The organism is Microbulbifer mixtoriginis (SeqCode), assembly GCF_052466765.1.
Window position 1 is genome coordinate 692,058 of the sequence record NZ_CP174289.1, and the last position, 115,343, is coordinate 807,400.

Annotated in this window: 102 protein-coding genes and 7 tRNA genes (1 of these 109 only partly in view); 37 read left to right on the forward strand and 72 right to left on the reverse strand. The window is 50.1% G+C overall.

Features of this window, described 5'->3' with window-relative positions; all coding sequences use genetic code 11:
• Positions 1-347 precede the first annotated feature (347 nt).
• Positions 348-1,013, reverse strand: a complete 666-nt coding sequence (locus ACJJIV_RS02900) for a phytanoyl-CoA dioxygenase family protein (RefSeq protein WP_444890700.1) — start codon at positions 1,011-1,013, stop codon at positions 348-350.
• Positions 1,014-2,121: 1,108 nt separating this feature from the next.
• Between ACJJIV_RS02900 and ACJJIV_RS02905 the strand changes: the two genes are divergently transcribed.
• From ACJJIV_RS02905 to ACJJIV_RS02930, 6 genes are all read left to right on the forward strand, one after another.
• Positions 2,122-2,736, forward strand: coding sequence for a bactofilin family protein (locus ACJJIV_RS02905; protein WP_444885381.1), 615 nt, complete (start codon positions 2,122-2,124; stop codon positions 2,734-2,736).
• Between the two features lie 71 nt (positions 2,737-2,807).
• Positions 2,808-4,040, forward strand: coding sequence for a class I SAM-dependent methyltransferase (locus ACJJIV_RS02910; protein WP_444890701.1), 1,233 nt, complete (start codon positions 2,808-2,810; stop codon positions 4,038-4,040).
• Positions 4,040-5,350 carry a MotA/TolQ/ExbB proton channel family protein gene (locus tag ACJJIV_RS02915; protein WP_444890702.1) on the forward strand — a complete coding sequence of 437 codons (1,311 nt, stop codon included), beginning with the start codon at positions 4,040-4,042 and terminating at the stop codon, positions 5,348-5,350. Before ACJJIV_RS02910 ends, ACJJIV_RS02915 begins: the two co-directional genes overlap by 1 nt.
• Complete coding sequence (locus tag ACJJIV_RS02920; RefSeq protein ID WP_444890703.1) at positions 5,343-6,044, forward strand: OmpA/MotB family protein; 702 nt, start codon at positions 5,343-5,345, stop codon at positions 6,042-6,044. The genes ACJJIV_RS02915 and ACJJIV_RS02920 overlap by 8 nt, the downstream gene beginning before the upstream one ends.
• Positions 6,041-7,054, forward strand: a complete 1,014-nt coding sequence (locus ACJJIV_RS02925) for a hypothetical protein (protein WP_252085426.1) — start codon at positions 6,041-6,043, stop codon at positions 7,052-7,054. The genes ACJJIV_RS02920 and ACJJIV_RS02925 overlap by 4 nt, the downstream gene beginning before the upstream one ends.
• A 526-nt stretch (positions 7,055-7,580) precedes the next feature.
• Positions 7,581-8,732 (forward strand): serine hydrolase domain-containing protein, encoded by a 1,152-nt coding sequence (locus ACJJIV_RS02930; protein ID WP_444890704.1) that lies wholly within the window; start codon positions 7,581-7,583, stop codon positions 8,730-8,732.
• A 501-nt stretch (positions 8,733-9,233) separates the two neighbouring features.
• Here ACJJIV_RS02930 and ACJJIV_RS02935 read toward each other — a convergent pair.
• From ACJJIV_RS02935 to ACJJIV_RS02955, 5 genes are all read right to left on the reverse strand, one after another.
• Positions 9,234-9,395 (reverse strand): hypothetical protein, encoded by a 162-nt coding sequence (locus ACJJIV_RS02935; protein ID WP_444890705.1) that lies wholly within the window; start codon positions 9,393-9,395, stop codon positions 9,234-9,236.
• A gap of 239 nt (positions 9,396-9,634) precedes the next feature.
• Positions 9,635-10,009 (reverse strand): hypothetical protein, encoded by a 375-nt coding sequence (locus ACJJIV_RS02940; protein WP_252085423.1) that lies wholly within the window; start codon positions 10,007-10,009, stop codon positions 9,635-9,637.
• Positions 10,002-10,556, reverse strand: coding sequence for a sigma-70 family RNA polymerase sigma factor (locus ACJJIV_RS02945; RefSeq protein WP_252085422.1), 555 nt, complete (start codon positions 10,554-10,556; stop codon positions 10,002-10,004). Before ACJJIV_RS02945 ends, ACJJIV_RS02940 begins: the two co-directional genes overlap by 8 nt.
• 10 nt (positions 10,557-10,566) lie before the next feature.
• Positions 10,567-11,367, reverse strand: coding sequence for a DUF6249 domain-containing protein (locus tag ACJJIV_RS02950; protein WP_252085421.1), 801 nt, complete (start codon positions 11,365-11,367; stop codon positions 10,567-10,569).
• Between the two features lie 65 nt (positions 11,368-11,432).
• A complete protein-coding gene (locus tag ACJJIV_RS02955; RefSeq protein WP_252085420.1) occupies positions 11,433-11,720 on the reverse strand; it encodes a hypothetical protein in 288 nt (95 codons plus the stop codon).
• A 177-nt stretch (positions 11,721-11,897) separates the two neighbouring features.
• On the opposite strand from ACJJIV_RS02955, the gene ACJJIV_RS02960 reads away from it, so the two are divergent.
• From ACJJIV_RS02960 to ACJJIV_RS02970, 3 genes are all read left to right on the forward strand, one after another.
• Positions 11,898-12,503 (forward strand): DUF924 family protein, encoded by a 606-nt coding sequence (locus ACJJIV_RS02960; protein ID WP_444890706.1) that lies wholly within the window; start codon positions 11,898-11,900, stop codon positions 12,501-12,503.
• Positions 12,503-13,120 carry a LysE family translocator gene (locus ACJJIV_RS02965; protein WP_444885390.1) on the forward strand — a complete coding sequence of 206 codons (618 nt, stop codon included), beginning with the start codon at positions 12,503-12,505 and terminating at the stop codon, positions 13,118-13,120. The genes ACJJIV_RS02960 and ACJJIV_RS02965 overlap by 1 nt, the downstream gene beginning before the upstream one ends.
• Before the next feature lie 343 nt (positions 13,121-13,463).
• A complete protein-coding gene (locus ACJJIV_RS02970; RefSeq protein ID WP_252085417.1) occupies positions 13,464-13,760 on the forward strand; it encodes a YebG family protein in 297 nt (98 codons plus the stop codon).
• Positions 13,761-13,930: 170 nt separating this feature from the next.
• Here ACJJIV_RS02970 and ACJJIV_RS02975 read toward each other — a convergent pair whose 3' ends face one another.
• The 3 genes from ACJJIV_RS02975 to ACJJIV_RS02985 form a co-directional block, all read right to left on the reverse strand.
• Positions 13,931-14,326 (reverse strand): MAPEG family protein, encoded by a 396-nt coding sequence (locus ACJJIV_RS02975; RefSeq protein WP_444888626.1) that lies wholly within the window; start codon positions 14,324-14,326, stop codon positions 13,931-13,933.
• Between the two features lie 167 nt (positions 14,327-14,493).
• A complete protein-coding gene (locus ACJJIV_RS02980) occupies positions 14,494-15,795 on the reverse strand; it encodes an amidohydrolase family protein (RefSeq protein WP_444890707.1) in 1,302 nt (433 codons plus the stop codon).
• The gene (locus ACJJIV_RS02985; protein ID WP_444890708.1) at positions 15,792-17,204 is read right to left on the reverse strand and encodes an amidohydrolase; all 1,413 of its coding nucleotides are present in this window, start codon (positions 17,202-17,204) and stop codon (positions 15,792-15,794) included. The genes ACJJIV_RS02980 and ACJJIV_RS02985 overlap by 4 nt, the downstream gene beginning before the upstream one ends.
• A gap of 318 nt (positions 17,205-17,522) precedes the next feature.
• Here ACJJIV_RS02985 and ACJJIV_RS02990 point away from each other — a divergent pair, with 318 nt between their 5' ends.
• A complete protein-coding gene (locus ACJJIV_RS02990) occupies positions 17,523-19,157 on the forward strand; it encodes a two-component system sensor histidine kinase NtrB (protein ID WP_444890709.1) in 1,635 nt (544 codons plus the stop codon).
• Positions 19,158-19,259: 102 nt separating this feature from the next.
• On the opposite strand, the gene ACJJIV_RS02995 is transcribed toward ACJJIV_RS02990, so the two are convergent.
• Genes ACJJIV_RS02995 through ACJJIV_RS03025 form a run of 7 tightly spaced genes read right to left on the reverse strand, consistent with a single transcriptional unit; the run spans position 19,260 to position 24,310 of the window.
• Entirely contained in the window at positions 19,260-20,426 is a 1,167-nt protein-coding gene (locus tag ACJJIV_RS02995) for a glutathionylspermidine synthase family protein (protein ID WP_444890710.1), read from the reverse strand.
• Positions 20,427-20,429: 3 nt separating this feature from the next.
• Positions 20,430-21,053 carry a DUF1190 domain-containing protein gene (locus ACJJIV_RS03000; protein ID WP_252085411.1) on the reverse strand — a complete coding sequence of 208 codons (624 nt, stop codon included), beginning with the start codon at positions 21,051-21,053 and terminating at the stop codon, positions 20,430-20,432.
• A 12-nt stretch (positions 21,054-21,065) separates the two neighbouring features.
• The gene (locus ACJJIV_RS03005) at positions 21,066-21,482 is read right to left on the reverse strand and encodes a DUF350 domain-containing protein (protein WP_252085410.1); all 417 of its coding nucleotides are present in this window, start codon (positions 21,480-21,482) and stop codon (positions 21,066-21,068) included.
• A 15-nt stretch (positions 21,483-21,497) separates the two neighbouring features.
• Positions 21,498-22,151: a YjfK family protein gene (locus ACJJIV_RS03010; protein WP_252085409.1), complete on the reverse strand. Its 654-nt coding sequence runs from the start codon at positions 22,149-22,151 to the stop codon at positions 21,498-21,500.
• The gene (locus ACJJIV_RS03015; protein ID WP_444890711.1) at positions 22,136-23,209 is read right to left on the reverse strand and encodes a potassium channel family protein; all 1,074 of its coding nucleotides are present in this window, start codon (positions 23,207-23,209) and stop codon (positions 22,136-22,138) included. The genes ACJJIV_RS03010 and ACJJIV_RS03015 overlap by 16 nt, the downstream gene beginning before the upstream one ends.
• Before the next feature lie 4 nt (positions 23,210-23,213).
• Complete coding sequence (locus tag ACJJIV_RS03020) at positions 23,214-23,909, reverse strand: PspA/IM30 family protein (RefSeq protein WP_252085407.1); 696 nt, start codon at positions 23,907-23,909, stop codon at positions 23,214-23,216.
• Positions 23,906-24,310, reverse strand: a complete 405-nt coding sequence (locus ACJJIV_RS03025) for a DUF2170 family protein (RefSeq protein WP_444885397.1) — start codon at positions 24,308-24,310, stop codon at positions 23,906-23,908. Before ACJJIV_RS03025 ends, ACJJIV_RS03020 begins: the two co-directional genes overlap by 4 nt.
• A 148-nt stretch (positions 24,311-24,458) precedes the next feature.
• On the opposite strand from ACJJIV_RS03025, the gene ACJJIV_RS03030 reads away from it, so the two are divergent.
• The gene (locus ACJJIV_RS03030; protein WP_252085405.1) at positions 24,459-24,764 is read left to right on the forward strand and encodes a DUF6471 domain-containing protein; all 306 of its coding nucleotides are present in this window, start codon (positions 24,459-24,461) and stop codon (positions 24,762-24,764) included.
• Between the two features lie 101 nt (positions 24,765-24,865).
• Here the strand turns inward: ACJJIV_RS03030 and ACJJIV_RS03035 are convergent, their stop codons facing one another.
• From ACJJIV_RS03035 to ACJJIV_RS03060, 6 genes are all read right to left on the reverse strand, one after another.
• Positions 24,866-25,168: a hypothetical protein gene (locus ACJJIV_RS03035; protein WP_252085404.1), complete on the reverse strand. Its 303-nt coding sequence runs from the start codon at positions 25,166-25,168 to the stop codon at positions 24,866-24,868.
• A gap of 103 nt (positions 25,169-25,271) precedes the next feature.
• Positions 25,272-27,971, reverse strand: a complete 2,700-nt coding sequence (locus tag ACJJIV_RS03040) for a DEAD/DEAH box helicase (RefSeq protein WP_444890712.1) — start codon at positions 27,969-27,971, stop codon at positions 25,272-25,274.
• 91 nt (positions 27,972-28,062) lie between these two features.
• A complete protein-coding gene (locus tag ACJJIV_RS03045) occupies positions 28,063-28,614 on the reverse strand; it encodes an HNH endonuclease family protein (RefSeq protein WP_444885399.1) in 552 nt (183 codons plus the stop codon).
• A 258-nt stretch (positions 28,615-28,872) separates the two neighbouring features.
• Positions 28,873-31,980: an efflux RND transporter permease subunit gene (locus ACJJIV_RS03050; protein WP_444890713.1), complete on the reverse strand. Its 3,108-nt coding sequence runs from the start codon at positions 31,978-31,980 to the stop codon at positions 28,873-28,875.
• A gap of 45 nt (positions 31,981-32,025) precedes the next feature.
• Positions 32,026-33,090 carry an efflux RND transporter periplasmic adaptor subunit gene (locus tag ACJJIV_RS03055; protein WP_252085400.1) on the reverse strand — a complete coding sequence of 355 codons (1,065 nt, stop codon included), beginning with the start codon at positions 33,088-33,090 and terminating at the stop codon, positions 32,026-32,028.
• 34 nt (positions 33,091-33,124) lie between these two features.
• Entirely contained in the window at positions 33,125-33,652 is a 528-nt protein-coding gene (locus tag ACJJIV_RS03060) for a TetR/AcrR family transcriptional regulator (protein WP_252085399.1), read from the reverse strand.
• Positions 33,653-33,826: 174 nt separating this feature from the next.
• Between ACJJIV_RS03060 and ACJJIV_RS03065 the strand changes: the two genes are divergently transcribed.
• On the forward strand, positions 33,827-34,222 hold the full coding sequence (locus ACJJIV_RS03065) for a YchJ family protein (protein WP_444888619.1): 396 nt from the start codon (positions 33,827-33,829) through the stop codon (positions 34,220-34,222).
• On the opposite strand, the gene ACJJIV_RS03070 is transcribed toward ACJJIV_RS03065, so the two are convergent.
• Both ACJJIV_RS03070 and ACJJIV_RS03075 read right to left on the reverse strand, forming a co-directional pair.
• Positions 34,219-34,443 (reverse strand): hypothetical protein, encoded by a 225-nt coding sequence (locus ACJJIV_RS03070; RefSeq protein WP_444890714.1) that lies wholly within the window; start codon positions 34,441-34,443, stop codon positions 34,219-34,221. The two genes, ACJJIV_RS03065 and ACJJIV_RS03070, sit on opposite strands and share 4 nt — an antisense overlap.
• 133 nt (positions 34,444-34,576) lie before the next feature.
• A complete protein-coding gene (locus ACJJIV_RS03075; RefSeq protein ID WP_444890715.1) occupies positions 34,577-35,785 on the reverse strand; it encodes an RtcB family protein in 1,209 nt (402 codons plus the stop codon).
• 454 nt (positions 35,786-36,239) lie between these two features.
• Here ACJJIV_RS03075 and ACJJIV_RS03080 point away from each other — a divergent pair, with 454 nt between their 5' ends.
• Positions 36,240-36,980, forward strand: coding sequence for a pseudouridine synthase (locus ACJJIV_RS03080; RefSeq protein WP_444890716.1), 741 nt, complete (start codon positions 36,240-36,242; stop codon positions 36,978-36,980).
• Positions 36,981-37,081: 101 nt separating this feature from the next.
• Here the strand turns inward: ACJJIV_RS03080 and ACJJIV_RS03085 are convergent, their stop codons facing one another.
• From ACJJIV_RS03085 to ACJJIV_RS03110, 6 genes are all read right to left on the reverse strand, one after another.
• Positions 37,082-38,347, reverse strand: coding sequence for a patatin-like phospholipase family protein (locus tag ACJJIV_RS03085; protein WP_444888615.1), 1,266 nt, complete (start codon positions 38,345-38,347; stop codon positions 37,082-37,084).
• A gap of 168 nt (positions 38,348-38,515) precedes the next feature.
• Entirely contained in the window at positions 38,516-39,529 is a 1,014-nt protein-coding gene (locus tag ACJJIV_RS03090) for a YhdH/YhfP family quinone oxidoreductase (RefSeq protein ID WP_444890717.1), read from the reverse strand.
• Between the two features lie 54 nt (positions 39,530-39,583).
• Positions 39,584-40,729 (reverse strand): protease SohB, encoded by a 1,146-nt coding sequence (sohB, locus tag ACJJIV_RS03095; protein WP_444890718.1) that lies wholly within the window; start codon positions 40,727-40,729, stop codon positions 39,584-39,586.
• A gap of 47 nt (positions 40,730-40,776) precedes the next feature.
• The gene (locus ACJJIV_RS03100) at positions 40,777-41,427 is read right to left on the reverse strand and encodes a cation/multidrug efflux pump (protein WP_444888614.1); all 651 of its coding nucleotides are present in this window, start codon (positions 41,425-41,427) and stop codon (positions 40,777-40,779) included.
• A gap of 45 nt (positions 41,428-41,472) precedes the next feature.
• Complete coding sequence (nudC, locus tag ACJJIV_RS03105) at positions 41,473-42,288, reverse strand: NAD(+) diphosphatase (RefSeq protein WP_444885409.1); 816 nt, start codon at positions 42,286-42,288, stop codon at positions 41,473-41,475.
• 20 nt (positions 42,289-42,308) lie between these two features.
• Positions 42,309-44,018 (reverse strand): FimL-related protein, encoded by a 1,710-nt coding sequence (locus ACJJIV_RS03110; RefSeq protein ID WP_444890719.1) that lies wholly within the window; start codon positions 44,016-44,018, stop codon positions 42,309-42,311.
• Between the two features lie 372 nt (positions 44,019-44,390).
• Here ACJJIV_RS03110 and nhaB point away from each other — a divergent pair, with 372 nt between their 5' ends.
• Positions 44,391-45,926 (forward strand): sodium/proton antiporter NhaB, encoded by a 1,536-nt coding sequence (gene nhaB, locus ACJJIV_RS03115; RefSeq protein WP_444890720.1) that lies wholly within the window; start codon positions 44,391-44,393, stop codon positions 45,924-45,926.
• Positions 45,927-46,039: 113 nt separating this feature from the next.
• On the opposite strand, the gene dnaQ is transcribed toward nhaB, so the two are convergent.
• From dnaQ to ACJJIV_RS03130, 3 genes are read right to left on the reverse strand one after another with little or no spacing between them, the layout of a single operon-like run.
• Positions 46,040-46,768, reverse strand: a complete 729-nt coding sequence (gene dnaQ, locus ACJJIV_RS03120) for a DNA polymerase III subunit epsilon (RefSeq protein WP_444890721.1) — start codon at positions 46,766-46,768, stop codon at positions 46,040-46,042.
• Positions 46,769-46,787: 19 nt separating this feature from the next.
• A complete protein-coding gene (gene rnhA / locus ACJJIV_RS03125; RefSeq protein WP_252085386.1) occupies positions 46,788-47,219 on the reverse strand; it encodes a ribonuclease HI in 432 nt (143 codons plus the stop codon).
• Between the two features lie 50 nt (positions 47,220-47,269).
• Entirely contained in the window at positions 47,270-48,058 is a 789-nt protein-coding gene (locus tag ACJJIV_RS03130) for a class I SAM-dependent methyltransferase (RefSeq protein WP_444890722.1), read from the reverse strand.
• A gap of 223 nt (positions 48,059-48,281) precedes the next feature.
• On the opposite strand from ACJJIV_RS03130, the gene gloB reads away from it, so the two are divergent.
• Together gloB and ACJJIV_RS03140 are read left to right on the forward strand one after the other, a co-directional pair.
• Positions 48,282-49,064: a hydroxyacylglutathione hydrolase gene (gene gloB, locus ACJJIV_RS03135; protein WP_444890723.1), complete on the forward strand. Its 783-nt coding sequence runs from the start codon at positions 48,282-48,284 to the stop codon at positions 49,062-49,064.
• A 203-nt stretch (positions 49,065-49,267) separates the two neighbouring features.
• Positions 49,268-50,824 carry a LysM peptidoglycan-binding domain-containing protein gene (locus ACJJIV_RS03140; protein WP_444890724.1) on the forward strand — a complete coding sequence of 519 codons (1,557 nt, stop codon included), beginning with the start codon at positions 49,268-49,270 and terminating at the stop codon, positions 50,822-50,824.
• 93 nt (positions 50,825-50,917) lie between these two features.
• Here ACJJIV_RS03140 and ACJJIV_RS03145 read toward each other — a convergent pair whose 3' ends face one another.
• The 11 genes from ACJJIV_RS03145 to ACJJIV_RS03195 all read right to left on the reverse strand — a co-directional run bounded on the left by ACJJIV_RS03145 (position 50,918) and on the right by ACJJIV_RS03195 (position 66,362).
• Positions 50,918-52,801 (reverse strand): SurA N-terminal domain-containing protein, encoded by a 1,884-nt coding sequence (locus ACJJIV_RS03145; protein WP_444890725.1) that lies wholly within the window; start codon positions 52,799-52,801, stop codon positions 50,918-50,920.
• A gap of 119 nt (positions 52,802-52,920) precedes the next feature.
• On the reverse strand, positions 52,921-53,193 hold the full coding sequence (gene hbs, locus ACJJIV_RS03150) for a non-specific DNA-binding protein Hbs (protein WP_067086576.1): 273 nt from the start codon (positions 53,191-53,193) through the stop codon (positions 52,921-52,923).
• Between the two features lie 257 nt (positions 53,194-53,450).
• A complete protein-coding gene (gene lon / locus ACJJIV_RS03155) occupies positions 53,451-55,856 on the reverse strand; it encodes an endopeptidase La (protein WP_444890726.1) in 2,406 nt (801 codons plus the stop codon).
• A gap of 274 nt (positions 55,857-56,130) precedes the next feature.
• A complete protein-coding gene (gene clpX, locus ACJJIV_RS03160) occupies positions 56,131-57,417 on the reverse strand; it encodes an ATP-dependent Clp protease ATP-binding subunit ClpX (protein WP_252085380.1) in 1,287 nt (428 codons plus the stop codon).
• 164 nt (positions 57,418-57,581) lie between these two features.
• On the reverse strand, positions 57,582-58,223 hold the full coding sequence (gene clpP, locus ACJJIV_RS03165) for an ATP-dependent Clp endopeptidase proteolytic subunit ClpP (protein ID WP_252085379.1): 642 nt from the start codon (positions 58,221-58,223) through the stop codon (positions 57,582-57,584).
• Between the two features lie 186 nt (positions 58,224-58,409).
• A complete protein-coding gene (tig, locus tag ACJJIV_RS03170; RefSeq protein WP_444885418.1) occupies positions 58,410-59,723 on the reverse strand; it encodes a trigger factor in 1,314 nt (437 codons plus the stop codon).
• A gap of 183 nt (positions 59,724-59,906) precedes the next feature.
• Positions 59,907-59,991 (reverse strand) — tRNA-Leu (locus ACJJIV_RS03175).
• A gap of 168 nt (positions 59,992-60,159) precedes the next feature.
• Complete coding sequence (fadA, locus tag ACJJIV_RS03180; protein ID WP_444890727.1) at positions 60,160-61,335, reverse strand: acetyl-CoA C-acyltransferase FadA; 1,176 nt, start codon at positions 61,333-61,335, stop codon at positions 60,160-60,162.
• 11 nt (positions 61,336-61,346) lie between these two features.
• Complete coding sequence (gene fadB / locus ACJJIV_RS03185) at positions 61,347-63,503, reverse strand: fatty acid oxidation complex subunit alpha FadB (RefSeq protein WP_444890728.1); 2,157 nt, start codon at positions 63,501-63,503, stop codon at positions 61,347-61,349.
• Positions 63,504-63,782: 279 nt separating this feature from the next.
• A complete protein-coding gene (locus ACJJIV_RS03190; RefSeq protein ID WP_444890729.1) occupies positions 63,783-64,412 on the reverse strand; it encodes a helix-turn-helix domain-containing protein in 630 nt (209 codons plus the stop codon).
• Positions 64,413-64,505: 93 nt separating this feature from the next.
• Entirely contained in the window at positions 64,506-66,362 is a 1,857-nt protein-coding gene (locus tag ACJJIV_RS03195; RefSeq protein WP_444890730.1) for a beta-ketoacyl synthase, read from the reverse strand.
• Between the two features lie 137 nt (positions 66,363-66,499).
• Here ACJJIV_RS03195 and ACJJIV_RS03200 point away from each other — a divergent pair, with 137 nt between their 5' ends.
• Positions 66,500-67,486, forward strand: coding sequence for a GlxA family transcriptional regulator (locus ACJJIV_RS03200; RefSeq protein WP_444890731.1), 987 nt, complete (start codon positions 66,500-66,502; stop codon positions 67,484-67,486).
• Here the strand turns inward: ACJJIV_RS03200 and ACJJIV_RS03205 are convergent.
• Entirely contained in the window at positions 67,466-67,999 is a 534-nt protein-coding gene (locus tag ACJJIV_RS03205) for a class I SAM-dependent methyltransferase (protein WP_444890732.1), read from the reverse strand. The genes ACJJIV_RS03200 and ACJJIV_RS03205 overlap by 21 nt on opposite strands.
• 121 nt (positions 68,000-68,120) lie before the next feature.
• The gene (locus tag ACJJIV_RS03210) at positions 68,121-68,612 is read right to left on the reverse strand and encodes an Hsp20 family protein (RefSeq protein ID WP_252085371.1); all 492 of its coding nucleotides are present in this window, start codon (positions 68,610-68,612) and stop codon (positions 68,121-68,123) included.
• A gap of 147 nt (positions 68,613-68,759) precedes the next feature.
• On the opposite strand from ACJJIV_RS03210, the gene thpR reads away from it, so the two are divergent.
• Complete coding sequence (thpR, locus tag ACJJIV_RS03215; protein WP_252085370.1) at positions 68,760-69,350, forward strand: RNA 2',3'-cyclic phosphodiesterase; 591 nt, start codon at positions 68,760-68,762, stop codon at positions 69,348-69,350.
• Positions 69,351-69,414: 64 nt separating this feature from the next.
• On the opposite strand, the gene ACJJIV_RS03220 is transcribed toward thpR, so the two are convergent.
• Positions 69,415-70,413, reverse strand: a complete 999-nt coding sequence (locus tag ACJJIV_RS03220) for a coiled-coil domain-containing protein (RefSeq protein WP_444885427.1) — start codon at positions 70,411-70,413, stop codon at positions 69,415-69,417.
• Positions 70,414-70,897: 484 nt separating this feature from the next.
• Here ACJJIV_RS03220 and ACJJIV_RS03225 point away from each other — a divergent pair, with 484 nt between their 5' ends.
• A complete protein-coding gene (locus tag ACJJIV_RS03225) occupies positions 70,898-71,251 on the forward strand; it encodes an HPF/RaiA family ribosome-associated protein (RefSeq protein ID WP_252085368.1) in 354 nt (117 codons plus the stop codon).
• A 169-nt stretch (positions 71,252-71,420) separates the two neighbouring features.
• On the opposite strand, the gene gorA is transcribed toward ACJJIV_RS03225, so the two are convergent.
• Complete coding sequence (gene gorA, locus ACJJIV_RS03230; RefSeq protein ID WP_252085367.1) at positions 71,421-72,776, reverse strand: glutathione-disulfide reductase; 1,356 nt, start codon at positions 72,774-72,776, stop codon at positions 71,421-71,423.
• A 229-nt stretch (positions 72,777-73,005) separates the two neighbouring features.
• Between gorA and ACJJIV_RS03235 the strand changes: the two genes are divergently transcribed.
• Complete coding sequence (locus ACJJIV_RS03235; RefSeq protein WP_252085366.1) at positions 73,006-73,518, forward strand: hypothetical protein; 513 nt, start codon at positions 73,006-73,008, stop codon at positions 73,516-73,518.
• A gap of 66 nt (positions 73,519-73,584) precedes the next feature.
• Here ACJJIV_RS03235 and ACJJIV_RS03240 read toward each other — a convergent pair whose 3' ends face one another.
• From ACJJIV_RS03240 to ACJJIV_RS03255, 4 genes are all read right to left on the reverse strand, one after another.
• Positions 73,585-74,721: a TIGR01620 family protein gene (locus ACJJIV_RS03240; protein ID WP_444890733.1), complete on the reverse strand. Its 1,137-nt coding sequence runs from the start codon at positions 74,719-74,721 to the stop codon at positions 73,585-73,587.
• Positions 74,721-76,190 (reverse strand): YcjX family protein, encoded by a 1,470-nt coding sequence (locus tag ACJJIV_RS03245; RefSeq protein WP_252085364.1) that lies wholly within the window; start codon positions 76,188-76,190, stop codon positions 74,721-74,723. The genes ACJJIV_RS03240 and ACJJIV_RS03245 overlap by 1 nt, the downstream gene beginning before the upstream one ends.
• Before the next feature lie 104 nt (positions 76,191-76,294).
• Positions 76,295-77,104, reverse strand: coding sequence for a GIN domain-containing protein (locus ACJJIV_RS03250; RefSeq protein ID WP_444890734.1), 810 nt, complete (start codon positions 77,102-77,104; stop codon positions 76,295-76,297).
• A 133-nt stretch (positions 77,105-77,237) separates the two neighbouring features.
• On the reverse strand, positions 77,238-77,666 hold the full coding sequence (locus ACJJIV_RS03255) for an HIT family protein (protein ID WP_252085362.1): 429 nt from the start codon (positions 77,664-77,666) through the stop codon (positions 77,238-77,240).
• A gap of 334 nt (positions 77,667-78,000) precedes the next feature.
• Here ACJJIV_RS03255 and ACJJIV_RS03260 point away from each other — a divergent pair, with 334 nt between their 5' ends.
• From ACJJIV_RS03260 to tcdA, 4 genes are all read left to right on the forward strand, one after another.
• Positions 78,001-78,360: a globin family protein gene (locus ACJJIV_RS03260; protein ID WP_252085361.1), complete on the forward strand. Its 360-nt coding sequence runs from the start codon at positions 78,001-78,003 to the stop codon at positions 78,358-78,360.
• Between the two features lie 130 nt (positions 78,361-78,490).
• Positions 78,491-78,955, forward strand: coding sequence for an FKBP-type peptidyl-prolyl cis-trans isomerase (locus ACJJIV_RS03265; RefSeq protein WP_252085360.1), 465 nt, complete (start codon positions 78,491-78,493; stop codon positions 78,953-78,955).
• 34 nt (positions 78,956-78,989) lie between these two features.
• Positions 78,990-79,445 (forward strand): thiol-disulfide oxidoreductase DCC family protein, encoded by a 456-nt coding sequence (locus tag ACJJIV_RS03270; RefSeq protein WP_444890735.1) that lies wholly within the window; start codon positions 78,990-78,992, stop codon positions 79,443-79,445.
• Complete coding sequence (gene tcdA / locus ACJJIV_RS03275; RefSeq protein ID WP_444890736.1) at positions 79,432-80,238, forward strand: tRNA cyclic N6-threonylcarbamoyladenosine(37) synthase TcdA; 807 nt, start codon at positions 79,432-79,434, stop codon at positions 80,236-80,238. Before ACJJIV_RS03270 ends, tcdA begins: the two co-directional genes overlap by 14 nt.
• Here tcdA and ACJJIV_RS03280 read toward each other — a convergent pair.
• A complete protein-coding gene (locus tag ACJJIV_RS03280) occupies positions 80,235-81,086 on the reverse strand; it encodes a LytR/AlgR family response regulator transcription factor (RefSeq protein WP_444890737.1) in 852 nt (283 codons plus the stop codon). The two genes, tcdA and ACJJIV_RS03280, sit on opposite strands and share 4 nt — an antisense overlap.
• Positions 81,087-81,250: 164 nt before the next feature.
• Here ACJJIV_RS03280 and ACJJIV_RS03285 point away from each other — a divergent pair, with 164 nt between their 5' ends.
• Positions 81,251-82,447, forward strand: a complete 1,197-nt coding sequence (locus ACJJIV_RS03285) for an acyltransferase family protein (protein ID WP_444890738.1) — start codon at positions 81,251-81,253, stop codon at positions 82,445-82,447.
• 5 nt (positions 82,448-82,452) lie between these two features.
• Here the strand turns inward: ACJJIV_RS03285 and ACJJIV_RS03290 are convergent, their stop codons facing one another.
• Complete coding sequence (locus tag ACJJIV_RS03290) at positions 82,453-84,117, reverse strand: aminotransferase class V-fold PLP-dependent enzyme (RefSeq protein WP_444890739.1); 1,665 nt, start codon at positions 84,115-84,117, stop codon at positions 82,453-82,455.
• Positions 84,114-84,902, reverse strand: coding sequence for a TatD family hydrolase (locus ACJJIV_RS03295; protein WP_444890740.1), 789 nt, complete (start codon positions 84,900-84,902; stop codon positions 84,114-84,116). The genes ACJJIV_RS03290 and ACJJIV_RS03295 overlap by 4 nt, the downstream gene beginning before the upstream one ends.
• A gap of 32 nt (positions 84,903-84,934) precedes the next feature.
• Here ACJJIV_RS03295 and ACJJIV_RS03300 point away from each other — a divergent pair, with 32 nt between their 5' ends.
• Positions 84,935-85,567, forward strand: a complete 633-nt coding sequence (locus tag ACJJIV_RS03300) for a LysE family translocator (RefSeq protein WP_444890741.1) — start codon at positions 84,935-84,937, stop codon at positions 85,565-85,567.
• 85 nt (positions 85,568-85,652) lie between these two features.
• Here the strand turns inward: ACJJIV_RS03300 and ACJJIV_RS03305 are convergent, their stop codons facing one another.
• On the reverse strand, positions 85,653-86,135 hold the full coding sequence (locus ACJJIV_RS03305; RefSeq protein ID WP_444890742.1) for a hypothetical protein: 483 nt from the start codon (positions 86,133-86,135) through the stop codon (positions 85,653-85,655).
• A 499-nt stretch (positions 86,136-86,634) separates the two neighbouring features.
• On the opposite strand from ACJJIV_RS03305, the gene ACJJIV_RS03310 reads away from it, so the two are divergent.
• A complete protein-coding gene (locus ACJJIV_RS03310; protein WP_444890743.1) occupies positions 86,635-87,759 on the forward strand; it encodes a M14 family metallopeptidase in 1,125 nt (374 codons plus the stop codon).
• A 72-nt stretch (positions 87,760-87,831) separates the two neighbouring features.
• Here ACJJIV_RS03310 and ACJJIV_RS03315 read toward each other — a convergent pair whose 3' ends face one another.
• Complete coding sequence (locus ACJJIV_RS03315) at positions 87,832-88,713, reverse strand: hypothetical protein (protein ID WP_444890744.1); 882 nt, start codon at positions 88,711-88,713, stop codon at positions 87,832-87,834.
• A gap of 820 nt (positions 88,714-89,533) precedes the next feature.
• On the opposite strand from ACJJIV_RS03315, the gene ACJJIV_RS03320 reads away from it, so the two are divergent.
• Together ACJJIV_RS03320 and ACJJIV_RS03325 are read left to right on the forward strand one after the other, a co-directional pair.
• Positions 89,534-90,736 (forward strand): phosphatidylinositol-specific phospholipase C domain-containing protein, encoded by a 1,203-nt coding sequence (locus ACJJIV_RS03320; protein ID WP_444890745.1) that lies wholly within the window; start codon positions 89,534-89,536, stop codon positions 90,734-90,736.
• A gap of 179 nt (positions 90,737-90,915) precedes the next feature.
• On the forward strand, positions 90,916-92,679 hold the full coding sequence (locus tag ACJJIV_RS03325; RefSeq protein WP_444890746.1) for a M28 family metallopeptidase: 1,764 nt from the start codon (positions 90,916-90,918) through the stop codon (positions 92,677-92,679).
• Positions 92,680-93,267: 588 nt separating this feature from the next.
• On the opposite strand, the gene ACJJIV_RS03330 is transcribed toward ACJJIV_RS03325, so the two are convergent.
• The 13 genes from ACJJIV_RS03330 to ACJJIV_RS03390 all read right to left on the reverse strand — a co-directional run bounded on the left by ACJJIV_RS03330 (position 93,268) and on the right by ACJJIV_RS03390 (position 110,759).
• Positions 93,268-94,902 (reverse strand): AMP-binding protein, encoded by a 1,635-nt coding sequence (locus tag ACJJIV_RS03330; protein ID WP_444890747.1) that lies wholly within the window; start codon positions 94,900-94,902, stop codon positions 93,268-93,270.
• A gap of 140 nt (positions 94,903-95,042) precedes the next feature.
• Positions 95,043-95,390 (reverse strand): SCP2 sterol-binding domain-containing protein, encoded by a 348-nt coding sequence (locus ACJJIV_RS03335; protein ID WP_252085347.1) that lies wholly within the window; start codon positions 95,388-95,390, stop codon positions 95,043-95,045.
• A gap of 83 nt (positions 95,391-95,473) precedes the next feature.
• The gene (locus ACJJIV_RS03340; protein WP_252085346.1) at positions 95,474-97,267 is read right to left on the reverse strand and encodes an acyl-CoA dehydrogenase C-terminal domain-containing protein; all 1,794 of its coding nucleotides are present in this window, start codon (positions 97,265-97,267) and stop codon (positions 95,474-95,476) included.
• A gap of 176 nt (positions 97,268-97,443) precedes the next feature.
• On the reverse strand, positions 97,444-98,514 hold the full coding sequence (locus ACJJIV_RS03345) for an AraC family transcriptional regulator (protein WP_252085345.1): 1,071 nt from the start codon (positions 98,512-98,514) through the stop codon (positions 97,444-97,446).
• A gap of 4 nt (positions 98,515-98,518) precedes the next feature.
• Positions 98,519-98,719 carry a hypothetical protein gene (locus tag ACJJIV_RS03350; RefSeq protein WP_252085344.1) on the reverse strand — a complete coding sequence of 67 codons (201 nt, stop codon included), beginning with the start codon at positions 98,717-98,719 and terminating at the stop codon, positions 98,519-98,521.
• Positions 98,720-99,059: 340 nt separating this feature from the next.
• A complete protein-coding gene (locus ACJJIV_RS03355) occupies positions 99,060-100,448 on the reverse strand; it encodes a class II fumarate hydratase (protein WP_444890748.1) in 1,389 nt (462 codons plus the stop codon).
• Between the two features lie 58 nt (positions 100,449-100,506).
• Positions 100,507-100,953 (reverse strand): DUF4399 domain-containing protein, encoded by a 447-nt coding sequence (locus ACJJIV_RS03360; protein ID WP_444885444.1) that lies wholly within the window; start codon positions 100,951-100,953, stop codon positions 100,507-100,509.
• A 294-nt stretch (positions 100,954-101,247) separates the two neighbouring features.
• Entirely contained in the window at positions 101,248-101,682 is a 435-nt protein-coding gene (locus tag ACJJIV_RS03365) for a hypothetical protein (protein WP_152456343.1), read from the reverse strand.
• Positions 101,683-101,893: 211 nt separating this feature from the next.
• On the reverse strand, positions 101,894-103,945 hold the full coding sequence (ligA, locus tag ACJJIV_RS03370; protein ID WP_444890749.1) for an NAD-dependent DNA ligase LigA: 2,052 nt from the start codon (positions 103,943-103,945) through the stop codon (positions 101,894-101,896).
• Between the two features lie 155 nt (positions 103,946-104,100).
• A complete protein-coding gene (gene zipA, locus ACJJIV_RS03375) occupies positions 104,101-105,135 on the reverse strand; it encodes a cell division protein ZipA (protein WP_444890750.1) in 1,035 nt (344 codons plus the stop codon).
• Positions 105,136-105,158: 23 nt separating this feature from the next.
• Positions 105,159-108,662: a chromosome segregation protein SMC gene (smc, locus tag ACJJIV_RS03380; RefSeq protein WP_444890751.1), complete on the reverse strand. Its 3,504-nt coding sequence runs from the start codon at positions 108,660-108,662 to the stop codon at positions 105,159-105,161.
• Positions 108,663-108,990: 328 nt separating this feature from the next.
• Positions 108,991-110,244, reverse strand: a complete 1,254-nt coding sequence (gene ccmI, locus ACJJIV_RS03385; RefSeq protein ID WP_444890752.1) for a c-type cytochrome biogenesis protein CcmI — start codon at positions 110,242-110,244, stop codon at positions 108,991-108,993.
• Positions 110,241-110,759 (reverse strand): cytochrome c-type biogenesis protein, encoded by a 519-nt coding sequence (locus ACJJIV_RS03390; protein ID WP_252085981.1) that lies wholly within the window; start codon positions 110,757-110,759, stop codon positions 110,241-110,243. Before ACJJIV_RS03390 ends, ccmI begins: the two co-directional genes overlap by 4 nt.
• 184 nt (positions 110,760-110,943) lie before the next feature.
• Here ACJJIV_RS03390 and ACJJIV_RS03395 point away from each other — a divergent pair.
• The 6 genes from ACJJIV_RS03395 (at position 110,944) to ACJJIV_RS03420 (ending at position 112,462) form a co-directional block, all read left to right on the forward strand.
• Positions 110,944-111,019: transfer RNA gene (locus ACJJIV_RS03395), tRNA-Val, on the forward strand.
• Between the two features lie 48 nt (positions 111,020-111,067).
• Positions 111,068-111,144, forward strand: a tRNA-Asp gene (locus ACJJIV_RS03400).
• Between the two features lie 445 nt (positions 111,145-111,589).
• A tRNA-Val gene (locus ACJJIV_RS03405) sits at positions 111,590-111,665 on the forward strand.
• A gap of 48 nt (positions 111,666-111,713) precedes the next feature.
• A tRNA-Asp gene (locus ACJJIV_RS03410) sits at positions 111,714-111,790 on the forward strand.
• A gap of 471 nt (positions 111,791-112,261) precedes the next feature.
• Positions 112,262-112,337 (forward strand) — tRNA-Val (locus ACJJIV_RS03415).
• Between the two features lie 48 nt (positions 112,338-112,385).
• Positions 112,386-112,462 (forward strand) — tRNA-Asp (locus ACJJIV_RS03420).
• Positions 112,463-112,572: 110 nt separating this feature from the next.
• On the opposite strand, the gene ACJJIV_RS03425 is transcribed toward ACJJIV_RS03420, so the two are convergent.
• Entirely contained in the window at positions 112,573-113,031 is a 459-nt protein-coding gene (locus ACJJIV_RS03425; RefSeq protein ID WP_252085337.1) for a GFA family protein, read from the reverse strand.
• A 374-nt stretch (positions 113,032-113,405) separates the two neighbouring features.
• The gene (locus ACJJIV_RS03430; protein WP_444890753.1) at positions 113,406-114,266 is read right to left on the reverse strand and encodes a patatin-like phospholipase family protein; all 861 of its coding nucleotides are present in this window, start codon (positions 114,264-114,266) and stop codon (positions 113,406-113,408) included.
• Between the two features lie 182 nt (positions 114,267-114,448).
• Here ACJJIV_RS03430 and ACJJIV_RS03435 point away from each other — a divergent pair, with 182 nt between their 5' ends.
• Together ACJJIV_RS03435 and ACJJIV_RS03440 are read left to right on the forward strand one after the other, a co-directional pair.
• Entirely contained in the window at positions 114,449-114,946 is a 498-nt protein-coding gene (locus tag ACJJIV_RS03435) for a PH domain-containing protein (RefSeq protein WP_444890754.1), read from the forward strand.
• 111 nt (positions 114,947-115,057) lie between these two features.
• A protein-coding gene (locus tag ACJJIV_RS03440) for an esterase/lipase family protein (RefSeq protein ID WP_444890755.1) crosses the window boundary here: on the forward strand, positions 115,058-115,343 show its start. Its footprint extends 449 nt past the window's final position; the window shows 286 of its 735 coding nt (coding positions 1-286); the start codon lies at positions 115,058-115,060; its stop codon lies beyond the right edge, outside the window.

The following is a 115,343-nucleotide window of genomic DNA, read 5'->3' on the forward strand; positions in this document are numbered from 1 at the left end:
AACAGGAAAGGCCTAAACAACAAATTGATAAGCAGTCAACAGTAATTTCCAACACTTAAACCGCCCTTAAATTAGCCGAAACAACTAAAATATCATCGACTTATTTAGGAAAACATGATCGCCGACCAACCCTTCAGAACACCTGAACATCATGTAAATTATTATATTTTTTACCCGATCTCAAGAAGAAAGCAAAAGCAGTGGACCGCGCCACGACAGGTAACGCCACACGACCTTTCATGCTTTAATTTCGATCGTAACATACAGCACGAACATCTTAATTGATAGCAAGGTAGTGTAATGGGCGTTAACTCGTACATCATTACTGAAAACTGAATCTAGTTGCACTATGCCCAAGTAACCCCAGCTGGCAACTCATAGCAACTATATTCCAAGTGTATCACTCTGCGACGCCTAGGGAATAAAGCTCTATCTGAAGCATGAAGAATATGAGGATACATAATTAGTGCAGAACCGGATTTTGCCTCACAGGCAACTGGATTATGTTCTTTAACATATTGATATATTTCATCTTTCTTCAAAACTCCATGTTGCTGGCTGCCAGGAATAAGCTTTAAGCAGCCATTATTAGTATCAGTGTCATCCAGATGAATACGGATCGTAATCATTTGCTTAAGAACATGTAGAGGAGGCTGCACATGGTGAAAGCCATCCTTAACACTCCAGGGGCCCCATCCAGACTTAGTAAATTTTGAAGAGACCGCTACAGTCTTATCCTGATGCCAAGTAACAAGCCAGTTACATTTTTCATTTTTATCAAATAGGATACCCCTTACCAATCGAGGGCGCTGAATTAAGTACTTCTGCGCTAAATTTACAATCAGGTCCGATGTAGCCAAGGCCGCTATAGAGCTATACTTTTTCTCTACATTGCGTATGCCTCCCGTCCCCCTAGCGAGCTTTAAATCTGCAAACTCATTTTGAAGAACCTCAAGCGGGCCTTCCGGAAAGATGTCATTAATTAAGGAATAACCTTTTTCCAAATCGATCATTATTTAATAACCACAAAAAAGAGTCCAGATTTTATGTACAGCGCACCCAATGAGCGAAATATTACCGACCAGAAAGTGTTTTCTAGCTGGAATTTTTATTTCCGGAAACTTTCGTTTAGGCTTTCCCCATTTACGCATAGACACTATCCGTATTTTGTGGTTTAGATTCATAAGATCATCTTTGTCAGCTCATAATACATGAGGAATTGTTCCACGCTTCATATTACCTACCCAGCAATACACTCCTTAATAGCATATGGCACGGACGCTGCTGCACTTAGAACACCAAAGCAACTGCAAGCCAGGTCAGGGCTGGGGAAAAGTGCTCTATGTCACACTTTTAACGTGGAATCCGTGCTAAATTCAGCCCATTCAAGTCGAGGTCAGCTTGATTGATTGCCGAGCCGTTTTACGGTGGCTTTCGCGCTGTAAGGTAGTAACAACTCAATCTATATTGATGTATGCCCAGTAGAACTCAATACCCATCAGCAGATAATAAGCAGTATGCCCTCCACAACAAAAAGTAAATATTTACTTACAAATTACACCTTAATGTAAATGTAAGAATGTGACGTTATGTCGAGCAATCCCAGCAATTCATCGTCACTAGAATTAGGTAGTAGGACTATTTTTGTACAGTTAAAAGTTGCGGGTTCAGTTTTGTAAATTACTTGGTGTGCTCACTGTTGTCATGCTCCCATACTGGCCTAAATTAATTTTCTAGCCTGGCACAAACCGCCTGTGAAAAAGTTGAAGCTACTAAGAGTAGGTATGAAAAATCTACCAGAGATTTATGTACAGGTGAAACCATATGTACGTACTTTTTCTTGCTGAATGAAATGTGTATTCAGCCAAATTCTCCAATGCCAAGAGCATGGATAAGAGATAAAGATGGCTTAATAGTAGAAAATATTTGCGTAATGATATCCATGTTTCTGTGAAAAAATGAACATATATCTTTTGCCATCGAGAGATTACGGTTCCCGCATTGAGCTTTCGTGATTTTTCGACTCAATGTATTACCTGGCTTACGGATAAGACTTCAGCCGAGGGCCTGGCTACAAGAGTTTTAACGCTGACTTTTTCCACAACGAAGAGATTTATTTAGATGAGCACTGACAAAAGTAATGACTCCACACCTTTTCTAGCAGGCATGAGCGCTGGTGAACAGCAATCATCTCTCTCGAATTCAGGCGCCAAATCAGTGCTTGGTGAGGGTATCAATTTTCGCGGTGAGCTGATTGGCACCGAAGATCTTCATGTAGAAGGCACCGTAGACGGTACTGTAATTATGGTTGGCCACAACCTTTCTGTTGGTACCGGCGGTGCAGTTACTGCAAACATCCATGCAAAAAATATTGTTGTTGAAGGCACACTGGACGGCGACGCACTTGCCGATGAGTTAATTGAGATCAGAAATACTGCCCAGGTAAACGGCAACCTGATTGCCCCTCGAATCAAACTCGACGACGGTGGTAAGTTCCGTGGCTCTATGGATATGGTAGATACCGACTCCGAAATGAAAGAACGCCACAAGGAATTCTCAGACCGATTGGTGCACCCAGATCTGCCGGCAACGGAAGACAAGCCAGCAAACCGCTCCCAGAACAACGCCTCCTACACTTCTAGCAGCTCAACTGCGAGTGATTCATCCCGTCTATCCGATACCAGCGACTATCTGTTCGGTACCAAGGAGACTGAAGAGGAAACAGTGGAGAGCTGAGTTAACTTCCTCAGTTAATCCTCCATACGAGCCCCGGCTATTGCCGGGGCTCTAGCTTTTGGTGTGAAAGTATGTTGCAGCATCATTCGTTTGGTATTGCCGCCTTGGTGGACGAGGTGGTTCAACCAGGTGGTAAAGTACTGGATTTGGGGTGCCTCTCATTTGGCACTACACAAACCTTTTTGGAACTGTCCTGCCAGACATTTATTGAGGATTTACGTAGCCTGCTACTTGAAATCCACTCATTTGACCTGCAGACACGAACTATAAAGTTAACTGAACACCTGACCAGAAAGCCACAACGGGTAAAACTTGATGTCGTGCTCTGCTGGGACCTGTTCAACTTTATGGAACCCGAGCTTATTGCCCAATTAATTGAGGAAATCCGACCTCACTTAAAAGCTGGCACTGTCTTCCACACAATGCTGTACACCGGCACAATGCCTAAAGCCCCCGCTGACTTCAAGCGTTTGTCCGGCTTCACTTTTAACTCATCCCCCCTAGCACTGCCGGAGCCATTACCTACATACCGATACTCTTCGCTCAATCTGATGAAAACCATGGGTAACTTTTCTCTGCGCTCCTCTCTCCTGCATAGAAAAGGCATGCGTAAAGACCTTATTGAGCTGATGTTTGAATACGGTAATGTAAAGTCACAAAACGCTATACGTGCGGGGGGAACCTCAGCTGCAATTTCCGCTTTTAGACAAACAAGCCTTACCGAAATCCCTTTGACAGCACTTGATCAAGCATTAATGCACGCCAAGCGCTCTCCCGTCAGTAAAGCTCTGGATGTAGGGAAAAAAGCCGGAAGGAATATGCAGCACCTCCAGCGAGAAGTGGGTGAACTATTTATTTCCGATCTCTATTCTGCAATTCTCTGGCAATGTAGCCGCAAGGTACCCTTTGATAGCGCGGTACAGGCAGCATTACGACAGGCCACCCTGCCTGAAAACCTGGATTGTATTTTACTCTGGGATCTTCTGAATTTCTTTTCCACTGAACAAATTCAGTTAATCACGCATGCGCTATATCAGTATCTCAGCAATGGCGCTGTGATGCATTTTCTGTTGTTCAAGCAAGAGCGACTTCCGGTTAATTGTGGTGTTTTCGAGATTCAGCCATCAGGCCTTGTTGGAACCTATATCCAAGCAGCTGGAAATAAGCAGGCAAAGTTCCGCACTATTACCGATGTAGTGAAAGCACTACCACAAATGAAAGTTCTAAGTCAGGGCACTGGAAGAATATCCAACGGGCCCTTTTATCACGAAATAACAATGCAGAAAGTTGTAAAGGATCAATAATGACCCAGTTTTTCTACCACTGGTTGACTAAGTTATCTCCTGAGCAGGTAACAGACACCTTTCTTATAGTTATGCTTGCCCTTGGCACTATAGCCTTGACCCTTTACCCATTTGGCAAGTTTCCACGCTTCGTAAAAGAAACGCCTTCTCTACTGACCGCTCTTGGAATTCTGGGTACCTTTATCGGTATTATTCTTGGTATCTATGGTTTTGACCTTGCTGATATCGACACCTCAATTTCAGAACTTATGCAAGGTCTGGAAACCGCCTTTATGACTAGCATCTTAGGCCTTTTCCTCTCATTGGTCTTGCGCACTATCTTCCAAATATTCAGCAAAGATCAGCCAACCAAAGCCACTGCAGATGATATTTTGCAAGCGATCAATCACCAGCGCCAGGATTTGGCAAAGTTTCAACACAGTATTAGTGAAGAGGTTCTGCAGTCACTAACTTCAGTTGTGGAGAAGTTTAATCAGGGGCTGAACGCACAAATGGGTGATAACTTACAGCAGTTTATTCAGCAGCTGGAGGCCGTATCCCCTGCCTTGCAAGCATTAATCGATCAGCATGAGCAACACGCCGAGCTTGCTGCAATCTACCGTGAGCAAACTACATCTCTACTGATTGAAATTAACGGTGCGCAGGAGAACCTTCTGCAGTTACATCAACGTATTACTGAATTACCGAAAATCTTTAACGTTATTCCTTCGCTGGTTGAACAGCAGCGCACTCACTCCGAACAAATCTCTGTCATGCTTAATGAACAGCAGGCATCCATTGAAATACTACAAAAATCTATTCCGGATATCGCGCCCAAGTTTGAGTCGATTACTCAGGGAATCGAAAAAGCGAATCAGCAGTTAGGCACTCAAGTTCAACATCTAATCTCCCTGAGTGAAACCCAGGCGAAAGTCTTTGAACAGAGGACGAATAAGGTCGTTGCTCTTGCCGATGTCCTGAATAATATCGACCCCAACCACTTTTCCAACATTATACAAGAGACTGCAAACAGCCATCGTGAATCAATGGTTGAGCTTGCGCAGCTTATTGCCAAGACCCATCAACAGATGATTACTGAGTTATCCCAAGTGATCACTCGTGATTTGACTAATGCAGACGTAAGCATCAAGCGCCAGTATGAGTTACTGGATCAACGCTTACATAGCGAAGTCGAGAGTGTAATGGCTGCGATGGGTGATGCCCTAGGTACCTTGAGCGGTGAGTTTTCACGGGATTTTCGCCAGTTAATCCAGCAAATGAAAAGAATTGACAATCAAGTGAAGCAGGCCGCTGGAGAGGAGCATGTTTGAGAGCGCTCACTCCAACAGTGAATCCAGTGAAAGCCAATGGATCAGCCTATCTGATATGATGGCCGGCCTAATGATGGTCTTTCTCTGTATTGCCGTCTTCGTGATGCGTTCCCTAATAGATGAACGAGCCAAAATTCGAGAACTTGCCGAGTCCTATCGCGATACACAGCTGGCAATTTATCAAACTTTACAACAGGAATTCTCCCGCGACCTTACTCGCTGGGGAGCCTCTCTGGATAAACAGACCCTAGCTATCTCTTTTAACAATAGCGATGCGCTGTTCAAGACTGGTGATTTTACTTTGAGTGACAATGCGCGTGAAATTATGTCCTCATTTGTGCCCCGCTATATTGCTGCACTCACCCCCTATATGGATTCCATTGCTGCAATACAAATTGAAGGTCACACAAGTTCTGAGTGGGGTGAGCAGTCGGCGCCAGAGGAGGGGTATTTTCATAACTTACGTCTTTCTCAGCAGCGGTCACGGGCGGTAATGCAATATGCCCACTCGCTACTATCCCCAAATCAAGCCGTTTTAGTACGTGCAAAAGTTGCAGCCGTAGGTTATTCATCCGCCCGCCCGGTCCTCAATAACAATGGTATTGAGGATCCAGATCGCTCTCGTCGCGTTGCATTCCGAGTAGTGCGAGACTCTGAAAGCCACATTTTGCAGATTCTTGAGGAGGCCCTGTGAAACTAACCGACTTGCGGCCTATTCATAAGCGTCAAAGGCAAAGCCCTCAAAATCTTCTCAATCCCGAAACTATTTGCAAGCCGAGTCGAAATAGCTTGGCGAGCGCCATTCGTTTAGGTATTCAGCTGGACTATTCAGACCTCGATATACTTTCTTGCGGTTGGCGCTACCGGGGCATCCCAGTATTTGTATTTGGTCTTGAGTATTCACCCTCAACACAGGAAGATTCTTTTGGGCAGGTCCATATTTCTCCCAAATGCCCTTCGGTAAGTAATTACCAAGGGCCCCTCTGGGCGAGCAGCGACTTCGCCGCCGTACAAAAATCCTTTCCGCGAGACAACCTAAAGCCTTGTCCGCACTGCTTGCGCCACCTTTATAGTTTGGATATTCCAGATTTACTGCACAAAGACCGCTTTGGTAATGTTACCGCTATCGATTGGTTAATTTACGCACGATACTTTGCCGGTGCAATTTTTGAAAAATACCCACTCTTCTGGCGCAACGGTGAACGCCCACAAAAAGTGACTGCACTATTCACCACTGAACCCCCGAGGTATTCCTGCTCAATTTGTCAGTGCCATATTAATGCCAACGGCTGGGCGATTAACCCTAAGCTGGCTGAACTCAGTAGTCTCCCCAGAGAAATTTGCCTTCTTTGCGCCGAGCGGAGAGCCCGTACTGTATTAGTGGCACCCCCTCAAGCAGCGCTGCGTGCAGCAACCCTGCGCTACGAATCCCTTACCAAACAGTTGGGTAGTGAACCCCAAGCATCCTGGGCAATCGCCGAGCAAGTAGTTCCCGCCTCTTGGCTTCCGCTGATCCAGAAACTGAAAACTCTGATGGGGCCGCCCAAGGTCTTTCAGGTGATCGCTCCGAAAATTTTAGCCGTTTTATCCTGGCCCAGTATGAAACGTGCCATCATTGCTGATAACACCAAAGAAGCAAAACTCCCTTCTCACTATTCCGTTTGGCGCAAAGCCCAAATTGAGCAAGAACTGGGCTTAGGCTGAGCAATTACTTCATAGTGCTGCCTTCGGGCAGCTGGCTTTTACAAACATCCGGCTTCCTCACTCTCAAAATCTATCAAGAAGAAAAACTCTAGAAGATCCTTAAAGTTGTACGCAGGTATTTACTACTGCGGCTTATTTGATTTAGATATAGCAGACCATCACAACTTACTATTTCTAACAATCTTATAAACGCATGACTTAAATAAATTATTTGATATTATTTTTAATAGAAACTCTATTAAATGCTTTTTATCCTATTTATACTCTCAACTTCTTTTACAAGCTATGCACAAGCAGCTTCTTGGTATTGGAGGTTATTAACATCATCATTACTGTATAAATTACCGCCAGAAATTTTCTGCATAGGATTTCCCCCTCACAATTACATGCTTTTTAGGAACTTAAACAAAACGATCTAGTCAGAAATCGAAGTAGTACGCCAATAACCTCGAAATTTCGTACCACTTTTAGCGGTAACTAAGATCTGACTCAGTTTTCATGTTACTTTTAATACAGGCTTATCATGATGCATAGTCGGCACACAAAAATTCTGTCAAAGATTTTTCTTACAACTGCACTCTTAGCAGTAACCGTTGCTGTACGTGCGGACGAAGCGTTGCAGACATTTCTCGAACAGACACTTACCACAGCACGTGACAAAAACGATCTTCCTGCCGTCGCCGCGCTGATTCAAATCGATGGCAAGACTGCTGCTATAGCTGCAGACGGTTTTCGTGCGCATAGTCATATGGAACCAGTCACTATCGACGATCGTTGGCATATTGGATCGAATACCAAGGCGCTAACTGCAACAATGATCGCACGCTTAGTTGAGCAAGGTATCATGCGATTTGAGGATACACTCGCTGATTCTTTTCCGGCTTTCGCAAAAAATATGGACCCCGCTTACCGCAACATTACGATCACGCAATTGCTCAGTCATACCGCAGGTTTACCACCTCTGACCGACGATAATGAACTTCCTCAATTTGAAGATTTAATCGAGTCAGTACCCAGTATTCGGGCGCAACGTATTGCGGTTGCACGCAGTTACCTTGCAATGCCACCTACATCCGCAACTGGTTCATTTAAATACTCCAATCTCGGTTACATTATCGCGGGTGCCATCGCCGAGGCACGAACAGGCAAGACTTGGGAGGATCTCATCAAGGAACAGATCTTTACTCCGCTCGGCATAAAGAATGCAGGATTTGCAGCGCCCGGATCCTCTGGCAAGTTGGACCAACCGCGTGGTCATAAAAAAACCTGGTGGGGCAAGCTCGTACCACTCGATCCCGCCGACATACAAAGTGATAATCCTCAAGCGCTCGGCCCTGCCGGCACAATCAATATTTCTCTTAAAGATTGGATTCTCTTCGCAGAGGACCAACTCAATGGCGTACACGGCCGCGGTAAATTATTGAAGTCCGAAACCTATCGCAAACTACACTCACCCGTAAATGGTCATTACGCACTGGGCTGGGGGGCATTGTACGATCCAGAGTTATTGCTGCTTACACACACCGGTAGTAACGGCTATTGGCTCACTGACGCACGTATCATGCCAAAGCACAACATAATTTTTCTAATCGCGATGAACTCCGCTGGTGATACTGCAGAAAAATCAATGAAAGATATCCGCAAGCTTCTTATGGAGCGCCTAAAACCATTTGAGTGAATCTAAAAAGCGGACTTGTCTTGACAAGTCCGCTATCCAGCGGCTACTGGAATATATACTTGATAATTAATTAAAGTCAGCAGCGCGAATCGGATAGCTATCAGAGCCCGCCTCCAAGATCCAAGCCCATGTCTCTGGGAATAAAGCGAGTCAATTATATTCCTGACAGAATAATCTCACGGAAAACACATACCGTCACCCGCCACAAGAATCCTATTTATCACACATAGTACTGAGCAATTTATTTAAATATAAAGACTCAATAATACACTGCAACTTGATAAAGCTATAGCTTTCAATAGTGAGAATTCTTAAAGATGTAATCTAGAATTTCCATTCAGAGAAAAATTATAGCTTTCGCTTGCTGCCTATTAAGAGCCACACGTTCCAACCTAATTCATCCATGCCAGCCAACATAAAATTTAAGAAAAATGGCCAGTAAAGCCTATGGAGAGCTTTGATGAATGGCAGCCACCTTTTAAGGCTCCATCACTGTTTGAATTAGAAGAATTGAATATTACCACAGAGCGTTAAACAGGCTTTGCCCACTGCCATATTAAGTGTGGTGGCACTCTTCTCGATGGCAAGGAAGTTCGTGATACTGTTCGAGCGATTTTCTGCTTTATCAAATTGGAAGAATCGTGACATGTGGCGCACCGCCATATCTCCACACCAGCCAACCAAGGTGCATAGAAAATATAGCGTTCAAGTCAACTCAATGCTGAATGCATTAGCGCTGCTCAGTAAATCGGGGCCTTAAGTTATAAAAGACATCGGGCTTTTGAAGAGAGGAATCTCCAAGCCCATAGAAGCCTGGGTGTATAAGGTATAATAGTCCGCCTCTAATTCATCATTAGAGGCGGCACAGATTTTGTGTGGTGTGCTTCCCCGCTACAAGATGATCAGCGACGAGCGGCAAAGATACCGCCGGCCATCACTACCAGCGAGGAGAGCATTCCCACACCAACCAAACTATAAAGACTGATAGACTGGCGCGCGGCTTCGTTAAGCACTTCGCCAAAAGGAAATTGCCAGGCAACAATACCCGAAGCCGCCAGCACAGCGATGTATTGAACGCGACTGGCGCGACGTTCGTTCTTCTTGGAGGGCATTGGCAATTTTGCCATGACGCTCTCGCAGAAACCGTCATCGTCCAGGTAGGGCTCATCGAACTGCAGCTGCTCTGCCAGCCAAGCATCAAATTGTGGGTCTTTGCCCTCTATAGTTAAATCGCCCAAGGCGCCACCCTTTGTGTTGCGCTGTTCAAAGTTAACCATTGACCACCTCCTCGCGCCACGGCTGCAACAAGCTCTGTAGCTTTGCTCGCGCGCGGTTGACATGGGATTTTACCGTACCTAGCGGCAACTTCATAATACTTGCCGCTTCCTCATGGGAGAAGCCCCGCTGCATGCACAAGTGTATCGCCTGGCGTTGGGCATCGCTTAAAGAGTCCATTGCGGAGTTCAGGTCCCGGGCCATCCCCAGGCGCTGAGACTCTTCAACCGACTCTTCCGCCTGGGCCCGATCGACCGCCTCCTGATCCACTTCTGGGGCGTTCTTGCGTTTGTGGCTCATGACGAGATTGTAGGCGATCCGGTACAACCAGGTGCTAAAGCGGGCATCTCCCCGAAATGCCGGCAGCGCCTTATAGGCCTTAATAAAGGCCTCTTGCGCCATATCATCGGCCAGGCCCTGATCGCCATCACACAGCTTGCGGAGCGAGAATCGCAGCTGGGATTGATAGCGACGCACCAGCTGGGCATATGCCCGCTGGTCCCCGTCTTTGACGGTGCGCCTGATCAAATCCTCATCATTGAGGTCCATATTTCGGTCCCTACGCCTGCTTAGTATCGAGCTTCCAGTTGATAAAGCGGGCCAGGCCGATAAACAGTGGGATCAAGCCCAGACTACCTACCCCAAATCCTGCAAGGGAAGTGAGCCAGATAAACACTGCAGCACCCACTGCGATTAGAGTAATCCCTCTGTCCCCAGTATTCTTAGGGCTGCTATCTTCCAGCATATCCAACATCTCAGGCGGCACATCCCGACCATCGGCCACCATGTTATTGATATTTTCCATCACCAGCTGTTTCTTCCTGTAGCTATTGCGAGTTACCAGCCACACGATCAACACCGGCATACCGAACACACAAAGTAAGGCCAGAATTGGTAAAGTCACCACTTGGTGGAAGCCAGAATCTGATTGAGACTCTTCCCAACCCTCATGTGAAGAGCCATATTTTTTTGACAGGCCAATCTGCACATTGTCTGGCACACTATCTAGCGCCTCTTCAGCCACCTGTCCCCGCTCATCGAGAATCCCCTTGCGCTCCAGTTTCTCGATAATGCGCTGGCTCAGAGGGCCTCCGAACTCAGCTCCCAAGTCCACCTGGACCTCACTGCGCTCGCCGTCCTCTCCCTGGGTTTTGATGGTGAGCACCCCCTCCTCATCACGCATGATGCGTACACGCGTATCTGGCTTAGATCCCTCACTTTCCATTGCCGGCGGCTTTGGCGGGTTGGGTATTGTGCTGCTGTCATCCTGTGCCCAGCTGCCCATCGCGGCAAAAGTAGCTGCCAGCGCCGCCAACCAGTAGGTAGCTACCCGCAGGGGTTGTGAATTTCTCGCTCTCATTAGTTACTCTCTAATCGTTGTCTTTCTTGTACTGTTTAACCGTCGGCCCGGGGAAGCCCTGCACGCTACATCACTGTCATGCGGCCTCGGCTGTAAGGTCCGGGGGTGGCGCCTTGGGGAGCTCTCTCCTCGGCAATCCGCACCGGGTAGGGAAGCCCGCTGCCTTCAACCTCACTGCCTGACTTACATTCATTGAGCTTTTGCATAAAGTGCTGGTCTGTTTTCTCAGTAAGCTGACGATGAATATCATCCACCGAGAATCCCAGCTCCGCCGCTCCGGCCTGCATGCCGCCAAGCGCCAAAATCAGTACGGCGCAAAATTGTACCTTCTTAAATGATCCCGCAGTAAACATTGTGACCTCCAGATCGCTTTTCCTTGCACACCTCTATGACGGAGCCAGAACCGATTTTGGATGCAGGCGCAAAAATATTTTTTTAAACATTTTGTAGAAGGACTACTTCCTATGGCTACTGGACCAATAAGTACAAAAGTCGCAATAATCGGCCTGTAACCATTGGGGAGCTCGTAGATGACCGGTATTAAGGAAATACTGATCTTTTGGTTTGGTGATCCCGCTTTAAATTACCGCCCTACACCTGAGCGGCAGAAGCGGTGGTTTTCGGCAGACCCAAAGCTGGACAAGCAAATGGCTGAAGACTTTACCGAAATCACCAATATGGCCCTTGAGGGAAAGCTGGATCACTGGCGCCAAAGTCTGGAGGGCGAGCTGGCCCTGTTGCTGTTATGCGATCAATTCGCCCGCAATATCCACCGCGGTAACCCTCTGGCCTTTGAGGGGGACCCACTGGCTCTCGATATCACCGAGTCGATTCTACAGAGGGCAGATGAGCAAAAACTTGGGCTGTTTCAGCAGATTTTTGTCGGCATGCCACTTGAGCACAGTGAAAACTCCGCTATCCAACAGCGCTCCGTGGCATACTTCGCCCAGTTGCAGAAGCAGTACGGGGATGATGAGTCCATCGCCCCTTATCTCGCCACCCACTATCGATACGCCCTGGCCCACCAGGCGATTATCGAGCAGTTTGGCCGCTATCCGCATCGCAATGCGGCCTTAGGCCGCAATTCCACTGAAGAAGAAAAGCACTGGCTGGCACAAGGGGGCGGCTTTAAATAATGGATTTACTCGGATGGTTATCACTTGCAGGTATCTGTGCCCTAGGCGCAATGTCACCAGGCCCTAGCCTGCTTATCGTAATGCGCTGTTCCGCCTCCGGTCTTCGGCAGGGCCTCGCCAGCGCAATTGCGCACGGCGCGGGCGTTGCCGTTTACGCTGCGCTGACAGCCTTTGGCCTCGCAGTACTGATTACCAGCTCTCCACTACTATTCAGTATTCTGCAATGGGCCGGTGCAGCCATGTTGGTATACCTGGGCTGGAAGGCCTTCCGAGCCCCGGCTCCCGGCTCAGGAACGACCCAGTTGGAAGCCCCCCACATGAGTGTTCGCCGCTCGATCGTACAAGGTTTCGGGGTGGCCTTTTTTAATCCCAAGATCGCGGTATTCTTTACTGCCCTATTCAGCCAGTTCGTATCTGAGCAGCAGGCTCTCACGACCAAGCTCGGAATGGCTGCCATGGTTTCAGGAGTCGATACACTCTGGTATTGCATCGTTGCCCTGGCAGTTCATGCCAGCCGCAAACGTCAACTGGTTAGCAAGCACCTCGGCCACCGCATCCAGCAGCTGTTTGGTCTGCTCCTGATTGGCTTGGCCGCACGTTTGGTATTCACTATTTAGTGGGTAGGACCTAAGCACCTTCTCCGTACAGGCGTGCCAAAATCGAAACTTACCCCCGCAAGAATGATGATTAGGCACTCCAAAAAAACAGGCCCGCAAACGGGCCTGCACAGTGCGGAGGTTGCAGCCTGGATGCCTGGGGGGAGTACATCCGGCTGCAGTGGCGCATTATGACAGTTACGACAGCTTCCTAAAGACGAATCATCGCAATAGCCACTCTCTTGAGCGCAACGAAACCTCCGCCACTTCAGTTCCAACCACCATTGACACTGAATATTTATACAGTTACCGTATAGCCATACAAGCAAACTGGAATGTCTTAAAGGCAATTGGGAGGCATATCATGGCCGTAGTAGCTGTTTGGAAATGCGATCGAGACGGAGCAATGTTCGACAACAAAAAAGATGCTGAAGAACACGATAAGATGCTGGAGCTTGCAGCCAACATTACCACGCTCATTGAGCGCAGTATTGAAGGTATTGATGAGCAGGTGAGCGAAGAGATCGGCCTGTTGCTGGCCAAGCGTCGCGATGCCCTGGCCAAAGCCTGCAAAGGCAAACCAGAAGTTCTGCTGGAAGAAGATGAGAGCGGTGAAGAGTCCTCCGACGAGACCGTTACTCCCTTTGCTGCAAACCAGTAAAACTGCCAGAAGAAATTTTCTGGTAGTAATTTAAAGTTTCATCCCTGTACTCTGCCCGGTTCAACCGGGCTTTTTTGCTGGGCTTCAGTATTTAGCTGAAGCCTCCCACCGCATAAAGATCGTTAATCGTTCCAGATCACCTAAAAAATCCTCTATTGCGACAAGCGCTTTTACAGAGATCTTATCGATATCACAATATTGATCACTGCGAGTATTAATATCACCAGCCAACTGATTAATGTGCCCCAAAAGCGTCCGGCATGGGTACCTCCCTTACCCGCTGTCAGGCCATAAGCGTGGAAAATGCGGGATAGAAAAAAGGCGATTCCAAAGACATGCAACCACAGTGCAGATAAGCCCCCTAGCTCCGCAAGCAACAAGAGCAATAATGCGATGGGGGTATATTCAACCGCATTCGCGTGCACGCGCACACGAATCTCATTATGACGATCCTCGCCAGTGCCAATACCTACTCGCTTAGTGCGACGAAATTGAACGACCCGGCCTGCCAAGTAGATAATGAGGATTGCACAGAGGCTGGCATACAGCGCTGTAATATTTACCATGGCATTTTCCTTTTTCTTATTAATACGAGATGTAAATATATCTCTATCACCACACAGCTCACCACACCAATGCTAAACAAGTGGCTGGACCTTTTTGTTCATTTTTCGTCACACAAAAAAAGAGCGGGCTTTGCCCGCTCTTCATCTGCTCACAAACTAAGCACTAGTTAATTGCGATAGCCAAAGTCGTGCCCCTTGCTCGGCTTAAGATGACGATCGCGCAGGCGGGTTGAACGAGTAACCAAAGATTGGGGCTCCCCCTCAATCAGTACCTGTTCAGGGTAGCTGGTTACTTCCAGTGGATCACCGCTCCAAACTACAATATCAGCATCGGCCCCTTTCTCCAGGGTACCGCCACTAAGGCTAAAGATATCTGCCACATTTGTACTGATAGACTTCAGAGCCTCCTCGTGGGACAACCCGTGGGCAACAGCATTACCAGCAGACTGACGTGAGAGGTATACATTGTGGGTAGAAGCGTAGTCGGGACCACTAATGGCAACTTTCACACCAGCTTTGGTTAACAAAGCAGCATTATCCAGGCGGGCGCCAAGGCTGGAGAAAGAAATGGGCAGGTTGTTAATCGCATCAATCACGACAGGCACCTGAGCTTGGGCCAGCTGCTCCGCCACCATCCAACCTTCAGCCACCCCCAGCAGCACCAGCTTTACATTGTAAGTCTTAGCCAACTCAATAGCCGCAAGGATATCGCTGGCACGATTAGCTGTAATTAATAGCGGTTCCGTTCCATTAATCACCGGCTGTAAGGCCTCGAGATCCGCAAGACTATAATTCAGCTCTCGCCACTCTCCCAGACGAATCGCTGCACGATTGTCACGGTACTCCTTAGCCTCATTCAAGGCATTCTCAATTTTCGCATAGGCGTTTGCACGGCTACCACCGGCCAGTTGAGCACCGGCCTCACCCAAATAAGCCTTCTGGGCAACATCTTCCGCCTCGACACTATCGAACTCACCATTGAGTTTGATAGCAAAGCCGCGTCCGGCAAACACTCTCTGAGCCTCTACCGCAGCGCTATCCCAAGTACTGATAGCTGGAAACACCACTGCGCTGGTAACACCACCAGCCCGGTTAAAAGGGATCAATGTAGATTTGGGGTTGTATGCGGGTACAGGATTGAAGGCGCTGCCGATACTCTCACCAGTTACCGCATGGTCGTTGGTGCCACTGGCTGCGCTGATCTCCACCAGCCCCAATTCAGAAATGGGAGCAATAACTCCAGGAGTCACCACCTTGCCTTTCGCATCAATTACCCGGTCGGCAGGCATATTCAGCGAGGGAGCCACCTGCTCCACTTTACCGTCCACTACCAGCACATCGGCAGATTCCAGTGTGCCCATATCAGCCAGAGTGTGTACCTTGCCGCCCTTAATCAGGATACTTTGCGCCTGAGCCCCTGCTGTCAAAACCCCCAGGGCCAGCGCATAGAATACAGCTATTTTTTTCACAGTCGCTCTCCCTCTGCATTGAGAATACCAAGCTCAAAATCACTGCGCGGTTGGCGCTTTTTATCGGAGCGATCGAACATCAACTCCCCATCGATAAAGACCTGATCAACATGGGTATAAACACTGAACGGGTTGCCAGACCAAATAACGACATCGGCCATCTTACCCTTCTCGAGGCTGCCGGTTTGCTTATCGATACCCAGTGCCTTAGCGGGGTTCATAGTCATCCAGGTCACAGCATCTTTTGGCTGAATATCGAAACCAGCGCGCTGGCCTGCGGTCATCGCTTTAGCAACTTCTTCATTCAGGTGCTGAACGCCCACACCGGAATCCGAGTGAATCATTGCACAGGCCTTGGCCTGATCGACGATAGCAATATTTGCCTCTGTCATATCGAAGGCTTCGTGCTTAAAGCCCCACCAGTCAGCCCACATCGCAGCACATACATTGTTCTCCGCCAGCAGGTCGGCGACTTTGTATGCTTCTACTGCGTGGTGGAACGTAGAGATCTGGAAATCGAACTCCTTGGCGACATCCATCATCACCGCCATTTCCTCTCCGCGATAGCAGTGATTGTGTACCAGGATATCGCCGTTCAGAACGCCTGCCAGGGTCTCTAGGCCCAGGTCTCGCTCTGGTTCATCTCCACCCTTCTCTACATATTCCTCCCACTTCTTCTTATAATTGCTGGCCTCAATCCAGGCATTGCGGTAGCCAGCTACATTACCCATACGGGTTGAGGGGGAAGTACCTTTACCACCATAAACACGCTTAGGGTTCTCGCCACAGGCCATCTTCAGACCGTAGGGCGCACCGGGAAATTTCATGTCCTGTACGCTGCGACCCGGTACATTTTTGAGGGTTACACTGCGGCCACCGAACAAGTTGGCAGAGCCCGGTAGGATCTGCAATGTGGTCACACCGCCAGCCAGGGCTAAGGGGAACTGGGGATCCTGTGTCCATACAGAGTGTTCCGCCCATACCTGCGCGGTGTTGGGGGATGTCATCTCATTGCCATCCTGAGAGGACTCAATAGAGGGGGCAGGATAATCTCCCAGGTGAGAGTGCACATCGATAATTCCGGGGGTCACCCACTTACCTTTGCCATCAACCACCAGGGCGTCCTTGGGAGCCTCAAGATCTTGACCGATCTTTGCAATCTTTCCGCCTTTCAATAAAAGGTCTGTGTTCTCTAATTGCTCCCCAGTCCCAGTAAGCAAAGTGGCATCCTGAATCAGCACTGGCCGAGACTGAGTAACAGAATAAGTTGAAGGGAAAGCATCCAGGCGAGCAAAATCCAGGGATCTCTGCTCACTCCCGGCTTTCTTCTCTCCGCAGGCAGACACCAACAGCGAGGCACAAAGCAAAGCCGCGATGCCGCGCCCGAAAACTCGAGAATGCAGCTGCATAGTTATTCATCCAATGGTTTTGAAGATGGCGGTGAATGCTATCAGTTTGTCTGATCTTAGCCACTACTTAGAGAAGAAAAGTTCGCTTCTGAGGAGAAAAGCCCCAAAGAATTTACGAGAAACTCATCTGCTCTGCAAGTGGATACCCATCACATTTGAATAAACACACAATTACAAAAGGGTTTATAAATGTCGGCATGTCAGCAAAGACTGCAAACCAGCTCTTAAAAGGCCCCAGGTTCCCTATATACTTTTTTGTTTCTACATGATGCAGTTTCTGGTGAAAAAATACTCAATAATTATTCCGGAGGAGAATAGGTGATCAAGGTAAACAGCTTGCCGGTATTCCCCACATCCACTTATGTCACCAGTAGTCAAAGCCGGGATTCCCAGCAAGTCTATGAGGCTTTACGTAAAAGTGAAGAGCGCTATCGCGAACTGGTTGAGCATGCGAATTCCATCATTATGCGCTGCGACAGGCACGGGCGAATCACCTCTTTTAATGAATATGCTCAACAACTTTTTGGCTACTCTGAAGCAGAAATTATTGGGCGGCACCTGATCGGCACCATAGTGCCCGCCTGTGAGTCCAGCGGCCGGGATCTACGTCAACTCATTCAACATGTTTGCGATAATCCACAAGAACATCGCTACAACATTAACGAGAACATCACCAAGTCTGGCAAGAGGGTTTGGATTGCCTGGACTAATAAAATCCTTTCAGATGAAAGTGGCTGCCCAACAGGCATACTCAGTATTGGAACCGATATCACCAAACAGCGCCTGCTGGAGGAGGAGTTACGCCAAGCGCAAAAAATGCAGGCTATTGGCGAGCTAGCCGGCGGCATCGCACATGACTTTAACAATATGATTCATGGAATCAGTGGTTATGCCGAGGTTATCCAGCAGATAGCAGAAGATCCCCGTATCAGCGAATACACTAATCATATACTCACTACTGCCCGCCATGCCGCTGAGCTGACTAAGCAGCTGCTTACCTTTGCTCGCAAAGGTAACTATCAACTAAAAGATTGCAATACCCATGAAATCACCCGCGATGTCTGTGCCATGCTTGAGCGCACCATTGATCGGCGTATTCGCGTTGAACAGCAACTAGAAGCTGGCCGGCCTCATGTAGTCGGCGATCCCGCCCAGTTGAAAAGTGCATTATTAAATATCGGCATCAACGCCAAGGATGCCATGCCGAGTGGAGGCACTCTGCGTTTTAGTAGTAGTAATATTACCTTTGAAAAAATTACTACTATCGCAGATTTTGAAGTGCAACCTGGTCATTACCTGTTAATCACCATTCGCGATAATGGTACAGGTATGCCCCCTGAAGTGCGCCGCAGAATTTTTGAGCCTTTCTTCACCACTAAGGAATGCGGTCGGGGTGCCGGACTGGGTCTCGCCGCAGTGCATGGCACCATCCATTTGCATAAGGGGGCCATACAATGCCATAGCATTGAGGGAGAGGGCAGCACCTTTAATTTGTACCTGCCGATTGCCGAAGCAAAAGTAAGTAGACAGCAAAAACAAACTGTACCGCAATCTGCCAAACGCCAACTTCGTATTATGGTGGTGGACGATGAAGCCATTGTCCGCAGCTATTCGAAAACACTATTTGAAATGAATGGCCACAGCGTAACCACTTTCGCTTCGGCGGAACAGGCGATCACCTATTACCGACAGCATTACGAACAGGTAGACCTGGTGATTCTCGATATGATTATGCCCGGAATGGATGGCCAGGAACTATTCGCCTTTCTGCAGCGCATCAACCCGGAGGTGAAAGCATTGCTTTCAACCGGGTTTAGTGTCGATAGCAAAGTCCAGGAAGTTATCAAAGATGGGGTTCTCGACTGTATCCAAAAACCTTTTACTTACGATAGGCTCAGCAACAAAATTGAGGAATTGATTTTAAGCGGGCAACTGATAACAACAGAGCTTTGAATATCTAAAATAACTTGTGTCTTAAAGCAAAAAAGCCACTTACTTTAAGAAAGTGGCACACTTACACGAATACTTGCCAGAGAAATTACACTGGCAAGTATTTTAAAGGATAATATGCGGGAGGTAGCGACTCATATCCTGAGTTATAAGATTACTATCCTCGCGAATTGAAATACCCGCAGCCATATCATCCACTAGCCAGCTACCCACCAGGGTAAAACTCTGACCAAACTTCGGCAGTGGATGCATAGCCTGATAGATAAAGCCCTCTTCTCCATAGGGCCCATCCGAAAGCGATTGCACATCTTCTCCGCGTACTACTGAAATATTGGCTCCCTCACGGGAGAAAATGGGCTTCTTAACCAGCTCCGAATAGCCCTCAGCTTTATCCAGCTCATCTTCGAAAAATGAAGGTAGTAAGTTGGGGTGTCCAGGAAACAACTTCCACAACATGGGCAGGAGTGCTTTATTGGATAATATCGCCTTCCAGGGTGGTTCCAACCAACGTACGTTATTGCCCCCCAACAGAGAGCCAAATTCCTCGCGGAACATAAACTCCCAAGGGTACAGTTTGAACATCCAGGTAATTACCTGATCGTCTAAATCGGTAAAATCTCCCTGCGCATCACAACCAATATCTTCGATAAATACAAAATGATTAGTGATGCCGGCTTCACTGGCACAATCTTGCAAATATTGAACCGTACCGCGGTCTTCTACCGTATCTTTGCAACAGGCAAAATGTAGTTCTCGACCAGGGGTCAGGAACTGTACATCGCGAAAGCGATTAACCAGCTTTTCCTGCAGGCTGTTAAATTGATCAGACTGTAGGGGAAGTGCCCGCCTATCTACATTATCCTGCAACCAAAGCCACTGCCAAAATCCCGTTTCATATAGGCTGGTAGGCGTGTCGGCGTTATTCTCATAAAGTTTGGCCGGCCCCTGCCCCGAATAGGCAAAATCCAAGCGAGAATAAAGGCTGGGGTCACCATTTTTCCAGGAATCGCGGACAAAATCCCAGTGCTGCTCCGGTATGCGGAAGCGCCTTAACAACGCCTCATCCTCAAGCACCTTAGCGACAACATCCAGGCACATTGCGTGGATTTCTTCGGTAGGGTCCTCGATATCCTGCTCTATCTGTTCCAAAGTGAACTGATAGTAAGCAGTTTCATCCCAGTATGGCTCCCCATACATGGTGTGAAAATGAAAACCAAACTCCTGCGCCCGCTCTTTCCAGCGCGGGCGCTCACCGACCGGCAACCTCAGCACCAATCACCCCCCCCAGCTTCGGGAGCGACTGCTACTAGAGCGTCCACCACCCCAGTTGGATTTGGCTGAAGCGACTGCTCCAAAGCCCCCGCGTGAAACCGTCTTGGTAACCTTGGGCTTGGGATCCATCGCAGTTTTATCTACGGTATAGGAGTTTTTACCGTAGCGGCCGATAACCTGACCATCAGCGGTCATCAAGCGATCATAATAGCGGGAGCCAGAGGCAGAATAACGGTATACCGGGTTGTAATGACCGTAAGAGTGATAGCGCCGGTCGTTATCATTCAATATGGAGGCGACCATAAAACCGGTCATCAGTGGCATCCAAAAACCGCTGCTACTCTCGCGACAACTACCGAACTCCGTCTCACACTGGGACAAATTGGCATATTTGGGCCCAGTCCGCTCAGCTTCCGCGAGGGCCTTCTGGTAAGCCGCCTCACATTGGGCTTCATCGAGCTGTGTATTATTCACACAGTCCTCGACAGAGGACACCACCTTAACCTCTTCATCGGAGGAGCAGCCCACCAGAGCCACGGTGATACCCATAGCCAGGGGGCGTAAAACAAAACTTGCCCCCCTGCCCTTGCGCATCCGCGCAAGATTAATATTTTTACTACGCTTCATCCTCACCTCCGCTTAATAGCTCATGCAAGCCGCGTTGAGGACACCAACAGAAATAGTGGTAGCTGCCAGCATAATACCCGCGCTAACTTCACCGTCTTCAATACGCTCAACAATACGTGGCATAAAGCCAAAACGAATAATCGCAAAGGCAATAAGCTGAGCGATTAGAGCAACCACTGCCCAAGTGGCAAAGTCAATAATGGAAACAGAGTTACTGGCAGCGCCGCCAACAGCAATGGCAAAACCCAGCACCGCACCACCAAATCCAATGGCAGCGGCTGCGTTTTTGTCTTCACGGATCAACTTCCATTCGTCATGGGGTGTCACTAGTGCATAAAGAAATTTAAACGCGATTAAAAATACCAGTGACAGGCCAAAATAGGCCGCAAAATGGAGGATACCAGTCATCAAATCGTAGGGCTGGTCCATTAATACATCTCCTTATTATCCGTGAATAGTCAGCTGTGATGGTGTCAAAGTTATACCGGTACTAATCACCAGACTGCGACTCAGGTAACCTGCGTCCTCCTCTTTCTCTTCCGCTGAAAGGAACAGGGATTCGGTACGCTGATCGGACAAATCGCGTTCGAAAAGCATGGTGAATTGGTCGGTGAGGGAATAGTCCCCATCGGCGTCATAGGTCTTCTCGGCCATATGCACCGGGTTGTGATAATCACCAGTAGCAGTCCAGACTCTCTGATAGTTACGGTCCTGCAATTGGTAATTAGCCGCACCGATTTCCTGCTTTAGAAGCCTGTCCCAAACCTGCTGATTGGCGACATCGAGGGTATCGTAAAAGTGAAACAGCTTTACGTCTACTACATGCTCATCACTTTGACCGCCTTCTGCCACAACCTGTAGCCAGGCATCGTCATCGGTATAAAACCGATAAACCCAGGCTCCATCGAGCTCTACAATTCCGGCGGCTTTGATAATCTGCGTTGGAGAACAGGATTCAATCGTGAGTTCATCCAGTATCAGGCGAATAGCCAATGGGTCCAGTTCAAAACTTGCGCCGAGTCGCAATCCCATAATTTCCGGGGTTTTCACCTTTGGAATATCTTTACCTTTGAGTTTGTCAATCAGCTTGGTAAACACGTACCTGTCCCCTCTCCTTCATTCATTTTTATATCGAAGCAGCGCTTTTCTGTAAGCCGCTTAGCAGAAATGTAATAGAGCATATCCCCCCTATTCACCTCATCGGTCAACGCGGGGTTTACATCAATTTTAACTATTCCCTGACGACGCACGGCAATCAAGGTTGCGGACAAATTCTTTTTGAAATGATCAAACAGAGCAGAAAATAACAAAGGCCGTTCACCCTGATACTCAATACTGTACTGAGTCATTCCATAAGTGCTATCCAGTAGCTGCCTGTGTAATCTGGCAGAACCGGGGTCCAGGGAGGATTTAGCCAGTAATTCCACTGCTACTGAGGGGATGCATTCAATATTCGGGCAGTGTGAGCGCAATAGCTCACCGACATTTTCATCCTGAAAATAGGCTGTTTTATGACTATTGGGACTGAGTTTGTCACAGAACAAAGCTGTGGTGAGCGTGACATCATCCAGGGGATTATCGATAATTATTCGCGCGGCATCGATAAGTGCGGCGCGCTGCATGCTCTCAATATGGGAAAAGGATTCAACCCGGACAAAATCAATTTTACCCGGCATGGGATTCTCGATATCGGCTTCGACACAAAGCACGATATCTGTTGCTGTACCATTGGTTTTCGATAACAGCAGCTCTATCAAACGAAGGGTTCGCGTTCCATTCCAGCCAATTATAACCGTGTGATTTACATGGTTTGTCATGCGCAACCCTCTCTTTCCTCTATGCACAAACTCTGAAATTACAAAGCCCACCTTGGTAAGCACCAAAGCGAATAGACTCAATCCAAAGGGGATCACCCAGGTTGCCACAACCACTTTACCTGCGGGCGTTACCGGCGAGAAATCGCCATAGCCTACTGTGGAAGCAGTCACTATCAGCCAATATATAAAGTTGGCGGGGTCAACAATCTCATGCTCCCCTGCAGCACTGAGTAATAGGTAACTCCCCATTACATAACCCAGCACGCCGACAAGAATGGTTAGTATATTGGCCTTAACAAAAAGCGACGCCAGAAGGCGCCGCACTCGATAAAGTAGCACTGGATCAGGCCTTTTGGCGGCTCGCCAGTAGCTGGGCCAGCTTGTCGCTGCCGCTGACCTGGCCACCGGGCTTAATGCCCGCCGCCTTCAGCTTGGCGTCCAGACCAGATCCGCTTTCCTCTGTTGCCAGCTCTTCAGCAGCTTCCAGCTCCGCAGCGCGCTCCTGTTGCTTGGTCTTGATACGATCAAGGCTGTCCAGGGCCGTTTTGATTTTGCTGTTAGCCCCCATATGGCGGGAGGAAACGGCTACTTGGGCCTTTTGTACAGATTCGGTGGCCTTGATCTGGTCAATCTGCTGCTCCATACGGCGGACATTAATTTTCGCCTTGGAGATATTCCCTTTCAGGGTACGCTCAGAGTTGATGAAGCCATCCAAGAGGCTCTGTTCCGTTTCGAGTTGAGCTTCCAGCTCAGTAACACGCTCGGCACACTCCAAAGCCAGGCTATCATCACCTTTCTCGCTGGCACTGATTGCGTGGTTGCTGTAAGTCTCAATATCGGCTTTTAGAGACTCTACCTTACTTTCTGCCAGCTTGCGCTTGGCCATGATTTTAGTCAGGTTCTCATCACAAGCTTTCAATTCGGCCTTTGCCTCCCGCAGTTCTTGATCGAGGATACGGATAGACTGGCTGTCCGCAACGGCTTCAGTTCCTTCATTGACCGCGCCTTTCAAGGCAGTCCAAATTTTTCTCAGGCTCATGCTACACCCTCCATTTCAAAATGATCAGCATATAAATCCAGGAAGTCACCCACATTGGAGAACAGGGTTTCAACTTCTTCAATTACCACTTCGTCCTTACTGGACACTGACAAAGCGCCAAAAGCGACATAGTAACGCTCACCGCCAATCATGGTGATGGCGATCGACGTCAGGGGAACCAGTTGATGAGTCTGGAGAATCAACTCATTAAGGGCGACCACGTCGGCTACCTGGCTGACCGGGAACAAGATGCTCTCGACAACGATTTGCTTCTCACCGACATAAACGAATGCATCGACTCCTTCGTCATTGGAAATACTGAGGCACTCTCCCTCAGATTCCACCACCCATCCGGTGTGGCTTTCCGCCAAATGGCGTAGATTCTCATGGTTCCAGGTCATCTCGACTCCCTCGCTGTGGAATATTAGTCACAAATATAGCATCAAAAAAAAGGCGGTCAATAACTTATTTCAAACTTATGTTGCAAATAATACACACAAAGATAATATTTACCACATAAGTGACATCAACTGTAACGGAGTCGAGCCCATGGACCACAAGCAAAGCCTCAGTAACCAGCAAGCACTGGCTCCGTACAAACAGGCTATCGCCCGCTATGTGCGCGCATCTATGGCTTTGCGGGGTATGCGTTACGGGGATCTCGCCCAGGCCCTGGCCGAAAGAGGGATTTCAATGACCACGGAAAACCTGCGCAGCAAGGTGAGCAAATGCATGTTTTCTGCAGATCTCCTGGCAGCCATCATTGATGCCTTATCGGTGGAAGACAGCGCCATGCCTGAAATCCTTAAGCAAGCGCGAGAACTGCAAGATCAAGGACTCAATACCGAACAATAGAGAAGCTATCATGCTCTATCACGCAGTACCAATAGGAAGTAAATCGCTAAACTCGAAGACAGAGCATGCTATAAAATCTAGCAACCAGGCCCGCTCAATAGCTAGTAGTGATGGAGCTTATAAACCGGCTCACCGTTACCACACTTACCGACAACCTCTGGTTCAGAGAGTTTGGCTCCTGCCGGTATTATTTTATTGGTTGGCCACCATACAAAACAGGCATAGCGAAAATTGACTGCCCAGTTACAGTAAAGGCGGCCGTCATCCTCCTCATAGAATCGCGCCTGACAAAAGCTTAAGGTCGGGCTTCGCACCCCCTGTTGCTGCTGGGCATCCACAAATATCACATCCACAGCTGCTACGGCAGTCACCCAAAAGCAGGGTATTAATAACCACAATTTCATAGGCGTACTCGGCTAAACTGCAAGCTGAACTCCTATAAAGCCTAGCAGCCCCGGCGCAACTTTCATTTTGTGTATCCACTTCTAAGAGTGAGCCCCCACTACCCTAAAGGTGATCCCTCTTCAAAGCCGCAAGAATACGTCTAAGGCAGCTCTCTGGATCACGCTTCCAGCTGGCATAGGGTAATGGCAAAACAGTAACCCCCGCCCTGTGCAACACTTTATAAGTCTGGGTAGTAAAGTGATACCGATACTCCCCAGGAAAACCGATCAAATCCACCCCCAGGACTCGGCCGTGGTATTCGCAGACCACATCAATACGCTGGCCGGCGATAGGGAATGCAACCCAATGTCTGACCTCCTCCATCCGTAGGCTCGCACTCACCTCTTCAGCAAACTCGCAGGGAAAGACTTTTTGTGGAGCACTTAGGCCCGCCTCATGATCAAAATCAACATAGCGGCGCAGCAAGTGCTCAGGTGACAGGGATTCCGGGCTGATGGAATAAGCCACCAACTGCCTCTCTTTAGCCCGGGTCACAGCAACATTAAACATGTCGGCACGATTAAGATAAGTCGCTGCACGCAGGGACTGATTGTCTACAGAAAAAGACAGGAGCATCAGGTCCCGCTCCTCTCCCTGAAATCCGTATGGGGTTGCAACCAAGACGGAGAAACTGCGCAGCACTTCTGCAGGGAAGGCCTTATCCACTTCGGATGCCAGATAATCCGCCTGCTCCCTGAAAGGAGAAAGAATTCCAACCGTTGGCTTAAGTGGTGAGTCGGCATAGCGATGAGTATGTTCACGCAGCTGCTCAAGTATCCAATCCTTTTCCAGCCGATTTCTGCCGCTTTTTGCTCGCTTTCCCTCCAAGTAATGCAGAGTTAAAGCCCTCTCACTGGAGGCTACCGGTCTAGCCTGCATTACCTTGAGTCGATCTGTATAAAAAGCGTTATTGCTAAAAGCAATTAACTCCGGCTGACTGCGATAGTGTTCATCCAGTAAGGTAACGGCCTGTTGACTACCCAGGGAGTCAGAGACAATATCCAACAAGGACTGGTCCCGGTAACTCAACTTCATAGGTAATTCTTCAGGGCTGCCCAGGTCTTCCCACAATTGTTGTTGTTGCGCCACAGATAAAAAGGAGACGTGACGCAGCTGCTTGCCATCCCCGACGACAACCGCACGTTTTGCTCTGTGTAATGCTGGTAGGGCGCTGGCGATATCACACTGGGTGGACTCATCAAAGATAACGAGATCAAAGAGCTCGCGGGAGAGAGGCAATACTTCATTTAGCTCATCCAGGCTCACAAGCCAAATTGGGTACGCCTGTAAAACAACCTGCATATTCGTTTGAGCAAAACGCTCTGCTTGCGTTTTGGAGGTTCTAGCCCTGAGAGCCTGATTGAAAGCCGATAAATGCCTTCTTTCATGCTTTAAAAGATTTAGAAGGGCCTCTTTTCGGTAAGCATTAATAAATCGAGACGCATGCCTCTCAAAATTTTTACGCAAGGTCCCGATTACCTCCTGGAATTCCCACAGTGATTCCGTATCCAGTTGCCGACCTAAAATACGCAATCTCAATGCCACCAACCAAGCACCAAAACCATCGGAACCGAGTTTCTGAGAGGCACTTAACGCTCCATTAAAGCGGCGCTCAGCTTTACGCATTGATTTGAGTGTTACTTTAAGACCACGCTTTAGGTTGGCAGCGCTCACCTCGGGAGCTTCAACCCCTTCTTTGAGCAAAGAATCCAGATGAAATTTCAGGCTGGGTATAAACCCCTTTTCACCCGCATGTACATACCCTTCCTGTAAGTCATAGGCCTCACGCAACTTCTGCCGTACAACATCTATGGCCTGGGGGGTTTTAGAAACTACCAAAACAGTATTGCCATGCAGCATTTGGTCAATCGCCATTGCGGCAATGGTAAAACTCTTACCAGTGCCTGGCGGGCCGGAAACCAGACTCAAGGGCATCTTCGCAGCATTTCGTAAAGCCCTTTCCTGAGCCTCACTCAAAAGCCCCGGCAACATCTCCGGCTCACTATCACTTTGCCGGAAAGAATCGACCTCCTCCCCGAGGGCCAAATTTAATGGAGCAGAAAAGTTTCGTTCTCGGCCTAGAAGTTTCAGCTCATGAAGGACACCGCGCGATCCCCGCGACCTATCAGCCAGAATTAGGGCGCAAGCACTACTTATTGCCAGAGCTGGAGCCCTACCCAACTCATCACAATCAACCGTCTGTAGATTCGGCCAGCGACTAATCTCTTCAATACCGGTTAACCGACTGTTTTGTTCCAGCCAGCGCCCCATAGCTGCCACCTGGGGACTATCCAGCGGAAAGCTCGGTATAGGGAAGCTATCTGTTACTCTTGAGTCTATATCCGGCTTAAGGATCAAGCGCAGCAGTGGAAGGTTGATATGGAGATCAGCCGAGTTGACCTCCACAAAATACTCTTCGTCAGAACAAAGACGGGCAGGAAAATACAGTAGCGGGGCACACAATTGACGCTTGGAACTAAGCCCTAGCTGGCTCGGGAGTTCACCAGAGATCAAGAACACCGAATAGATTAAACTCCGCTCTTTTCGGTAAGCATCCGTTAGCTCTACGAGCTTAGTAGCCGAGGTCCCCACCAATGGCACTCTGGGTAACTCTCCACTGGCTAAAAAGTCCCGCTCTCTGAAAAATACCCGGCGATTACCCGCTAGCCGGGCAATATTACTCAGTGATAAATCATGACTATCCGCCTGATAGCAGCGCCTGAAATATTCGACCAACAATTTGGAGGAGTCCCGCATAACCATCCATATTTCCAATTAAAGGCAAAGCCCTGCCCGAAATTGTACCACCGGGATGATACTCCCCACTCAATGTGCCGGTAGGCATTTAGACTGGCTAGCCCTCACTCGCTATTGTGCGTAGTTTGCGAGATTCATCTCGACTCAGGCTCAGTCCATATTTCTCTACTATAGAAATAAATCGCTGAACATATATTTTACCGACGGGCGCATAGGGTGGCATCCACTCATCAGGCCCTTTGTGCCCTTTACTTTGATTGCGGCCATCATCCACCAACCAGAGATTATCGATATCCTCAGCAAAGCGCCTTTTCTTTGCACGGCTCCACCCAGCTCCTCCGTGATCATGGGCCCACTTAAGGGGCACAATATGCTCCACATCCAGATCAGAAGCTTTGCTGTAAAAATTGCCGGTATAAGGATCTAGCCACAACCCAGTATCCACCTTACAGCCGTTGGCGCGAGTATAAGTAACTGGCGAAAGGGAGTACCGTATCAACAGCTCATGTCGGGTATCTTGGCAATCCCTATCTGTATCAGACCACTTGGGTAACCACTCTGATCTCTCATAACTAATCGCCAGAGCAGAAAAGCTGAAAGAAAATAAAAAGAAGCACACACAAAATCTTGAAATTGACCGAACACTCATACATCAACTACCAATCAAATCAGATCTTTAGATTACTAGAAAACTGATCGGGATTGTATGTACCGGTTCAAACTGAGGTAAAAACGAAACCATTAATTACCTACAAACAGCGAAAGGAAAAGATAAGTGTATGAACCGGCGCAACGGAGGCAGTTAGAAACCACTAGTATCTGGGAAAGGAAGGATGATCCCACGCAATACTCAAAAAGGCATTGCGCAGGATCTCGAATTACCCACGATCAACGCAGGCTCATCGCACTATACAGAGACAACCTCTTTAGCAGGGGCTGGCTGCGACTTTAAATTCATCTCATCTAGATTACCTTCCACCTCATTAGGTTTAACCTTGTGGAAGACCGCGTAGAAAACAGGGATAGCAATCAGCGTAAGCACAGTGGCAAAACCCAGCCCCCCCATAATGGTTACGGCCATATCCGCAAAGAAAGCATCAAATAGCAGTGGCGACATTCCTAAAATAGTGGTCACAGCTGCAAGGAAGACCGGACGCAAGCGACTTACGCTAGCACGCTGAATAGCAGTGAGTCTTGGCAAGCCCGCATGTGTTTGTACTTCGATCTCATCGACCAAAACCACAGCGTTTTTAATCAGCATTCCGGATAAACTCAATACACCAAGAAGTGACATAAATCCGAAAGGCAGCCCCGTCGCCAACAAGCCTACAACTACGCCCACCAAACACATGGGAACTACCAACCAGATGATCACGGGTTCACGTACAGTACCGAACAACAAGATCGATACCAGGATCATGATTAGGAAGCCAAGCGGCAAGCCTTTACCCAGTGACTTCTGTGCATCGGTAGAGCTTTCATACTCACCACCAAATTCCACTTTAAAGCCTGGTGGCAACTGCATACTTTCTACCCAGGGACGAATTCTCCCAAACGCGGCCATAGCAGTAACACCTTCCGGAGCATCGGCACTGATAGTGATGGTCGGAACCCTATCGCGCCTTTGGATCAGGCCCTCGTCCGCAGTAACCTCAAAATCCGTGATCAACTGTCCCGCCGGAATATACCCTTGCTCGTTAGGGCTCCAGACCAAGCGATCCTCCAGGGAACCCACTTGATTCCTATCCCCTTCCGGCATTCGCGCAATAATAGGGATAATACGATCGCCGCTCTCAAAATCACCCACGGTATAACCGGCAGAGGCAAATTGAATCATCCGGCTAATATCGGTATTCGTGACACCAGCTACGCGAGCCCGCTCATCATCAAGGTGGGCATGGATAGTCGGCTCTCTACTGCGCCAATCATGGCGAATATCTTCCAGGCCCTTCTCGCGAAACTGTTGCTCAACATCTACGGCAAGCGCACGCAAGGTCTGAAAATCCTGACCAGAAATTCGCACTTCCACATCGGCACCACCACCAGGGCCAAACACCAGGCGCTTAAAGGTAATCAATGCTTCAGGCTGCTCTTCACGTAACTGCGCCTTTGCCCTCTCTATCAGTTGAGCGATCTGCTCGCGATTCTCAGTGCGAACAATTAGCTGACCATAGGAAGCGTTGGGCGGTTCAGGAGCATAAGTGAGCATAAAGCGATCGGCTCCCCGACCAGCTACAGCCGTTACCGAAACCACCTCATCCTGCTCTTTAAAATACTTTGTTGCCTGTTGAAGAGCCTTATCAGTACGGTTGATATCACTGCCCTGTGGCAAGAAGTAATTCACATAGAACAGCGGTGCATTGGAGTTGGGGAAGAATCCCTGCTTTACAAACCCAAAAGCAAAATAGCTTACTAATGTAACGGCAACAAGTAAGCCGATGGTAAGGCCACGATGCCTTAATGCTCCTGCTAAGGCACCGGAATACATGTTGTAAAAACGACCATTATAGGGGTCTTCAGAATCTGAATTCTTACCGGGTTTGAACAGGTGATACCCCAAATAGGGCGTTACAGTTACAGCGAGAATCCAGCTGAGCAGCAATGAAATCCCAATCACAGCAAACAGCGAGAAGAGGAATTCACCGGTGGCATCATCAGACAGTCCAATACCAGAGAAAGCCATAATACCAATTACAGTGGCCCCCAAAAGCGGCCAGAATGTTTGGCGCACTACCCGGCTGGCAGCGCTCTTGGGCTCCTCATTTCGTTGAACCCCCATCAACATGCCTTCTGCAACTACGATAGCATTATCAACCAACATACCCATGGCAATAATGAGGGCACCAAGAGAAATCCTCTGCAGGTTCAAACCAAACAGGTTCATGATTAATACGGTACCCAGAACCGTAAGACCAAGCACGGTACCCACCACCACGCCAGAGCGCCAGCCCATAAATACACAGAGTACGAGGGTAACGATCACAACTGAAGAGACGAGATTAAACAGAAAGCCATCGACACTCTCTTCTACCACTTGGTGCTGGGCATAAACCGGGTGAATTTCCACCCCCAGCGGCAGTGCCTGTTTTATCTCCTCAAGCTTGGCCTCTACAGCCTTACCAACATTAACAATATTGGTATTTTCAGCTCCCGCTATACCAAGCAATACCGCCTGATTTCCATCATAACGGGCGATAAAGCTAGGGCTTTCATCATAACCCAGGGAGATATCTGCGATATCTCTGATGGCCAACATTGCCGTTGAACCAGGTACACCCACAAGAATATTACGGATTGCTTCCAAGTCACTTGCAGGATTATCCACTACGATGCGGGTGCGCAAATCCTGACCACCGATTTCTCCAACTTTCTGTGTGGAGCTTTCCGATTGCAGAACCTGGGCTAGATCATCGAGAGAGAATCCAAACTGAGCGAGTCGGGACTCATCAATATCCAAATAGGCGACTTCATCAATGATTCCAGAACGGGAAACTTTCGCCACCCCCTCAACACCGAGCAGTTCACGACGAATCGCTTTGGTGATTTCACGCATTTCGGTCAGGGAAAAACCCTCACCGGTAATCGCATAATAAATACCGTAGACTTCACCGAAGTCATCATTGACCACCGAGGGATATGCCCCACTGGGAAGGTCACTTTGGGCATCATTGACTTTGCGGCGCAGCTCATCCCATACCTGAGCCAGTTCTGCGGAGGCGTATTGATCCTTAATCTCTACACGGATTTCTGACATTCCCGGACTAGAGGTAGAGGAAACCTTATCCAACTGTCCCATTTGCTGAATAGCGACCTCAAGCTTTTCCGTAACCTCCTCTTCCACCCTTTGTGCACTGGCACCGGGATAGAAGGTATACACTCGCGCTTCTTTAATGGTAAAGGCAGGGTCTTCAAGGCGGCCAATATCCGAAAGCCCCCAGAGTCCGCCGATCAGGCAAATCAACATTAGTAGCCAGCTATAAACCGGCTTTTCGATAAATGTGTCAGAAATCTTCACAACATTTCCCCCCTGTTCACAGGGCCAGAGCTCTCAAGCAAAAAATTAGTGCTGTACATAATTGCGAACTTTTGCACCGTCATAGAGATGCTGACCACCCGCAGCTACCAACTTCATCGCTGCTGACAAGCCCTTAGTGATCTGTACGGCTTCACCATTGGTACGACCAAGAGCCACCTGAACCTTGGAAACCGATTGATCTTCATTAATTTGCCAGACATAGGGTTTCCCCTCACTATTACTCTGCACCGCCGCCAGAGGAATCCAAAAATCTCCGCTGCCCTCTTTCATTTTGACCGTCACTCGGGCAGTCATACCAGGAAGGATCTGAACATTCTGCGGTCGCGGCATCCCCAGCTCCACCGCGTAGGTCTGGGTTACACTGTCGGCTTCCGCTTGGTGTTCACGGTATTGCAAAGCAAACTGCTCACCCGGAAGAAACTCAAACTCCGCTAACACTGAGCTTATTTGCTCTTCGTTGACAGTAGCCAACATTTTTTCCGGTACAGAAATTTGTATACGCACCTCAGAAATATTCTGTAAGCGCACAATGGGCTGGCCTGGCTGAACGTTAGTGTAATTCTCGACAAGCTGCCGTGTTGCCAACGCATCAAAGGGAACCGTCAGCTTGGTATAAGCTAAATCCTGTTCCGCTCTTTCCAGGGTTACTTTGGCAAGGTCAAAGTTACTCTCGGTTTCATCGAGCTGCTGCTGGGAAATCACTTTCGAACTTGCCAGTGAGCGCTGTCGATTCAATGTTTTCTCCAGAAGCTCTACATTTACCCGGGCTTCCTTTACCCGGCGCCGGTAATCGCGATCGTCAAGCTCGGCAATCAAAGTGCCTTTAGGAATGATTTCGCCCTCTCGAAGATTTAGCTTATCGAGCTTACCGCCAACCTGAAAAGAAAGGTCCACGCTCTGCACAGCTTTTACCCTGCCTGCAAATTGGCGATCTGCCACTTTATTGGTGCTCTGAACAGTGGCCACTTTCACCGGCCACAACCGCTCAGCACGTTGCTCTTCTTTCTCCGAGCCGGAGCAACCCGCAAGAATGACCACCGCTGCCATAAGCAGGGCTAGTGGGGCACGAGAACTTACCGACAATTTCATATTCGTCATCCAAAAAGCGTGTTTAAGAAAAAAATCAGGTGAGATCTGCAGAAAGCATCAACAAACGTTCGCGTAAACGGGTGAGCATCGGGTCTTCTGGCTCCACCACACCCAACACACGCCCAAAGAACATACCTTGGGCTGCGAGAATCAACAGCTGTGCAAACTCGGGGTCTTTGTAGGTTTGGGAGATTTCACTGCGCAATTCAGCCTCCTTAACCTTAACTGGTTCCAGGAGCGCCGGATCTTCGGCTACTGCTGCAATCAATGAACGGGGCAAGCCTTCATCATCTTCCATTAGTTCAAAAATGGAACTCAGCCGAGAGGTCAACAAGTCACCGCCAGCTTTGGTGCAAGCTTCAGCACTGGCATCTTCCCTAGCAATCGCTGCCTCCAACATCGCTTTGAGAAGAGACTGTTTGGTTCTGAAGTGATGAATTAAACCACCCTTACTTAACCCGCACTGGGTAGCCACTGCATCAAGAGTGAGCTTGCGTGCCCCCTTCTCTCGCACCACCTCTTCGGCAGCACGGACAATGGCAGATTTATCGACTCTAGACACATGACCTCCCGGGATTACCCAACAAACCAACCGGCTGGTCGGTATCTTAACGCTCCCCAGCAAAAGATCAAGCTATGCTAACCTCTGTCACCGTCAAGCAAGGTTAAAAAGTGTTTACGAAACGCGCTGACCGAACCAGTGAAAGTGAGCGCCCCCCCTTTAACGGAGTTACTTATGACGGATCATGCCTGCCCCTGCGGCTCAGGTAAGAAATTTCAGAGCTGTTGCAACCTCTTCCTCTCTGGGCAAGCCTATCCCAATACTGCAGAGAACCTGATGCGCAGCCGTTATTGCGCTTATGCGATGGGAAACCTGGCCTATCTGCGCAAAACTTGGCATCCAGACACCTGTCCAGATCTTCGCCAGGAGGACCTGGAGACCCAGTGGACGAGACTGGAGGTTATTAAAAGCAAAGCTGGCCTGAAGAGATCGGTGGTAGAGTTTAAGGCGTGGTATTCAGAAAATGAGCAGGAACATGTAATTCATGAAGTATCCCTGTTCAAACTCTACAAAAAAAAGTGGGTGTATCTGGAAGCGCTCCCCGGATGGCCTGAAGAAGGCAGAACCTAAAAACCGGCAAGAGTCAGTGGCAAAATAAAACGAACTGCAACTACAAGAGAGTAAGTATCGCGGGAGCCCCTCCACTCCCGCACCTCCTCCCTCATTTTTTGTTTATTTAAAAAACGTTTTCCTGACTTTGCTTTAACGTGCGCACCACCCTTCCCCATAAGTGGATTACGCGCGATATAATTGCGAATTTTCCCACTCCCCTTAGGTGGATTTTTTTTCATATACATTCTCCTTTATCGAAAATTTTGGCAGCCAAGTGCCAACAGCCAAGGTATTTTCCTGCTAGTCTCAGCCAAGTAACCGGCTTATGCCACATCAAATAACTCCTTTTCAAAACTGCTACAAACTAGAAGTCTACCCCTTAATACATATTACCTGACGCAGGGTATGCTCCACTTCGACAAGGTCTGACTGATTATCCATAACTCGGTCTATATCTTTATAGGCCGCCGGAATTTCATCAATCACTCCCTTATCTTTACGGCATTGAACACCCCTAGTCTGCTCTTCAAGATCCTGCCTGGTAAACCTCTGGCGCGCTGCGCTACGACTCATTTTGCGGCCAGCTCCATGAGCGCATGAGTGGAATGATTCGGCAATACCACGTCCACGCACAATATAGGACTTGGCTCCCATTGAGCCTGGAATAATTCCCAGCTGATCTTTTTTCGCACTGATCGCCCCTTTACGGGTAATAAAAACATCCTTCTCAAAATGGCGTTCGCGCACTACATAATTGTGATGACAATTGATTGCCTCACTGGTGAGCGTAAATTTTGGCAGATGATTTTTGAGACAATTCAAAACCAACTTCATCATTTCTTCCCGATTAACTCTAGCGTACTCCTGGGCCCAGCTTACCGCCTCGATGTAATCATCAAGATGGTGGTTACCTTCGGAAAAGTAAGCCAAATCTTTATCTGGCAGATTACGTATATGTCCTGCCATATCCTTTCGAGCCAACTGGATAAAGTGCTGTCCAATAGCATTGCCAACACCTCGACTGCCTGAGTGCAGCATCACCCAAACCGCATTATTTTCATCCAGACAAATTTCAATAAAATGATTGCCGCCACCCAGGGTCCCCATCTGGGTAACCCAAGTTTTCTGTGGCTGATGCAGCCTTTTTAGTAGCCCAGGATGTTTTCCAAACAACCTATCCACACCGGGAGCTAAAAGTTTGCAGGCAGATTCCCTGGCACTGATCATCTTGTGACGACCCTGTCCAATGGGTACTTTCACCTCAATGGCCTCCCGCAATGCTTTCAGGTTGTCAGGCAACTGATGGGCATGTAACGAAGTTCGCACTGCATTCATTCCGCAGCCAATATCCACCCCTACCGCTGATGGGATTACCGCATCTACTGTTGGGATCACAGAACCAACGGTTGCCCCTTTTCCTAAATGTACATCCGGCATTGCCGCAACATGGGAGTGTACGATTGGTAACTGAGCAATATTTTTTAGCTGCTGCAAGGCCTGCGGCTCGATTTCATCGGTATATATTTTTACCGGCACACTACCTTGCTGTACATTTTTATTTAGCACAATTTTTACAGGCATATAGAGTCCTTGGATTGATCCAATAAATCATTAAAAGCTCTCCAAAGCCCAAACAAAAAAGCCCCGGCAAATGCCAGGGCTCTAGAGAATTCTGGCTTGAAAAGCTCAATCACTTTTCAAGCAGATGCACATGAAAAGCGATCAAAAAAACAGGTTGTTAATATCCACATTTCGCATTTCATGGCTCCTTCGTGGCTGCGTTCCACGTCAATCAAGAAATAACTAATAAAAAATGCCAGCTTTAAGCAACTCATGCCGGCAACAAACTATGTGACAAATTTTATTGCCTAGCCGTAATAAGTCAACCTAAATTTAAACTACTTTTTAGTATTTTTTCTCAACAAGTTACTATCAGGTATTAATAACCAATTAACTGAGGCATTTTTTATATGCAATCACCACGTTTCGGCAATACACTAAGCAGCCGACATATGAGCCTGTATCAGATCAAACCATGAGTTGTGAACCAGAGATTATCTATGAGGACGAACACCTGCTTGCCGCTTATAAGCCTGAAGGCTGGCTCGTTCACCGTTCCGAGATAGACCGTCACGAGACACGTATCCTCCTGCAGCACCTCCGCAATCTAAGTGGTTATCATTTATACCCAGTTCACAGACTAGATAAGCCTACATCTGGAGTTATTATTTTTGGAAAAAGCAGTGCGGTCGCCGCTCAGCTCCAACATCAACTGGAAGGTAAGGGCTCCCTAAAGAAATATCTTGCTGTTTGCCGCGGTTATTGCCCCGAACAGGAGACCATTGATTACCCACTCCCACCGGTAGCAGACTTTAAACACCAGAGGAAACGCTCCAAGTCAGAGCTTCCCCGCCAGGAGGCCATCACCCTCTTTCAGCGGCTCGCCACCATAGAACTACCTTATGAGGTGGATCGCTATCCCACCAGCCGATATTCACTGGTAGAAATTCAGCTGAAAACTGGTCGCCGACATCAAATCCGCAGACACTTCAAGCATATTCACCACCCCTTAATTGGTTGCCCCAAATATGGAAAATCTTCCCACAACCATTTTTTTTCTCAGCAGTTTAATTGTGGGAGACTGCTACTACATGCCGTAAAATTAGAATTACAGCACCCAGCTAGTCAAAAATTATTAGTATTACAGGCCGAACCACGAGGAAAGTTCATGAAGCTTCTGCAGACATTTGGCTGGTCTGATGCACTCAACCACTGAAGCAAAGGGAATAAAATTAGAAAACCAAGAAACACTGTGTTCGAGCGAGATATCCTAGATAGAAATCACACTTAATTCAAATCGTTAGCAGGCAGTCCAAATTACGACGAAACATCTCCCTGTCCAAGCTGATCCTCGATACTCTTTTTACGTGAACCAAAGAGACCTCTTCGCTCCACCTCAAGTTTGGGCTGAGGCCTCAAGAAATAGCGCAATTTATCTTTCTCCCACATTGCATCCTGGTAGCCAAGCTCAATCAACTCCTCAATATAGGGCCGCTCAAAAAGCAAGTAACTTGCCGCGGAGACTCCGCCTCCAGACCGCGTCGCACCTGTGGAGCGAAATAACCAACGCAACGCCGGCGGTAGATACTTTAATTTTCTCCCTCCCAATCTGGCGAGACTCTGCGATGGTTCAATAACCACGGATTCTACTGGCCGAAGAGGAGAGAGATCGGCAAATTTATCTTCTTCCACAGAATCCAGTAAGGTATTAACCCTATCCAAATGTTCCAAATCCCCTTCCAAGCTATCAATAAAAGCAGCATTGAACCACTGAGCAGTAATCTGGGCCATTGAGGGAGAATGGACCTGATTATTGCTACGCCGACTACCCCAGTGAACTGGAGAGCGGTTATCGGAAACACCTACGATAAAGACACGCTTAGCTCCAAGGTGTAAGGCCGGGCTGATGGGAGCCATTTGACGAATTGCACCATCACAGTAGTAAATATCGTCGATTTTTACTGCAGGAAAAATTGCGGGGATTGCAGATGAGGCGAGCAGGTGATCCACCGTCAAGCGGGTGGAAACTCCAAACCGGCGAAAGCGCTGCCAACCTCTCACACCATCCGCAGCTTGATAAAAGCTCACCGACTCGCCCTCACTATATGAAAGCGCATTAATGCAAGTTGCGTGTAGATGGCCTGCGTCGATATTTTTTTGGATATTATCGAAATTAATTACATCCAGTAAAAGCTGACGCAAGGGGGAATTATCGAGAAGTGCAAGAGGTTTTTCTCTCCCAACACCCTGATTAAACAGCGAACGGCTAATAGACAATAAATTACTAATTAAGCTAAACCAGCTAGTGCGGTACACCCGCTCCACACTCAGGTTCATCCACACCGAGCACATACTCTCGATCGCTTCTTTAAATGTACCTGGGTGAGCGGCCAGCATCATGGCATTCATAGCGCCAGCAGATGTGCCGCAAATAATTTTAAAAGGGCGCGGGTTATCTTCGGGCACAACTTCTGCTAGGGCTTTGAGAACCCCGGCCTGATAAGCAGCACGGGCGCCACCACCCGAGAGCACTAACGCGCTGTTCTGCACCGGAATCAGGGACTTTTCGTTACCTTGAGACACTGTCATCTTCCAACAGAAACAGGCTATAAATCACGCTACTGGCTATAAGGCTATTGAAAAGCACAGGCACAGACAAACACCATTACTTATATAAAGAGGCATATGACTGTCATTCGCCTGTTCAGCTGTAATTTTTTCTCCAAATAAACCCTGAAATACTCAAGAAATCTAAAGTGCCATATTAACGACATAGCGGCCGATGCCATGGCCTCGGTGTAACCGTGCCAGAAATTCCGGTGCCTGTTCAAGTGATATATCTTCCGCAATAAGTTTTAGCTTATCGCCGATATACCATGGGCCAGCTAGCTTTTGCCAAACCGCGGCTTTCTTTTCTACTGGCAGCTCTACACTATCAACGCCCAGCAGACTGATACCTCGCAAAATAAAAGGGAATACATTTGCATGAAACTGTGCGCCCGAAGCCATACCACATGCCGCTACACCACCACCGTATGCTAGGGATTTAACCACATTAAAAAGGGTTTCCCCGCCTACTGTATCTACAGCCCAAGCCCATAAGGGTTTAGCCATGGCCTTGTTGGCAAATGGCGCTAGAGTATCTCGGTCAAGTACCTTCCAAGCACCCAATTCAGCGAGAAAGTCGGCCGCTTCAAGTTTCCCGGTCACCGCAGCTACTCGAAAGCCCAACTTTGCCAGCAGCGCCACCGCAATTGACCCGACTCCGCCAGTAGCACCGCTGACCAATACTTCACCATCTTCTGGCATGGCTCCAGCCTCCAATAGCCGGTCCACACAAAGGGCAGCGGTTAACCCAGCAGTACCAAGCGCCATAGATTCCCTGGCGCTGAGCCCCTCAGGAAGCGGTAGAGCCCACTCAGAGGGAATAGCAGTAACCTCCGCCAAGCCGCCGGGGGTATTCATGCCTAAATCATAACCTGTGACTAAGAGTTCAGTTCCTGGCGTGAATTTACCACTTTGGTCTTCGAGCACTGAGCCTACGGCATCAATACCTGGAGTGTGCGGGTACTCTCTGGTAATACTGCGGTTTCCAAATGCAGACATAGCATCCTTGTAGTTCAGAGAGGAATAGGAAACTCTAAGCAACAAGGGGTTACTGGGCAAATCTCGGAGATGTCGCTTCACCAGTAGTTGATCAAATTTTCCTGCGGCCACCTCTTCCACCCTAATGGCCCGAAACTCCCTTTCCTGAGAACTATTCATGCCTGCTTTATCCTAATGACAAACTGCCCTATAAATTGCCCTTGTCGACATCTCTTACTGGGCGTGATGACGCCATGCGCTCAATCTTGAGAATAGACGTGTCAGGGCCGACTCTACCCCGGCCTCAGCAGCCAACCCCATTTTCTTGGCGATATTTTTCTTCTCTTTGTATTCCACCTGAAACAGGTCAGCATGTTTAGCACAATCTGTCAGGTACTCATCAGATGTTTTCAACTCATCCACAAGGCCCATTGTCAGAGCCTTTTGCCCAAACCAAACTTCCCCTGTTGCAACCTTGGCAACATCCAAGTTGGGGCGGTACTCACTGATAAAGTGCTGGAAAAGTACATGTATTTCCTCCAGATCACTCTGGAATTTCTCACGTCCCTCTTCAGTATTTTCTCCGAACATGGTTACTGTGCGCTTGAACTCACCCGCAGTGAAAAGCTCATAATCCACATCGTGACGCTTTAGCAAGCGATTAAAGTTAGGTAGCTGCGCCAAAACACCGATAGAGCCCAACATTGCGAAAGGTGCAGCAAGAATTCTGTCTGCCACGCAGGCCATCATATAACCGCCACTTGCCGCCACTTTATCCACTGCAATAGTGAGCTGAATGCCCGCACTACGTACACGTGCCAACTGGCTTGCGGCCAGACCATAGTTGGCCACCATTCCTCCGGGGCTTTCCAAACAGAGCAGTACCTCATCACCAGCCTCTGCAACTTGAAGAATTGCAGTAATTTCCTCCCGCAAACGCGAAAGCTCACTGGCTTTGATGTCGCCATTAAAGTGGGTGACAAAAATACGCTTGCGCTCATCTGTCGAATCCGAGATTTTCTCTGCCTCACGGGCATCAGCTTGTGGCTCTTTCGTCTCACCGCTTAGATTGCCTTCTTTGGAGGTTTTCTCTTTGGCCGCTGCTTTATGCTTTTTAGCCAGGGCTTTTTCTTCAGCTTTCTTATCCTTTGCTAGCTGCTTTTTACGCTGATTAAACTCGTGTTTTTCCATAACGGCTTCGAGCAGAGTTTCTTTAAACTGCTCGTAGCGGTCATTCAATCGAGTAACACTGATGTGTCCCTGCACCCTCTCTTTAAGCTGCTCTCGATTAGCAAAAATAAAACCTATCAACACCATCAGAGCAACGATAACAGTTACTATTTTTGCCAAGAACAGGCCGTATTCAATTAAAAATTCCACTTATACTCCAGATTGCTGCCATGCAAATTAAAAATTATTTAGCCGCCCTACTGCCAACCATCCAAGGCAGTGGTCGCCTGCTGATTTAATGGTCGCGCCAACAAGCCGCTGTGACTGATACGCACCTCATAAACTGCACCATCCTCCATGGGCAAAAAGGTTGCGCTCCCGTAGACGGCATCAACGAAAGGAAGATTTTTATCAAACCCTCGCACAAACTGCCAAATATCAACCCCATAATTTGTGCCATCAATTTGATGCACAGAGCGTTCGCGTACTCTTTCGTCTTGCAAGGTAAGATAACGACCGCTCAGGCGATCCAGGCGATAAGCTGGCTCGATACCCCAGCGTATCAATGGGCCTTGCCACTTCAGCATACGGGCATCCAATTGCCACTGATCTCCATACAGCTCAAATTTTTGCGAAATACCATCGGCATCAGAAAACTTCACTTCAAACTGTTGCTCCGCGATCTTTTTAAATGACACAACGCCAACGCTATGCTCATTACCTAGATTTCGATAACTGTATACATCCGCAGCAACCAAAACGATCCAAAGGGCCAAACCAAAGAAAACCAGCCCTACAGAGCCGCGCAAAAAACCCATCACCCAAGAGCCACTCAATAGTACCCTCGCTCCCCAAAAGACGAGGAACAGAGCCACTACCGCTATTAGGAAGGTGATCACGATATACATGATGATACTTAACTCCTCTCTGCCAATTCCTTAAAAACGGAAGGTCTACAGCTTCAATCCGCCTGCCAATAAATTGGAAAACGTATGAATCAACTGTCCAGATAAAGTTTGCACTGGCGGAATAGCTGGCAGCGAACGATAGTGGAACCACTGAGCCTCCTCAATCTCATTTGGATCGGGGCATAGCTCCCCCCCCTGCCACTCTGCCAGATATCCCAACATCAACTGCCCCGGAAAAGGCCAGGGTTGGCTACCGACGTACCTGAGTTTTCCCACCTCAAGTCCAACTTCCTCTCGGACTTCTCGCCTTAAAGCCTGCTCTGCACTTTCACCTGGTTCAATAAATCCAGCCAGCGCGGTATAGGTGATATTTCTTCGATTGGCATGGCGAGCGAGTAGGCACTCCTCCCCACGGGTAACCAACATGATTACGCAAGGAGAAATTCTTGGGTAAACCGTCAACTGACAATTTGGGCAGGTCCTGGCCCGGTCTAGAGAATGGTAATGGGTTTCTGTGCCGCAGCGGCCGCAAAAGCGGTGATCTCGATCCCAATAAGCCACCTGCAGAGCTCGGCCAGCTAAAGCAAATAGATACTCCTCTGTCGAAGTAAGCAGACTACGCAGGTTACGCCAGTCATGCCCATGAATCTCAAACTGAGCTGAAAGTACTCTAACACCACAACTGCGACCTCCCAGCTCACCGAGATAGTGGCTTGAGATAGCAGTAGTAGGTGGCAATTGATCCACCTCGTGAATGAACCGGTCTCCACTACAGAGAACCAGGCCCTCCGCTACAATAATTTGCTGGGAGAACTCGGGAGCCTCCCAAACATTTGCGGCAGGCTCAAAGCGATCAACCAAAAAGTGACTCCTTTCTCAAGTTAGGCCGTTTCAACAGGACAACCTAGCGCTGCCAAGCTCTCCACTGCAAGATTCAGAGATTGAACATCTGCCTGGCGATGTAGCTTTACTTCGCCTAGATAGTATTCCAGGCTAATAATCGCATCGGCAAAAATATCCAGCTGCTGCTCCACTTCAGGGGCCGCATCATGCCTATCCACTGAGCTTTCAACAAAGTTCAGCAAACCTTCAACCACGGCTGCGGCACGGCGGAGGTTGAGCACAATCAGCCCCCCTCGAACGGAATTTAAAGTGGTGGAGACATTGCGGATATGCCCGTGATCAAAACCAGAGTCTGCATAGGCCGCCAACGCTCGCTTGATGAGGGCAAGGCCCGCTTCCGCCTCTTTAAGTACTGCCACCTCGGCCTCGGCCAACTGGCTGCACTCAAATGCAATATCCGCATGACCGTACTCATCAAGATCAATACTGGTGCTTTGCTTTAGCGCCCGCACAGTACTATCTACCATTAGCACTTGGCCTGTGAGCTTTTGCAACGCTGCATCCGCAACGGAGCCACCAGCACCTGCTGCGCTCTGGTATTCAGCTATGGCATTACGCAGGCTCTCCCCAATCCGCCTGAAATTGAGCATTTGTAAGGTGCCGGCAACCTTTTGCAGGGTAGTAGTCAGGCCATCATCTTCATCAATACCCGATACCCCAATCATCTCGATGTCATCGAGCATTCTCCGCACACTAGACAATTCTTCATCAAGGGCACCCGCAACTGCAGCAATAGCCGTTGCACCAGGGCCACCGAGGCTTGCGCGCTCTCTTTCCAGTTCATCCTCAGTGTATTCGAGTTCCTCCGCAGAAAAAGCATCAAGCAGTTTCTCTCCACTTTTATCAGGGCGTGAAAGAGCCAGCCAATAGATACATTCTTTTAAAAGAATTGGCGGAGCCGGTTGATCCAGGGCCGTATCACACTCTTTCTGTAGTGCACGCAGCCAGCGGTCAAACATACTGAAAACCATCACCCGCGAACGGCTGATCCGCATTTCAGCCGCAGCCATGCCGCCAAGTGCCGCTCCAGCCACCAGCCATAGGCGCCCATTGGGGCGGCCTGTGGTAATACTGGCAATACGCTCTAGTGCTCGCGCCATCATCGTGAAAGCGGGCCCCCTAGGCTTTCCACGCAACAGTGCCAATAAACCAACTTGGTACATATGACGAAATCTGCGCACAAAACTGCGAAGGTCTTCGGACATTACCGCCGAAGCCCCCAGGCCAGGTATCGAAGCACTTAGATTACAGCTAAAAAAGTGACTCTCTGGCACAGGAGGCTCGGAACGCGCCGCACGTAAATTGTTAATAAAAGGTATTAACAGCTCTGGGCGCGCAATCGCTCGGTTTTGCACGAAGTCAAGATAACGACCCAGCACATAAAAACCCGTACCCAAGGCTTCCATCAGCTCTTCTGTAGGCTGTTGGCGCCCCTCCAGCACCTCGGTCAAAGCGGCGATCTTTTCCTGCGCTAGCAATTCACCCGCATGGAGTTGCACCATTTGCAGCACTCCACTCACTTGCCTAAGAACAGCGACACACTGCTCCAAAGACTGTTTCTGGGTGGTATCTGCTGCAAATTTATCCAGGTGAGCGGCGGCATTGTCTATTGCAACAACCAGCTCGTCCTTGACTACATTGACAGAAGTGATGTTGATCTTGCGCAATTCACTTTTTGCCTGCACCACTACATTCTTCCTGTAACCGAACAAAAAACAACCAACTCCTGTGGAGTAGGCCTAATAAACGGCAATTTATACCAATAGCGAAAAGAGTCCACCTTTCCGCAGACAAATTCCACCGAATATTCGACAAAACCCCCGGCAATAAGGCAGACAGTCCTAAATTACTTGAATTTTGCGGAAAACCCAGTAGCGTTTGCTATTTTGATATTTGCGTCTGTACGCATTTTGTTCTTGCGCACAAAAAACAACCAGTACAAAAATTAACAGCTTTGCCGCAAGGGGAAGAGAAAGGGGAGTAGGCATATCACTGCTATTCGCCAATCAATTCCAACACTCCAATTTGGCCCTTAACTGGGTAAACCATGGAAGTAAATGATGAACACCTACAACAATGCAATTACCGCGTCTGGAAGCGGTTTTGGCCGGGCTTTTGCAGATAATTTTCTCGGTGAGGCTCCGGACTGGTACAAATTAACCATCGCCGCCTTCCTACTTTTAAACCCTCTCCTACTCTATGTCAGCGGCCCCTTCATCACCGGCTGGGTGCTAATCGGGGAATTTATTTTTACCCTGGCCATGGCTTTAAAATGCTACCCATTGCAACCAGGCGGACTGCTTGCAATCGAAGCCGTGTTGATGGGCATGACCAGTACTGATGCGGTTTACCACGAGGTAGTAGAGAATATAGAAGTTATCTTGTTGCTAATGTTTATGGTGGCAGGCATCTACTTTATGAAGAGCCTGTTACTATTTGTCTTCACCAAGATCCTTATTCATGTAAATTCTAAAAGCTTATTGTCACTATTATTCTGTGCAGTGGCAGCCGTGCTTTCTGCCTTTTTGGATGCACTTACCGTAACAGCTGTTTTAATTGCCGTTGCTGTTGGCTTTTATTCGGTGTACCACCGGGTTGCATCACAACAACCCCACCACCACCACAGTCACGATCACTCCAACGATGAGCATGTGGTCGAGTATCACCGTGAGGATTTAGATCAGTTCCGGGCCTACTTGCGCAGCCTGATCATGCACGGCGCTGTCGGCACCGCACTCGGCGGAGTGTGTACCTTAGTGGGTGAGCCGCAAAATCTCCTCATTGCCGAGAAAGCCGGATGGGAATTTGTGCAGTTTTTCCTACAAATGGCTCCAGTGACCATCCCCACCCTCTTTGCCGGACTAATAACTTGCGTAGTCTTGGAAAAAACCAAGGTATTCGGTTACGGCGTACAGCTTCCCCTAGCGGTTAGGGAAGTTTTAGTAAACTTCTCCAAGGAAGAAGAAAGCAAACGTACCAGCGCCCAGGTTGCTGAGCTCTGGATACAGGGTTTTGTTGCACTAGTTCTAGTATTCGCCCTGGCCTTCCACGTTGCAGAAGTTGGCATGATTGGCCTGATGATTATTGTATTGCTAACGGCCTTTAATGGGGTGGTTCAAGAAGCTCGTATCGGCCATGCCTTTGAAGAAGCGCTACCTTTTACTGCACTTTTAGTTGTGTTCTTCGCGATTGTTGCAGTCATTCATCAACAACATCTATTTGAACCCGTGACTCACTTCGTACTATCGCAAAAGCCTGAACAACAACCGGCTTTACTGTTTGTTGCCAACGGTATTCTATCCATGATCAGTGATAACGTGTTTGTCGCCACCGTATATATCAATGAAGTTAAATCGGCTCTCGTTGCTGGCGATATAACTCGGGAGCACTTCGACAAACTAGCTATTGCCATCAATACTGGCACCAACTTACCGAGTGTTGCCACACCTAATGGCCAGGCGGCATTCCTATTTCTTCTGACGTCGGCCCTTGCGCCCCTCATCCGCCTGTCCTACGGCCGCATGGTGATTATGGCACTACCCTATACATTAGTACTCAGTGCTGTGGCTCTGTTTTGTGTGGTTTACACTCTCTAGAGAATAATTCGCCGGCAAATACCCAGTATTAGCCGGCAGCCTCAAAGCTATGGCCCAATGACAAGAAGAGTAACCAACAATAAAAAAGCCCGCTTAGCGGGCTTTTTTATTGCTTACCAGAAGTGCTTCCCAGCAGATTTCTGCAACAGCTCAAGCATAGACAGGTGCGCTTCCTGCTCATGTCCCGAAGCCTGGATTACCCTGAGAGAGGGCCGATTCTGCGGAAGCCTGCGAATTACCGATGATACACTCTCCCCCGTTGCCTGCTCACTCTCCTCAGAGCTTTGCCCATCGCCCCCCTGAGCCAACCCCAAATCGGTTTGGCCTCCAGTCATCATCAGGTAGACGTCGGCAAGTATCTCCGCATCTAGCAGAGCGCCATGCAGATCTCGCTGTGAATTGTCGACGAAATAACGTTTACACAACGCATCCAGGTTGTTCTTTTGACCAGGATGCTTTTCTCGCGCAAGGGCCAGAGTATCCAACACACTGCAATGAGCATTCACATGCTGCCAGCGTGGACTGCCCAACAACTTTAGCTCGGCATTAATAAAGCCAACATCAAACGGGGCATTGTGAATAACGAGCTCAGCGCCCTCGCAGAAAGCCATAAATTCGTCGGCGATCTGCGCAAAGACGGGCTTATCCGCAAGGAACTCGTTGGTGATACCGTGAACTTCAATCGCTCCATCATCAACCTGTCGCTGAGGGTTGATATATTGATGATAATGACGCCCTGTAAGCTTACGGTTTTCAAGCTCCACACAGCCTATCTCAATAATTCGGTGGCCATTCTTGGGATCTAGGCCGGTAGTTTCGGTGTCCAGTACAACCTGGCGCATAACTCATTCCCCGTCAGAATTACAGCTCATCTATACCACGGTTAGCTAACTGGTCAGCCCGCTCATTTCCAGGGTGGCCAGCATGGCCCTTCACCCAGTGCCACTCGACCTGGTGCCTGGCAACACCTTCATCCAACTGACGCCAGAGATCGGCATTTTTTACTGGCTTTTTACTCGCCGTCTTCCAACCATTCTTTTTCCAGTTATTGATCCAACCAGTGATCCCCTGCCTTAGATATTGGGAATCGGTATGTAATTCAACCTCACAGGGCTGCTTCAGGGCTTCCAATGCCTTGATCGCAGCCATCAGCTCCATACGGTTATTGGTGGTATGGGACTCCCCTCCACATAACTCTTTTTCATGCTCTCCGTAAACCAGTAGAGCTCCCCAGCCACCTGGACCCGGGTTGCCACGACAGGCGCCATCTGTGTAGATAGTAATTTGCTTCAAAATCAGTGCCAGAAATAGGAGTAAATCAGCTTCTGGAGACTCCCCCAGAGCTATCGCTTCTGATGTTTTCCCCGTGCAGCGACACGGGGACTTGTAGGTGTTGCTACCAGGGCAGGCTTACGCTCAGCGCGCCAATCTATCTTGATTGTCCGCACCCGCGCCACTTCTTTGCGCGCGACTATGATGTAAAAGCCACCCCAAGGCAAGCGCAGGCGGTTAGCGAGCCTCTCCATCCAGGCCGACTTAGCAAGTAGCTCACGTTGCTGTAAAGGCAAGCGGAAGAAGCCTCGATGCATCTGTTCAGCCTGGAGATCCAGTAGGTTCATCCAGTCAGCAATCCTGGCGGCCCTCAATTGATTGCCTTTTTGATAGGCTCCACGTGAAAATAACAGGCGTGATAGACCCAACAAAGAAAAGGGATTGAATCCCATTACCAGCATGTGACCACCAGGTATCAGTACTCGCGCCGCTTCACGCAAAATTTGATGGGGATGAGTGGAAAAGTCCAGCAAATGATGTAAAAGGACCACATCAATTGACTCAGAGGGGAGTGGCAGGTGTTCCATCTCTACAATAGCCGCCCCTTGCTGCTCCGGGCAAACCGCCAAGCGAAAGCAATGATTAATACGGCTAGAAGCGGCAAAATCTACGGCATCAGTAACCCCCGCCTGCAATAGATGGTAACCAAAGAATCCTTCAACCAAAGGCTGGGTCAGCGCCAATTGCTGAGAAAGAATCTCATGCCCTAGACTGCTTGAAAACCAGTGAGAAAGGGCCGGACTGGCTTTGCGCAATAGCGATGACTCTATCGACTCACGAGATCTGGACTTATCAGTCATTCACTCTCCTTAAGAACCAGGCAGAAATCAAATTGATTATCCTGCACTCCCGTAGCCATCCTTTATGGTGGTTAGCTCTAAATGCTATGCAGTTTAACATCATGTCGATCATTCATTTACGAGACACTATAGAAAGCTTGCTGCTAGGTAAGCACCCTCCTCTACACCTTTCGGTTAATATCCATGATATCGTTCCGGCATTGAGTTGGCAGGCAGAACAAATATGCTCTCCGTAACCCCTATTCCCGCATTGAATGACAACTATATCTGGCATCTTGAGAAGGATGGTGAGCACTGGGTCGTCGATCCCGGTGAAGCCGAGCCGGTAATCAAGACCTTAGGGGAAGCCCCCCTAAGTGGCATTTTAATTACTCATCATCATTATGATCATACAGGCGGCATCAAAACACTGCATAGGCATTACGGGTGCCCAGTGTTCGGCCCCAAATCCATCAAGGGAGTAACTAATCCAATTGCCGACGGGGATACATTTTTACTGTTAGGACTACCAACTGAAGTCCGAGGTATTCCCGGCCATACCCTGGACCACTTAGCGATAATTCTGAAAGAGGAATCTGCCAGCGGCAGTCAGCAGCCTCATCTATTTTGTGGCGATACACTTTTTGCCGCCGGCTGTGGCCGCATATTTGAGGGAACCCCAGAGCAGATGCTCAATTCCCTACAAATGCTAACCAAACTACCAAAACATACCCTTGTTTACTGTGCCCATGAATACACGCTCGGCAACCTTCGGTTTGCCCATACTGTAGAGCCTGGAAATACTGCGGTTAGTGAACGACTAGCCCACACCCAAACCTTGCGGCAATCCGGCGAGCCGACCCTGCCTAGCAGCATTTCCGAGGAACTGGCAACAAACCCTTTCTTGCGCTGCCAATTTCCAGAGGTTGCTCAAAGTGGTGCCCATCATCTGGGGCGGGAAACTTCCGAAGAGCTCAGTGAAGTTGAAATATTTTCCAGCCTTCGCGACTGGAAAGACCATTTCTAATAGAGGTGGCCATAACCCCATAAGTCACGACCAGCAGCTTAGTGCCCTTAAATACTGTCTGTTTTTTATCCATCTACATTGACCGAAACTATTCCCACTAATTAGAATCAGAAGGCTATGATCCAATGCTCAGTGTTAGCAAAAAATAAGCGCCTTCGCGCGAGCTGAGTGGGAATTAAAAGAATTACTCGCGGATATCAAACATGGTTCACAAGAATTTTGCCGCAGCATTGCTGGCCGCTACGGTTGGAGCTTGCTCGCAAATACCTGAGACTGGCTCATCTCCCGATAGCGAAAGTCAGCAGACGCAAGAAACCAGCCCTGCAAATAACCTTGAGATATCTTCCCCTATTTCCACGGAAGCAGCCCCGCCCCCTACAGATATCTGGGAGCGCCTGCGCCGGGGATTTCGCCTCAATCACCGCACCGAAGATCCGAAGGTGCGGGATTACATTGCTTATTTCTCTCGTAATGAAGGCTATATGTCGCGGGTTACAGAGAGGTCTCGCCGCTATATCTTTCATGTTGCAGAGGAGTTAGAGCAGGCAAATATGCCTCTTGAGCTCGCCTTATTGCCTATAGTGGAGAGCGCCTACGATCCCTTTGCTTACTCTCATGCACAAGCCTCCGGAATGTGGCAATTTATCCCCGCAACCGGTCGCTCTTTCGGCCTCCAGCAAAATTGGTGGTATGACGGACGCCGAGATGTACATGAATCGACTCGCGCAGCCGTAAAATACTTCAAATACTTATTCGAGCGTTTTGATGGCGACTGGGAGCTTACTCTAGCAGCTTACAATGCTGGGGAAGGAACTGTGCGTCGCGCAATAGAGCGCAACCGCCGCAGAGGACGAGGAACTTCTTTCTGGGAAATCAAGTTACCGCGCGAAACAAAACGCTATGTACCACAGCTCCTAGCACTTGCTGAGGTAGTATCCCGCCCAGAGCATTACAAGGTACCTCTACACGAAGTCGCTAACGAACCCTACTATGCCCGCGTCAACGTTGGCAGCCAGATAGATCTTTCCCAAGCCGCAGAGCTTGCTCAAATCGAGTTGGATGAGCTTTATCTACTCAACCCCGGGTTTAACCGATGGGCCACTGACCCCAATGGCAATCACCACCTGCTTATCCCAGTAGATAGCCTAGAGCGCTTTGAGTCGGCCTTGGAAGAACTGCCCGTAGAGCAACGCGTAACCTGGGAACGCTATACTATCGCCCGCGGAGATACGCTTTCTACCATCGCGCGGCGCTATCAGACAACCATCTCAGCCATTCGTGAAGCCAATAAGCTGCGAAACAACAATATTCGCGCGGGTAAAACCCTACTTATCCCTAGCGCCTCTGGTCCAGAGGGCCAGTATGCGTACACCGTAGACCAGAGAGTGAAACAGCGCCAAGCTACTGGCCAAGGGCAGAGGTCGAGCTACACAGTACAACCCGGTGACAGCCTTTGGGCCATCTCGCGCAAACTGAAAGTGAGCGTCAAGGAGCTCGCTCACTGGAATAGCATGGCTCCAGGGGACACCCTTCGCCCAGGCCGGACACTGGTTGCCTACAATGGGGGGGCAGGTAGCAGCAACCGTACCACTCGCAAACTCTCATACAAGGTAAGAAGTGGAGACTCCCTCTACCGAATTGCCAATAAGTTCAGTATCAAAATCGACGATATTTTACGCTGGAACAAAATTCCCAAGTCGAAATATCTACAACCCGGCCAGCGCTTAACTCTCTTCGTCGATAGTGCACATAACAGCTAATCTTTTTTCCAAGCGGTATTAACCCCAATAAAAAACCCGGCAAAAGCCGGGTTTTTTATTGGCCAAATTGACCGGCCTATACAGGCTTACCTGCTATTCGCCTGCAGAACTAAGCTCCACTTTGGCCTGATCAGACAGGTAACGGCGAATTGCAGCCAATTCTGCACCACCATTCACTGATGCTAACTGCTGCATCAAGGCTCGGCGCTGCTCCTTACTCTGCTGGGAGAGGTCTCCTGGACGCACATCACGCAATGCCAAAACAATCTGGTTGCCGTTGCTCACTGCAAAAACAGCCAACTCCTCAGAACCTGCCGTAGGCACAGGCATAGAGAAAGCCTTGCTATTAATCTCAGCGCGCTCACCGAAACCACCTCGACGAGTCTTATCACTAGCCTCCAGGGTCAAGCCCTGCTCCTGGGCCAGCTCAGCAAAATCACCGCCAGCTGCCAAACTTTCTTTCAAGCTTTCCGCCTTTTGGGCAAGCTGAGCACTCGCCTTGTCACGCTTCAGAACGTCAACAATCTGCTCGCGCACCTCTTCCAACGGGTAAACACCTGCAGGCTTGGAGTCAGTCACTCGCAATACGACAGAATGCTCATTATTGAGATTCAGCACATCAGAGGTATTGCCGTCTTCCATCACCTCTGGAGAAAAAGCAGCCTCTACTACCTGACCATTAGCCAGTACCCCACTACCATTTGAGCGAGAGAAAAGACCGCTAGTTTGTAAGGATACCCCTAATTCCTCAGCCGGACCTGCCAAGCTTTCAGCATTGTAGGCCAGATCTGCCAAGCGACTCAGGGCATCCAGAAACTCTCTTTCCGCTGCCGCAGTACGCAACTGATTTTCAATAGCGCTCTTACGCTCTTCAAAGACCGGCGGCTCACTCTCTTCCACTTCTAAGAGCTTAATAAAATGAGTGCCACTATCAGTGGTAACTGGAGCAGATACCTGCCCAACTTCCAGTGAAGCAAGGGCCTCTTCAAAAGCTTGCGGGAATACATCGCCAGTAGTGAAGCCGAGGTCTCCCCCTTCATCACGGGAACCAATATCCTCCGAGTAACTTTTGGCCAGTTCAGCAAAATCTTCACCGGCGTCAAGTTTCACCTGAATTTCATTCAATTTTTCCTGATCTGCATCTTCCAAAAGAATATGCGCTGCACGACGGCGAAGATCAGAACCAAAATTAGCAAGCTCCAGGTCATATTGAGCGCGAACATCCTCTTCAGAGATATCAATGTTGGAGGCAAAAACCTCCGGAGTCAGCTCAATATACTCAACCGCTACCTGCTCAGGCCGCTGGTATTGACTCTGGTTGGCTTGGTAATACTGCTCAACTTCAGCATCACTAACGTCTGTAGAGGCCAATAACTCCTGCACAGGCAACACAACGTAGGAAAAGTCGCGCTCTTCCATAGAGGCTGCAACTATCTGCTCAGCGTCTTCCTTGGTGGTAAAGGCACTGGCAGTAACGCTATCCGCATATTGTTGCAAAGACAGATCGCCCTCAACAATTTGCGGGAAACTAGCTGTGCTATACCCCATACGGCGTAAGGCATCACGATATAGCTGGGTGTTAAAGGTACCGTTGACCTGGAAGGCCGGAATATCGGTAATCGCCTTATTAACCGCAGCGGTACTCATCACCATACCACTCTCCTGAGCAGCCTGGCGCATGACTGAAGTGGAAATCAATTGGCGTAAAACCGGTTCACGCAGCTGCTCATCACTGATCAAGTCCGCCGGAACATCCTCTCCGTATTGGCTCATGATCATACTGCGGCGGTTTTGTATGGCCCGCTGCAAATCCATATTAGTGATTTTTTCACCATTGACCTCGGCGACCGCGTCGGTGGCACCACCACTGGCACCGGTAAAAAAATCGATTCCCCCAATGACCATAATGAACCCAAAGAATGCCGCAACAATAATGGCTGCCGTTCCCTTCAGGTTATCGCGCATGGACTGAAGCATGCTCAGCTCCGAATTTTCACTCTAATTGTTCAACTGTTAGCAGATACAAAAAAGGCGTATCGAAATTGACACGCCTCTTTGCACTTCGACTTTTACAAGGTTTCGAAGTTCACCGAAACTTAGTTTACGGCGTCTTTCAGGGCTTTACCGGCCTTGAAGTTAGGAATTTTTGCCGCTGCAATTTCAATCGGGTCGCCAGTGCGTGGGTTGCGGCCAGTGCGGGCTGCACGCTCTTTTACTGCAAAAGTACCAAAGCCCACCAAGGCAACCTGATCGCCTTTTTTAAGCGCATCAGTAATGCTGTCAACCATTGCGTCCAAAGCACGGCCAGCTGCAGCTTTAGGAATATCTGCAGACTCAGCAATAGCTTCAATCAGTTCGGACTTATTCACGCTTAATCCCTCTGTTCTTTTAAATATGTTTAGGGCATGCCCTCAGGCAAGGCATCCCTACTCGTAACTTTCTAACCACCGGCAATTTTAGCGCCGGCCAAATAAGGCCCGTTTTATACCAACTGCCCGGTAGCGGGTCAAGGAACCATGCGGGTTTCCGGCCGGTAAGACAAACCTCAGGCAACAAAAATCAATTTTGTGGTTAGATTTTGGTCTTGTAAATTGTTACGGGGTGACAGTTGTCACCCCGAATGCGATTAATGGGTTTGAACGGATCTCTGTGAGCGCTCTTCAGCCTGCTTTTGCAAAGCAGAATATTCCTCATCAGTAAGAGACTCGGGTTTGTGCTCAAGCGCCAACTCAAGAACCTGATCAATCCATTTAACCGGTTTTACCACCAGATCCTGAAGAATATTGTCGGGAATATCCTTCAAGTCTCGCTCGTTATCCGCAGGAATCAGCACAGTTTTTATACCGCCCCGATGCGCTGCCAATAACTTTTCCTTCAGACCTCCAATTCGTAAAACTTCTCCCCTCAGGGTGATTTCTCCGGTCATTGCCACATCCGAACGAACTGGAATATTGGTCAGTACGGAAACCAGTGCCGTGCACATGGCGATACCCGCAGAGGGCCCATCTTTTGGCGTTGCACCTTCCGGAACATGAATATGGATATCCCTTGTTTCATGGAAATCAGGGCCAATACCGAGCGCCTGGGAGCGCGAGCGCACCACTGTCAAGGCAGCTTGAATAGACTCCTGCATCACATCGCCGAGAGAACCGGTCTTGATCATGCGCCCTTTACCCGGAACAGCAGAGGCCTCAATATTGAGAAGCTCACCGCCCACCTCTGTCCAGGCTAGGCCGGTAACTATCCCGATCTTGTTCTCTTCCTCGGCGCGTCCAAAGTCAAACTTGCGCACACCCAACAACTCTTCCAGTTCCTCAGGCTGCACTATCGCTTTTTTGTCCGAAGGATTACGGACATGCTCCGTTACAATCTTGCGGCAAACTTTGGCAATTTCCCGGTCGAGCCCCCGCACACCCGCTTCACGAGTGTAGTAACGAACGATATCCCGGATTGACTGGTCAGAAAGCTCCAGCTCACCCTCTTTCAACCCATTGGCTTTACGCTGCTTGGGTACCAGGTAGCGCTGGGCAATGTTGAGCTTCTCATCCTCGGTATAACCGGGGATACGAATAACCTCCATGCGATCCAGCAAAGGACCGGGGATGTTCATGGAGTTTGAGGTGCACACAAACATCACATCGGAAAGGTCGTAATCCACTTCCAGGTAGTGGTCGTTAAATGTCTTGTTTTGCTCTGGATCAAGTACCTCGAGCAGGGCCGACGCGGGGTCACCACGCTGATCCATACCCATTTTGTCGACCTCATCGAGCAGGAAAAGCGGATTCTTAACGCCGACTTTGGATATTTTCTGTACCAGCTTACCTGGTAGAGAACCTATGTAAGTGCGTCTATGTCCGCGGATTTCTGCTTCATCACGAACGCCACCAAGGGCCATACGCACATACTGGCGGTTAGTCGCACGAGCGATAGACTGCCCGAGTGAGGTCTTACCAACCCCGGGAGGCCCAACCAGACAAAGGATCGGCCCCTTCACTTTCTTGACACGTTTTTGCACAGCAAGATATTCGAGGATACGCTCTTTCACCTCTTCTAGGCCATAGTGCTCTTTCTCGAGAATCTCTTCGGCTTTCTTCAGGTCATGCCGTACGCGGCTAGCTTTTTTCCAAGGAAGGCTCAACATCCAATCAATGTAGCTACGCAATACCGATGCTTCTGCCGACATGGGCGACATCATTTTCAGCTTGGCCAGCTCGGCACGGGTTTTCTTTTCCGCCTCTGCAGACATTCCTGAATCTGCAATCTTGTTTTCCAGCTCCTCAATTTCATTGGGCTCTTCGGTAATTTCGCCCAATTCTTTTTGAATCGCCTTCATCTGCTCATTGAGGTAGTACTCACGCTGGCTCTTTTCCATCTGCTTCTTAACACGGCCGCGAATACGCTTCTCCACCTGTATCAGGTCGATCTCGGAATCCATCAAACCGAGCAAATGCTCCAGCCGCTCTTTGACATTGGAGGTTTCCAGCAGCTCTTGTTTCTGAGCCAGCTCGAGGGACATGTGCGCGGAGATGGTATCCGCCAAGCGCCCCGGCTCATCAATGCCAGACAGCGAGGTAATAACCTCATTGGGGACCTTCTTACTGATGGAGACATACTGCTCGAACTGAGACATAACCGAGCGCACCAAGGCTTCAGCCTCTCCCTCGGACAGCTCAGTAGTTTCTATAGGCTCGACAGTAGCCTCAAAGTGATTATCGTGCTCGGCAACATCGAGGATATTGACCCTCTCCCCCCCTTCCACAAGCACTTTCACAGTGCCATCTGGAAGCTTGAGAAGCTGCAGAACACTAGCAATAGTACCAACGCGATAGATGTCCTCGGCGCCAGGGTCATCTTCCGATGCTCTCCTCTGGGCTACGAGTAGCACTTGCTTATCCCTGCGCATGGCCTCTTCCAGAGCCTCAATGGATTTTTCCCTGCCGACGAACAGCGGAATCACCATGTGGGGGTAAACAACAACATCGCGCAATGGCAATAACGGATATTCAAGCTTGGTGTCGGATGACTGATCCATAGAACTCCTCTCGGCCCTATCACTGGGTATTTGGCGCGGCATCATGCTGCTGTTGAAATTGACAGCTTAATTTGGGCCACCGCCCGTCAGTTGCTAGAGATGGGGGGGGAGAGCCCGGAATACAAGTCTAATCTCGCGACCAATTTGTGCCGAATTCAACTGAATACTGGCTGGCCGCTGGTAGTTAAGCATGTCAAACAGGCAGAAAAGATAGATTTGAATAACAATTGGCTATAAAAAAAGCCCCACAAGTGGGGCTTTTTAATATGGGGAGTTATTCCTCTGGCGCCGCCTTTTGCGGCTGGCTTTCACTTTCGTAAACCAACAGCGGTGCCGACTCCCCCTTTATCACCGCCTCATCGATAACGACCTTAGCGACATCATCAGAAGATGGAATATCATACATAGTTTCCAGTAACACCGACTCCATGATAGAGCGAAGTCCCCGGGCACCAGTTTTGCGCTCCATAGCCTTAGTAGCCACAGCATCCAAGGCGTCTGGACGGAAGTCCAGCTCTACATCTTCCATTTCGAAGAGTTTTGCATACTGCTTGGTCAGAGCATTGCGCGGCTCAGTGAGAATTTGCACCAGAGCCTCGCGATCGAGCTCCTCCAGGGTCGCGGTAACCGGCAGGCGCCCAACAAACTCTGGTATAAGACCATAGCGAACCAGGTCTTCTGGTTCGAGGTCACGCAGAATTTCACCAAAGTTACTGGTTCCATCCTTAGACTTCACTTCAGCGCTAAACCCAATCCCCCCCTTCTCTGAGCGATCGCGAATCACCTTGTCAAGGCCCGCAAAGGCACCGCCACAGATGAACAGGATGTTAGAGGTATCCACTTGCAGGAATTCCTGCTGCGGGTGCTTACGACCGCCCTGAGGGGGAACAGAAGCCACAGTACCTTCAATCAGTTTTAGCAGTGCCTGCTGCACACCCTCACCAGAGACGTCCCGGGTGATGGATGGGTTATCGGATTTACGTGAAATTTTGTCAATTTCATCGATGTAGACAATTCCCTGCTGGGCCTTCTCAACATCGTAATCACACTTTTGCAGCAGCTTTTGGATGATATTTTCTACATCCTCACCGACATAGCCAGCCTCAGTAAGAGTGGTGGCATCGGCGATGGTAAACGGCACGTTCAGCAGCCGCGCAAGGGTTTCAGCCAGCAGGGTTTTACCGCTACCAGTTGGACCCACCAGAAGAATGTTGGACTTGCTCAGCTCAACATCATCTTTGCCTTTAACGCCAGTTTTACTACGTAGGCGCTTATAGTGGTTGTAAACCGCAACCGCCAGGACACGCTTGGCCCTCTCCTGGCCAATCACGTACTGATCCAAAATTTCGGTGATTTCACGCGGCGTGGGTAGGCGCCCCTCCGGGCCCTCCGCAGTCTCCTGGACCTCTTCGCGAATGATATCGGTGCAGAGCTCGACACACTCATCGCAGATAAAGACTGACGGCCCAGCAATCAGCTTCCGCACCTCCTGCTGGCTTTTGCCACAGAAGGAGCAGTACAGCAATTTGCCGCTATCTTCTCCGCTGCTTTTGTCGGTCATCAAAATACTCCGTGGTCACTGGCCTACCAGGGCCTTTAATTCAGCTATTACAGCAAGATGCTGTCTCTTGGCGTTTTTTTCAAGCCCCCTCTGCCTGAGAAATGACTTTGAAAGAACTCAGGTTCTCTCTTCACGCCTTTAGCAAAATATTTTTGTTGATAGTGTTACTTTTCAAGAGCCTGACGGCGGGAAAGTACATCATCCACTAGACCATACTCCTTCGCCTCATCGGCACTCAGGAAGTGGTCACGCTCAGTATCTCTCTCAATATCACTGACCGGACGGCCAGAATGGTGGGCCATCAACTCATTTAAGCGATGACGAATTTTGAGGATTTCCTGAGCATGAATATGAATATCGCTAGCCTGTCCTTGAGCGCCACCACTGGGCTGATGGATCATCACCCGGGAGTTAGGGGTGGCAAACCGCTTACCTGGCGCTCCCGCCGTCAGCAGGAAGGCTCCCATGCTGCAAGCCTGACCAATACACATGGTGCTCACATCCGGCTTGATAAACTGCATGGTGTCATAAATGGACATACCTGCAGTTACAGATCCACCGGGAGAGTTGATATACAGATGAATGTCTTTATCAGGATTTTCTGCTTCGAGAAACAGTAACTGGGCAACTACCAGATTAGCCATGTGATCTTCCACAGGGCCAACCAAGAAAATAACCCTTTCCTTCAATAGACGTGAGTAGATATCAAAGGAACGCTCACCCCTGGCAGTTTGTTCTACCACCATGGGCACCAAACCAGTCGCTAAGGGGTCAATTGAGGCTTGGGGATAATCGATTCGTGCCATAGGTACCATTGCTTCCTTTTGTGGCGTGTTCGGCAGGCCAGCATGCAAGCGCTAGGCGCCCGTGCTGAAAATTAGGTTTCCAGAGCTTAACCGGTCAGGCAGGATAAAGCCAGCCGGTAAAAAGGAAGGAGATGCAACGACGCCCGACTGAAGCGGGCGCCAATGCATTCGGAGATAAAGGGATAATTAACCCTGCTTCTGCGGTTTGATCACGTCGTCATAAGTACTTTTAACTTCTTCGACTTTTGCAGACTTCAGTACAAAATCCACAACCTGATCTTCCAGAACTACCGATTCAACTCCAGAGAGCAGCTCGCGGTTATTGTAGTAGTATTCAACTACTTCTTCCGGTTGCTGGTAGGTAGAAGCCAGCTCCTCAACCTTAGCTTTTACCAGGTCAGCATCTACAGACAGTTCGTTTTTCTTAACGATCTCACCGACAACAAGACCTAGAACTACACGACGCTTGGCCTGTTCTTCGAACATAGTGTCCGGCAACATACGCTCAGCATCTTCAGCTTTGATCTGGCCACCAAACTGCTGAACCATTTGTCCACGCAGAGTGCTAACCTCACCTGCGACCAGGGCAGAAGGCAATTCGACCGGGTGCTGTTCAAACAACTGGTCCATCACCTGGGTTTTAACCTTGTTCAGCGCTGCGTTTTTCAGCTCACGCTCCATGTTACCGCGAACTTCTTCGCGGAACTTCTCTTCTCCACCCTCCTGAACACCATATGCCGCGAAGAATTCTTCATTCAGCTCGGGCAGCTCAGGCTTTTCAGAAGAGGTAACTTTAATATTGAAGGTTACCGCAGCACCACGCAGCTCTTCAGCTTGGTAGTCTTCAGGGAAGGTCAGGTCCAGATCTTTCTCTTCACCGGGCTTCATGCCGAGGATACCTTCCTCAAAACCGGGGATCATCTGGCCGGAGCCCAGTACCAACTGGTGACCTTCGGCCTTACCGCCTTCAAACTCTTCGCCATCTTTACGGCCCAAGAAGTTGATCACAACACGATCACCTTTTTGTGCCTTGCGCTTGGTATCCTTCCAGGAAGACTGCTGTTTACGCAGTACATCAACCATATTGTTAACATCCGCATCAGTTACTTCTGCAACTGGACGCTCAACGCTAACTTCAGCCAGGTCGGCCAATTCTACTTCTGGATAAACTTCAAAAGTGGCGACGTATTCCAGATTCTCGCCAGCTGCAGTTTGCTTTGCCTCAATGCTTGGCTGACCGGCAGGCTTAACTTCTTCCTGCTGAACCGCATCGTAGAAGGAACGGCTCATAACCTCGCCGAGCACTTCCTGGCGAACGCCGGCACCAAAGCGCTGACGCACAACTTTCATCGGCACCTTGCCTTTGCGGAAACCGTTTATACGAACAGTCTTAGCCGCCTGCTGAAGGCGCTTGTCCACTTCTTTATCGACGACTTCCGCCGGCAAGTTGACCGTTAAGCGACGCTCCAGACCGGAAGTAGTTTCGATGGAAACCTGCATGTTTATCCTCGTGAGACTATCTCTGTAATCGCGCCGCAGCGCCAACGAATACCGGGTCACCGAGACTTAGTCAGCAACCTCATGGGGAAACATCAAAACAATATTTTGAGCTTCCGCCAAATACACAAGAAGCCCGCACCCACCCCTCCAGGGTAAGTCACACGGACTTCAAGGTTTTTGATTTGGTGGGGACGGGGAGACTCGAACTCCCACACCTTTCGGCACCAGAACCTAAATCTGGCGTGTCTACCAATTTCACCACGTCCCCGAAACTCTCTTACCGCTAACCCATTGATATATATAGGGTTTCGATCTTTTTGAAGACCTCATCGCGACAAGGGGTGCAGATTGTGCCACAGCATTTTAAAGGCATCAACACTTTACTGAAAAAAATAAAAAAGGCGCCAGAAAGGCGCCTTTTGTGGGGTGCGGGAGATTAAACTCGCTCAACAATCGTGGTGATTCCCTGCCCCAAGCCGATACACATGGTGGATACACCAAGGTTTCCACCCTCGTTTTGCATAACACTCAACAAGGTACCGGTAATGCGAACGCCCGAGCAGCCGAAGGGGTGGCCAAGAGCGATAGCGCCACCGTACAGGTTGACCTTCTCATCCATCTGCTCGAGCAGATCCAGGTCCTTCAGCACCGGCAGCGCCTGCGCTGCAAATGCCTCATTCAGCTCAAACTTGTCGATATCGCCGACAGTTAGACCCGCTCTCTTGAGCGCCTTCTTGGTGGAAGGCACCGGGCCATAACCCATAATAGACGGATCAACACCGGCCAGCGCCATTTCCTTCACGCGAGCAATAGGGGTCATACCCAAAGCCTGAGCACGCTCAGCGGACATTACCAGCATCACAGAAGCACCGTCGGTGATCTGAGAGGAAGTGCCAGCTGTTACCTGGCCGTGCTTTGGGTCGAATGCCGGCTTCAGTTGAGCCAGACCTTCCACGGTGGTGTCAGGACGGATGGTTTGGTCCGTCTCAACCAGGAAAGGTACGCCGTCATCGTCATGGCCTTCAATAGCGATAATTTCGCGATTGAATTTGCCAGCCTTGGTAGCCTCAGCGGCGCGATGGTGAGAGCGCGCTCCGAACTCATCCATCTGCTGACGCTGGATACCGTGCATCATCGCCAGGTATTCAGCGGTCATACCCATGGAGCCGGCAGCTTTAGCCATATAGCGACCCAGCATTGGGTTGGGGCTAACATGCTCCATCATATTCAGGTGACCCATGTGCTCAACACCACCCACAACGTACACATCGCCAACGCCAGCCTGGATGTTGGCAGCTGCAGTATGCAGGGAGGACATAGAGGAGCCGCACAGGCGGTTGACGGTTTGCGCCGGGATAGTGTGTGGCAGACCTGCGCGCAGCAGGATAAAGCGAGCTACATTAAAGCCCTGCTCATCGCGCTGCATAACACAGCCCCAGATCAGGTCATCGATCTCGGCAGGATCGAGCTTGTCATTGCGCTGCATGAACTTTTTCAGCAGTTCAGCGGACATATCATCAGCGCGAACATGGCGATATACACCATTCTTCGAGCGACCCATGGCCGTACGCGCGTAGTCGACGATTACGGCATCTCTAGGATTTAAACTCATCGCTATTCTCCTTACTTTTCGCCGTAGTAGGTTTTGCCACTTGCGGCCATTTCACGCATGCGATCGGTCGGCTTGTACAGCTCACCCAGATCGGCGTACTTATCGGCAATCTTCACGAACTCATCCAGACCAATACTGTCCAGCCACGCGAAGATTCCACCGCGGAATGGAGGGAAGCCAATGCCGTAGATCAGCGCCATATCGGCTTCAGCTGGGGAATCCACGATACCCTCTTCCAGGCAGCGAGCCAGCTCGGTTGCCATAGGCACCATCATGCGCTCGATAATTTCGTCTTTTTCAAACTCGCGACGTTCAGCAACGTGCGGCTTAAGCAGCTCGTAGGACTCTTCAGTAGCCACTTTCTTCGGGCGACCTTTTTTGTCCTGCTCGTAGTTGTAGAAGCCTTTGTTGTTCTTCTGGCCGTAACGACCCGCTTCATACATAACGTCGGAAGCAGCGGTAAAGGTTTTACCCATACGATCGGGGAAGCCTTCAGCCATTACGCTTTCCGCGTGAACACCGGTATCAATTCCAACAACGTCCATCAGGTAAGCGGGCCCCATCGGCCAACCCCAGCGCTCCATCACCTTGTCAACGGCCTGGAAGTCAGCGCCATCGCGCACCAGCATGGAGAAACCGGCAAAGTAAGGGAAGAGAACGCGGTTAACCAGGAATCCCGGACAGTCGCGTACAACAATAGCTTTCTTGCCCATCTTGTTTGCGTAGGCAACAACGCGAGCTACAGCTGTGTCGGAAGTTTTCTCTCCGCGAATCACCTCAACCAGCGGCATTTTGTGCACTGGGTTGAAAAAGTGCATGCCGAGGAAGTTTTCCGGGCGGGAGAGCGGCTCAGCCAGCTGGTTAATAGAAATAGTGGAGGTGTTAGAAGCGATTACAGTGTCTTCGCTTACTTTGGTTTCCACTTCTTTCAATACTGCGTGCTTCACCTTGGGATTTTCAACCACGGCTTCCACAACAACATCGATATCGTTGAAGCCGTCGTAGCTCAAGGTAGGCTCGATACGGTTGAGCACTTCACCCATTTTAACGGGGGTCAGGCGCTTGCGATCAACCAGCTTGGACAGCAGCTTGTTCGCCTCATTCAGACCAAGGTCGATACCCTTCTGGTCGATATCCTTCATCTTGATCGGAGTGCCCTTGTAGGCAGACTGGTAAGCGATACCGCCACCCATAATGCCAGCACCCAATACTGCCGCACGCTCAATCGGCTTATCGGCTTTCTTCTCCCAACCTTTGGCAACCTTGCCAATTGCCTGGTCAGCCAGGAACAGCCCTACCAAAGATTTCGCAGTGCCAGTCTGCGCGCAGAAAATAAACTTCTCTTGCTCGATTTTCAGCGCTTCATCGCGAGTCAGCTTGTAGCCCTGCTCGATTGACTCAACCGCAGCTACAGGAGAAGGGTAGTTTTTGCCCGCCTGCTGACCCACAAATGCCTTGGTGGTAAAGAAGGCCATCAGCGCTTCGGTGTCATTCAAGGGAATCGGAGATTTCTTGAGTTCGCGAATGGCTTTGTAGTCCAGCTCGCCATTGATAGCGCGCTCAAGCAGCTTGACCGCTGCATCTTTGAGTTTGTCAGTGGGGATCACCGCATCAACAGCGTGAGCCTCCAGAGCGGCAGCCGGCTTCTGCTCTTTACCTGCTGCAATCCACTCAGCAGCGACATCAACACCCACTACACGCGGCAGGCGAACGGTGCCGCCCCAGCCCGGGATCAAGCCCAGTTTAACTTCCGGAAGGCCAACTTTGGCCTCTTCGCCCATCAGGCGGAAGTCACAGCCAAGACACACTTCAAAACCACCACCGAGCGCGTAGCCATTAATTGCCACCGCAGTCGGTACCGGCAGATCTTCCAGGCGGTTGATATTTTCGTTGTTCTGATTCATCAGATCAGCAACGCCCTCTGCGCCTGCAGAAAAAGCACCGCCAAACTCAGTGATATCAGCACCGACAATAAAGACGCTCTTGCCACTGGTCAGCAGCACACCTTTGATGCCATCTGCTGCTTCAATTGCATCCAGAGCCTGAGAGAATTCGGAAACCGTTTGGCGGTTGAACTTGTTGACGGATTCGCCTTGCAGGTCGAATTTAAGCTCGGCGATGCCGTTATCCAGCATCTGAACCGTGAGCGCTTTGCCACTAAATAACATTGATTGACCTCTTTTATTCTGGGCCGCAATCCTGGACCCGGGGTCGGAATTTTTTTGCAACCAAGGGCCGCCCCGCAGGGTGCGGTGACACTTTGGCCCAATATGGTCAGCCGTAGTATAGCCAGATTCAAACGATTGTTTGAATACTATTTCTTACAAAAGAACTGGCACCAAGAGCGCCAAAGTACAGAAAACAACCAGCCATATCTCACAGGCTGGTTACACAGGCGGAGTCAGTCTATCGCGGATCAATCCACCTTTTCAGCACGGTGGCGTAAATCACCCTTTATAGAAAGACTCGTTTGGACGGGAAGCGCAGGGAATATTCGATGAGGGAGTGGCAGCCACGGCACTGAAAACCACACAGTCAATACTTCCGGGGTTGCGGAAGCGATGTGGGCGCCGTGCATTTAAGTAATAACCATCCCCCTCCTCTAGCAGGGCAAACTCTGATCCTGCTGTAACCTCCAGCTCTCCAGCAATAACAATCCCCCCCACCTCCCCATTGAGTAGCAATTGGCCTGAACCGGTATCCTGCCCAGCGGGAAACACTTTACGGAGGATTGTCATGGCGCGACCCTGGCGGGAGCCGCCGAGCAAATGACAGAAAACCCGACCATTACCAATATCGGGCATTTCATTGGCGCGAAAAAAAATTTGTTCTGGCTCGGCAAGTTCCAGGGAGAAAAACTCAGCCAGAGACATGGGGACACTATTCAATATCTTCTCAAGCGATCCCACAGATGGGCTGACCCGACCCTGCTCTATAAAAGACACAGTGGCATTGGTAACGCCCGCTTGCCGCGCAAGTTGTCGCTGGGAAATCCCATAAATTTTTCGCACCAGCTTCAGCCGGGCACCAAGATCCCCGGCATCACTAACTTCACTACAAACATCCATGCCTGACATTGAATCTCTCACTCCGCCAACTGCCAAAGGAGGTTTCCCCCTTAATTGGCAGGAAAAATTTTAAGCATCATACATTACCGATGCACGGGCCTTTTAAACCATATCGGTAAAGGGGTTATCAACATCGAGCTCTACAGGAGGAAACCCTGGAAATGAGACCTTATCGACAGAAAGGCCTATTTGAGCATCATCTACCAGCCCCTCTCCAAAACGGTAGATAGTTTGTAAATCTCCTCTGCTTGCTTTTTCATCGTACGCTACAGCATGCTCCACGACAGACTCATTTTTTCTATGATGAGCAAGCATCTTTTTTGACCCGTAGCGTTTTTCCAGCATTGAGCGGGTCAAGTGAGGAGAGAGTACAGCCGCAGTCGCATTATTCCCCCCAAAACCTTTAGAATTCAGGAAAGCGAGATCCAGTGAAGCGGGATCTCTCTCCACATGCTCACAAGAGATCTGCAGGTTATTCTGGTGAACATCATCTGCCACTCTGTCAATCGTGACGATACCCGGTAAAATTCCCCTATCAAAAACTCCCAGGGTCGAAATTAACTGGTCACCACTCGCCACCGCTATCGTGTGCCCAAGATAAGCTTTAACAGCACAAACCGGCCATTCCTGCACACCAAAAACGGAAGCCAAACGATCGAGAATCGCAGACTCTGTTACGCGATTTTGCGGTGTGCTAGATCCATGGGCCTGAACAAAACTGCGCTTCTTCAGACTTTCATCCCCGACAATAGCTTTCGACTCCGCCATCGCCCTGGCCATCGTTAGATAATTACCTGGCCCCGGTGCGGAAATCGACTTTTTGAAGCCATCAGCATTGATATACACCCCTGTAACCGCACCGTGGACACTCGCCCCCAGTTCAACAGCCAAAGCGTCATCCATCAAGATGGCCCACTGGGTACCCTCCCCCAAAGTAAAACCGCAATTCTCCCCAAACGGGCGACTAGTGCGGCGGAAGTCCACTTCGCCCGAAGAAATCTTTCGCAGGTTTTCAGTGGTAGCAAGCGCTCCCATGGTTGAGTAACCATCAACAATCTCGGGAACCAATGGCGCTTCAGTAGCACCAACAACGGCCACCCTGGCCCGACCACTGCGAATATCCTCTACCCCTGCGCGCAAATTGTATAAATAGCTCGCACAAGCTCCGGTAACCGCCCCAGTAGAACCAACATTACCCAGCACATAGGCGTTCACAAAGTCTGCCGGCATACTATTCAGCCCAAGCGCCAACTGCTTGGAGCTAACCCTGGAACCGCGCAAGCGGGACTGCATCAAGCCTCCGTTTCCATAAGGGTCGAGTTGACTCATCGCTGAGGAGGCGTAAACAGAAATATTACCGGGACCAGCTGCAGCAACAACATCCTGCCAATCCACCCCCATAGAGAGAACAGCATCAGATGCACCCAACACTGCCAACTGCAATCCCCTCGGGTGGAATCGGGAATTGTAAAGCTCACCAGGCTCAAAGCCTGTGGGCAGCTGTCCTGCCGCCCCCACTGGGATCTCGCGAAAGCTATCCAGCATGACTGACAAACTTGATGTAGCCACACGAACCCTACCACTACCAATAGTTTCCACTTGCCATCCCTCTGGCAGTGGATGGGGTAATTGGCGCGTAGAAATCTCAAAAGAAATACCAGCGGGATTTGAAAGATTCGCCGCCTGGTGAAAATGACACCTGTGGTAATCGTAGATTCGCGCTTCCAATTCTCGCACCAAGGTGCCCTTGAGAACCATTTCCTCCAGCGCTGACTCGAGGGGGCCTTTGGCCTCGACGCCTGTACGCAACCCCATCAATGCGGCGAGATCAGAAAGCGTATCAGTCCGCTCCCTCTGTCCGAGTTTGTCGAGCACCATGCGGGCATAGCCCCGGTGAAAGGAGCTGCGTCCTGCAGGGTTAAAACCACCGAACGCGGTAATTACGGGAAGGCGCTGCATCCTGACCTCCAGCCAAGCTAAACACTACAAATTTGATATTTGGGAGTGTAGGGGCTGGCGATTCCGTCCAGTTATGGGCATACTGGCCAGCAAAATTGAGTGTTTTGGCCAATGGCGCAACCCCGCCTGAGTATGTAATGCGAACGGTTACCTTTCTTCTGATTGATCAAATGCTGGCCACCGGCACAGTTCTGCCCTTAGAAATGCTGCGCGGTGCCGAAAGCCGCGCCCGAGTGGAAAGGCTGGCAGAGCCCTTGCGCCTAGTAACAGCCAGCATAGATGGACAAGCGGTAAAAACCCGCTGCGGCTTTACCTTTCAACCTGACGTGTCTTTGGAAGAGGCACCAGACAGCGACTTGATCTACATTCCTGCGCTTTGGCGCAATCCCCGCCCAGCCCTGAAGCGCAGTGGAAAGCTTTTAAGATGGCTACGGAGCCAGGCCGAAGGTGGAGCTGCGATCAACGCCGTGGGTACTGGGGTTTGCTTTCTAGCCGAGGCAGGCCTCCTTGATGGCAAACCCGCCACTACACACTGGCACTATTTCGACCAGTTCAGCGCGGACTACCCAAATGTTAAATTGAAGCGCCAGTATTTTATCACTCAGGCTGACAAACTTTTTTGTGCCGCCAGCGTAAATGCCTTGGCAGATGTCACGGTTCATATGATTCGCCAGCTCTATGGAGCCGCTGTAGCCAGTCATGTGGAGCGTAACTTCTCCCATGAAATTCGCCGACCATTTGAGGAGATTGCTTACTCAGAAGGTTCGGTGCACCTACATCCAGACGAGGATATTGTACAGGCCCAGGCATGGCTAAAAGAGCACTGTAATACCGAGGTGCGTCTCAGTGAGGTAGCGCAAATGTTCGACATGAGTGTGCGCTCCTTCAACCGCCGCTTTAAATTAGCTACAGGACAGACACCGCTGCAATATTTGCAAAATGTTCGTGTAGATATGGCCCGGGAACTGCTGCAATCCAGTAATCTATCCGTGAATGAAATTGCCGAAAAAGTCGGCTACCAGGATATGGGGCACTTCACTGCACTGTTCAAAAAATTCCTTGCCACTACACCAAGCGAATATCGGGCCACCGTCAGAGCCAAGCTATTCCGGGTCAATACCTGATTTTTTCAGGAAGATAACATCACTATCTGCAAAGTGTAGTTCCGCACCTAATTTTCGCGACAGCCATTGAAAGGTTTCAACACAAAAGAAGGAAATATGTGTTGGGTCGCGAATATAATGCCAGCTGGCAAAGCGTTCTCGAGAAATAACCAGCTTGGTCATCAGTGCCAGCACACCGCCAACACGTAATCGTGCCCACAAAGCCGACAACTCATCGCCAGGCGCGCTCAAGTGCTCCACCACTTCTGTCGCCACTATGAAGTCGTAGCTTTTTTCCTGCACCCGACGCTCAGGGAAGTAATAACAGTCAAACAACTCAACTTTATGGCCCTGCTCCTCTAAAATTCGCGCCAATAATGGCGCTGGTCCACAGCCAAAATCCAGCCCCACACTAGTAACAGAAAGCTCTTTCAATAAGGGCTTGGCACAACGGCTTAGGAAACGGCGATACCCTTCATCCTCCATAGAATTTTCATGCAGATTGTAATAGGCATGCTCTTCAACTGGAGTCAAATGGTATTCTGCGGGTACAAACACCAATTCGCAGTTATTACATTGGTAATAACTGCGAAATTTATCTCGATAATAGAATTGTGCCGCGCGATGGCGGCACAGGGGGCAAGAAAGTGTCAACTTATGCAGCTACCGTGTCAGGCTTTTTTTTCGCCGTGACGCTTTCAGCCTGCTCATGATTCAGTAAAGCGCCTTCACTGATCTGGATTTTTCGAGGCTTCATCGCTTCAGGTATTTCTCTAACCAGCTCTATATGAAGCAGGCCGTTGGCAAGCTTCGCATCAGTCACTTTGACGTGATCTGCTAGCTGGAAGCGTCGCTCAAAATTTCTCGCAGCAATTCCTCGATGGAGAAAGTTTCTTTGTGCAATATCTTCTGGTTTTTTACCGCTCACACTTAAGCGATTTTGCTCAACCTGAATATCGAGTTCAGATTGCTCAAACCCAGCCACAGCCATAGTAATTCTATAGCTATCTTCACCAGTAAGTTCTATATCATAGGGAGGGTATGAGGGTTGTTTTTGCTCACTGGAGCTCATTGCATCCAGCAGACTGGCCATACGATCAAAACCAATTGCAGATCGATACAGAGGGGAAAAATCAAAATTACGCATAGTTATATCCTCAATTCAGAGCAATATTCAATTTTGCTCGCCAATAAGCACGAGCATTGCTAACGGGGCACTTTCACACTCAAAGCTACCAGCCGTACTCAATAGGTATGGGCCACAAGTTTTATTTCAAGGTCCCAAAGGGAAAAAATGCAAAGAGAAGAAAATTTGTCAGATCAATCCACTAGCAGGTTATTTATTGGTATTAAACCTGATGTGGCATCACAAGCATTCCTAGACGAGATAACCACTCAGTGCCAAAAGCAGCTAAAAGACACAACTACTAACCATATACGCTGGACAACCCCCAATAACTGGCACCTGACCTTGGCTTTTCTTGGGAGCACTCCGAAAGAAAAAATCCCCCAGCTTAAGCAGGGACTTATTGAGCTTGCACACTGCAAAGGAAGTTTTCAAAGTAGGGTTTGTTCTTTAACCCCTTTCCCAAAACAGCACTCCAAAATTCTTGCTGTAGAATTAGCCCTAAATCCTAATTTAACTGAACTCCATGAGGAATGCCGGCAATTTATTGGCGAGCTTGGAATGGAACCAGAAAGTCAGGAATATCGACCCCATATCACCTTAGCACGCAGTCGCAATAAAGAGGGATTTCAGCATATTGCACCGCGCAACCTAAACTCATCCGTGTTAGTCGAAAATGTCATTCTTTATGAGAGTGTTCCCCTGGCAGGAAAAAGCCACTACCACTCCTTACTCAAAGTACCCTTACTAAATGACTAAAGCGTAGAATAAAAAAGCCCGCACTGAGCGGACTTTTTGCATCCTCTTGAGAGGCTGAGACTTCCTATTTGAGAGCGTCTAAGACATATTCTGGATACATCACTAGGCGGGGACGTGAAAGGCGCCGAGCATCAAAAATAAAAACATAGCGTTCGCCATCATCTTCTGCAGGTATGGTACGACGGAACTTCCAAGTGTTGATTTTGTATGTCTGTCGACCAGCATGAACTGTTGCCACTAAACGATACTGGTTCTTCCCCAGGAACTCAAAAGGTTGACGCCCCCCACTAGATGGCTTCAGAAGCAAATTGCGGAAAGTCTGTTTGTTTTCCCCCTCTTTATCGGAAAGTAAAAGACTCAGACGTTTCTGTTCCCGCTTGACATAGGCAAGCAACTCGGGATCAATATCTCTCTTAACAGTCGGAACCGGCTCAGGTTGCACCTGTCGTTTCTGGGGTTTCTCAATTGCCGCTGTCTTCAGCTTAGGAGGCTTTGGCTTTGCTGCTTCAGCTTTAGCACTTTTTGCCAAAGCGGCACGCCTCTCAGAAGCCTCTGCCTTGGCCAGCATAGAATCCACCACCTGGCTAATCTTATCCTGCTGAGCAGAAACCTTGGCCTTGGTCTCGGCAATGCCTTTTTTCTCTTCGTCGAGCCTAGCCAAAAGCTCTTGGTGGTTCACCTTGATAAACTCTAAACGTCGGCTGCGGCTATCCACCCCTCGCTCGGCCATTGCAAAGCCGTGCTTGGCTTTGGTCAGGCGACGCTCAGAATCTGAGGTGCCATTGGATTCATGGAGCCTACGCGCCTCCTCGAGCTCGACACGGCTCGCCTCATACTCTTTGCGAAGCTCGTTGAGAGATTCCTGCGCACGCTCGAGCTTATACTCATAAGAAAGCAATTCATTCTCAATATCTTCCAGCTCAACCTGCCTGTTTTCCAGGGACTGCTCCAGGCGCGCCAGTCGGTTTTTTTCCACAGTGAGGTTTGACTGCGCCTGCGCTGCCATTCCGCTAAAAACTACTAAGCCCGCCAAGAAGAGCGAGCAATACCGCTTTACCGCCATTGTCCAGAACCTGTTTCTCGATTTTTCGACACTCGTAAGATAAAAGCGCAGAGGTTAAATTTTGTTCAAAACTTTATGTACTCTGTCGCAGCACTGTCAATTTTACGCAGGCCTGAGCTCGCGAGCAATGACCTCTCGTCCACCCTTTGCCCCCATTTGATGAATAATCCCCTTAAACCTAAGTGCTAAAGTCGTCTTAATGACGCTTCGCCGAATTTTATGTGACATTTTCAAGCGATAGCGCTTGATTTTTTTTTTAGCGGAAGCATTATGGGTAACAGGGAGACGATCGCTGAACACAGCGGAAACCCGACCCGGACGTAAAACACCCAGAGCTGCTCAGACAGCAATTATTCGTTGCGCTACCGGCGACTCGGCGATTCAACTGCGGACTCGACCCCTCCCATTAGGGCGCCCTACCTTCTTTGAATAGCAAACCGCACAAGCGGCCTGCATGGTTTCCTATAACCGGAGGTATTTATCCATGAAATCAGCGCCTAACGATAACATTGTGTTCCGCGATATCGACAAATCTGCTGCCCTGTCAAATACGGTATCTAAGAAGTTACACAAACTGGAACGTTATTGTGGCGACATCATACATAGTCGTGTAGTTCTGGAAGCTCCCCACCAACACAAAAGCAAAGGCAAGCAATACAAAGCCTCCCTTGAACTTGCCATTAGTGGCAATCCCGTGACCATCAGTAATGAAAATGAGTCTATCCACCGAGCGGTGAATGACACATTTGCCTCCGCAGAACGCTGCCTAAAAGAGCGTAGCGAGCGCAAAAAAGCGCAGCGTCATCAGGCGCTTTATGAAGTCGAAGAAGAATCCTAGAAGAGAGCAAAAACGGCGCACCAGCGCCGTTTTTGCATTAAACCCCGCTTTAAAAGCAGGGGGGGGATTTTAAGATTTTTCTTTAGCGGCCCTCAATTTTAGAGCTAAATACTCAAGAGGCGCCTCGAGCATAGTCACCACAAATTATATCCACTACCAGATAAACACCTTACTGCACTGGTGTACGCATAGTGACGAACTCTTCTGCTGCCGTTGGGTGAATTCCGATGGTTTCATCAAAGACTTTTTTGGTCGCCCCCGCTTTCAAAGCAACAGCCAAGCCCTGGATAATCTCACCAGCATCATCACCAACCATATGAACACCAATCACCTTATCAGTGTCGGCATCGACCACTAACTTCATTAGGGTGCGCTCGGTATTCCCACTTACTGTATGACGCATTGGTCTGAATTCTGACTTGTAAATGGTAACTCTAACTCCGGAGTCCCTGGCCTCTTCCTCTGACAACCCTACAGTTCCAATATTGGGCTGACAAAATACTGCGGTGGGAATATTGTTATAATCAATCTCCGCAGTTGTTCCAGTACGCCAATGCTTTACTAGAGCCATCGCCTCCGCAAGGGCCACAGGCGTTAACTGTGGCTCACCGGTAACATCCCCAAGGGCATAGATAGAATGGACATTCGTGCGGAAATTGTCATCCACTGAGATTGTGCCATCGCGATGCAACACGACCCCTTGCTCCTGCAAACCGAGCCCTTCAGTATTGGCAACTCTGCCTGTTGCATAGAGGACCATGTCCACATTTAAACTGGAGCCATCCTCGACATGTACTAAAAAACTACCATCTTGCAACTTTTCAATGGCACTCACTTGATGGTTAAACTTCAAATCAATATTCTTTTTTACCATCTCATCACGGACAAAATGGCGAATATCGCGATCAAAGCCACGTAGGAATAAATCACGCCGGTAAGAGAGGTGGGTCTCAGCACCTAAACCAGCAAATATCCCAGCAAACTCAACGGCAATATACCCCCCACCAACAACCAGTACCCTATTGGGGAAGGCTTCCATGGAAAACACCTCGTTGGAAGTCAGGATGAATTCTTTTCCAGGAATATCTGGGACAAAAGGCCAACCTCCTGTTGCTACCAGAATTCTCTGTGCGGTGTATTCGCGACCATTCACCATCACCTTATTGGCACCAGTAACTTTGGCACGGCCGTCAATGACCGTCACATCTGAGTTTGCTAATAGGTTTCGATAAATATCGTTGAGGCGGGACACTTCACGTGCATTATTTTCACGCAATGTTGGCCAGTGAAATTCAGCCGGCAAACTGTTCCAACCATAGGCTCTAGCATCGGTGAAGTCCTCTTTAAATCCACTGGCATAGACGAATAATTTTTTGGGAACGCACCCGACGTTTACGCAGGTCCCCCCCATGTAGCGATCTTCAGCCACTGCCACCTTCATTCCCTGGGCGGCAGCCATACGCGAAGCTCGTACACCACCAGAGCCCGCCCCAATTACAAATAGATCAAATTCATATTCAGCCAAAGCAAACCTCTGTCTTTAATTTATTACCTAACTTACAACGCAGGAGATACTTCCCCACAACACACCTTTCGCGCCAGAGCTGTCACTCCGCACTTAATAACCGTTGACACCTATTTGTCGCTTCTATATTCATGTGACAACTATCACAAAAAATACTTCGCTAAACAAAGTGTTAGAACAACTGAGCAGGTTTGGCGGATAGAATAACAGTCACTAGAAAGAGTAACCCATGGGCAAGACAATGAACTCTCCTTCTTTAGCCATCCTTCGAACCTTGGGGCTTTTGTCTTTGCTGATTTCAAGCTCCCTTAGCAATGCCAATACCCATCCTAGTTATCTCACAAAAGAATACTGCAGCAGTGTGGTAGAGCAGTTTGTCGGGGCAGGCATGCGCAGCCTAGACAAATATGTAAACGAGCACTTCAACCCAGAATATAAAGGCGGTATCCGCAATACAATTCGATTTCTTGAACAGCGGCTTGAGTGGCTAAATGAATGTAACGCCTACTTGGTGGATACCAATAACGCTTACGTTTTTCATAGCCAGGACGATACTCAAAATATTTTTTCGGCGATAAACGAGTTAACTCGAGAACTGCAACATGTCCGCTCAGGCGTTGAATATCGGGACGATGCTGGAAATAACAACCCCGCCCCCTTTATCAAACGACGCTTTGCCACCCTGGCAGAATTGGTGGATCGCCACCATACACGCCTGCTGATGAAAAAGCAGTTCCAGTAGGGCCGTCACTACATCCTGAAAACATTCGGCCCGCAGTATCTTGCGAGCCTTGTCGCAGCGACGAAATCAGCTTTTTCTGGTGAACTTCGTCGCGGGCTTAGCGGGGGAGCTGCCAGCCCGACTGCCAAGCCCGACCATAGAAAAAACATCCGGCATCCGCTCTTTCAACCCGATTCCAATACGTTTAACCAATGCGCCTAGGCGCGGGCGCTGTTTTTCAGTAAAAGGGATGGGTCTACAGCTCTGCATCGCAGAAAGTCCAATACGCGCCACAAAAAAACTTGCGCCCACACCTTGCCCTAAACGGGTAGAAACTGTACTAACAACACTGTCGCCGACCAAATCTGGCCATATCTCGCTGATCGCATATTCACTGGCACCACTATAAGCCACCAGCGCAAGTACTTTCTTGAAAAGGCGCCAACGCACTACAAGCGAAGGTTGAATGCCATAAATTTGTGCAACATCATCAATCATTCGTAACGATTGGCGCAGGGCAACAAGGATGTCAATACTGGCAAAAGGACTGAGACCTACCAATGCCCCAGTTGCTGTCGCGTGTCGAACTACGCGGCGTTGTGCCTCCTGGTCGAGTGCATCGAGAAAAGTCACTTCCAAGTGCTGCAGTAACTCACTACTGTCATAATAATCCGGTGCCTCATCCAGTACCCGGTTGAGCAGTATACCCTGAGGTTTTCCTGAAAAATGCAGCTGCAACTGTCGACGGAGAGATTCCGCTTCTTCATGGCTGCGGCACTCTCGCATGTCGGCCGCCATCGCCTGTGTTTTTTGCAGCTTGCGCAGTGGCCGACCAGCACGGAAAAATTCCCACAGGGAACTGGCTATTGCCGCTGCAAGGCTCACTATCACCACTCCTGCGAGAATACCAAGGCTCCAGTGCTTATCTGCCGCCCAGGTATACATCTGGCGTAATTCCCAAGCGAGTACAGCCACTATTAATGCTACGCTTGAAAGCAGTGCCGGCTTTAACCATTTCAGGCGAAAAACAGGCAGGCGCAACTCAGAAAAGGCAATCCTATCGGGTAGTGATTCTCCCGTGGTAATAGATCTCGGAATGTCCTCCCCTTCCTCTTGCAGGGTTTCTACACGCGTAGTATCCCGGTGAGGGGCTTCACTTTCTGGTTCCTGCAGGGACTCTATCCGCGTTACCCGGCGAGGAGCCTGTTTATTCTCATCACCCATCAAACTTTATCTCCAAGCAACAAATTCAAAAGCGCATCGACGCGGATATGAGGAATGGAACCTGAGTCCATACCTTGCGGGGGACGCAACTGGGGTGGAGCAGCCCCGGTATAATGACCCCAGCCACTCTTTTCACTGGGCAGGCGCGAGAATATCTCGGCATTCTCAAAACCCAGATAGCGACCATCCAGGTCATATCCAACCAGCATACGCCGCCCATTACGCTGATCCTCGTGGGAACAACGCACAGCAGCGATGGCTTCACTAAAGATCGGCAAGCCACGATGGCGCGCTCCGGTAAAAGTTTGCTGCAGTTGCTGGCCAAGCAGCTGACGCAAGGCATCGTGATCAGCCGCAAGCACCTGATCAACCTTAGTCGCGGCAAAGAGCAAGCGATTCACCTTAGGACGCCATAACTTACTCAAGAACCCAGACTCTCCATAGCGGAAAGTATCGGCAATATGAGTAAAAGCCAGACGCATATCCTCCAAGGCCTGCTCACCCGCAAACAGGGTGCCGATCATATCCACCAGGACCAGCTGCCGATCGAGGTGTTTAAAATGGCTCTCGAGAAACGGGGCCACCTTCCCCTCCACATAAGCCTCATAAAGGCGACGCAGAACCTGATAATTACTACCATCAGGCAACTGTTTCAATTGATCGGCACTAAAGCCTCTGAGATCCAGCAGAGGTAATAGCTGATAATCCTCGTCATCCAACAATGCTCGTCCCGGCTGCAGATAGCTGAGCTTTCGCTTTTCGCGGCAGTCCAATAGAAATTGACGATATTCCCGCCACAATGCCTGCAGCTCTGACTCCTTTGCCTCAGCCTCGGGGGAGAGCGCTGCCAAGCGTGTCAGCAGCCCCGGGGCCAGCCCCGCGCGCGTATCGCTAGCAATAATATGGGCTTGATGGCGACACCAGTCGCGAAAATCCATTCTCAGCATCGGCAAGTCCATCAACCATTCACCTGGGTAGTCCCGCAGCTCCAGGATCAAGGTTTTATAATCGCCCCCCCCTAAACGACGATGCCGTCGCAAGTGAATGTGCAATTCCATTGCCGATACATCTCGGGTACTTTTTGGCCATCTCGGTGGATGCGACATCAAAGCACTCAAGCAGCCTTCATAGTCAAAGACTGGCAGACCAGAATCGAGAGCGGGCTTTAACTCCGCCCCCAAAAGGTCTCCATTTAACGCTGGGGCAAAGCCCGGTAGTTGTGCTTTCTGGGGGTGACTCAACTGGTAGATAAGGCTGGTAAGCAGAGTCGATTTACCAGCCCCACTCAAACCTGTCACTCCAACACAGACACGGCGGTCCATAAGGCGCTCTGCCAACCAATGAGATTTTTCCTGCGCACCCCGTCCCCAGTGACGCAACTTTTCCTTGAGACGCTTACTGCGTTTGTCTGCTTGATCTAAAGGGTACTCCAGGCTCACTTGCCCGGACCCTGTCGCCTGCGATTCCATGGGGAGTTCACTTCCAAAATAGAAAACTGGGCCGAAGAAGGTTTAGCCCTAATGAGGAGGGCACTGCGCTGTGGCAGTGCCTACTATGCAGATCAATAGAGTGGTTAGTCTACCAGTGCAACATCACCAGACCCCATAACGGAAAAAGAATCACTTTGCGGGCGTTTTAGAACGATATCCCCTGATCCCATGACCGCGCCACTGGCATTATCTGCGCGCAGGCTGCGGCCGACAAAGTCACCAGATCCCATGATACGAATATTGACATCTGCTACACGCCCTCCGACTCGCATATCACCGGAGCCCCTGATTTCCGCTGAGAGCTTCTCTCCTGTGATGCCTCCGAGGAAAATATCGCCGGAACCGCTGATCGCAATCTCGCTGTTGACCGATAGTGCCTTATCCAGAATCAAGTCCCCAGAGCCTGTCACGTAAGCACTGAGATTTTCTGCCGCAGCCTTGGCAACACGGACAGTACCAGAACCCGTGACTCCAAGGTCAATGGTTTCACTTTCTAAGGTTTCTGCCACGGCCTGCCCGGAACCAGCTACCTCTAATGCCTCAACCTTTGGCATGGTGACCGTGAAGTGCACCTTCTGGTCCCTATCACGGGTAATGGTAATCACACCAAACCAGTGTTGAGTGTTGTCATCCACATACAGCTCCAGAGTGTTGCCCTTCACCTCCGCTTTGACATGGGGCATAACTTCAGCCGGACCACTGGCATTCACGGCAAAATGATCCCCCTGAATCACTTCAACGTGAGAACTGCCTCGTAGAGATACCCGGGTAAAGCCATTGACATCGAAGCTTTTAGTTTCTTTTTTATCTCCTTCAGCCTGGGCGTTGCTGAGGACAAAAAAGGCCAAAAGAGCAAACAGCGGGGCTAAAAAAGCTTTTTTCATGGTTGCCATTGCAAAATTCTCGTAATTATCACTGTTACGTATTACTTGACTACCCGAGTATACGAATTGGATGCAGTGCCTCCAGAAAATTTATGAAGGCACAACGTGGATGACCAAATAGTCTATAAATTGCGTTCAGAAATTAACCTCTGACACACTCTGCCTCCGAACAGCCCTGCTGAACGAGTGCGCTACGAATTTTCTCAGCCTCAATAGCCAACTGCTCAGATGTTGCACTCTTTTGCAGGGAAAAATCAAAATCTGTCAATTCATCGACAGGAATCAGGTGTATATGGGTGTGCGGTACCTCCAGCCCTGCAATCATCACACCTACACGCTTGGGTGAATACACTGCCTTTAGTCCCTTGGCGACTTTTTGTGCAACCAACATTAAGTGTGCCGCAAGCTCGGCTGGAACATCATCCCAGTGGTTAATTTCTTCAACCGGGATTACCAGGCAATGCCCCGGCTTAATGGGGGAAATGGTCATGATTGCAATCGCTTTTTCATCCCTCCAGATAAAGTGGCCCGGTAAGTCCCCATTCAAAATTTGAGTAAAAATGCTTGCCATAATTTAATCCAATCAGTTGCAAATTTTTTATTTAGTTCAAGCGTGCAGTCTAACATCTACGCTAAAAAACTCAGAATAAAGGGATAAAAAACACTATCTTAAAAGCAATTTTTTATTTGGCGTAGATAAAGGCAAACTGGACTACTACCTGTCGAACAAAATGACAATTTTCTTAAAGCACGTTGGCAGTCCGAGAGAATATGACTTACGCTGCTGAGCAATTAATGTTGTACCGTTAATGAGCCAGTGCATCCTGTGCATTTTTTCTATCACAATATTTTGGGCTCTGCGGAATTTTATATTTCAGTACCAACTGCTCACCGGGGGGAGAGATATGAACAGCCTGTTAGAACAGGTCGGTGGTGCTAAATTTGTCTGTCATACAGTCAATGAATTTTACGAAACCATAGGCCGCCACCTTTCCAGTTACGAAACCTGTGATCATCGCAAACAACAAAGCCGCCAAGCACAATTCCTAAACCACGCCTTTTCTGAACAGCCCGAGCCTGATCGCAGTAGTCGCGCCAGCTTTCTGGCTCGCGGCCTGAATCCAGCTCTGTTTGACGCCCTGCTCGAATATCTGGAAGCGCGCTTGGAAGAGCTGGGGTTTCCATGGCAGCTTAGTACAAGTCTTATACAAACAGCGAGTAGTCTTTACGGTGGCTGTGAGCAAGACCTTTCCATCGCTTGTTAACCCCACTTGCGCCGCACAAGTTGCGGCGTATGTAACCTCTCAATACAATTGCATCCTCACAGCCTTTACCTCCCGTTTTCCAGCGCAGCGGTAAGCGCTAATTCACTCACTCTTCAATCAGAGACTATCCATGAAGATTGCCAACCACACAGTTGTGGAAATCAACTACACCCTGAAAGATGCTGACGGAACGGTCATCGACTCCTCCGCAAATGGGGAGCCGCTTAAGTACTTACAGGGCGTGGGCAATATTATTCCTGGCCTTGAGCGGGAAATGCTGGAAAAAGCACCAGGGGACAAGTTCACTGCGGTGATCTCTCCTGAGGAAGGTTACGGCGTGCAAAACCCAGAGCTGATCCAAACTATGCCCCGCAGCGCCTTTTCCGGTGTAGAAGAGCTCGAAGTTGGCATGGCTTTCCACGCCCAGAGCACCGATGGCCACCCCATTGAAGTCGAAATTATCGATATTGATGGCGATGAAGTTACTATTAACGGCAACCACCCTCTGGCCGGAGTGGAGCTGCACTTTGAGATCGAAGTTATCTCAGTGCGCGACGCAACCGCGGAAGAAATCGATCACGGTCACGTTCACTAAAGATATTGGCGGCCTCCGGGCCGCTATTTTCCCCATGCCCCACTCTCCTCCTGAAAAAATCGTCCTCTTCGACAGCCAGTGTAACCTTTGTAACGGCTGGAGCCATCTGCTCATAAAGTACGACCCTCATTGTCGCTTCACGCTCTGCCGAGTACAGTCCCAGGCTGGCCAGCACTACTTGAGGAAGCTTGGGCTACCCCTGAAAACCTATGAGAGCGTGATTCTATTAGAGCGACAGGGAGATTGCTTCCAGCAATACCATAAGAGTGAGGCGGCCCTTCGTATCTCAGCCAACCTTGATGGCTACTGGCGTTATCTTGTGGTTTTGCGCTACATTCCGCGCTCAGTGCGGGATTGGCTCTACGATTTGGTAGCGCGCAATCGCTACCGCTGGTTTGGCCGGCGCAGTAGTTGTTTACTGCCCTCTGCGGTAGACAAGCACCGCTTTCTGGAAGAAGTATCGGAAAAGAGCCCCAATGAGTCTGTCTGAACAATACCTACAACGCTTTGGCGGTATCGCCCGCCTGTATGGTAACCATGCCCTGGAGATATTGAATCGGGCCCATATATTAGTTATCGGCATCGGCGGTGTGGGTACCTGGATCGCTGAGGCACTTGCCCGAAGTGGTGTAGGCGCCCTGACACTAATTGATCTCGACGATATATGTATCACCAACACTAATCGCCAGTGCCACGCCCTCTCCTCAACGGTTGGACACATGAAGATCGAGGTCATGGCCGACCGACTCAGGCAGATCAACCCGGAGATTCAGGTCACCTCTATCGATGACTTTATCGCCACAGACAATCTGGCCGAGCTGATCGACCCCGATAGAGATTGTCTGGATATTGTTATTGACGCCATCGATAATGCGCGAGTTAAAGCTTCGCTGGTTGCCTACTGCAAAGCGCGAAAATTGCGCCTGATCACCGTTGGCTCCGCCGGTGGTAAGCGCTCCCCACAGGCCATTGAGTGTGCGGATCTCGGTCGCACCATCAACGACCCCATGCTGGCCAAGGTGCGTCAGCATCTCTATCGTTTTCACAATTTCCAAAAGAGCAGCAAACGGCAGTTCGGTGTGGACGCCATTTTCTCCCGCGAGTCGATGGTTTACCCGAAACCCGATGGTGACGTTTGCCAGCAGAAAAGCGCCATGCAGAATGGGGTTAAATTAGATTGCAGTGGTGGCTTTGGTGCAGCCACCATGGTTACCGGCACTTTTGGCTTTGTGGCAGCTTCCCGAGCTATAGAAAGGCTTCTACAGGCAAAAAGCACAAGCTAAGCCGACCTCAACTGAGTCCTGAGCAGATCCCTGTAGCGACGACTTACAGGGATTTGTTGGCCACCTTTTAAGCAAATACGCGCATCTCCACTTTCAAGGGGAACTATCTCGGCAATGGAATCCAAACGCACAATATAAGAGCGGTGCACTCGCACAAAGTCATCTGGGTCTAAACGTTCCAGTAATTTTGCCATGGTATCGCGAAGGGGGTAAATTCTTTCTCCCAAATGTAAATTTACATAATTCCCAGCGGCTTCCACCCACTCGATATCTCTTACATTCACCAGAAATTCTTTACCCAGCTTCTTTATTAAAAGGCGCTCCGGGCGCTCAATAGAGTCTTTAGGTCGCCCTTCATCCGGGGGTTCTAGTGACTCACCTTGTATGCGGCGTAGGAGAAAACGATATAAATAAACAGCCCCCAGTAGAAAGCCATAAGTACGAAAATCTTTCAGGTACTCATAGAAAAATTCAATTCCCCAGTGTCCAAAATTGTAGGAGCCACCTTCGAGGTAGTAGATCGCCGTACGCAGTGCCACCATAGCAACAACATGTAAAAGCGACCAAGGCAGGGTCAGCAGTAGATGTATAAATAAATGTCGAGCAAGTGTTTCCTTACTTAGGGGAAAGCGACGATCCCAGATCAGAATCAATGGGAACAACAGCCCCACAACCAGAATACTGGTGCCCTCCCAAACCAAAAACTCCCAAGGCTTAAATCTGGACTCCGCTCCGAGATGCTCCAGGTACACTACTGTAAATTGCACCAGCCATAGTACGAATAAGAACAGAATGCAGAGCCCTATTTCAAATTGCCGCCTGCGCGCCAGGTACATTTGTACCGTCATTTATTCCAATCCCCATGCATTTTTGCCGGTAGCATAGCTTCAACTCATCCCTGAAAACCACCATTCACACCTTTAGCAATGCATCTCACGTCCTTTGCATAGCAGACAGGGTATTTTCCCAAGGAACATAGCGAAACTTGTTTCAAATCCAAATGAAGGACGCCATGCAAAAAAACATTCATCGCCGCCATGACATTGATGCCCTGCGCGTGCTCGCTTTTGCCCTACTCATTTTGTATCACCTGGGGATGGCCTATGTGGCTGAATGGGGCTGGCATGTAAAGAGCACTTACCAGAGTGAACCTTTGCAGATCCTGATGCTGGCAGTTAACCAGTGGCGAATGCCATTGCTGTTCCTGATCTCTGGGGCCGCAACATACTTTCTGCTGGCTAAGCTTGGGAGCGCTCGGTTTCTGCTGAGGCGATTGCGACAGCTACTTATCCCACTTCTCTTCGGCATACTGGTTATAGTGCCACCACAAGCTTACTATGAGGCGCTCTCCAACGGCGTCATAGAGCCAGGTTACCTAAGCTTCCTCTGGCAATACTTTACGTTTCAACCCTGGCCGACCGAGAGCTTTGCAGGTAGCCATGTTGGCTTCACCTGGAATCACCTCTGGTATTTACCCTACCTGCTCTGCTACACGCTAGCCATTATTCCAGTATCTTATTTTCTGCATACCTACGGGCCAGGACTAGGAAACTGGCTATCTCGCTTTAGAGCCTGGCAGCTTCTATTCATGCCGCTGCTACCCCTCACTTTATACGGCCTCTATCTCTTCCCGCTTTTTGGTGGAATTAACTACGCCGTTGTTGGTGATTGGTATACCCATGCACAATTTTTCACTTTCTTTCTATTCGGCTACCTGCTTGTCAGCAATGAGGCTCCATGGAAACTGCTAGTGCGCCTGCGCTTCTTCCTGCTGATTGGGGCTCCGCTTTGTTTTTGCCTATTCCTGCTGTTCGATCAGGTATTGGAAGAGGATATAATTCCTGGGCAGTCTTTAATTCAACTGATAGTGATTTATGCCAATCGTTGGTTCTGGCTACTTACAGTATTAGCTTGGGGACACTACTGCCTCTACCGCCCGTTTACATGGCTGCCCTATGCCACAGAGGCAGTTTACCCCTGGTACATCCTGCACCAGACAATTACCGTTGCGGCGCTCTTTAAGTTGAAAGAGTTTTCCATGGGGCCGGTTATCGAGCCCCTACTGGTCTTTTTAATAACGGTGATAGGGTGTCTCGCTATTCATGAATTTATCATTCGGCGGGTGTCCTTGCTGCGATTACTGTTCGGCCTGAAAGCTAAAACGCCCGGTAGAGCCCCAAGCCTCAGCCCTGCCAACCAAGGTGTATAACCCTATCAAGACCGATCTGCGCCGCTCTCTATCTGATGTAATGCGCGGCGCATCAAAGCATAGAACCCATTACTGCGAGACTGACTCAAGTGCTTACTCAGCCCCAATTCATTAAATAGTTGGGGCAGGTCCAATGCTTGGACCTCGTCCGAAGTGCAACCATCTATCTGAGAAAGCAACAGTGCCCCGAGCCCCTTCACAACCCGGCTATCGCTGTCGAGTCCAAAGAAGTGACGCCCATCTATTTCCCTGTGTACTAACCAGGCCTCAGATTCGCAGCCACGAACGAGATTCTCCGGATTGCGGATCTCGGGCTTACGGGTAACCACTTTACTCCACTGCAATAGCTCACGATAACGCCCCTGCCAATTTTGATGAGAGGCCAGACGCTCAAGTTGCAACAGGGAAAAATCATCTCTTGCCCAGCTTTTGGAGTGAACCTCTACCCCAGATGTGACCAGCTGTTGGACCTCGCAATAGTCCTCTAACGCCTGCAGAAATGCCCTGATATCATCGTCGGTGTTATAAGCCGCTATAGAGGCGCGCACCGTAACCTGATTGCCACTGGTTCGCCCCAGTATTTGCGCACAGTGATGCCCCACCCGCACGGCAATATCCCGCTCATCCAGCCAGTGCATTAAATCCGTAGCACTGCCTTCGACCGGCACAAATGAAATTATTCCGAGGTTGTGACTAGCTTGACTGATCAAACGAAAGTTTGGGGATGCATTGAGTTCCCGGTGCAGCCAGTGTGTCAGTCTTTGTTCATGTTCGGCCATAGCGGTACGATCCTGTCGGGAGAGGAAATCCAGTGACGCCCCCAGCCCGGCTATTGCAGCCAGAGGTGATGTGCCAGCCTCAAATTTATGAGGTAATTCGGCATAGTGGCTCTGCTGGAATTCTACTTCCGCGATCATCTCACCCCCACCGTGCCAAGGGGGCATTGACTCCAAAAGGGTTTCGCGCCCGAAGAGAAAACCGATCCCACTGGGGCCGTAAAACTTATGTGCGGAACAAACAAAGAAATCACAACCAATTTTTTGTACATCAATTTCTTCATGAGCGGCCAACTGAGCGCCATCCACGATCCACTTAAGTTGCCAAGGTCGTAACAATTTTCGAATTAATGAGAGATCTGGACGCAAACCTATTGAGTTGGAACCACCGGTCAGAGAAACCACTCGTGTACGATCGTTCAACACCTCTCCCAGTCGATCAAACTGGGGAATTCCTGCAGTGTGGGGCACATAGCGCAGAATCAGATTATGGCGCTTGGCCATCATCTGCCAGGGTACGATATTCGCGTGATGTTCAGCGGTGGAAATAACTATCTCATCGCCAGGCAGTAATTCACTGCAAAGACAATGGGCGAGCAGATTCAGGGCCTCAGTTGCGCCGCGACAAAAAATGATTTCTTTGGCACTAACGGCATTCACAAACTGCTTGGTTTCATTGCGCACCTGCTCGACCATTTCAGTAGACCTGCGCGCTAATCGATGACTAGATCTATGAGTGTTGGCACTACTGTGAATATAGTAATCCCGCATCGCATTAATAACGGATAGCGGTTTTTGCGTGGTAGCTGCATTATCCAGGTAGACTAAACCTGCATTTTCCCCCTGGGCAAAAAGTGGAAACTGCTTCTTGAATTGCTCTGCAGAAAAACTCATAGGGCAAATAATATCTCAGTATTCTTTCGTGTTGCGCTGGCAATTTCTTGTAAAGAAATACCGCGCAGCGCCGCTAACTCGGCGGCTATTAATGGCAGATTTTCTGGGCTATTTCGCTGTCCCTGCCGCCCTGCCAGTGGCATATCGGGTGCATCGGATTCCAGTATCAGACTCTCTAACGGCATACGTGTAACGGTCTTGCGGGTTTTGGCCGCGCGACTGTAAGTGATAGTGCCACCAACGCCCAAATAAAAGCCCATTTTCCAGTAGTCCATAGCCATCTGCTCACTACCACTAAATGCATGTACCACTCCTCCCCTTGGTAGAGGGTATTGCTTCAATAGCTTAAGTACTTCGTTGTGCGCCCGATGCACATGTAAAATCAGTGGTAGCTGTAAGTCACTGGCAACTTCTAGCTGTGTTTTAAATACAGCAATTTGTTTTTCCAACGGAGTTGCTATAGCGGCATCCAGGCCACACTCTCCGACAGCAATACAGCGATACTGCTGCAGATGCTCGGCTAGTGCACGGTTCAGTTGCACCTCATTGATGCACTCTTCATCTTCCTGGCAGTTTTTTGACACCCACCAAGGATGGACTCCAGCAGCCGCATGCCAATGGGGCTGACCGTCAACCAACAGCGCAAGCCTTTGCCACTGGGATTTACAAACACCGGGGATAATCAGTTGACTGATCCCCTTGGCGACACAGCGCTGCCAGACCTGAGCCCGATCGGTCTCGAAAATTTGAAAATCAAAATGACAATGGCTGTCGATCAATTTCACTTGTGCTTCTCTGGTTTTGCCTGCATCTTAGCATGATGCCCACAATGGACCCTGAGGCCCCCTTGATAGAAACGCTGTTGCCCATTGCCCTTTTTGTCTTTTCCACCAGTATCACCCCTGGCCCCAATAACTTAATGATCATGTCCTCTGGATTAAATCACGGCGCCAGCCGCTCCTTACCACACTTGCTGGGTATCTGGCTTGGGTTTCCCGCAATGGTCATTGCTCTAGGGTTGGGCCTCGGCTCAGTCTTCAGCCAATTTCCAGTACTTCACGAGATTATCCGCTGGGTAGGCATTGGCTATCTGCTATATCTGGCCTGGCTGATCGCTTCAACACGCGAGATAGACTCCGCCAGCGATCGCCACCCCTTTTCATTTTTTCAGGCCATCGCCTTTCAGTGGGTCAACCCCAAAGGCTGGATTATGGCCATAGGTGCCCTAGCAGCATTCACAAGCCCAAATGGCGAAGTGTGGAAAGACATATTGCAGATCGCCCTAGCTTTTATAGCCATAGGCGGTCCCTGTGTCGCTGTTTGGCTGTTCTTTGGTATAGGGCTAAAGCGCTTTCTGACTAAACCCAACCACCTGAGACTGTTTAATATCACCATGGGCCTTTTACTGGCAGCCAGCGTGGTTCCTTTGGCGCTAGAAGGCCTATATTGAACCAGCGCTTATTGAGACGCAGGAAAAAGGGACTACAAGTGCCAACTTGTAGTCCCCATAAATGAAGGAAAGAAAGCGAAAAAATTTAGCGCGATGCGGTCTGGGTGGCAGTTGCAGCCCGCAAGGCTGCGGAGTCCTCTAGCCAAACGATATCACTGGCATCGATCTGGCTTTCGGTGACATCAGATAAGGTTTTCCCCAGGCTTTGCAGGGTCCTCTCTTGCGAGGTGAAAGTTTCTATCGGCATCTCAAGCCAGGCCTGCCCCTCTTCGTCGATTACCTGACGCACTTCGCCTCCATCCAGGCTACTGACGTGACGGTCGATTACAGAGCTACTCCCCGGCGGTAAATAAATGGTGCCATTGGTGATATCTACCGCAAAAGCCACAATACCGGGGATGATGCCAAATAACAGTGCGGCCCCATCTAGTATCAATACAGCCGGGTCAACCCGTCCACCACTCTGCCCTTTGCGCTCCGGATACAGGAAGTAACCACAAGCACTCATATTGATCACCACGGTCAGCAAACCGCTGAATACAATGCCACGCTTTAGATTTCTATTCATGGCCTACCTCTATTATTAACTTTGACAATATTGTCCAGGCGGATACTTCCCCTGTAATGGGCTCCGCCAAGCTTTCGTGTTTCTCCCCTACAGCTCTCAATCAACTCATTATCGACGGGGTGAAAGATAAGCAAATTTACGCCTATCTGCACCAACGTACAACAATTGCCCAATCGAACTGCCTAAACTTTAACCAGCACTTGTTGCGGGATGTTAAGGAGATGTAGTCGATTTCTGACAGTGTGGATTGACGCACTTGTGATCAGGCCGGGCAGTGAGCAGTCGCCAGGGGTCCGACACCGGAAATTTCAGGGAGCAGTAGTCGTAGCGGGTGCCGCCATGGAATGGCTAAAGCACGGTATCGAATTCGGTACCGTGCTTTTTTAATTTCAGAAAGCGCAAAATTGCACCCTCAAGTGGCGAAATCCCCCACTCTCCCCCTGAAAAAATCCCTCCAGAGCTGTATCCTGCGCCCAACAACAAGAGTGGAGCTCACTACATGTACATAACCAGTGCCTTTGACAGCGGCAATATCGAAGTGATCAACGCTGAAAGCAGCCCTATTCAGCTGGCTATACGCCAGGATAATAACTCCGATTTCTACCAGTGGTTTCACTTTCGACTAGAGGGTGAGGTGGGCGCAAGCTATCCACTGAGTATTGCCAATGCAGGTAAATCCGCCTACCCGGAAGGCTGGGAAAACTATCGGGTGTGCGCCTCCTATGACCGTCAGAATTGGTTCCGCATCGGCGCCAATTACGATGGCAAGACTCTCGACTTTACCGTAACCCTGGATGAGCCCAGTATTTACCTGGCTTACTTCGCACCTTACTCCTGGGAGCGCCACCTGGATCTGCTGGCCTGGGCTCAGAGCAATGAGCGGGTAAAAATCCAAACCCTTGGCAAAACGCTCGACCAACGCGATATGACCATGCTCACTATCGGAGATGCCGAAACCGCCAAGCATCGGGTATGGATGATTGCACGCCAACACCCCGGAGAAACCATGGCGGAGTGGTTTGTAGAGGGCTTCCTTGAGGCGCTGTTGGATGATGCCAACCCTCAAGCCCAGAAACTGCTGGCAGATACCGTTTTCTACGTAGTCCCCAATATGAACCCCGACGGCAGCGTTCGCGGCCACCTGCGCACCAATGCCGCTGGTGCCAACCTGAATCGCGAGTGGCTCAATCCCACCATGGATCGCAGCCCGGAAGTATTCCTCGTTCGGGAAAAGATGTTGGAAATCGGCGGGGATATCTTCTTAGATATTCATGGAGACGAAGCACTTCCCTATAACTTCGTTGCTGCCTGTGAAGGTATTCCCGGCTATGACGAGCGCCATGCAAAACTGGAAGAAACCTTTAAACAGGCCTACGAGGCTATCAGCCCCGACTTTCAAACCGAGCACGGTTATGAGCTGGACAAACCTGGCGAAGCCAACCTTACCATTGGCACCGCCTGGGCCGGTCATCAGTTCCGCACTCTGGCATTGACCCTGGAAATGCCATTTAAGGATAACGACAACCTGCCTGACCCTGTAGAGGGGTGGTCCCCAGCCCGCAGCCAGCAATTAGCCCGCGATATTTTGTTCCCAATACGCGAGACCCTAAAAATCCTGAAGTAATTTCAAATCAGCTTGAGCCCCGGCCCAATAAGCCGGGGCATTCTCCGAAATAAAGCTGAGCCTATCAGCAATTCACTTTACAGGTCGCTCAACAAACCAGGCCAGCCCCATCTGGCTGCGCCGTTGACGAGAGATCTGCCCGCTATGTAAATCCTCCCAAATTAAATCAAGCTCACCTGCAGTACTAACTTTAGCCCCCCAAAGAACCTTACTTTTTGCATATTGGTTAATACTGGAATCCAGGAAATGCTTTGGAAGAAAAGTTTGCGGTAATTGCGCAATGACTTCTCCCTCAGGTGAAATTTGCACTGAGATAGGTAAAAGTTCCGCTACTTTGTTTGCAGCAATTTCTTTTTCTAATTTTTCCTTTGTCAAATCTAGCCTACCAAGCCGTATCGCCCACCCTCCTTCCACAGCATCCACTAACTGGGACTTTTTACCTTCGATAGTGTTACCGGTGCGATCATGTTGAAACACCATTTGCCAGGTTTTACGAGTGGGCTCGGTAAAGCACCAGATTGAATGGACGCGATCTTCATTTATTCTATTGGAGTGTTCAAAACGTCCGAGTAGAATCCCACGACTATCCAGCAGACCATGCCACTGCCCAAAATCTGTGGAAAGCTCTATTTTTCCATCCTCAACTCTGGGAATTTGTCGGTGTACAGACTGGACCTTGGTCGCCACCTCTCCCGATACCACACTGGTAAATTGTGCATCTGACCAATGCGTGAGATCTGATTGTTTATCTCCATCGAAATCCAAATCCCAGCCCACCCGCATTGGTTCCCCACTGAGGGCAACATTCACTAGTCTCTGCTTGGAACCAGCAATCACAACTCCATCAAAATCTACTTCCAGAATGGGATCGGCACAATACGCTGACTGATACGCATTAACAGCAACAGAAAAACCAAAGAATAAACTTATCAACAAACACTTTATTTTTATCATTTTTAGCACCAGCAATTATTTCACATTAAATTGGAGAGCAATATACTTTCCCCTCTTGTAACACATAAAATTTTATACCTCATTTACAAGAACACAAAAAAGCATAAAAGCTGAAATCACTTAAACTCAAGTCAAACCGATGTACACTTTGCAGAACACCCCAAAAGCAACTAATCATATGCAAGTACTGCTATCTTGGAGGACGACCAAAGAGCAATATAAAATTTAAAAAAATATAGATTTTATTGATTCAGAATAGCCCAATATTGGCACCCCATAAATCCACTTAAAATTGGATGAAATAGTATCGCAACTTCAAATCCTGAGTTCCCACCCCCTTCCTAAAGCAAAAGGAGCAAAAAGTTCAGATCAAACATCTATGGCTTATGGCAATAGCCAAAAATAAAAAAAGACCCACCAACCCATTACACAGCTTCCGAGGCAAGTGGGCATAAGGGGTTTATCATGCCAACAACTTTGCCCTATGGCATCAATAGCGACCCTTAACTGGAGTATTTTTGTATTAAAAAATCCCGCAAAAATGAAATGCCTGGTCACTGCAGAACATTATCAATGGGATATTGGAACTTTCTATCCAAGCAATCCCAACAAAACCAAACCAATATCCCAAAAGCTGCTAAATCACACCACTTTCTCTAGACAGAAAATTCCGCCCATAGTAAAAAAAGAAAACAATAAAAAGGTACCAATAGGGTTCCGCAAAATAATTGAGCATAAAAGATTAAAAATCTCTCTCTTTATCTTAAAACCCCAAACGAACGAAAAGGCTATCCATCCAGAAAGCCCCCGGAGAATAATAATGAAACTCAATATCATGCAATCAATCCAGATTACAGCCGTTTTGTCGCTGCTTATCTGTTCACCACTATGGGCAGACACAGTTTCCGACTTTCAAAATAGCTGGACAGGCAGAGCCCTGGACTTGCAACGTAAAATCGATAACCACACCCCAATGAGTGAGAATAATATTCTCGGCACCCACAACACTTACAACTCAGAGGTCTATCGAGCCTGTAATTTCTCCGTTGGCTGCCGCTATCTCGACCCCCAGCAGGAATACTCCATTAAGGATCAACTGCGAATGGGAGCAAGGTTTATTGAACTGGACGTCCACTGGACGGCAAAAATGGAGAACCTCTTCTCCTACCCCAAACGCCTGCTGCTTTGCCATGGGCTCTGCAGCCTGAACGACAAGTATGCTACCGAGGGCTTTAATGAGGTGAAAGCCTGGCTTGAGGACAGCGCCAACCAGGATGAGGTTATTATCCTATACATCGAAGACCACTCCGACGGACGCCACCAGGATCTTTACGACCAGATTACCAGCCGCTTTGGCAACAGAATCTACTACAGCGGCGGCTGCCAGAGTATTCCAAGCACCTTGACCAAGAATCAGGTGCTGGCTGCCGGAAAACAGGTTGTCGTATGGAAAGATGGCGGATGCTCGGGTAATAACAGCATGAAGAATATGGCATTTACCGGCCTCGGTGAGATCGGTCGCGTCTGGGAAGACAGCACCACTATCGGCACCATTGGAGAAATCTTCAATGGCGGTATTGAGAGGATCACCGCTAACGATGTACGCAATGGCTTTGCCCAGGGTCATAACATTATCAACCTGGACAATATGAATACTAGTGACGGCCGTATCGCCGCCGCAATCTGGTCCTGGGATCAGAACGAACCCAATAACCTCAACAATGAAGACTGTGCAATGCAGTGGGGTAACGGACGTTGGAATGATGCCAACTGCAGCAATCAATACAGCTTCGCCTGCAAGAATGTAACCGACGGTAGCTGGGTCGCCACTGCCTCTACCGGACCCTGGGCTTACGGTAACGCCAACTGCCAAGCCCTTGGCAGCCAGTACGTCTTTGAGGTACCCACCAACAGCAAAGACAACCAAGCCCTAAAAGCAGCGAAGGAAGCCACGGGCTACGACAAGGTCTGGATTAACTATCAAGACCAATCCACTGAAGGCCAGTGGCTGCGCAGCGAGTAATCCCAGCCCAACTCTTCACTTACAAACATCCTTTAGAGCCCGCGTTAGTTTGCGCGGGCTCTCCCTTTTCTCCTCCAGCGGTACCAGCCTGCTTGACTAGCCTACTACCGAAGAATTGTCGTTAGTTTGCTCTATATCGTGCATAATCCGTGTCTGAGCAAGACTCACAGGACATAATTATGCGAATCCCTACTCTTTGGCGTCGCCTCGGTTTGACCATTGCCGTCGGCAGCGCACTAACCGCTTGTGGCAAAAGTACCACTGAAGCGGCCAAGCCGGAGGCTGATCACAACGCAGCCCATGCCGAACACCACCATGCTGACGGTGCCAAGTTATCTCTCGGTGAAGCCGAACAGGCTCAGGTCGATGCCATAGCTGCAGACCTACACAAACACATTGCGATCCTTGCTTCCGACAAGTTTGAAGGGCGCGCTCCCGCTACCAAGGGTGAAGAACTCACCGTGAATTACCTGGCAGAGCAATTCAAGGCGCTGGGCCTGGAGCCTGGGGCAATGGATGCGGCCGGCAAACCCAGCTGGTTCCAGCAAGTCCCTATCGTGGAAATGGAAATTGAAACCACTCCCCTGACATTCAAAGGCGATGGTTTCGAGCAAAACCTGCAACCAATAGACGATATGGTGGCCTTCTCCCAAAGACAGACCGCAGGCTCTTCCCTGGAGAACAGCGAGTTGGTATTTGTGGGCTACGGCATTGTCGCTCCAGAAAATAACTGGAACGATTACGCCGGATTGGATATGAAAGGCAAGACTGCGGTTATTTTGGTGAATGACCCCGGTTACGCGACCCAGGACAAGGCCTTGTTCAATGGCAATGCCATGACCTATTACGGCCGCTGGAGCTACAAGTTCGAGGAAGCCGCCCGCCAAGGAGCTGACGGTGCGATTATCATTCATGAGACAGGTGCTGCGGGCTATCCATGGGAAGTGGTTAGTGGCTCCTGGTCCGGTGCGCAAGTCAGCCTCGAAGCCGAAAATAAGAATGCAGACCGGGTTGCTATTGAAGCTTGGATGACCAATCAAGCCGCCAATACGCTATTCCGCTCCGCCGGCCTCGATCTGCAAAAGGAAATGGACGCAGCCAAAACTCAGGGCTTCAAACCCAAGGCTCTGGGGATAACCGCCAGCGTACAACTGAAAAACAGCCTGAAGAAGTCTAATTCTCGCAACGTGGTTGCCAAGCTTTCGGGCAACAAGCACCCCGACGAGGTGATTGTCTACACCGCGCACTGGGACCACCTGGGCGTTAACAAAAATGCAGATGGTGAAGACCAGATCTTTAACGGGGCCGTCGATAATGCCACCGGTACCGCTGGTTTAATCGCTATGGCCGCTGAGGCGGTGAAGCTGGATCGCCCAGAGCGCTCGCTGCTGTTCGTTGCCGTAACGGCTGAAGAGTCAGGCCTGCTTGGCTCCAAGTACTACGCCGAAAAACCTGTCGCTCCTTTGGAGAAAACCGTTGCTGGCATTAACTTTGATGCCATGAACGTATTGGGCCCAGCCCGCGACATTACTGTAATCGGTTATGGCAGCAGTGAGCTGGAGCAAATGCTGGAGGTATCCGCCAAAGGACAAGGCCGCTATTTAGCCCCGGAAGAGCACCCAGAGCGCGGCTACTTCTATCGTTCAGATCATTTCAGCCTGGCGAAGAAAGGCGTGCCCATGCTGTATTTCGACTCCGGCAGCGACAACTTTGAACATGGCCGCGAGTGGGCCCAGGCAAAGGGTGCCGAGTATGTTAGCCAGCATTACCACAAGCCTGGCGATGAATACGACCCCTCTTGGAACCTGAAGGGTTCGGCAATGGACCTGCAGCTTGGCCTAAAACTAGGTCTGAAACTGGCCAACAGCCGCGATTGGCCCAACTGGTATGAGGGCAACGAGTTCCGCGCAATTCGCGATGCGAGTGCCGAAGCCCGTAAATAATCCCCTCTCCAGCCACTCTGCGGCAGTGATACCATCGGTACTACTGCCGTAGAGTCCATATCCTTCTCATCGACCTTGCCACCACTGTAAACTCTTTGGAAATTGATTCATTCAGTTTTGCAGCACCTGCCGTCACTTTAATCGCGAGGCATGGCAATCGGACAAAAGCTAAACTCCCCCTACACAAGATAAAAATACCCAAGCAAATCCTAGATAATTGTCACGCGTTATAGAGAGCCCCCTTCCATAAGGCCTGAATTTTTCTACACCACATCGGGGCGAGGGCAGCCTACTAATAAATGGTCACTTTAACTTCACTAGGTTTTCCCAAAAAAAGATAAGGAAATTAACAATAAAAAAAGTTGGTCACGAAAGTATTAACAACGGAAAGATCCGAGCACCTTTTCAAGTATGCACTTAAGTGAGTGTTCTAGTCGCAACTGAAAATATATTGAAACAGTTGAGACCAGCGGAGAATGGCAGATTTAAACAGGCTTATTAGAGGGCGGGATTTAGGAAACGGCTATCGTTGGCGACACATCCTTGTGTCGCAGTTATCCGCCAATTAATTGCCAGATAAACTTATAACTAAGCGCCGATAGCATCCTTTTTCTTCAGTTCTTCATCGCGCAGTTCACGACGCAGGATTTTACCGACATTAGTCTTTGGCAAATCTTCACGGAACTCAACCTTTCTCGGCACCTTGTATGCCGTCATATTCTCTCGACAGAAAGCGATAACTTCTTTCTCAGTCAAAGACGGGTCAGCCTTGATAACAAAAAGCTTCACCTGTTCACCACTTTTTTCATCGGGAATACCAATTGCAGCGGCTTCGGTCACTTTTGGATGGGCACTGACGATATCTTCAATTTCGTTGGGATATACGTTGAAGCCAGACACAATAATCATGTCCTTCTTGCGATCCACAATCTTGATGTATCCATCATCCTGGATCACCGCCATATCACCGGTGTTCAACCAACCTTCACTATCGAGGGTATCGGCAGTAGCTTCTGGGCGCTGCCAGTATCCCTTCATTACCTGGGGACCACGCACACAGAGCTCACCGGGAGAGTTATTCGGCAGATCGTTGCCGTTTTCATCCACGACTTTAACTTCAGTTCCCGGAACCGGGATACCCACAGTACCCAGCTGTACGCCCTCGGTGGGGTTAAAAGAAACAACCGGAGAAGTCTCGGTCATACCGTAGCCTTCCATAACCACACAGCCGGTCATATCTTCCCAGCGCTTGGCAGTGTCTCTGGTCAGAGCCATACCACCAGAAGCCGTGGAGTGCAGCTTGCTGAAATCCAATTCGGCAAAATCTTTATTCAGCATCAAGCCGTTAAACAGGGTGTTCAGGCCAACAAAGCCGGTAAAGCGCTGCCCTTTCAGGGTTTTCACAAAGCCGGGAATATCGCGCGGGTTTGGAATCAGCAGAGAGTGATTGCCGGTAGAGAACAGGCACATGCAATGGATAGTGAAAGCGTAAATATGGTAGAGCGGCAGCGGCGCAATATAGAACTCCTCACCCTCTTTCATACCACTACCAAACGCTTCAAGAACCTGCTGCATATTGGCAACCAGGTTGCGATTGGTCAGCATCGCACCCTTGGCAACACCGGTGGTGCCACCGGTGTATTGCAACACGGCGATATCTTCTGGTGCGCGCTCAACATCCTCACTGCCCTGCTGTGCACCGAGAGTCAGTACCTCACGGAAATTTACCTGCTGGGCAAAAGAGAATTCCGGCACCATTTTTTTGATGTGCTTGGCAACGCCGTTGATCAGAACCCGCTTTAAAGGGCTGTGCAGGTCTGCGATCTCAGTAACGATCACTTTCTCCACACTGGTTTCAGCAACAACAGCCGAAGCGGTATCAGCGATATTCGCCAGTACAACCAATGCTTTGGCACCGGAGTCATTCAACTGGTGCTTTAATTCACGCTGGGTATACAGCGGATTGGTATTGACGACCACAAGTCCAGCTCGCAAAGCACCAAATACAACTACAGGGTACTGCAGTACATTGGGCAGCTGGATAGCGATGCGATCACCGGGCTTCAAATTGGTGTGATTTTGCAAATAAGATGCGAATTTCGCGCTCAAGGTGTCGATATCACCGACAGTCAGAGTTCGCCCCAGGCAGGTGAAAGCCGGTCGGTCACCAAATTTGGCGCAAGCGCCTTTAAATACATCGAGAATGCTGCGATCAATGTCCAACTCTCTTCTCCCATTCCTGATTGTTGTTATCGCTTGCTCACATCTCTCGCCCTTATAGACGAAACCTGCCATTTTTCGGAGCCAGCGAGAATTTATTTATTGTTTGTAGTATGTTGCGAGACAATAAAAAAGAGGCTTATTCATGCCTCTCCAAACCCATCGTCCTCTTTACCCTGCGCAGGAAACAAACCTGCCAACGCAGCGGCCAATTCTCTATCTCCAGAGTATTGGACATCTCCCAACAAAAAAGCATGTCTAGCGTTTAAATGGCCAGCCAAAATCGCATTCAAAGTGTGATTAGCCATTTCCAATATTAGCGCCGGTTCTTCCGTTTGCCCGAACTCAGAAACCACTTCGAGATCATTCGGAGCTCCTTTTACGTAAACATAAAAGTCACAGGCATCCGGCAGGCGGAACTGTACCCGAGCAAGTGGGTGCAAACAAGCTATGCGCCGCAGGCGCTCCTGAACTGAATCCGGCAATTGCATCGGAATGTCTCCGTCATTGGCCACTTCGGCGCCGGTAAAAAAAACCGCCGGTGAAGACCGGCGGTTTTTTAATGAGACTGGATTTAGAACGCGAAATGTTCTGCGTCCAGATCCATCAGGTTGGCCGCACCGCTCAGCATGGTTTCAGCATGACTGGAGGTACGCGGAAGGATGCGCTCGAAATAGAAACGGGCAGTCTTCAGCTTGGCTTGATAGAAATCTACTTCAGCAGTGCCTTCAGCTAACTTCTCGTTAGCTACTTTAGCAGCACGCGCCCACAGGTAACCCAGCACGGTGTAGCCGGAGAACATCAGGTAATCCACGGAAGCCGCACCAACTTCGTCCGCATTCTCCATGGCCTTACCGCCTACGTGCAGAGTCAGGTCGCCCCACTGCTTGTTCAGCTCTTGCAGCTTGGTAACAAAAGGCGCAAGCGCTTCATTATCAATTTCCGCCTGGCAGAACTTGTGCACTTTCTTGGTGAAGTGGCGCAGCAGCTCACCCTGACTCATCAATACCTTACGACCCAGCAGGTCGAGTGCTTGAACGCCAGTGGTACCTTCGTAGATGGTGGAGATACGCGCATCGCGCACATTCTGCTCCATGCCCCACTCGGCGATGTAGCCGTGGCCACCGAAGCACTGCAGGCCCAGGTTGGCAGACTCAAGACCGGCTTCGGTAATGAATGCTTTAGCGATCGGCGTTAGGAATGCCAGCAGATCTTCCGCTTCTTTCTTCGCTTCCTCATCACCTTTATGAGTGATGTCAACCAGTTGCGCACAAGTAACAACCAACATACGGCTGCCTTCAGAGATGGCCTTTTGGGTCATCAGCATGCGACGTACATCAGGGTGCACGATAATTGGGTCAGCGGGACCCTCTGGGTTCTTAACGCCAGACAGGGAGCGCATTTGCAGGCGATCTTTAGCGTAAGCCAAGGACTTCTGGAAGCCGATTTCGGAGTGGGCAAGGCCCTGCAAAGCGGTACCCAGACGCGCAGTATTCATAAAGGTGAACATGTAGTTCAGACCTTTGTTGGGCTCGCCAATCAGGAAGCCTTTAGCACCGTCAAAGTTCAGTACTGCGGTGGCATTACCGTGAATACCCATCTTGTGTTCCAGAGAACCACATACAACACCGTTGCGTTCACCGATAGAGCCATCAGCGTTAGGCATAAACTTGGGCACGATGAACAGGGAGATCCCCTTGGTGCCAGCCGGCGCATCTGGGAGGCGTGCCAGTACGATATGCACGATATTGTCGGTCATGTCGTGCTCACCGGCGGAGATAAAGATCTTGGTACCGGTAATCGCGTAAGAGCCGTCATCGTTGGGCTCAGCCTTGGTGCGCAGGATACCCAGGTCGGTACCACAGTGAGGCTCGGTCAGACACATGGTGCCGGTCCAGCTGCCTTCAACCAGCTTGGTCAGATAAACCGCCTTCTGTTCGTCGGTACCGTGCTCTTCCAGGGTGTTCATGGCACCGTGGGAAAGGCCCGGGTACATACCCCAAGACCAGTTAGCAATACCCACCATTTCGCTCATGATGGTGCCCAGAGAGGGCGGCAGGCCCTGACCGCCGTATTCGGGGTCGTGGGGCAGCGCCGGCCAGCCGGCTTCTACAAACTGCTGATAGGCCTCTTTAAAGCCTTCTGGAGTGGTGACTTCACCGTCTTTCCAGGTACAGCCCTGCTGATCGCCGATCTGATTCAGCGGAGCCAGTACGTTTTCACAGAACTTAGCACCCTCTTCCAGGATGGCATCCACGACATCAGGAGTGGCCTCCTCAAAACCCAGAGACTCGTAATGCTTATCTGAGTCCAGCATCTCGCGCATTACGAAACGCATTTCACGCAGTGGCACTTTGATATCGGTCATCCTGATACCCTCAATTCGGTTATGTTAAGACCAGCCAGAAACTGCCCGGTCATATTTGTGACTAATTAATAAGATTGGTTCATCATAGTAGTAAGGCTACAGCCCTCTCTATGGCGAAATCCGTCCAAAGCGGTGACAAATCGAGGCGGGAATTCGAAAAAATGTGACCAGACTAGTCAAATATCCAGGCCAGCTGCGGCTCGGCCCCCTCGGCGGTATTCGCCTGGCGTGATCCCAGTCCACTTCTTAAAGGCGCGGAAAAAAGCACTGGATTCATCAAACCCGAGCATCTCGGCAATCTGTCCATTGGAGAGATCCGGGCAACTCAGGTAGTGGAATGCCGCTTCCATACGGCACTCATCTTTCAATTTCTGGTAAGAAGTGCCCTCTTGCTGCAGGCGGCGGCGCAAAGTAGTCACCGACATATTGAGCCGCTCTGCCACAGCTTCGGCGGCGGGCATGGATTCGCTGACATCCCTGTTGAGGATGGTTTTAACCTTGGTTTTGATGCTGTTGGCACTGCCGTCGCTAATCACCAGATGATAAGGCGCGGTGCGGATAAAATCCTCCACCATCTGGGGGCTCTGCACCACCGGGTAATCGAGATAACGTGCATCGTACTCGAGGGCATTGAATGGCTGCTCAAAAGACAGTTCGCCCGCTTCGCTCTGAGCCAAGCTGCGAAACTCTTCCGGACAGGAGAAAGAAAAATGCAAACGTGCCAGCGGGATTTCACGCCCTGCCAACCAGCAGTAGAAACGGTGCCAAACTGCCAAGGTAGTGCGCACCACACTGGGGCTAGTGGCGGCCAACAGCCGATCAAACTCTCCTTTTTCCAGGGAGCTGATACCGTGGATTTCTACCCGCACGCGGCCATTTTCTCCATCCTGCAGCTCCGGCTTCACCTTAAATCCGCGACAGATCTCCATAAACTCGGCACAGAGCGTAATTGCCTGGCGCAGAGTGGCACAATTGACCACCGCCATACACAGCAAACGGAAAGAGCCCGAACGCACTCGCCCGCCACTGAGCATGCCAAACCATTCATTTTGGGCCAGCCACATAACCCGCTGGTAAAGACGGCCGTATTTTATCGCCGAAAATGCCGCCACACCCTCCAGCTCATGCTCATCAATACCGACCGACTCGAGCAGCTCGGCTTTGTCGCAGCCGTGGCGTATCGCCTCCTCTAGCAATCGCTCCAGGTAGGCAATGGGTATACGAATATCCTCTTCTGATGCCGCCATCTGTCTACTTTCGCCTGCGTAACCAGCTCAATACGGCCCCAAAACCCAACGCAGCTGCAATAATGACAAACAGCGCTAACAGTAAAAGGACCAGGTAATAAAGGACATCCTTGACAGGCAGGTCCCAGCTAAAGATCGCCGCCGCAACAAATGCGACACAGGCGAGCACGCTGGTAATAAATGAGCGGCGACTTTTATTGGCCATGGTGATCTGGATACATTGATTTTTAAAACAGGTGAGATAGCCACTTCTTGTGGCGCTACCATTGTATTGTCGGCACCTAAGAGCCTGTAAAAAGCCCCCATGAAACATTGTGAAATTAATCAAATGTTCCCCAGCTACCGACGCGGCGTCGAATCGTGAGGGATCGGCAGGTATCTGTCAACGCCGCAGGAGGCGCAAATGCCCAGAAGAATGCTGGAACCCGAAGATCAGGCTACCCTGCTGCGTCTCTTCCGCTGGATGATACTTATGACACTGATTGTCACCCTGATAATGCTGGGCATCGCGGTCTTTGCCTAACCCCCCCCTAATTAAAGAGTCGCTACTCCCCCACCAATCCTCCCTTCGCCAGATGTGCCGGGTCCAGCAGCCCCTCAAGAGTTTTGCGATCCAAATCCGTCATCTCCAGCGCCACATCCATCACCGGACGACCACTTTTATAGGCCGCTTTAGCAATTTCAGCGGCCTTCAGATACCCGATGACCGGATTCAGGGCGGTAACCAAGATAGGGTTCCGCCCCAGGGTTTCGTCAATATGGGCGCGATTCACGGTAAAGCTTGCGATAGCCTGATCCGCCAGCAACTGCGCGGCATTGGCGAGCAAGTGAACGCTCTCCAACAATGTGCTGGCCACCAGGGGCAGCATTACATTTAACTGGAAATTGCCACTTTGTCCGGCCACTGTGATGGTTGCGTCGTTACCCATCACCCTTGCCGCCACCATTGCGGCAGACTCAGCAATTACCGGGTTCACCTTGCCGGGCATAATACTGCTGCCCGGCTGCAGGGCTTTGAGCTCAATCTCCTTGAGACCTGCCAAGGGACCACTGTTCATCCAACGCAAGTCATTGGCAATCTTCATCATGGATACAGCCAAAACCTTGAGCTGCCCAGACAGCTCCACTGAAGTATCCTGGCTGGAAATCGCCTCAAAAAAATTCTCCGCTGGGCGGAATTGCTGAGAAGTGTGTGCACTCAACTTTTGCGCAAAAAGCTCGGCAAAGTCAGCGTGGGCATTGAGACCAGTACCCACCGCCGTGCCGCCTTGGGCCAACTGTGCCAGGCGCGGCATACAGCCACGGATTCGCTCTCGACCAGCTTCAACCTGTGCCGCCCAACCACTCAGCTCCTGCGCCATAGTGATAGGAACAGCATCCATCAGATGGGTTCGGCCTGTCTTGACCACGCTCTCCAGCTCGACGCTCTTATTGCATATTCCGGTATGAAGATTACGCAACGCCGGCAGCAACTTGTCGCGCACTGCCAGCAGAGCCGATACATGTATCGCCGTGGGAATCACGTCATTACTGCTTTGACTCATATTGACATGATCATTGGGGCTAATAGACAAGCCATTGCCCTCTGCAGCGAGGTGCGCCAACACCTCGTTCACATTCATATTTGAACTGGTGCCGGAACCAGTTTGGTAAATATCCACAGGAAAATGGCGCGCAAACTCCTCATCGCCAAGTCGATCACAGGCGTCGATAATCGCTTTCGCCCTCGCCTTATCCAGCAAGCCCAGATCCCTGTTGGCCTCGGCAGCAGACTTTTTAATCAGCACTATGGCCCGGAGAAATTCAGCAGGTAGGGGCTTGCCACTGACAGGGAAGTTCTCTACGGCACGCTGGGTCTGTGCTCCGTAAAGCGCCTCCTGTGGCACTTGGATCTCGCCGAGACTGTCCTTTTCAATGCGGAATTTATCGCCCATTTGTGTCCCTCAGGGTGCACTCCTGTGCACCGTTCAGAAATGTGGAATTGCCCGGGATCTACTCGACTACAACGGTAATCTTTTTCGATACCACCGGATTCTTGTGGGGCACATGCATATAGTTGCCCAGCACCAGTTGTAGCGTATGTTTACCGGGCGGCAAGGTGACTTGTGTCTCTGTCTGACCACCACCAAAGTGAATGATATTTTCAGTCGCGGGCAGGGGCTTACTCAAGTCCGGCATATCATCCACATCAATCAGCAGGTGGTGGTGGCCGGTATTTTCACGCTCTACACCCGCCGGAGCCACACCCATGCCAGACAGGCCAAATTTCACAGTGAAAGTCTGTGGCACCTTCTCGCCATCTTTCGGGGAGATAATATAGAGCTTGGTTTGCTGCGGGGCCTTTTCCGCAGCTTCGGTCTTGCTGCCGTGTTCCGCAGCTTGTAACAGCGGCGACAACATCAAGGCACTGGCGAAAAGTAGAGAGTTCACTTTGATCATAATCTTTGCTTCCTGATAAGGCGCCTACGACGCCAATTCTTATCATCTGGCTGAACAGCCCACCAACCCCACATTCTGCGGCGGGGTGGCAAACAGCACTTTACCAGACCAAAGTCCCACTGAAAGGGGGTTCCAGGGAATATAGTTGCCGAATCGAAGGCGAGCGCCAAAATCTGTGACTGACGCCTCGCGAAAAGCCTTAGGCAGAGGAAGCCTCTGAAAGAAGGAAGTATTAAGAGCTAAAAGAAAAGACCCAAGATACCGGGGATTGAGGCGCAGAGTGAGCTTGCCAAGTTAGACACTCACCCGCCCCTCCTGAGTCCATTCACAGCGTACCTGCATGTCACCACTTCCGGGTTCATGATAGAGGCCAGCAGCCTCCCAACTAAAGGAATGCACTCCGGAAAGCTCGGTTTCCAAGTGTACAGTGGCGGACACCCAGTACATGCTTCTCAACAATTCCTCAAACTTCTGAATCCACATATCCCATTCATACTCTACCGCACGATAGGAGGCACCAAAGTGGATCACATCCGTTTGGTATTGGGATTGCTTCATTTTAATGGTGGGAATAGAAAACATATCGCGACAGAGAAAGGGCCACTCGTCTGCACTGGGCAGAGCGAGTACCGCATTGCGGTTAATACGACGGCGTTCGCTACCTCCGGCAAGGCTATTGCTGTCTTTGATACAACCGTAGACTATGGATTCCTGATCGCCCTGAAGCATTAATTCCTTTCCTTACCACAGCGCCACCGGACATCAGGTACCCAGGGCAAAAAAGATCTAGGAGATGCACTTTAACGGCGAAGCGACCAGAAAGCCATAACTCCACGGGTGATCATTGGCATTACCATAATCATCGCCAATTTTTTTATAAATTACTTGTGAGATTTAACGGGAGGCGAGAGCACCAATTCACAGTGCCCGCAGCGACAGATTAAATTTCAAATCCCCGTTGGCGCAACATATCCATCAGACCCTCTTCATCCATCACCGGAATGCCCAACTCCCGTGCCTTGTTCAATTTTGAACCGGCACCGGGGCCCGCCACTACATGGTGCGTTTTTGCAGAGACACTACCGGCCACCTTGGCACCAAGACGTTGCAGGTAATCCTTGGCCTCGCTGCGTGACAGCGTTTCCAATTTTCCGGTCAGCACCCAGGTCTGGCCCGCTAGGGGTTGCTCCTCGGCTGCGACTTCTTCCACCACCCAGTGCACACCCGCCTGACGCAAGGCTTCGATCTCCTCCTGGGCGTGGGATTGCTGGAAGAACTCGGCAACAAAATGGGCAACAACAGGTCCCACATCTTCCACCTCCTGTAGTGCCTCTTCACTGGCCGCCACCAATACCTCCAGGGAGCCGAAATGGCGAGCTAGGTTGCGCGCAGTCGCCTCTCCCACCTCGCGAATACCCAGGGCATAAAGGAATTTGGGCAGGGTTGTATCTTTGCTGCGCTCCAAGGCATCGAGTAGATTTTGTGCAGATTTCTGTCCCATGCGCTCGAGCCCGGCAACCTGCTCGAGATCGAGGTGATAGAGGCCGGAAACCGAGTGCAGCAGCCCCTCATCCACCAACTGTTCTACCAATTTGTCCCCCAGGCCATCGATATCCATCGCCTTACGTGAAGCGAAGTGTTTGATCGCCTGCTTACGCTGAGCGCTACAAATCAAACCACCACTGCAACGGGCAACGGCTTCCCCGGGAGTGGATTCCACCGGCGAATCACACACCGGGCAGTGTGCTGGAAATTCAATTACACGGGTATCTTTCGGGCGCTTACTCTCCACAACCGAAACCACCTGGGGAATCACATCCCCAGCACGGCGAATCACCACGGTATCGCCGATCATCACACCGAGGCGCTGGATTTCATCGCGATTGTGCAAAGTCGCATTGGAGACGGTTACCCCACCCACAAACACCGGCTTAAGGCGCGCCACTGGGGTAACCGCCCCAGTGCGTCCCACCTGGAACTCCACATCCAGAAGCTCGGTCATTTCTTCCTGAGCGGGAAATTTATAGGCCATAGACCAGCGCGGCGCCCTGGCAACAAAACCCAAACGGCGTTGCAGGGGAATACTATTGACCTTAAACACAATGCCATCGATATCGTAGGGTAAGCCCTCGCGTTTATCGCCGAGCTCGCGGTGGTATTCGATGCAGGCCTGAATATCCGCCGCCAAACGCATTTCGTTATTCACCCGAAATCCCCACTGCCCCAGCAACTCGAGCGTTGCCAGATGCTCTTCCGGCAGAGAGGCCCCCTCGACCAGCCCAGTACCATAGACACAAAGCTCAAGCGGGCGCTGCGCGGTAATGCGGGAATCGAGCTGTCTAAGACTGCCCGCCGCCGCATTGCGAGGATTGACGAATAGCTTCTCGCCCGCGGCGGCAGCCTTGCGATTTAACTCGGCAAAGCCCGCCTTGGGCATATAGATTTCACCGCGCACCTCCAGTACTGCCGGATACGCTGTGACCCCCTTCTCTTGACGCAGACGCAGTGGCACCGAGCCCACAGTGCGTACATTCTGGGTAATATCTTCGCCAGTGGTGCCATCTCCGCGGGTCGCCGCACGCTCCAAAATGCCATCGCGGTAGAGCAGACTGATAGCGATACCATCCAACTTAGGCTCACAGGCATATTCGATTGCGCCCTTGCTATTCAGGCGGTCTCTCACCCGACGATCAAATTCCAGCAGCTCCTCATCGCTAAAGGCATTATCCAGAGAAAGCATGGGCACTTCGTGGCGCACTTCCGAAAAGGAGGATAGCGGCTCTGCGCCGACCCGTTGGGTAGGCGAATCCGGGCTCAGCAACTCTGGGTATTGTTGCTCTATATCCTGCAATTCTCTTAGGCGGCGATCGTACTCCACATCCGGTAATTCCGGATTATCCAACACATAATATTGATAATTAGCTTTTAGGAGCAGCTCGTGCAAAGCCTCTACTCGCTCGCGTATTGACTGGGGTATGGATTGTTTGGTCATCGACTGTTCGAGTGAAAATAAATCAAAAAAATTAAACTCAAATGCAACAACGGCCCCAGCTCGCGGAAAAGCCCTCAGGCTCAACCGCGGCCTGGGGCCGCGTTGTTACAAAGCAAGAATTGTAAAACTATGCGAACAAATAGTGTTGCAGGTTATCAGCCTTGCGCCTTACTCAGGGCCCGGCGACGCTGATACTCCACGACACGCTGACGATAGTGCTCAGCAGTCTGGGCAGTGAAAACACTGCGATTTTCATCTTTCAACTCGCCCCCGAGCAACTCGGCAATTTTGTAAGCGGTAGAAAGCATTTGATTGAATGCCTGGATCGCCTCGCCCTCAACCGGCAACGCCAGGAACATACTGACCCCCGGGGTGGCAAACTCCTCCATTTGCGCCAGGTCAAAAACACCCGGCACCACAATATTGGCCAGGCTAAATATCACCGCACCATCGGCACCACCTCCCTCGTGGTAATGGAAGATATTCATCTCTCCAAAACGCATACCAGAGGCCACCATTACCCGCAGAAGATCGTTGCCCTCAAAGTAATCGCCTTCGGGTGCCATCACATTAATAACCAACACTTCATCGCGGACCGAGCTTTTTTCTACAGCGGATTCTTTGCTTGGCGACACAACCGCATCGGCTTCGCGGGCTTGGGGCTCATCCCGCGGGGATGTGGGCTCTATCCGCTCTTCGGTGAGCGCATTGAAGCTCTCAGACTCATCCAGCGCCGGCTCAAAGCGCTGCTCCTCGCCCACAGAATCCATCAAGGTGGGCACCTGCTCCTCCAGGTCCAGCACTCCCTGCTCATGCGAGTTGCGCTGCGGTGCACTGCCCGCGAGGGGCTTACGCGAGGAAATAAAGCTCTCCTGCACTTGGCGGTTCACATGCAGTGCATCTTCCATAGCACGCCTCTGCACAACACGCACCTGACCTGGCAATTCACTGGTTGCCGGTCGCGGCTTTGTCTCTTCCTGGGAATCTCCGGGGGTCCCACTTGTTTCAGGCGGGCGAGCCGGTTCCTGCACAAGGGGGTCCGCATCACCCCCCACTTCGGATTGCATCGCTTTGGACAGATTCCGCGATACCTTCACCGCGGCTTTCTGCCGTAAAATTGCGCGGCGTACGCCGTCCAGCACCACTACAAGCAGCACTACCACGAGGATCGTAACCAGCCAGTTATCCATTTAAGCGCTCCTCCTTTTACGCCTTATGCAGAAGCCAGCTCAGCTGCTTCTTCCACATTCACCGATACCAGGCGAGAGACACCCGGTTCATGCATGGTCACACCCAACAGCTGATCAGCCATCTCCATCGCAATCTTGTTGTGGGTAATATAGATGAACTGAACGTGTTCTGACATTTCTTTAACCATTCGTGCGTAGCGACCTACGTTAGCGTCATCGAGAGGAGCATCCACTTCGTCCAGCATACAGAAAGGTGCTGGATTCAAGCGGAAAATAGAGAATACCAGGGCGATTGCCGTCAGCGCTTTTTCCCCACCGGAGAGTAAGTGAATCGTGCTGTTGCGCTTGCCCGGCGGGCGCGCCATGATCGCGATCCCAGTATCGAGCAGGTCCTCGCCAGTCAGCTCCAGATAGGCGTTACCGCCCCCAAAAACTTTCGGGAAGAGTTCCTGCAAGCCCGCATTGACCTGATCGAAGGTCTCCTTAAAGCGGCTTCTCGTCTCTTTGTCGATTTTCTTAATTGCATTTTCCAGAGTCTCCAGTGCCTCCATCAGGTCACCGTACTGGCGATCCAAATAATGTTTACGCTCAGACTCCTGTTTGTATTCATCAATAGCGGCGAGGTTGATCGGGCCCAAACGTGAGATACGCGCGGCTACCAACTCCAGATCTTCCTGCACCTGGGGAATCGTCAAGTCCCCGGGTAGCTGTTCGAGCAGCTGATCCAAATCCTGTTCATCTTCGCGCAGCTGTTCTACCAGGCCGTTGCGCTGCACTTCAAGGGTTTGTGCGGAGAGACGTTCCTGCTCCAGCTGGGCGCGCACCCCCTGTAAAGCCGCCTCTACTTTGTGTCGCTCCTGTTCCTGTTCACGCAGCCCCGTCTCCACCTCTTCGAGTTTTTTACGGGCTTCAGCCAGCTCCGTTTCCACCTCAATACGCTCACCCAGCTTCTCCTCCAGCTCCATTTGGAAATCCTGGGAGGGGTCCTGGGTTTCAGCCATCTGCTCCTGCAGCTGGGCCCGGCGGCTACGCAAGCGCTCCAGCTGCTCACCCATCACTTGCAATGTGCGCTCCAGAGAAACCATCTGGGTGCGCACCGACTGTTCGCGCATAGCCAGCTCGTGGGCGCGATCCTTGTCCTCGCGCGCACGCTGTCTGGCGGCATCCAGAGCTTCGCGCAGGGCTTCGCGCCGCTCCATCAGCATTTCGCGACGATCGGTGTCATCGCTCATGGCCTCCACGGCTTCCTGCAGCATCAGGCGCGCCTCAGAAAGCGACTCACCTTCGATTTCCTGCTGCTCACGCACCTCGGCAATTTCCTGTTCGATGCGATTGCGGCGCTCACTCATCTGCTCGGCGCGAGCGCGACGGGCAGAGAGTTGGCTGCGTAATTCGGCTTCGCGCCGCCCGAGCTGCTCGGAGTCGTTGCGGGCTTGTTCAATCGCCCGCTCAACACCGGTCACTTGTTCGCGCAGAGATTCACGCTGCTCACTGCACTGCTCAATCTGCTCTTCGCACAGGGATATCTCTGCGGACAGTGTTTCCAGATCCTGCTTGCGGGCGAGCACCCCAGTCTCGGCATCGCTGGCACGGCTCACTCGCAACCAGTTAGGACCCAGCCAGAGCCCATCCCGCGTCACAATAGACTCATGGGGTTGCAGGCCAGTGCGCTGTGCCAGCGCTTCATTGAGAGTGTCCGCGGTATAGATGCCGGCCAGCAGACCGGTGAGAGACGATGGCCCCTGTACAACGCTCACCAACGTGGGCAGCTGCCCAGCGGCTGCTGCCCCCACCGCAGTGCCATCGATAAAGACGGCCTGACCACTTTGCAGTTGCTCCAAGCCCTCGGTCAGACTTTCCAACTGCTCAACACAGACCGCCTGTAACTGCTGTCCGAGTACGGTTTCCACCGCAGTTTCCCAGCCCGCTTGCGCCTGGATTTGGTCGGCGAGACGCGGGCGATCACTCAGGGATTGCTGCTGCAGCCAATTTTCCACTGCCTTACCCTGCCCCAGCGCAGCCTGTTGCAGCGCCTCAAGGGAAGCCTGGCGGCCTCGGCTGGTTTGCAACTGCAGACGCAGCTGGTCCAATTCGGTCGCCAACTCCCGCTCGCGATTGCGCAGTTCCTGTAGGGATTCTGTGCGTTCGGCAGTTTCCTCGCGACGCTCCTGTACCTGCATCTCCAGCTCGGCAAGCTGTTCATTCAACTGCAGGGTTTCCTCGTCATCCTCGGAAACTTGTAGGCCAGCCTGCTCTGCAATGAGCTTGTTAATCCGCTCCAGAAGTCGCTGTCCCGAAGCCTCCAGATGCTGGATGCGAGACTGCTGCACCTCTGCTTTCTGACGAGAGCCAGAAGCCCCCTGATTAAACTGATCCCACTCGTTTTGCCAGTTGCGCATCTGCTCTTCGGCTTCGAGTAGCCCGGTGGCGGAATCCTCCTCTGCGGCGAGCACCATTTCCAGATCTGGAACAATTACTTCTAGCTCTTCCTCAAACTGGGCAGCCTTCTCGCGATCTACTTCCAGGTTGGTCTCCGCTTCGCGGAACTCCTGCTCGGTCTGAGTCAAATCGGAATGCAGGCGAGTGGAGCGCTCGCGGGCATGGGCGATACTCTGCTCCAGGCGGGCAATGTCCGCACCCACCGCATAGAAGCGTCCCTGCACTTCATTAAAACCATCGGATAACTCGTGATAGCCAACGCGCTTTTGCTCAATGCCGGTATCACAGTTCACCTGCCGGGTTACCAATTCCTCAACGGTAAGCTCCAGTTCGCCAATCTGTTGCTGCTTGGCGACAGCCTGCTCATTGAGTTCGCGGTATTTTAGGGCTTGCAAATTTGCCTTGTGGCTGCGCTCTTCCTCTTTAAAGCGGCTGTATTTTTCTGCCGCGGCGGACTGTCGCTCCAAGCGAGACAATTGCCGATCCAGTTCATCGCGAATGTCGGTGAGACGCTCCAGGTTTTCAGAAGTACGGCGCATACGGTTTTCCGTATCCCGCCGCCGCTCCTTGTATTTGGAAATGCCTGCAGCCTCTTCGATATAGACCCTGAGTTCCTCGGGCTTGGCCTCAATCAGCTTGGAAATCATGCCCTGTTCGATAATCGCATAACTACGCGGACCGAGACCGGTCCCCAGGAACAGATCAGTTACATCGCGGCGACGGCACTTCTCCCCATTTAGGTAATAGTTATTCTGGCCTTCGCGCGTGACCTTACGTTTTACCGAAACTTCGGAGAATGCGGCGTAGGCGCCAGTTAATTTGCCGGCAGAATTATCAAATACCAGTTCAATAGAGGCCTGGCCTACAGGTTTACGACCACTGGAGCCATTAAAGATAACGTCTGTCATAGAGTCGCCGCGCAGATTTTTTGCAGACGACTCACCCATTACCCAGCGCACAGCATCGATCGTATTCGATTTACCACAGCCGTTAGGGCCAACCACCGAGTTGAGGTTTGTCGGGAAATAAACAGTGGTGGGGTCAACAAAGGATTTGAAACCCGCAAGCTTGATGCACTTCAGACGCATGTATTCTTAAACTCGGTATTTTTATCTTTGCCGGCCCGATCACCAAGCACTCAATTGTACATGGCGCCACCGGGGCTTTCAGCGCGGCTTTTCACAGTATCTTTTCACGCGGATTATCGGCCGGATTGGCCAGTGGTCAAGTCAAGATCGCGCAATGGCTTTAACTGGTACCCAATGCCAACATTTCAAGCGGCACAAAATCATCACCAGTGGCAAAACAAAATCTATTTCTACCCGTGCGGCTGTGACCGCCCAGGCGCCAAATAGTTCTCAGGCCGCAGCACTCTTCTGAACACTGCAGCCTGCCAACGCGATGCTTGAATAGGGCCTAAAGCTCCCGGTCAATAACGATAGACTGCGACTCACTCCAGCTGGATTTAGGTAGGGTCTTGATAGAGCCCTGCCAATCGCCCGCCGCGGGGCGCGCGTCACCACGCAAAGCCAAGCGTGCGACCAATTGCACCGTATCTACGGTTGAAATGGAGCGCCCTGGCATCATAGCCCGGGATTCATCCAACACCACTTCGGCTGGTAACTGGCCAGCGGTTAGCCGAACAATCGCCAAAGGCATTGGGCTATCAGTGCTGCGGGCATAAATGAACACCGGCGTTGACGGATCTGCTTTAACTTGGTCACCCAAGCTCACTTGCACTCGAATTTCCGCTGCGGCCTCACCCGCAACTCCAGCATTTTCCTCTACAGCGGCTTGAACTATCTCAACCGCACCATCTTTACCATCTTCGCCCAGGGCCTTTTCGGCGCGGGCAACACCCGCCGCCAATGCCTCTGCCGCCGCAGACCCTGGAGCCAGCTGCGCAAGGGCACCCTGCCAATGATCACGCGCCTTGCGGTAATCCTTGTCCTCATAGGCTGCAATTCCCGCCAAGCCTAATGCTGTCCCATTGCTGGGCTGGGCCTCTAGCACCTGATCGACCAGAGTGCGAATTTCATCCGTTATTTTAGAGCCGCCCGCAAAAAATAACGCTTGCGCCAGCTCGGCCTTAACCATAACTGCCTCGGGTTCGCGTGCCAGCACATAGCGATAGGCCTCTACCGCTCCGGCGATATCACCAGTGACCAGAAGCCGTTGAGCCAGAACAAAGCGACTGCTCAAATCCTCAGGGTGAGTTTCTGCCCGCTGCTTTAACTGCTGGGTGATGCGCTCTTCAGCTGAGGAGTCTGTTTGCCCCTGCTGACTGGCCAACATTTCACGGTACAGAGATACTTCCTGGGGGCGCTCAGAAAAGACATAGGCCCCCACTGCAATCGCAGGTACAAGAACGGCCAGACCAATCAGCAACCCGGAGCCTTTACGCGAGGGAGTTACGGCATTCGCTTCTTCTTTGGCGCTCAATAATTCGCGTGCCATCTCCGCTTCCAGCTGGGCAAATTGCCGCTCATCCATAGCGCCACTTTGCACCGCTGCGCGAAGCTCCCGCGTGCGCTCTCGATACAGCTGCGCCAGGGCTTCACGCTTATCTCCACCGGAACGCCGGGCACCGGCTCCACGCAATCCCGGTAAAAGGAAGATAAATGCCAACAGCAATAACAGGATCGCTAAACCAAACCAAATATCAGTCATTTGCTCTTCTTCCCAGGGTCAGTCAAATCGTCCAGGTCATCACCTAGCAGTTTTTTCAGACGGCGCCTCTCTTCTGCAGTCAATTCTCCAGAGTCATCGTCCTGACTGGCACCAGTGCCACTGCGAGAACGCACCACAATCACAATCAAAGCCAGTAGACCCACCAAGGCAAAGATGCCGGGAGCCAGCCAAAGCGCCAGAGTATTGCGCTGTACCGGGGGCCTGTAGAGAACAAAGTCCCCATAGCGGGCCACCATGTAGTCGGTAATTTCTTTGTCTGTAAAACCCTCTTCAAGTAACCGGCGAATTTCCCGCCGCAAATCTGCGGAAATCGACGCATCCGAGTCGGCCAAGTTCTGATTCTGGCATTTTGGACAACGCATTTCTTCGATCAGCACCCGGTAGCGCGCCTCCAGTTCCGAAGAGGACAACTTCTCCGTCTCCACCACCGCCTGCGCCACTACGGATAGGCACAAGAGGCCAAACGCAAGTAGAAATTGCCCCAACCAGCTCATCTGTTTCACGGCTTACTCCACGCCCACACCCTGGAAATTTACGCGATTATAACAGTGTCGCCACTTGCCGGACACGCCCACCATCTCGTTCTTAAACGCCTTAACTCATTGAAAGACAAAAAAAAATTCAAAAAAGGCGTTGACGCCGCAAAGAATATCATTAAGATACGCAGCTCCTGACACGGGGTGGTTAGCTCAGTTGGGAGAGCGACGGCCTTACAAGCCGTAGGTCACAGGTTCGACCCCTGTACCACCCACCACTTCTCTTACTCTTGCCAGGCAAGAGCCACCAAGAGAAGCAGGAATGCGGACCGGTAGTTCAGTTGGTTAGAATGCCGGCCTGTCACGCCGGAGGTCGCGGGTTCGAGTCCCGTCCGGTCCGCCATATACAAAAAAGCCCTGCTCGCAAGAGCGGGGCTTTTTTGTATGCGCAGACATTAACACCCTGTAAAACTCCTTCTCCAAGCTCCTGCGCCACACCCAACACCCACCTGCAGCAACTCAAGCAATTAACAACAATAAGCGGCAGTAAAAAATCACTCCCCGCACAACCATTATTACCAACCTCACGTGCACACAATTTTAATCGCCAGTAACAAGACAACCAGCAATTCCCAACCCCAACGGGTTTCTTTCACTACCATTTAATTGTCCGCAGGATAAAAAACCAGCAAATTATTTTTAAGTTAAATAAATTCAGCGGATAAAACCCTGGAGGAAAATCCACCACCTAACTGATGTTTTTTATCCTAAATCAAGTTTTTAGAATTTTTTTGTCATAGTTGTTGACCGCTAAAAAAATATCATTAAGATACGCAGCTCCTGACACGGGGTGGTTAGCTCAGTTGGGAGAGCGACGGCCTTACAAGCCGTAGGTCACAGGTTCGACCCCTGTACCACCCACCACTTCTCTTACTCTTGCCAGGCAAGAGCCATCAAGAGAAGCAGGAATGCGGACCGGTAGTTCAGTTGGTTAGAATGCCGGCCTGTCACGCCGGAGGTCGCGGGTTCGAGTCCCGTCCGGTCCGCCATATACAAAAAAGCCCTGCTCGCAAGAGCGGGGCTTTTTTGTATATGCTCCGATCCCATGAGCAGCTCAAAGAAATTTTTGTTAAAAAAATTAATTAAATTTCGAAACTATATCCGGCAACCCGTTAAAGGGACGGCGCAAGTCTGAGTGATCGCCAGCCTGCTACAGAAAACCTCATCGAAGTAAATTCTTACCAAAAGCTTCCTTTGTGGACCACACAAATCAATCGCTTCACCCAATGAAATAATCTGCCAGTCCACACCGAAATATTCTTTAGATTTATTTTTTACTGACGACCAGCAAAGACAGAACAGCTCTTTATCTGCCGGAAAAACATTCAGAAAAAAGGTAAATTAAAAAAAATAATTGAGAATTGATGATTTTTCGATCTAAATAAATTTTTATTTAATTTTTTTTGTTAAAGCTATTTACCACAGATAAAAAATCATTAAGATACGCAGCTCCTGACACGGGGTGGTTAGCTCAGTTGGGAGAGCGACGGCCTTACAAGCCGTAGGTCACAGGTTCGACCCCTGTACCACCCACCACTTCTCTTACCCTTGCCAGGCAAGAGCCATCAAGAGAAGCAGGAATGCGGACCGGTAGTTCAGTTGGTTAGAATGCCGGCCTGTCACGCCGGAGGTCGCGGGTTCGAGTCCCGTCCGGTCCGCCATATACAAAAAAGCCCTGCTCGCAAGAGCGGGGCTTTTTTGTATGCGCCAATAATCAACAGAGATTGAGGGAAGTAGAATTGCCTAATGGCTTTTTAGGGTTTGCTGCGCCTCAACTTTCCAGTAACTCACCCTCTTCTCTTTCGATCACTTCGTGCAGCAGTCTACTCAGCTCATCCATTTCAGGCATCTCCGCAAAATGCTCGGCCTGACCACCAATCTCATCCCAGTACGCTTTAGAATCAACGTGTAAGTGGGCCATCACCTTACCGCGAAACTCTCCGTCTAGTAGTCCAGCCGGCACCCAAAAGTGCGTAGTATTACTCATCAGGTGAGGAACAGAGCTGCCGCATTCACTACAGAAGTCGGAACGAAAACCGGTAGGTTTTCGATAAGAGGAAATTTTGTCCAATCCACGCACCCAGCGAAACTGTTCACGACTGATGAATAATGCGGTATCTGATGCGGAACCACTTAACTTGCGGCAGAGTGAGCAGTGGCATTGATAGAGACCGGGCAGCGGCTCTTCCAGCTGAAACTCAACAGCGCCGCAGAGGCACTTTCCGTTCATTATCTACTCCTTTACCTTAAGTTTGTTATTCAAAATTTTTGCTTGGAATCCCACGAGTCACAGAACCACTCTCCTTATAGCCCTACAACTCATCCCATCACGGCAAGAAGGGGCAACTTAATAAACCCGAGCCAGGCAACCCTTCAAGCCGGCAGAAACACTATGAAAATTCAAAGGTTCCTTAGGTTAGCAACATTCTCCCCCCTTCACACAAGACTCCTACAGGTCAAAGAAGAAGTAAATGCCAATACTGGGCAAACTCCAGTAAAGCCTCTAGCCAACACGCCCCCAGCCTTACTGGCATACATGCAGCTGCCACCCTAGTGGTGAGCACCCGCAGCCCTTTACGGGCTGTCAGGTCCTATTGGCGGCAACTAATCCCCTGAATTTCTCAGGAAGCTTCGACCCAGCTCACTGCCGACCAGATACCCTTTCTCCAGCAACTCAACCTCCTGAGTAAAACGCTTAACGGGAAAGTCCGCAGGAGGCGCTATCACTGACACCCGGCAATCCGGTGGTGGCGCCTGGATAAAGTCTAAAGCGCGGTTGTAGCGCTCTCCGCGCTCCAAGACCGCTTCAAACAGGCGGGCGTGATCGTGGAAAAACTGCTTGATGAACTTAGGAGCTGAACCCACTGGTTTTCTATAACCCAGTGGGCGAGACAGAATCACAGTAATATCCCGCGCCCCCTGCTCGTATGCTCGAATAACCGGGATTGAGTCAGCCAGGCCACCGTCGGTCATTGGTTCCCCAGCAACAGGAGGAAACTCCCGGTAAGCCATGGGGATAGCGCAGGATGCAGGAAACACTTCATGCATATTCTCGGGCGTGACGCATACGTAATGGGGCTGCCCGCTATTGATGCTAGTTGTCACCGCATAGAGAGGCACGCCATTTTCCGTATAGCGCTCAATATTCAGAGGGACATCATTGTAAGAGGCATGCCATAACCAACTGATATCGCAAAAGTGCCCCCCTCGCAAATAGCGCCGCCAGTCAATAAAGTCCGCGCGTGTGGCATGGTCAAGTAAAATCTGGCGGCTACGGCCATGGTCTCCCGCCAGGTAACCAATCAGGTTGGTTGACCCCGCAGAAACGCCAATGGCGAAGTCAAAGGGGCAAAAATCCACCTCGATAAAAGCATCCAAGACTCCGGCTGCAAAAATTCCGCGCATAGCGCCACCCTCTACCACAAGGGCTGACGTGCTATCTCGCTCTTCAATCCGATTCGCCATAGTTAATCCATTGTGAAAATCGATGTTGCTCAAAATCTATTTTTGAAAACCTAAGCCGCGCTAAATCTATTTAGCCTCTCCTTTTATAAAGGGCCAATTACATAGACTGCGACTTTGCCAAGCCGATTCCATCAGCACTATGATTGAGACATTCAAACTGTCCATTACTTATTGAGTAATTTATGCCTCTTGTTGTTTTTCAAGCCCCCTGGAGCCGCCAACTGAAAATAATCAGCGCACTGAGTGCTTTTCTACTTTTGGCAATACCCTTCGTGCTGATAGCAAAATCCCAGCAAAGCCCTTCCCTCCTCTATAGCGTTGCTATTGCCCTGCCACCGGTCATTTTGCTACTAGGTGCCGTATTTGCCATCCGCGGTTATACCCTCGCCAACGACTGCCTGCAGATACTAAGGCCAGGCTGGAGAACCTCCATCTCCCTAGAAGGCTTGCAGGAGGTCAAAGTCGACCCAACAGCCATGCAAGGTTCGGTCCGCATCTTTGGCAACTCCGGCCTCTTTGGCTACATCGGGCTCTTCCAAAACCAGCAACTGGGTCGTTATCGGGCCTTCGTCACGGATCAAGAGAAAGCTGTTGTTTTATATTTCCCCGGTAAAACTCTGGTCATCACCCCGAACAAACCCGAACGCATGGCCGAATTACTGCGCCAACGTATTAGATGACTAAGCGGTACCCATTCAATGATGCTCCCCTCCTCACAGAGCGAGCACCTTGGATTTTTACAGGCCCCGCAGCATACTGCAGCCACGAGAGCCACTGCTGAAAGAAAATCAATGAAGAAGTTTTTTCTCACCCTATCGCTATGCCTTGGGTCTGTATTCGTGGGCGCACCGTCAGTAAACGCCCACTCGGCCTGTGTAATATTGCTGCACGGCCTGGCCAAATCGGATAGTTCCATGACAAAGCTGGAGCAAGCGATCAGTGCCGCCGGCTACAAGACCGTCAATGTGGATTACCCCTCTACCCGCTTCCCCATTGAGGAGCTGGCCGGCAGGGCCATAGCCCCGGCACTGGATCATTGCGCAGGACAGACTGAAATCAATTTTGTTACCCACTCCA

What these genes read in the sequence shown, in the direction of transcription:
- ACJJIV_RS03255 (WP_252085362.1), bottom strand. Translation starts at nt 77,666, where the DNA reads ATGGCAAGCATTTTTACTCAAATTTTGAATGGGGACTTACCGGGCCAC.
- nhaB (WP_444890720.1), top strand. Translation starts at nt 44,391, where the DNA reads ATGAACACCTACAACAATGCAATTACCGCGTCTGGAAGCGGTTTTGGC.
- ACJJIV_RS02930 (WP_444890704.1), top strand. Translation starts at nt 7,581, where the DNA reads ATGCATAGTCGGCACACAAAAATTCTGTCAAAGATTTTTCTTACAACT.
- ACJJIV_RS02985 (WP_444890708.1), bottom strand. Translation starts at nt 17,204, where the DNA reads ATGCAGCTGCATTCTCGAGTTTTCGGGCGCGGCATCGCGGCTTTGCTT.
- ACJJIV_RS03195 (WP_444890730.1), bottom strand. Translation starts at nt 66,362, where the DNA reads ATGCAGCGCCTTCCCGTAATTACCGCGTTCGGTGGTTTTAACCCTGCA.
- ACJJIV_RS03245 (WP_252085364.1), bottom strand. Translation starts at nt 76,190, where the DNA reads ATGGAATCGCAGGCGACAGGGTCCGGGCAAGTGAGCCTGGAGTACCCT.
- ACJJIV_RS03130 (WP_444890722.1), bottom strand. Translation starts at nt 48,058, where the DNA reads ATGACTGATAAGTCCAGATCTCGTGAGTCGATAGAGTCATCGCTATTG.
- ACJJIV_RS02965 (WP_444885390.1), top strand. Translation starts at nt 12,503, where the DNA reads ATGGATTTACTCGGATGGTTATCACTTGCAGGTATCTGTGCCCTAGGC.
- ACJJIV_RS03045 (WP_444885399.1), bottom strand. Translation starts at nt 28,614, where the DNA reads ATGAGTGTTCGGTCAATTTCAAGATTTTGTGTGTGCTTCTTTTTATTT.
- ACJJIV_RS02910 (WP_444890701.1), top strand. Translation starts at nt 2,808, where the DNA reads ATGTTGCAGCATCATTCGTTTGGTATTGCCGCCTTGGTGGACGAGGTG.
- ACJJIV_RS03020 (WP_252085407.1), bottom strand. Translation starts at nt 23,909, where the DNA reads ATGAGCCTGAGAAAAATTTGGACTGCCTTGAAAGGCGCGGTCAATGAA.
- fadA (WP_444890727.1), bottom strand. Translation starts at nt 61,335, where the DNA reads ATGAGTTTAAATCCTAGAGATGCCGTAATCGTCGACTACGCGCGTACG.
- ACJJIV_RS03025 (WP_444885397.1), bottom strand. Translation starts at nt 24,310, where the DNA reads ATGACCTGGAACCATGAGAATCTACGCCATTTGGCGGAAAGCCACACC.
- thpR (WP_252085370.1), top strand. Translation starts at nt 68,760, where the DNA reads ATGCAAAGAGAAGAAAATTTGTCAGATCAATCCACTAGCAGGTTATTT.
- ACJJIV_RS03250 (WP_444890734.1), bottom strand. Translation starts at nt 77,104, where the DNA reads ATGGCAACCATGAAAAAAGCTTTTTTAGCCCCGCTGTTTGCTCTTTTG.
- ACJJIV_RS03145 (WP_444890725.1), bottom strand. Translation starts at nt 52,801, where the DNA reads ATGCTTCAGTCCATGCGCGATAACCTGAAGGGAACGGCAGCCATTATT.
- ACJJIV_RS03355 (WP_444890748.1), bottom strand. Translation starts at nt 100,448, where the DNA reads ATGGGCGATAAATTCCGCATTGAAAAGGACAGTCTCGGCGAGATCCAA.
- ACJJIV_RS03100 (WP_444888614.1), bottom strand. Translation starts at nt 41,427, where the DNA reads ATGTATATCGTGATCACCTTCCTAATAGCGGTAGTGGCTCTGTTCCTC.
- ACJJIV_RS02950 (WP_252085421.1), bottom strand. Translation starts at nt 11,367, where the DNA reads ATGAGAGCGAGAAATTCACAACCCCTGCGGGTAGCTACCTACTGGTTG.
- ACJJIV_RS02935 (WP_444890705.1), bottom strand. Translation starts at nt 9,395, where the DNA reads ATGGCGGTGCGCCACATGTCACGATTCTTCCAATTTGATAAAGCAGAA.
- ACJJIV_RS02945 (WP_252085422.1), bottom strand. Translation starts at nt 10,556, where the DNA reads ATGGACCTCAATGATGAGGATTTGATCAGGCGCACCGTCAAAGACGGG.
- ACJJIV_RS03320 (WP_444890745.1), top strand. Translation starts at nt 89,534, where the DNA reads ATGAAACTCAATATCATGCAATCAATCCAGATTACAGCCGTTTTGTCG.
- ACJJIV_RS03140 (WP_444890724.1), top strand. Translation starts at nt 49,268, where the DNA reads ATGGTTCACAAGAATTTTGCCGCAGCATTGCTGGCCGCTACGGTTGGA.
- ACJJIV_RS03350 (WP_252085344.1), bottom strand. Translation starts at nt 98,719, where the DNA reads ATGGCCAATAAAAGTCGCCGCTCATTTATTACCAGCGTGCTCGCCTGT.
- ACJJIV_RS03075 (WP_444890715.1), bottom strand. Translation starts at nt 35,785, where the DNA reads ATGCCTGTAAAAATTGTGCTAAATAAAAATGTACAGCAAGGTAGTGTG.
- ACJJIV_RS03280 (WP_444890737.1), bottom strand. Translation starts at nt 81,086, where the DNA reads ATGACGGTACAAATGTACCTGGCGCGCAGGCGGCAATTTGAAATAGGG.
- ACJJIV_RS03220 (WP_444885427.1), bottom strand. Translation starts at nt 70,413, where the DNA reads ATGGCGGTAAAGCGGTATTGCTCGCTCTTCTTGGCGGGCTTAGTAGTT.
- zipA (WP_444890750.1), bottom strand. Translation starts at nt 105,135, where the DNA reads ATGGATAACTGGCTGGTTACGATCCTCGTGGTAGTGCTGCTTGTAGTG.
- ACJJIV_RS03335 (WP_252085347.1), bottom strand. Translation starts at nt 95,390, where the DNA reads ATGCAATTGCCGGATTCAGTTCAGGAGCGCCTGCGGCGCATAGCTTGT.
- ACJJIV_RS02955 (WP_252085420.1), bottom strand. Translation starts at nt 11,720, where the DNA reads ATGTTTACTGCGGGATCATTTAAGAAGGTACAATTTTGCGCCGTACTG.
- dnaQ (WP_444890721.1), bottom strand. Translation starts at nt 46,768, where the DNA reads ATGCGCCAGGTTGTACTGGACACCGAAACTACCGGCCTAGATCCCAAG.
- ACJJIV_RS03040 (WP_444890712.1), bottom strand. Translation starts at nt 27,971, where the DNA reads ATGGTTATGCGGGACTCCTCCAAATTGTTGGTCGAATATTTCAGGCGC.
- tig (WP_444885418.1), bottom strand. Translation starts at nt 59,723, where the DNA reads ATGCAGGTTTCCATCGAAACTACTTCCGGTCTGGAGCGTCGCTTAACG.
- smc (WP_444890751.1), bottom strand. Translation starts at nt 108,662, where the DNA reads ATGCGTCTGAAGTGCATCAAGCTTGCGGGTTTCAAATCCTTTGTTGAC.
- ACJJIV_RS03360 (WP_444885444.1), bottom strand. Translation starts at nt 100,953, where the DNA reads ATGATCAAAGTGAACTCTCTACTTTTCGCCAGTGCCTTGATGTTGTCG.
- ACJJIV_RS03325 (WP_444890746.1), top strand. Translation starts at nt 90,916, where the DNA reads ATGCGAATCCCTACTCTTTGGCGTCGCCTCGGTTTGACCATTGCCGTC.
- ACJJIV_RS02905 (WP_444885381.1), top strand. Translation starts at nt 2,122, where the DNA reads ATGAGCACTGACAAAAGTAATGACTCCACACCTTTTCTAGCAGGCATG.
- ACJJIV_RS03290 (WP_444890739.1), bottom strand. Translation starts at nt 84,117, where the DNA reads ATGAGTTTTTCTGCAGAGCAATTCAAGAAGCAGTTTCCACTTTTTGCC.
- ACJJIV_RS03070 (WP_444890714.1), bottom strand. Translation starts at nt 34,443, where the DNA reads ATGAAAAAAAATCCACCTAAGGGGAGTGGGAAAATTCGCAATTATATC.
- ACJJIV_RS03210 (WP_252085371.1), bottom strand. Translation starts at nt 68,612, where the DNA reads ATGCGTAATTTTGATTTTTCCCCTCTGTATCGATCTGCAATTGGTTTT.
- ACJJIV_RS02940 (WP_252085423.1), bottom strand. Translation starts at nt 10,009, where the DNA reads ATGGTTAACTTTGAACAGCGCAACACAAAGGGTGGCGCCTTGGGCGAT.
- ligA (WP_444890749.1), bottom strand. Translation starts at nt 103,945, where the DNA reads ATGACCAAACAATCCATACCCCAGTCAATACGCGAGCGAGTAGAGGCT.
- ACJJIV_RS03065 (WP_444888619.1), top strand. Translation starts at nt 33,827, where the DNA reads ATGACGGATCATGCCTGCCCCTGCGGCTCAGGTAAGAAATTTCAGAGC.
- ccmI (WP_444890752.1), bottom strand. Translation starts at nt 110,244, where the DNA reads ATGACTGATATTTGGTTTGGTTTAGCGATCCTGTTATTGCTGTTGGCA.
- ACJJIV_RS03200 (WP_444890731.1), top strand. Translation starts at nt 66,500, where the DNA reads ATGCGAACGGTTACCTTTCTTCTGATTGATCAAATGCTGGCCACCGGC.
- ACJJIV_RS03240 (WP_444890733.1), bottom strand. Translation starts at nt 74,721, where the DNA reads ATGGGTGATGAGAATAAACAGGCTCCTCGCCGGGTAACGCGGATAGAG.
- ACJJIV_RS02970 (WP_252085417.1), top strand. Translation starts at nt 13,464, where the DNA reads ATGGCCGTAGTAGCTGTTTGGAAATGCGATCGAGACGGAGCAATGTTC.
- ACJJIV_RS03005 (WP_252085410.1), bottom strand. Translation starts at nt 21,482, where the DNA reads ATGGACCAGCCCTACGATTTGATGACTGGTATCCTCCATTTTGCGGCC.
- ACJJIV_RS03425 (WP_252085337.1), bottom strand. Translation starts at nt 113,031, where the DNA reads ATGAACGGAAAGTGCCTCTGCGGCGCTGTTGAGTTTCAGCTGGAAGAG.
- ACJJIV_RS02915 (WP_444890702.1), top strand. Translation starts at nt 4,040, where the DNA reads ATGACCCAGTTTTTCTACCACTGGTTGACTAAGTTATCTCCTGAGCAG.
- lon (WP_444890726.1), bottom strand. Translation starts at nt 55,856, where the DNA reads ATGGATCAGTCATCCGACACCAAGCTTGAATATCCGTTATTGCCATTG.
- ACJJIV_RS03310 (WP_444890743.1), top strand. Translation starts at nt 86,635, where the DNA reads ATGTACATAACCAGTGCCTTTGACAGCGGCAATATCGAAGTGATCAAC.
- ACJJIV_RS03000 (WP_252085411.1), bottom strand. Translation starts at nt 21,053, where the DNA reads ATGAAGCGTAGTAAAAATATTAATCTTGCGCGGATGCGCAAGGGCAGG.
- ACJJIV_RS03365 (WP_152456343.1), bottom strand. Translation starts at nt 101,682, where the DNA reads ATGCTTCAGGGCGATCAGGAATCCATAGTCTACGGTTGTATCAAAGAC.
- gloB (WP_444890723.1), top strand. Translation starts at nt 48,282, where the DNA reads ATGCTCTCCGTAACCCCTATTCCCGCATTGAATGACAACTATATCTGG.
- ACJJIV_RS03265 (WP_252085360.1), top strand. Translation starts at nt 78,491, where the DNA reads ATGAAGATTGCCAACCACACAGTTGTGGAAATCAACTACACCCTGAAA.
- ACJJIV_RS03300 (WP_444890741.1), top strand. Translation starts at nt 84,935, where the DNA reads ATGATGCCCACAATGGACCCTGAGGCCCCCTTGATAGAAACGCTGTTG.
- ACJJIV_RS03030 (WP_252085405.1), top strand. Translation starts at nt 24,459, where the DNA reads ATGGACCACAAGCAAAGCCTCAGTAACCAGCAAGCACTGGCTCCGTAC.
- ACJJIV_RS02900 (WP_444890700.1), bottom strand. Translation starts at nt 1,013, where the DNA reads ATGATCGATTTGGAAAAAGGTTATTCCTTAATTAATGACATCTTTCCG.
- ACJJIV_RS03080 (WP_444890716.1), top strand. Translation starts at nt 36,240, where the DNA reads ATGAGTTGTGAACCAGAGATTATCTATGAGGACGAACACCTGCTTGCC.
- clpP (WP_252085379.1), bottom strand. Translation starts at nt 58,223, where the DNA reads ATGGCACGAATCGATTATCCCCAAGCCTCAATTGACCCCTTAGCGACT.
- ACJJIV_RS03055 (WP_252085400.1), bottom strand. Translation starts at nt 33,090, where the DNA reads ATGAAATTGTCGGTAAGTTCTCGTGCCCCACTAGCCCTGCTTATGGCA.
- ACJJIV_RS02975 (WP_444888626.1), bottom strand. Translation starts at nt 14,326, where the DNA reads ATGGTAAATATTACAGCGCTGTATGCCAGCCTCTGTGCAATCCTCATT.
- fadB (WP_444890728.1), bottom strand. Translation starts at nt 63,503, where the DNA reads ATGTTATTTAGTGGCAAAGCGCTCACGGTTCAGATGCTGGATAACGGC.
- ACJJIV_RS03345 (WP_252085345.1), bottom strand. Translation starts at nt 98,514, where the DNA reads ATGGCGGCATCAGAAGAGGATATTCGTATACCCATTGCCTACCTGGAG.
- ACJJIV_RS03305 (WP_444890742.1), bottom strand. Translation starts at nt 86,135, where the DNA reads ATGAATAGAAATCTAAAGCGTGGCATTGTATTCAGCGGTTTGCTGACC.
- clpX (WP_252085380.1), bottom strand. Translation starts at nt 57,417, where the DNA reads ATGACCGACAAAAGCAGCGGAGAAGATAGCGGCAAATTGCTGTACTGC.
- ACJJIV_RS02920 (WP_444890703.1), top strand. Translation starts at nt 5,343, where the DNA reads ATGTTTGAGAGCGCTCACTCCAACAGTGAATCCAGTGAAAGCCAATGG.
- ACJJIV_RS03270 (WP_444890735.1), top strand. Translation starts at nt 78,990, where the DNA reads ATGCCCCACTCTCCTCCTGAAAAAATCGTCCTCTTCGACAGCCAGTGT.
- ACJJIV_RS03435 (WP_444890754.1), top strand. Translation starts at nt 114,449, where the DNA reads ATGCCTCTTGTTGTTTTTCAAGCCCCCTGGAGCCGCCAACTGAAAATA.
- tcdA (WP_444890736.1), top strand. Translation starts at nt 79,432, where the DNA reads ATGAGTCTGTCTGAACAATACCTACAACGCTTTGGCGGTATCGCCCGC.
- ACJJIV_RS02960 (WP_444890706.1), top strand. Translation starts at nt 11,898, where the DNA reads ATGACCGGTATTAAGGAAATACTGATCTTTTGGTTTGGTGATCCCGCT.
- ACJJIV_RS03235 (WP_252085366.1), top strand. Translation starts at nt 73,006, where the DNA reads ATGGGCAAGACAATGAACTCTCCTTCTTTAGCCATCCTTCGAACCTTG.
- ACJJIV_RS03430 (WP_444890753.1), bottom strand. Translation starts at nt 114,266, where the DNA reads ATGGCGAATCGGATTGAAGAGCGAGATAGCACGTCAGCCCTTGTGGTA.
- ACJJIV_RS03340 (WP_252085346.1), bottom strand. Translation starts at nt 97,267, where the DNA reads ATGACCGATATCAAAGTGCCACTGCGTGAAATGCGTTTCGTAATGCGC.
- ACJJIV_RS03260 (WP_252085361.1), top strand. Translation starts at nt 78,001, where the DNA reads ATGAACAGCCTGTTAGAACAGGTCGGTGGTGCTAAATTTGTCTGTCAT.
- ACJJIV_RS03035 (WP_252085404.1), bottom strand. Translation starts at nt 25,168, where the DNA reads ATGAAATTGTGGTTATTAATACCCTGCTTTTGGGTGACTGCCGTAGCA.
- ACJJIV_RS03225 (WP_252085368.1), top strand. Translation starts at nt 70,898, where the DNA reads ATGAAATCAGCGCCTAACGATAACATTGTGTTCCGCGATATCGACAAA.
- ACJJIV_RS03315 (WP_444890744.1), bottom strand. Translation starts at nt 88,713, where the DNA reads ATGATAAAAATAAAGTGTTTGTTGATAAGTTTATTCTTTGGTTTTTCT.
- ACJJIV_RS03285 (WP_444890738.1), top strand. Translation starts at nt 81,251, where the DNA reads ATGCAAAAAAACATTCATCGCCGCCATGACATTGATGCCCTGCGCGTG.
- ACJJIV_RS03390 (WP_252085981.1), bottom strand. Translation starts at nt 110,759, where the DNA reads ATGAGCTGGTTGGGGCAATTTCTACTTGCGTTTGGCCTCTTGTGCCTA.
- ACJJIV_RS03090 (WP_444890717.1), bottom strand. Translation starts at nt 39,529, where the DNA reads ATGAATAGTTCTCAGGAAAGGGAGTTTCGGGCCATTAGGGTGGAAGAG.
- ACJJIV_RS03190 (WP_444890729.1), bottom strand. Translation starts at nt 64,412, where the DNA reads ATGTCAGGCATGGATGTTTGTAGTGAAGTTAGTGATGCCGGGGATCTT.